The following is a 112981-nucleotide window of genomic DNA, read 5'->3' as shown; positions in this document are numbered from 1 at the left end:
TCACCGGCAGCGGCCAGCAGGTGGTGGAACGGGTGAGCCATTACATCGCCGGGCTCTCCGGGGGCGTGCAGCAAACCGCCGAGATGATTCAGCGCCTGGCGCAAGACAGCGAAAAAATCACCGGTGTGGTCAAGGTGATTCACAGCATCGCCGAACAGACCAACCTGCTGGCCCTCAATGCGGCCATTGAAGCGGCCCGCGCCGGCGACATGGGCCGTGGTTTCGCGGTGGTCGCCGACGAGGTACGTAACCTGGCCAAGCGTGTACAAGCCTCGACCGATGAAATCACCACGATGGTCCATGCGCTGCAGGCCGGCACCCGGGACGCGGTGGACTTTATGCGTGACAGTTCGTTCAAGGCCGACGCCTGCGTGGAACAGGCCAGCGCAGCGGGCAGTGCGCTGGCGCAGATCGCCGGTGCGGTGCGGCAAATGCGCGAGAGCAACACGCAAATTGCCGTTGCGGCCGAGCAGCAAACACAGGTGGCCGAAGACATGAGCCGGTCGGTGCAGAGCATTCGCCAAGTCACCGAACGTACCGTGCACCAAACCCAGGGCTCGGCAGCCACCAGCGATGAACTGGCCGTGCTCGCCGCCGGCCTGAGCAAAGCCATCGGCCAATTGCGACTATAAGGCCCATAGGCAGGTTCGATTCGTCTGCAACCGGGGCGGCGGTTAGGATGAGAATCAGAACCGTTTACCAGGAGCCGCCGCCATGATCCGCCGCCTTGCCGCCCTCACCCACGTAAACCCTGCCCGGGAGCAGGGCGCCACCTCGCCACTGATGATTCCGATGCTCGCGGTAGGGCTGGTACTGATTGCCGGCGGGGTGGCTTGCGCGAGCCCGGTGCAGATGCTGATCGGGGCGTTTTGCAGCGCGGCCGGCCTGCTATGCCAGCGCAAAGCGCCTTGGCAGTGACCGGCGGCGCCGGGCATGCCACTGCCGCGCAGTGTACTAGGCAACCGTTAGCCGAATACCGTAACGGTTTGCCGGCTGATCGCCACCAACTCACCTGCCTCGCTCCAGATCGCCGCCGCGGTATGGCCGTAGCCATCGCGTGCGTGCTCGATTTGCGCCCGATAGCGTAGCCACTGGGCTGTGGTCAAGGCGGGCATCGGTTGTACCAACTCGATGGTCCAACTGAGGGTGCTACCGGCCGCCGGTGCCGCCAGGTGCGGCAACACCGCGGGCGGCCAAACGTCAGCTAACAGCAGCAGATACGCTTCGTCCAATGGCTGTGCCGGTTGCGGTTCGCGAACCCGCATCCAGCCGCCGATCGCCAGCGAAGGCGTGGCGCTGAACGGCAGCGCACCGATGCCCCAGCGCATGGCCAGTTGGCGAATGTATGCAGGGGTTACGCCTTCGATGTAGTCGATCGGTATGCATTCAGCCAGGGGTTTCATCGCCGCCACGGGCATGGCGGTAACTGCGACCATCGACTGGCGCGGCGCGCCGAAGCTTGCCTGGGCCACGGTCAGTGTGGCCCCGCCCTGGCGAGCCCGGGCCAGCAGGCTAGTGACCGATTTACCTTGGCGCAGCACTTCGACCTCTATGCTCACTGGCACTTCAGGTGCCACCGGGCCCACGAAGGTGAGCGCCAGCGTGCGCAACGGCACCTGGACATGGCTGGCCATGGCTTGGTACAGCAGCGCCGCCATCAACCCGCCATACACTGCCCGGCCTTGGCCCCAATGGGCTGGAATGGTCACCGCCTGCGGGTGAGTACGTACCGCGTCCAGCAATTGAGCAAAATCCATGGTCGGCGTGCCTTGTGAAGTGAGTGGCGGTCAGTGTTCCATGGCATACGCCAGTTTTGCCAGCGCCTTGTCCGATTCGCCGCAGGCTTCGGCCAGAGCCGCGTGCCACCCTGTGACCATCGGGGCCAAGTCTTTGGCGCGCTCGGCCAGGGCCAACCATTGCAAGCGGTCATGCCAATCGCCCAGGGAACGTTGAGCGCGCTTGAGTGCTTTGGCCAAGGCCGCCGGCAAATGCTGCCGCCGCGGGTAGGCCTCGGCCGCGTAGCGCGCGCGTTTGATCAGCAAGCGTAAGCGGTGGCGGTCATGGGCGGGGTCGGCCAGGGCCCGGGCAAGCCTGCGCCGCTGCTTGGCCAGGTGCTTGTCGATACGCAGGCCTAGGCCGGTGATCGCGCCGTTGCTTTCGGCCGTGCGCAGCAACGGCGCGGTAGCCTCGAGCAGGCGCATCAGGGCCGCCAGTTCAGTGCTCGCCGCCACCGTTGAAAATGCCCTGTTGGCTCGGCGCAAGCGCTGCTTGGCCAAGCGGGCTTGCCCGTGTGCGGCCAGGTGGGCCGCCAGCACTTCCTGGTCCCGTAATGGGGTGGTCAGCTCGCCTACGGCCTTGGCCGCCTGCTCCAGGCGGTCGAGGCCGGGCACTTCGCGCAGCGGCCGCAGCAGGCTGCGCAGGCGCCTCACGCTGGTGCGCAGGTCGTGCAGGGCTTCGCTGTCGGTCTGTGCCCGCAGGCGCTCGCGGCAGGCCATCAGGTGGGTTTCCAGGGTGAACAGGCGGGCAATCACGCGGTCGAGTGTGGCGCTCATGGCAGCGGTTTCCTCTGCGGGCCGGTGCGGCCTGCCAGGCTGCGCCGCACGTCGTTTAACTGTACGGCCAGGGTGGCCGGGGCGGCGGCCTCACCTGCGTAGCGCTGGCGGGTATAGGCCTGGGCGAAGGTGTGGATGGCCTGGGCGCTGCCCGGCAACTGCTGCGCCGCGCGCTCGGCGAAGGCGTGTGGGCCCTCCCCCGGGGCCCGGGTAAGGCCATGCCAGCCCAGCAACCGCTCAAAGCGCAGGAACTGGCGCAGCACCCGATCAACTTGGCGGCGCCAGGGGCGCAGCACTGCAAGGCCCAGCAACAACACGGTCAACGTGCCGGCCGTTGGCAGCACCCAAATGGCCCAGCCCTTGAACCAGCGCAGCAACAGCTCGCTCTGTTGCGCTTGCTGGTAACCCAGCACCCACCGTTCCCAACCGTAATTAAGGTTTTCCCAGCCCAGGCGCAGGGTGTTCAGCCAGGCCAGGTCGCGGTAACGCAGCATCGAAAACGGCGAACCTTGCAAAAACGGCTCATCGGCGCCCAGCGCCTCGGCCAAGCCCTGGTCGATACGCTGCGGGGCCACTGCGAAGGTAGGGTCGACACTGCGCCAGCCCTGCCCTTGGCGCCAGTATTCGACCCACGCGTGGGCGTCGTATTGGCGCACGGTGAAGTAGTTGCCGGCCGGGTTCAGCTCACCGCCTTGGTAGCCCACCACCATGCGTGCCGGGATACCGGCCGCGCGCAGGGCAAAGGTCATGGCACCGGCAAAGTGCGCACAAAAACCGCGGCGGGTGTCGAAAAAGAACCCGTCGATGCTGTCGCTTCCGAGGGTGGCTGGGCGCAGGCTGTAGTGGTAGTCCTGCTCGTGATAGCGCTGCAGCATGGCGGCCACCAGCGCCTCGGATTCGGGGTAACGGCGGGCCATGTCGCTGGCCCAGGCGCGCATGCGCGGGTCACCCGTGGCCGGCAATTGCAAGTTCTGCTGGCGCAGCGCCGGTGCCAGTTGTGGGTCACGCACCACCTGCGGCCAGGATTCAACGCTGTAGTACAGCGGCTGGTCCACCGGGCGGCGGCGCTGCAGGCGGTAATCCTGGGTCTGTTGCACGTCCGGGGCGGTGCTACGTGCTACGTCCAAAGCGAACAGCCAGGGCTTGTCGGTGGGCTCCTGGATCACCCGGTAACGCCAGGGCTCGCCCACCGGCTGCCAAGGTTGCACGGCCTGGAAACGCGATAAGCCGCCCTGTTGCCAGCGGCGGCCGTCGAAACGCTCCAGGGTGAAGGCCCGCCAATACAATTGGCGCCGGGCAGGCGGTGGGCCGTCGAAGCTGACCCGAAATGCAAGCTCTGGCGATTGCGCCAGGGTCGCAATGTCACCAGGGGCCACCACGTCGGCCAACCCTGTGCGCGCCTGCCCGCTGTTTAGCGGCAACGACCACAACGGCGCAATGCGCGGGAAGCACACGAACAACAACAACGCCAACGGAACCGCCTGCAGCAGCAAACCGGCGGCACGCCGCAACGGCGGCCCCAGCCGCTCGCCTTGGCCGCCCTGCAAGCCGACCATGGCCGCCAGCAACGCCGCCAACGGCAACACGCTGTAGAGCGCCCAGGGCAGGCTGGCATCGAACAGGTAGGCGACCACTTGGCAGAACAGCCCAAGCAGCAACAACACCCAGGCGTCGCGCCGGGTGTTCAGCTCAAGCAGCTTAAGCAAAAAGGCCGCCACCACCAAGGCCGCGGCGGTTTCCAGGCCAAAGCTGCGCCCGCTGCTGAAAAACACTGCCACCGCGGCCAGTACAACCATGGCCGTGCGCAACCCACGCCCCGGCACACGGGCGCGCATGCGATACACCTGAATGCGCCAAGCGCTGCACACCAGCCAAAAAAGCAGCAGCCACGGCGGCAATTGCCACCACAAGGGCACCAACAGCAGAGCCTGGCCAATCAGCAGCCAGGTCAGGCCCGCGCGCGGTACATTCACCGGTGCCCCTCGAACAACGCCAGCGCGCGCAGGCATGCCTCGCGATGGGCAACACCGCAATCGGCCGGCAGGTGCAGCCCTGGCAAGCTAAACGCAAAGGGGCGTTGTTGCTCGGCCAGGCGCAACACCCAATGGCACAGCAGCGACAGGCGTTGTTCGCGCCCGCCCTCCAAGGCCAAGTAATCGAGGGCTAGATCCTGGCCCCGCGCTTCGCCGAACTGTTTGACCAGCAACGGCCCGCCACGGGACCACGCCTTCCAGTTCAGGCGGTGCCAGGCGTCGCCCGGTTGGTAGGGTTTAAGCCCGAGAAAGTCCTCGGTGCCCTGCCCCAACGCCTGCAAGCCGGCCAGTTCGGCAGTGCTGGCGCTGGCATGCTGGGTCGGTAGCTCACCGGCTAGCGGGCATGGATACACCAGCACCCGTTGGCCGCTGCGCAGCCAACTCCAGGCACGTAGCAGCCCCAGTGGGAACCCCGTACTCAGCCGTAGCCGGGGCGCGGCCAACCAGCCGCGGGCAGAGGTGGGCAAGGCCAGTTCCAGCCTTTGCGCCTGCGCCGGCAGCACGTCGGTGGTGTGTGCGGTGTGTACGCCCCAGCCCACCGCAATGGCGTAGTGGGCTTTGCCCTGGCTTTGCAAGTGCACGATGAAACGCGCCTGCTCACCGGCGAATACCGCCTGCGGCGCGTCGCTGCCCACCCGCAGGCCACTGAGGTTACGATAGGTGTGCAATATCGCGACGATGAACAGCGAGCCAAGGGTGAACACCAAGCCATAGGCCATGCTGTTCTGGTAATTGATCGCGGCCAGCAGAATAAGCAGCAATGTCGCCGCGTAAGCGATACCCGCGCGGCTGGGTACAATGTAAACACGCGAGTGGTCGAGCTGTACCTCGGCGGCGGCTGGCGCGCGGCGGTCTTGCCAGCGCTGCAGGCGTGCCACCAGCGCCGCCCTCACAGCACCGGCACCTCGTGCAACAGCCACTGCACCAGGGCGGCCCCGCCCTGCCCGGCCGTGTCGGCACGCTCACGCAGGCGATGGCTGGCCACCGCCGGCAGCACCGCCTGCACGTCTTCGGGAATCACATACGTGCGCCCGGCCAGCAACGCCCAGGCGCGAGCCGCGGCCACCAGGGCCAGGCTGCCGCGCGGCGACAAGCCCCAAGCGAACTGGGGCTGGTTGCGAGTCGCCTCCACCAGGCGCAACACGTAATCGACCAGGGCGTCAGTCACCCGCACGGCGCGGACCTCGGCCTGCACCGCCTGCAACTGGGCGTGGTCGAATACCGCTGGCAGGCGCGGTAGCAGCTCGCGGCGTGCCTCGCCCATCAGCAGTGCTTTTTCCGCGGCATGGGCCGGGTAACCCAGCGATAGCCGCATCAAGAAGCGGTCCAACTGGGATTCAGGCAGGGCAAAGGTGCCACTGTGATGGCTGGGGTTCTGCGTGGCGATCACGAAAAACGGCGACGGCAATGGCCGGGTCGCGCCCTCGATGGTCACTTGCCCCTCTTCCATGGCTTCGAGCAACGCGCTCTGGCTTTTCGGGGTGGCGCGGTTGATTTCGTCGGCCAGGACCAATTCGGCGAAGATCGGCCCCTGGTGAAACTCAAAGTGGCCGCTGTCTTTGTCGAACACCGAGGTGCCGAGGATATCGCTGGGCAGCAGGTCGGAGGTGAACTGAATCCGTTGAAAGCTCAAGCCCAACACCCTGGCGAGGGTTTGGCTGAGCGTCGTCTTGCCCATGCCGGGCAGGTCTTCGATAAGCAGGTGCCCGCCGGCGATGAGGCAGGCCAGGGCTAAGCGAACCTGGTACTTCTTGCCGAGCAACACTTCGTTGATCGACTCAAGGCTTGCGTCGAGCAGCGCACGCATGCTGTGGCCTCCACGGTGGGCAGCGCACCCGCGTTGCGCAGGGCCGGCGATACATCAACGGCCGGCGCGGGATTCGCGAATATAGAAGCGCGCTTTTTCAGCTTTTTCCGAACAGCCTTCGTATTTTTCAAACTGTTGCTGGGTTTTCGCGGCGGTCAATAGCGAGAGCGCCTTGGAATAGCTGATGGTACCCGCGAAACCTTCGGCCTTGGCCAGGTCCAGTTCACTCCAGGCCCCATCCAATTGCGTCGCGCAACTGTCTCGGTAGGCGGTGCGGGCGGAACAACCTGTCAGTACTGCGATAATCAACGGCAGGCAGATCCAGGGTTTCATGTGGGGGTGACCTCGAACAGTGGAACGGCGATTGTGCACCTAAGACGGCGGCACTGGCAAAAAGTGCCGGCGCACAGGTACTGGCGATTGCAGGCTGGGCAGGGCTGGGGCATGGTAGGCAACCCACCTGCAAAAGGACCTTCCGATGAGCAAACGTGTCGCCCTCGTCCTCGGTTCCGGTGGTGCACGTGGCTATGCCCACATCGGGGTGATCGAAGAGATTGAACGCCGCGGCTACCAGATCGCCTGTATCGCCGGTTGCTCAATGGGCGCAATAGTCGGTGGGGTGTATGCCGCCGGCAAACTCGAGCACTACCGCCACTGGATAGAACGGCTGGACTACCTGGACGTGCTGCGTTTGCTGGACGTGAGTTTTCGCCTGGGGGCAATCCGCGGCGAGAAAGTGTTCGGGCAGCTTCGCCGAATCATTGGCGAGGTGAACATCCAAGACCTGCCCATTCCCTATACGGCGGTGGCCACAGACCTGACCAACCAACAGGAAATCTGGTTCCAGGAGGGCTGCCTGCACCAGGCAATGCGCGCGTCGGCGGCAATACCGAGCCTGTTCACCCCCGTGCAACAGGGCCATCGCGTGCTGGTTGACGGCGGCCTGCTCAACCCGCTGCCGATCGTGCCGGTGGTATCGAGCCATTGTGACCTGATCGTGGCGGTGAACCTCAACGCCACCAACCACAAGCAATACGCCCTGCCGGTGGTGGAACGGCCGCCGGCGTTCAAAGGCAGGTTCGATAAATTGGTCGGCTCGCTCGGTTCACATCTACCCCTGCGCCGCCGCCCCGCCGAGGCCGTGCTGGCGATGGAACAGGGCGCCAGCACCTTGCCCGCCGGCTGGAACGGTGAAGCGCCGGCCCTCACCTTGGCCCCGCCGCCGGACACCCAAGACGAGGGCGCCCCGGCCTCGGCCAGCGATTCGGTGATCATCGAGAATGTGGGGCCCGCCTCGCTGCTGGACCTGATCAACCAGAGCTTCGAGGTGATGCAAACCTCCTTGGCCCAATACAAGATTGCCGGTTACCCACCCGACGTGCTGATCAACGTGCCCAAGAAAGCCTGCAGGTTCTTCGAGTTCTACCGCGCCCCGGAACTGATCGCCCTAGGTAGGCAGATTGCGCGGGATACATTCGACGCGTATGAGAAAGGCGGCAACGGGCGTTAACCGGTGCGGCAACCCCAAGCAGCGTGGCCCGGTGTGCCGCCTGCGATGAGAGCAGCGCGCCTTTGCGGTACCTGTGCTGCCGGGCCGCGTTGCCGCGCCTTGGCCAACAGTAAAATCACGCTTCACGCCTTATGTTATGCGGACGTCTGAAACACCACAGCTAGCGGCTGGCAGCTTTTAATTGCCGAACTTCATCTACCCCCCGGTTGGCCAGGGCATCAGCACGCTCATTACCGTGGTGGCCGTTATGCCCACGCACCCATTGCCAAGCCACCTCATGGCGGTTGACCTGTTCATCGAGTTGTTTCCACAGGTCAGCGTTCTTCACCGGTTGCTTCGCGGCGGTTTGCCAATTGCGTTTCTTCCAGTTGGGTAGCCATTCACGGATGCCCTTCATTACGTATTCGGAGTCCGTTACCAGGGTGACTTCACAGGGGCGCTTGAGCGCTTCCAGCGCGCGGATGGCGGCGGTGAGCTCCATGCGGTTGTTGGTGGTGGCGGTTTCACCTCCCCAGAGTTCTTTCTCCACACCCTTGTACACCAGCAAGGCGCCCCAGCCGCCGGGGCCGGGGTTACCCTTGCAGGCGCCGTCGGTGTATATCTCGATCGAGTCGCTCATCGCTGTGGGTTCCATCAAGGGGCGGTTCAATGCTCGCCGCTACGCCGGTTGACCTTGGCCAGGGGCAGCGGCAGCAGTTTACCCATTGGCTCTCGCCGGGGCGGGCGCAACGGCCGCAGGCCCACCACCAGTTTTCGTGCTACCAGAATATAAAAGCCGCCGCCAGCGCCCTGCCAGCGCCCGGCGGTGCGTTCCCAGCCGGCCATGCGCGCCTGCCAGGCCGGCGAGGCAAGCGGCGGACAATAGCAGCCGAAGCGTTTTTTCTCCAGCGCGAACCCCAGCAGGTTGAGCCAATCGGTGACCCGAGAGGCCGGGAAACAGCGGGCCTTGCGCAAGGCATCGGCGGCGAACACCCGGCGTACCCCCCACGGGCTCCAGGGGTTGATGCCCACTACCACCAGGTGGCCGCCGGGGCGTACCGCCCGTGCCGCCTCGCGAAGCAAACCGTGCGGCGAAAGGCTGAAATCCAGCCCATGCTGCAACACCACCAGGTCTGCGGCATGCTCGCCCAGCGGCCAGGCCTGCTCTTCGCAAACGATCTGCACCCCCGGTAGCGGTGCGCCCAGCCGCACGTGGTGCTGCACCTGTTCGGCCACCGCCGGCGCGTCGGCCTGTGGGCCGTAGTGCACCAGGTAACCGCCGAAGAACTTGCGCAGTTCTTCGCCCAGGGCTTGGTGTTCTTCGCGCAACAACAACTGCCCCAGCGGGCCGGCGAACCATTCCCGGGCCAAGCCGATCAGCTCGAGCCACTGCGCATCGGCCTGTGCGAAAGCGTGTTCGGTCATTTGCGTTCTCCCGGATGCCGCCGCTGGGCATAATATGAGCGCCACACTCATGTTCGATGGATACCGCCATGATACAGGTACAAGCGCTACGGGCGTTCAACGATAACTACATCTGGCTGTTACTGGATACCGCGCAGCGCCAATGTGCCGTGGTAGACCCCGGCGATGCCACCCCGGTGCTGGCCTGGCTGCAGGCCAAGCCCGGCTGGGCGCTGACCGATATCCTCATTACCCACCATCACCAGGACCATGTGGGTGGCGTGTTGGCCATCAAGGCGCATACCGGTGCGCGTGTGCACGGCCCGGCCACCGAAGCGATTCCCGGCCGTGACCAGGCCTTGGGCGCAGGTGATCGGCTCAGCGTCCTGGGGCTGGCGTTCGAGGTATTCGACGTGCCCGGCCACACCCGTGGCCACATTGCCTTTTACCACGGTGCCGCCAACGAGCCCTGGCTGTTCAGCGGCGACACGCTGTTCGCCGCCGGTTGTGGGCGGCTGTTCGAAGGCACGCCGGCGCAGATGCATGCATCGCTGTCGCGCCTGGCGGCGTTGCCCTCGGCCACCTTGGTGTATTGCGCCCACGAATACACCCTGAGCAACCTGCGCTTTGCTACCGCGGTAGAGCCGGGCAACGCAGCCATTGCCGAACGCTTGGAACAGGTACGGCAGTTGCGCGAACAAGACGGCTGCAGCCTGCCTTCGAACCTGGCACTGGAGCTTGAAACCAACCCGTTTTTGCGTACCGCCGAAACATCCGTTAAACAAAAGGCCGACGAGTGGCGCGGCGAAGCCTGCACCAACACCACCGAGGTGTTCGCGGCCTTACGGGCTTGGAAGGATAAGTTCTAAACAACATTTGTTTGCGCCCAGCGGTTCTCAGAGGTTGACCCAAAAAGAGGCACTTCCTAGAATCGCTCGACCTTTCAGCTTGGAACTTGCACCCCGCCAATGTCGTCAACCACTAGACCACCTCTGCTTTCGAATGCGTTGACACGGCTTGCACAGGCGGTCGGGGTCGCCTGTTCGGTCGCCCTGGTAGGCTGCCAAAGCACCGCCCTAGTGCCCGAAGAGGCGCCCACCCCGGTGCCGAAACTGGCCAAGCGCAGCAAGCCCAAGCCGGTGTTCCTCGATGCCCAGGCGCAGCAGCCGGCCCGTGATATCTGGGAGCGCCTGCGCCAGGGCTTCCAGTTGCAAGATGACCTGGACGTCAACCCGCGGGTCGAGCAGCAGCGCCTGTGGTTCGTGGGCAACCCGGCGTTCCTGACCTCGGCCGCCGACCGCGGCAGCCTTTACATGCACTACATCGTCGAGCGCCTTGAAGAACGCAACATGCCGCTGGAACTCGCCCTGTTGCCGGCGATTGAGAGCGCCTATAACCCGATGGCGTTATCCCGCGCCCAGGCGGTGGGGTTGTGGCAGTTCATCCCCTCCACCGGGCGCTATTTCAACCTGCGCCAAACCAACCTCTATGATGGCCGGCGCGACGTCACCGCCTCGACCACCGCGGCACTCGACTACCTGAGCAAGCTGCACGACATGTTCGGTGGCGATTGGCTGTTGGCCCTGGCCGCTTACAATGCCGGCGAGGGCACGGTAAGCCGGGCCATTGAACGCAACGAGCGGCTGGGCTTGCCCATCGACTACTGGAACCTGTCGCTGCCGCAGGAAACCATGGATTATGTGCCCAAGCTGCTGGCGCTCTCGGAAGTGGTGTCGTCGCCGAGGGCCTATGGCATCGACCTGGAGCCCATCGCCAACCAGCCTTATTTCAAGGTGGTCGAGGTCGACCAGCGGCTCGACCTTTCCCGCTTGGCGGCCATGGCCAACATCGACGAAGACGAGCTGTACCAGCTCAACCCCGCGTTCAAGCAGCGCGAAACCCTCGACCGCCCGCAACACCTATTGGTGCCCACCGCCAAGGCTCAACTCGTCACGGCCGGGCTGTCCGACCCGCAGCAGTTGATTGCCTTGCGCCCTTCGCGCCCGGCGGTCGAGCGCGTGGCCACTGTTACACCGGCCAGCCCCAGCACTTACAAGGTGCGCCGTGGCGACAACCTGGCGTCTATCGCCAAGGCCAACAAGGTCAGCGTGCGCGACCTGCAACGCTGGAACAAGCTCACGGGCAAGCACCTGCAGGTTGGCCAAGCGCTGGTGATGAACGATACCAGCCCGAGCAGCCGCAAGGTCGCGGCGAACAAGCAACGCGCCACGCAATACCGTGTGCGCGAGGGTGACTCGCTGTACCAGGTGGCCAAGCGCTTCAACGTCCAGGCGCAGCACCTCAAGCGCTGGAACCCCCAGGTGGCCAAGGCGCTCAAGCCCGGGCAGATGCTCACGGTGTACCTCGACCGTTGAGCCCAGGCTCTTCGAACAATCTGAAACCCATGGCGTAAATCGCGACGCGTGAGCGACTCTGTTACTGTACCGGCCTAGACCCGAACCTTACCGGACCGAAGCCGAACCTCATGCGTTTGCTCACTTTCATGGCCTTTGGCCTGGCCCGCTGCGGCGTAGCCCCCGCCGAGTCGATCGAAAGCCACGGCTACACCCAGCTAGGCAGCCTCCAGTACCCCCAAAGCCTCACCCTTTTCGCCGACACCTCAAAGGCCATAGCGCGGTGTGCAATGCTGTTGAGCACCTTCAAGGGGTACGTCGATGGTTATCGCTTGGCCTACCGTGATCGCTTTGCGTTCGCCACCTACCCGCCCTACATGCAGGCGTTGAACAGCTGGGGGCAAAAAACCTCGGGGCACAACCGATGAATGTTGCCCATACCCTGCTGCGGCACGCCTTCACGCTCGGGTTGGCACTGTCGGCGAACCTGGCCCTCGCGACAGGCCAGTACGCTTTGACGCTCTACGACGAGCCACCGAAGTACCCGGCCGACTTTACCCATTTCGACTACGTAAACCCCGATGCCCCCAAGGGCGGCACCTTGCGCATCGCCGACATCGGCGGGTTCGACAGCCTTAACCCGTGGGTCGACAAGGGCGTGCCGGCGGCGCAAGTGCAGTACATCTACGACACCCTGATGGTGCAGAGCCTCGACGAGCCGATGACCGAATACGGGCTGGTGGCCGAACGCGCGGAAAAGGCCCCAGACAACACCTGGGTACGCTTTTACCTGCGCCCACAGGCCCGCTTCCAAGATGGCCACCCGTTGCGCGCCGAAGATGTGACCTTTACCTTCGACACCTTGATCAAATACGGCGCGCCGTTCTGGCGCAGCTATTGGGCCGATGTGCAGCGCGTGGAAGTCGAAAACCCATTGCAGGTGGTGTTTTATTTCAAGAATGGAAACAACCGTGAGCTACCGATGATCATCGGCCAATTACCGGTGCTGCCCAAGCATTTCTGGCAAGGCAAGGATTTCGCCCGTGCCAGCCTCGACGTGCCCCTGGGCAGCGGGCCCTATCGGGTCGCCTCGGTGCAGGCCGGGCGCTCGCTGCGCCTTGAGCGCGACGCCAACTACTGGGCCAAGGACCTGCCGGTCAACCGTGGCCAGTACAATTTTGATGCGATCGTCGCTGACGTATACCGCGACGCCGGCGTAGCCATTGAAGCGCTGAAGGCCGGCGCCATCGATTGGCGCCAGGAAATGGTGGCCAAAAACTGGGCCAGTGCCTACGACACCCCTGCCTTGCGCGAGGGCAAGCTGATCAAGGAAGAGATCCCCAACGGCTCCCCCAACGGCATGCAGGGCTTCGCCTTCAACCAGCGCCGGTCACTGTTCCAAGACGTGCGCGTGCGTGAAGCGCTGAGCCTGATGCTCGACTTCGAATGGACCAACCGCCAGCTGTTCAACAATGCCTACGTGCGCGCCTCAAGCTACTTCAGCAACTCGGAATTGGCCGCCACCGGCCTGCCCGACGCCGATGAGCTGAAACTGCTGGAACCCTTGCGCGGTAAAATCCCCGACCGGGTGTTCAGCGAGCCTTATCGCAACCCGGTCAGCGATGGCAGCGGGGTGATCCGCGACCAACAGCGCCGCGCTTACCAATTGCTGCAGGAAGCCGGCTGGAAGGTGGCGGACGATCGCATGACCGATGCCAACGGCAAGCCGGTGAGCATCGAGTTCCTGGTGGCGTTCCCCGAGTACGAGCGCATCTTGTTGCCCTACAAACGCAACCTCAAGGACCTCGGTATCGACCTGGTACTGCGCCGAGTAGACGCCTCGCAATACGTGAACCGCATGCGCGCACGGGATTTCGACATGGCGATTACCTCACTGCCGCAGTCGCCGTCGCCGGGCAACGAGCAACGCAACTACTTCACCAGCGATGCCGCCGACCGCCCCGGCACCCAGAACGTGATGGGCCTGAAAGACCCGGCCGTGGACCAACTGGTCGACGGGCTGATCAATGCCGGCTCGCGCAAGAGCCTGATCACCCATGCCCGCGCGCTGGACCGCGTGTTGCTGTGGAATTTCGTGCTAATCCCCAACTGGACCTCGGCCACTTGGCGGGTGGCCTATTGGAACAGGCTGCAGCACCCCGGCAGGCCGCCCAAATACGACATCGGCCTGATGACTTGGTGGGCGCGCCCCGGCGCTACCGAGCTGCCTCACCCGGCCGCCGATGCCGCCGCCGAAGGAGCCCGCTAGATGCTCGCCTACACACTGCGGCGCTTGCTGCTGATCATTCCCACGCTGTTCGGCATCCTGATCATCAACTTTTTGATTATCCAGGCCGCGCCTGGCGGCCCGGTGGAGCAAGCGATCGCCAAGCTCGAAGGCTTCGACGGCGCCACCCGCCGCATCGGTGGCGGCGAGGGTGCCGAGCTGTCGGTGGGCGGCTCCCATTACCGCGGCGCCCAGGGCCTGGACCCGGCGCTGATCGCTGAAATAGAACGTCAGTATGGTTTCGACAAGCCGGCACCGGAGCGCTTGTGGATCATGCTCAAGCACTACGCGCGCTTCGACTTCGGCGAAAGCTTCTTTCGCAACGCCAGCGTCACGCAGTTGATCCTGGAAAAAATGCCGGTATCGATCACCCTGGGGCTGTGGAGCACGCTGATCATGTACCTGGTGTCGATCCCGCTAGGCATCGCCAAGGCCACCCGCCACGGCAGCCACTTCGACGTGTGGACCAGCTCGGCGATCATCGTCGGCTATGCGGTGCCAGCCTTTTTGTTCGCCATCCTGCTGATCGTACTGTTCGCCGGGGGCAGCTACTTCGACTGGTTCCCGCTGCGCGGGTTGACCTCGAACAACTTCAGCGAACTGAGCCTGCCCGGCAAGGTGCTCGATTACTTCTGGCACCTGGCATTGCCGGTCACGGCACTGGTGATCGGCAACTTCGCCACCATGACCCTACTCACCAAGAACAGCTTTCTCGACGAAATCGGCAAGCAGTATGTGATCACCGCCAAAGCCAAGGGCCTGAGCCCGCGGCGGGTGCTGTACGGGCATGTATTTCGCAACGCCATGCTGCTGGTGGTCGCGGGTTTCCCCTCGGCGTTCATCGGCATTTTCTTTACCGGTTCGCTGTTGGTCGAGGTGATTTTCTCGCTCGACGGCTTAGGCCTGATGAGCTTTGAAGCCGCGATCAACCGTGACTACCCAGTGGTGTTTGGCACGTTGTTCATCTTCACCCTGCTGGGGCTGTTGGTGAAACTGATCGGCGACCTCACGTACACGCTGGTAGACCCACGTATCGATTTCGACAGCAGGCAACATTGATGGCCCTCTCCCCCCTGAACCGTCGCCGTTACCAACGTTTCAAGGCAAACAAACGCGGCTGGTGGTCGCTGTGGCTGTTCAGCGTGCTGTTCGTGCTGAGCCTGGGTGCCGAACTGCTCGCCAACGATAAACCCTTGCTGGTGCACTATCAGGGCCAGTGGTTTTTCCCGGCGTTCGAGCGCTACCCGGAAACCGCCTTCGGCGGTGAGTTCCCCCTCGAACCCAATTACAAAACCCCCTACATGCGCAACCTGCTCGCCGAGCATGGCGCCACGGTGCTCTGGGCACCGATCCCGTTCAGCTACCAAAGCATCAACTACGACCTGCGCGTGCCGACCCCGGCACCGCCGTCGGCGCAGAACTGGCTGGGCACCGACGACCAAGGCCGCGACGTACTCGCACGGGTGATCTACGGTTTCCGCATTTCAGTAGTGTTCGCCCTGGTACTGACCGTTTTAAGCTCCATCATTGGCGTGGTCGCCGGCGCCTTGCAGGGGTTCTACGGCGGCTGGGTAGACCTGGCCGGCCAGCGTTTTTTGGAGATCTGGTCAGGGCTGCCGGTGCTGTATTTGCTGATCATCCTGGCCAGCTTCGTACAGCCTAATTTCTGGTGGTTGCTGGGCATCATGCTGTTGTTTTCCTGGATGAGCCTGGTCGACGTGGTACGCGCCGAGTTCCTGCGCGGGCGCAACCTGGAATACGTGCGCGCCGCCCGCGCCCTGGGCATGCGCGATGGGCCGATCATGTTCCATCACATTCTGCCCAATGCCATGGTCTCCACCATGACCTTCATGCCGTTCATCCTCACGGGCGCTATCGGCACCCTGACCGCCTTGGATTTCCTCGGCTTCGGCCTGCCCGCCGGGGCGCCGTCGCTGGGTGAGTTGGTCGGCCAGGCCAAGTCGAACCTGCAGGCGCCCTGGCTAGGCATCACCGCCTTCACCGTGCTGGCGCTGATGCTCAGCCTGCTGGTGTTCATCGGCGAGGCGGCGCGTGATGCCTTTGACCCAAGGAAGTGACATGAACGACACCCTCATCGAAATCCGCGACCTGGCGGTGGAGTTCGTCAATGGCCAGGAACGCCACCGCGCCGTGGACGGCGTGAGCTTCGACATCCGCCGCGGTGAAACCCTGGCGCTGGTGGGCGAAAGCGGCTCAGGCAAGTCGGTGACGGCCCATTCGATCCTGCGGTTGTTGCCCTACCCCCAGGCGCAGCACCCCAGCGGAAGCATCCGCTACGGCCAGCACGACCTGCTCAGCCTCGGCGAAAAACCCATGCGGCGATTGCGCGGCAACCGTATCGCGATGATTTTCCAAGAGCCGATGACCTCACTCAACCCACTGCATGCTATCGAGAAGCAAATCGGTGAAGTACTGGCGCTGCACAAGGGCCTGACCGGCACGGCCGCCCGCGCGCGCACCCTGGAGTTGCTGGAGTTGGTGGGCATCCCAGACCCCGCCACGCGCATGCGCGCCCTGCCCCATGAGCTGTCGGGCGGCCAGCGCCAGCGGGTGATGATCGCCATGGCCTTGGCCAACGAGCCCGAACTGCTGATTGCCGACGAGCCCACCACGGCGCTGGATGTCACCGTACAGCTGAAAATCCTCGAACTGCTCAAGTCGCTGCAGGCGCGCCTGGGCATGGCGTTGTTGCTGATCAGCCACGACCTTAACCTGGTGCGGCGTATCGCCCACCGGGTGTGCGTGATGCAATCCGGCCGGATCGTCGAGCAAGCCGAGTGCGAGCAATTGTTCACCGCCCCACAGCACCCCTACACCTGCCAATTGCTCGGCGCCGAACCCAGTGGTGCGCCAGTGGCGGCGCCCGCCGGCGGCGAAACGATGCTGCAGGTGCGCGACCTCAAAGTGTGGTTTGCCACCCGCAAGGGCTTGCTGCGGCGTAGCACGGCGCCTATCAAGGCCGTGGACGGGGTGAGTTTCAGCCTGCCCAAAGGGCAAACCCTGGGCATCGTCGGCGAAAGCGGCTCGGGCAAGTCTACCCTGGGGTTGGCGATCCTACGGTTGCTCCACAGCGAGGGCGAGGTCGACTTCAATGGCCGCGCCCTGCATGGGCTGTCGCGCCAGGCGGTGCGGCCCCTGCGCCGAGAAATGCAGGTGGTGTTCCAAGACCCGTACGGCAGCCTGAGCCCACGCATGAGCATCGACCAGATCGTCGGCGAGGGCCTGCGTATCCACGGCATCGGTACGCCGCAGGCGCGTGAGCAGACGATCATCCAAGTGCTCGAAGAAGTGGGCCTGGACCCGGCCACCCGCCATCGCTACCCCCATGAGTTCTCCGGCGGTCAGCGCCAACGTATTGCCATTGCCCGCGCCCTGGTGCTGCGGCCAGCGTTGATCCTGCTCGACGAACCCACCTCGGCGCTGGACCGCACCGTGCAGCGGCAGGTGGTCGAATTGCTGCGCACCCTGCAGGCTCGGCATAACCTCACCTATTTGTTCATCAGCCACGACTTGGCGGTGGTCAAAGCGCTGAGCCACCAATTGATGGTGATCAAACACGGCAAGGTGGTGGAACAGGGCCCTGCGGCACAGGTGTTCGCCGCACCGCAGCATACATATACGCGCCAGTTGCTGGAGGCCGCGTTCGTGGGGGGGTATTCCGGCCCATCGGGCTAAGTGGGCCGGCCTGTGCCGCCGGATTCTGGAACATGCCAGTCGCGGGGTGGCACAGCAAACGCCCTGCTGGAGATAGAAATAGAGTTACCGTCAGGGTCTTTGGCATTTGCAAAACGGTAGCCGTTCGCCTGGTGGGTGGCGCCGAACGTCAGCCCTTGCGCCCGGCACTCATCTTTGAAGCCGTCGACATCCTCGATATCAAAAACCAATTTCACGGTCACCTGCCCTGTTTTCACGCTTTTCGCAGCGGGGTGAACCATGAGCATGGCCCCACCCTGTGGGGACTTTAATTCGACGACCCGGTCGCTGGCATCGAGCGTGCTGATAAAGCCGAAATAGCGTTCATAAAATTCGCAGGTCGTTTGGACGTTTCGCACATACAGCATTATCCGATTAAGTGATGGCCCCACAGCATCGCCCTCAGTATCTTTTCACGCGTCACTGGCCGGAAGCCGCGTGGCGTATCGATTGGCAAGTTTTAAATAGTGTTCAGGATGGCCTGTACCTCAACCACTCGGGCATAGTCCATCGCCAGATTGCTGAGCGACAGTGCATGCACGTCTTCGGCGGGCCAGAGGCGGCCGGTTAAATCCACTTGGTCGAAGGTATAGGTGGCATCCGCGGCCACGGTCACATCAAAGCCCAAGCTGCCGCCTGAGCGCGCGGTGGCTTCGACCGAATTGTTGGTAATGACACCCACGATCACCAGTTGCCGAATAGTGCGGGCATGCAGCCACCGCTCCAAGCCAGTCGCTGCGAATGCATCCGGAACGTTTTTTTCCAACACATGCTCATGGGCCAGCGGGCTAAGCGCTGGCTGAAACTCACAGCCTGGTTGGCCCGGCCAAAACACCGACGCCGGTGACCGAGACAGATGCCTGACATGCACAACCGGCCGCTGCGACCGCCTCCAGGCGCTCAACAGCTGCTGTATATGCGCCTCTGCGTCTGGATTGTTGCGGCGCCCCAGCTTTGGGTGATTGATGCCCAGTTGCATGTCGATGATCACCAATGCGGCGTTGGCGTCCAAAGTGGCCATGGCACGTTCCTTTGCTAAACAAACCTGCATGCTAATCTGCCGGCACCGGCGACGCATGGGTATCTGCGCCTGAAGCTCGCGCACACGCCAACAGGCGGTCTATCACCGCCGACTGCTGCGCAGCGCGGGTAACCAGCCCGAGTATCGCCTTGGGCCACGCCAACTCCAGCGGGCGGAAGTGCAAGCCAGGCCGTTGCATGCGTTGCATCGACGCTGGGACGATCGCGATCCCCATCCCCGCTGATACCAGGTTGACCGCAGAGGACAGCTGCGGCGCCTGTTGATGGATATTGATGTTGAAACCCCGGCTTCGGCAAGCAGCCACGATGTCTGCGCTCAAGCCATAGCCCGACTTTCTCGAATAAAGCACAAAGCGTTCATGGCGCAGGTCTTCCAGTTGCAAGCGCGCTCGCTGCACTAACGGGTGACCTTCGGGCAGCACCACCACCAACGGCTCCTCGCTCAAGGGCTGAAAAGCCACATCTTCCGTGACCGCGAAGGGCGGCCTGACAATGGCGGCATCGATTTCCCTGCGGCTTACGCGGCTGGCCAGCGATTCGCTGTCGCCCTCAACCAAATTGACCTGCACGTATGGGTATAGCTGCTGATAACGGCTGATCAACGCCGTCACCCCTTCGCTGAACGAGGCCGACTCGGTAAACCCGAGCGTCAGCAGGCCGATTTCCCCGCGGGCCGCCCGCAATGCGCTTTTCTTCGCCTGCTCTACCCGGGCAAGGATTTCCTGCGCACAATCGAGAAAAACCTTGCCGGCATCACTCAACACAACGCCGCGCCCTTGCCGGTGGAACAGCGGCGTACCGACTTCCTCTTCCAGTGCACGTATCTGCTGGCCCAGTGGCGGCTGGGCAATGTGCAGGCGTTGCGCCGCCTTGGTGAAGTTTTCTGCCTGCGCCGTGGCGACAAAGTAGCGCAAATGCCGAAGTTCCATCTGAACGCTGAACATCCTAATTAAGTATTAATAGAATATTAGACACGAATGTGGGCGCGCGCCATGCTGTGCAACACCTGGCCAGGTACGAACATTCACGGTCTGGAGAGCCTATGAACAGTACACAACGGTTACGCCATTTACTTAAAAGCGCTAACAGCCTTATCGCACCCGGGGCCTATGACGGGCTCAGCGCTCGCTTGGTCGAATTGGCCGGGTTCGAGGCCGTGTACGCCAGCGGCGGTGCTATCGCACGCGCCGCCGCACTGCCAGACATCGGCCTGTTAAGTTTCAGCGAAGTGCTAGCCCGGATCGAGAACATCGTCGAGGCCAGCGCGCTGCCCGTTATCGCCGACGCCGACACCGGGTTCGGTGGGGCCGCCAATGTGGAGCGAACTGTCAGGGCCTTCGAACGGGCTGGCGTAGCCGCGCTGCACCTGGAAGACCAAGCGTTTCCCAAACGTTGCGGGCACCTGGACGACAAATCGCTGATCGATACCACAGAAATGTGCGCGAAAATCCGCATTGCGCGGCGAACGCTACGCGACCCCGACCTTGTCTTGATCGCACGTACCGATGCCATCGCCGTCGAAGGTTTCGAAGCTGCCCTGGCGCGGGCGCAACGCTATGTGCAAGCAGGCGCGGATATGATTTTTGTCGAAGCACCAGAAACGGTTGAGCAAATACAAGAAATTGCCCGCCGGATACCGGGCCCCAAGTTGATGAACATGTTCTATGGGGGCAAGACGCCGCTGATGCCAGCGGAGGAATTGGCCTCGCTGGGCTATCAACTGATCATTATCCCTTCTGACTTACAACGCGCGGCCATTCATGCCATGCAAAACACGTTGGCGCAGATCAAGCGTACCGGCGACAGCAGCGCCTTGGCCGGCCAACTCACCAGCTTCCAAGAGCGGGAACAGATTGTGCGGACCAGCCGCTTTCTCGCTTTAGACAAAGCCTGAGCATACCGATAGACCATGAGGCGACCCGGGCCTGGCTGAACCTTATGCCGTTGGCGGTCTAATGTGGCGTCTCTGACGTCTGCACAGCACTGCCGAAAGGGTGCGGGCAACGCTGAGACACCACACGCGGGCATGTATAAATTGCGCTACCCTCAGGGGCATTGTGGAGGGACACTGGCGCGAGGCGCCGAGGTCCGAAGCGGCCGGTTTTTCGCGCACTTCATTGGCGTCACCATCACCGTATTCAGCATTTTGCGAGCAAGCACATGATCGATGGCTCTGCCGTTCTGGCGGTCTTTTTGGTTTACCTGGCCGGTGTCGTTATCCCGGGCCCGAATTTCGTCGCCGTTGTGCATAAAGCGGTGGCGGCTACCCGTTCAGAGGCACTCGCCTTGGTAGCCGGTATCGTCATGGTCAACCTGTTCTGGGCTACCTGCGCAATCAGCGGCCTGGGTGTTGTATTTGCAGCGCTGCCTTGGGCTGCCCTGGCCGTGAAAACGCTGGGGGCGGCGTACTTGATGTGGTTTGGGTTGCAATTGCTGATCACGGCGGGCAAACCTGTGCTTGGCCCGCCGGCGGGTAGCGGCGCACGAAATTGCCGGCAAGCCCTTATACAGGGAGTGGTGACCAACCTGGGCAACCCCAAATCCATAGCCTTCTATGCCGCTGTTTTTTCCGCAGCCGCGCCCACTCACGTTTCACTCGGCACGTTTTTGTCTATGGTGGCAGTGGTCGTGGCGGTTTCGATGGCCTGGTATGCCACGGTTGCACTGGCGCTTTCCCAACCTCGCATGGCCCGCCTGTATCAGGGTAGGAAAAAAACACTCGACCGGTTGTGCGGTGGCTTGATTGTGGCGTTGGGGATCCGCCAACTGGTTTAGCCAGTGCGCGGTTTGCGGACTTAATCTAACGTGGCGTTTCAGAAGTTGGCTGCACACTGTTGGCGGTGCCTTTTACCGCCGGCGTCAATGCTTGTGCGAAGTTCTGAAACACCACGCTCGGCTCAAACGCGCAGTTCGGGCTGTTGCCGAACGCAACCAAGCAAAAAATCCATCACGGCCTTGACCGCGGGTGAGCGGCGTAGGTCCGGGTACACTGCCAACCAGAGATCTCGGATCGGCCCCTCGGTGTCCACCGGCAGGCGCTGTAGGGTTGTGTCGTGGTCACCGATGATCGTGGGCAACACCACCGCGCCTACGCTACACCGTGCAGCCATGTGCTGAGAGGCAAGATCACCTGCGCGAAACACCACGGGCCGCTGCCGGCGAACCTGGTGCAGCCAGGCTTGTTGAGGCAGGTGATCGCAGCTTTCATCGTAGGCGACGAAGCCCTGCTGCTCGGCTGGGGTGGCGCGCCACTGGGCGGTGGCGTAAAGCGCAAAACGCACCGCGCCGACCTTTCGAAGTACCAGGGCGCCTTCTTCGGGGCGCACGGTGCGCAGGGCAATGTCGGCTTCGCCTTTATCCAATGCCGCCAAAGACAACGCGGGCAATAGCACCACGTTGAGTTTCGGGTATTGCTCACGCAATACGCCAATGTTGGGCGCGATGCACTGCAGGGCCAGCGAAGGGGGCGCGCTGACCCGAACCGTGCCGGCGACCCCCAGCGCAGCGACACGAGACAATTGCTGCACCTGGGTGGCAATACCGGCCATCGAGCCTGTGAGGCTGGCCAGCGCGCGGCCCTCGGCGGTCAAGGGCCGACTTCGCGGCAGGCGGTCGACCAGGCGAAGCCCAAGCGATGCTTCAAGGGCATCCAGCCTACGGCCCACGGTGGCGTGCTCGACCTGCAATTCGCGGGCGGCGGCCGACAACGAGCCGGTGCGGGCCAATACCGTGAAAAAATATAAATCCTGCCAGTCAAACATCGGGTTATTTCCGCACGGAGGCCAGGAATATTTTGGGAATTATCGAACCGTATGCGGTGTTTTACCATAGCTTAAGCGGCTAAACGCAACCCTGCCTGGAGGCACCCTCATGAAAGCAATCACCGTTGAAACCTATGGCGGGCCGGAAGTGCTGCAGCTGCGGGCAGACGTGCCAATCCCGACGGTTAACCCAGGGCATGTGCTGGTCAAGGTCGCCTACGCGGGCATCAACTTCATGGATATTCATACCCGCCAGGGAAAATATGCAGCTTCCGTGACTTACCCGGTGCGGTTGCCTTGCACCTTGGGCATGGAAGGGGCGGGAGAGGTGGTTGCAGTGGGCGCTGCGGTGGCCGGCCTTGCCCCCGGCGATCGGGTGGCCTGGTGCATTGCTTGGGGCAGCTACGCCGAGTATGCAAGCGTACCGGCGGCAAGGGTTGCGAAAATCCCGGATGCAATACCTTTCGACTTGGCCGCCGCTTCTATCTTCCAGGGCTCCACCGCCCATTACTTGGTCGAAGATGTTGCCCAACTGCGCCCGGGTAACTGTTGCCTGGTCCATGCGGCCTCCGGCAGCATCGGCCAATTGCTGGTGCAGATGGCCAACAGCCGAGGGGCCAAGGTATTTGCCACGGGCAGCAGCGCAGCCAAGTGCGCCGTGGCTGTGCAAAGGGGGGCGGCTTTTGCCATACCTTACGACAACGGCCGCTTCGCTGATCGGATTCTTGAAGCGACACACGGCGACGGCGTGGATGTGGTGTTCGACTCGCTCGGTAAAGCGACGTTGCGCGACAGCTTCAGGGCCTGCCGTACCCGGGGCTTGGTGGTCAACTATGGCAACGTTTCCGGTTCGCTGGCCGACCTGGACCCCATCGAATTGGGCGAAGGCGGGTCATTGTTCCTGACCCGCCCACGGCTGGCTGACTACATGGCCGATGGCCCGACCGTACAGCGGCGCGCCGATGCGGTGTTCTCGGCACTGCTTGATGGCGCATTGAACATCGACATTGAAGGGCGTTACAGCTTGGAAGATGTACAAACGGTGCATGCCCGTATCGAAGCGCGGGAGCAAATCGGTAAGGCGGTGGTGTGCATCGGCGGCGCTCGCTGAACACGCAGCGCGATGGCTAGCGGCTCGGCGGCGCCGTGTCTATCGCCGCATCCACCACCGACCGCGGCAAGCTGGGCGATAGCGCGCGCAGAAAATCGTAGATGCGCGGGTGGTTGATTTTCTGCCGCTTGAGCACCGCGTAAAGAGGCGGGCTGGGAAATAAATGGGCGGCATTGATCGCAATCAGCCCTTGGTCTTCGACCGGGCTATAAACGAAGTCTGGCACTACAGAGATACCGATACCGCGTTTCACATAGGATTTGACCACGTCGGTGTTCGTGCAGTGAATCACCCGCGGCGAGTCCTTGGAAATTTTCTCCAGAATGCTCACCACCTGGGAATTCGATGTTGCGGGTTCGTAGATCACCATGGGGTAAAGCGTCAAGTCTTGCAACGAGGGCGATTCGAAGGTACCGATTTCATGGCCGGCGGGGGCAATGATCAAGCGGTCGCACGTCCCATAAGGAATCACTACCAGTTCCGCATGGTCATGGACCGAAGAATTAAAAAGGCCAATGTCGGCCTGGCCGGATTTCAGGCTGTCTACGATTTCGTCATTTTTGCCCTGCAAGATAGTGATACGCACACTGGGGAATTCCTTGACGAACCGTTCGATCACATCGGGCAGTAGATAACGCGCCTGGCTATGGGTAGTGATGATTCGCAACGCTTCGACGGCCGACTGGCTTTTTTCCGAAATGCACAGAATTCGCTCGTACTCGGCCACGATCGTGCGGGCGCTGGCTAAAATATCCTGGCCATGCTCGGTAAAACCCGTGATCCGGTGGTTCTGCCGTTTGAGCAAGGGCAGCCCCAAGGCCTGCTCAAGCGCCGCAAGGCTCATGCTGACGTTAGGTTGCGAAGTCGCCAGCGCCTTGGCCGCCTTCGAGACGTTGAAATCGTTTCGCGCAAGTTCCACCAGGCACTTCAACTGCTGGATATTCACAAGCTACCTCTGGCGCTGCCACAGCGTTTATATCGAATAAACAGACTTATAACACCGAGCAAGGCCAGATGATCACTCCGCCGCCGTACTGGGATGTTACCCGAACATGGCGCAAACCTTGCGGGGTGCCGGTGATCGTGCCCTGTACCGAAGGCGCCGGCTTCAAGATCACCGGGGTGGCCAATGTGCTGACCGGCGCGGCGGCTATGGCCGCAGCGCCGGCCGCGGTTAAGCGCAACCTTTGAACCCCAAACGAAAAAAAGGGTGGCCTAAGCCACCCTTTTTTCAAACAGAAACCCAAGAACTCAGTTCTGGTTTTCCATTTGCGCGCGAATCAGGTCACCGATGGTCGTCGGGCCAGCGCTTTCGCCGTCGGCCTTGTTACGCAGGGTCTGAATCGCTTCTTTTTCGTCCTCTACGTCTTTCGACTTGATGGACAAGCTGATCACGCGGGACTTACGGTCGACGCTGATGATCTTGGCTTCGATGGCGTCGCCTTCCTTCAGCACGTTGCGCGCATCTTCAACGCGGTCACGGCTGATTTCGGACGCTTTCAGTGTCGCCTCGATATCGTCGGCCAGTGTCACGATAGCGCCCTTGGCGTCCACTTCCTTCACGGTGCCATGGACGATGGCGCCCTTGTCGTTCAGCGCGACGAAGTTGGAGAACGGGTCGTCTTCTAGTTGCTTGATACCCAGCGAGATGCGCTCACGCTCAGGGTCAACGGAGAGGATGACGGTTTCCAGCTCATCGCCCTTCTTGAAGCGACGCACGGCTTCTTCGCCGGTTTCGTTCCAGGAGATGTCGGACAGGTGAACCAGGCCATCGATGCCGCCGTCCAGGCCGATGAAGATACCGAAGTCGGTGATCGACTTGATGGTGCCGGAGATCTTGTCGCCCTTGTTGAACTGGCCAGAGAAGTCTTCCCATGGGTTGGACTTGCACTGCTTGATGCCCAGGGAGATACGACGGCGTTCTTCGTCGATGTCCAGAACCATGACTTCCACTTCGTCGCCAACCTGAACGACTTTCGACGGGTGGATGTTCTTGTTGGTCCAGTCCATTTCGGACACGTGTACCAGGCCTTCGACACCCTCTTCCAGCTCGGCGAAGCAGCCGTAGTCGGTGAGGTTGGTGACGCGTGCCTGTACGCGGGTACCCTCTGGGTAACGTGCCTTGATGGCCACCCATGGGTCTTCGCCCAGTTGCTTCAGGCCCAGGGATACGCGATTGCGCTCGCGATCGTACTTCAGGACCTTGACGTCGATCTCGTCGCCCACGTTGACGATTTCCGACGGATGCTTGATGCGCTTCCACGCCATGTCGGTGATGTGCAGCAGGCCATCCACGCCGCCCAGGTCGACGAACGCACCGTAGTCGGTGAGGTTCTTGACGATACCTTTGACTTGCTGGCCTTCCTGCAGCGACTCGAGCAGGGCTTCACGCTCTGCGCTGTTCTCGGCTTCGAGCACGGAACGGCGGGAAACGACAACGTTGTTGCGCTTCTGGTCGAGCTTGATGACCTTGAACTCGAGTTCTTTGCCTTCGAGGTGGGTGGTGTCGCGCACAGGGCGAACGTCGACCAGCGAGCCCGGCAGGAATGCACGGATGCCGTTGACGTCGACGGTGAAACCGCCTTTGACCTTGCCGTTGATAACACCCTTGACCACTTCTTCAGCGGCGAAGGCAGCTTCCAGAACGATCCAGCACTCGGCGCGCTTGGCTTTTTCACGGGACAGCTTGGTTTCGCCAAAGCCGTCTTCGACAGCGTCCAGCGCGACGTGAACTTCGTCACCGACCTTGATGGTCAGCTCGCCCGCTTCGTTGAAAAATTGCTCGAGCGGGATGACGCCCTCGGACTTCAGGCCGGCGTGAACGGTAACCCAGTCGCCGTCGATGTCGACAACGGTACCGGTGATGATAGCGCCCGGCTGAAGATTGAGGGTCTTCAGGCTTTCTTCAAACAGTTCTGCAAAGCTTTCGCTCATTTTGATTCCTGTAGTTGGGTTTTAAGTCGCAACCCATTCGCCACGTTCCAGCTCACGTGGGTTTCGTTCAAGTAAAAGAAAGCCTGCGGGGGCAGTAGCCTTAGCTACTTGGGCTGGTCCCCCGCGGGCTTTCTTGCTTCAAGCCAGGCCGCGCAATTCGGCCTCGCTCAGGATTCGGTCAAGCACCTGCTCGATGGAAAGCTCAGTGGAGTCGAGCGGGATCGCATCGGGGGCCGGCTTGAGCGGCGCCACCGCGCGTTGCATGTCGCGTTCGTCACGCGCACGTATCTCATCGAGTAGACTCGCGAGATTAACATCATCGCCCTTTGCCTTCAACTGCAGGTATCGGCGGCGGGCACGTTCCTCGGCGCTGGCGGTGAGGTAGAACTTCAGCGGCGCGTCGGGGAATACCACCGTACCCATGTCGCGGCCGTCTGCCACCAGCCCTGGCGCTTCACGGAAGGCCCGCTGGCGCTTGAGCAGCGCCTCGCGCACGGCGGGCAATGCAGCGACCTGTGAAGCGCCGGCGCCCACCCGCTCGTTACGGATGAGCTGGGTTACATCTTCCCCTTCGAGAACGATGCGGTCCAGTTGTAGGCCGCCCCCGGCGATGAACTGCACATCGAGGTGCTCGGCCAGCAACACCAGCGAGGCCTCGTTGGTGAGGTCTACGCCATGGTTGCCGGCGTTGAAGGCCAGCAGGCGGTACAAGGCGCCCGAGTCGAGCAGGTTCCAGTGCAGTGCCTCGGCAAGCTTGCCGGCGACGGTGCCCTTGCCCGAGCCGCTGGGCCCGTCGATGGTGATGACCGGTGCATGAAAATTCACATCTGTCCCTCTTCTACCACGTGCAACCCGGCCTGTGCGCACAGGCCGATGAAATTAGGAAATGCGCTGGCCACGCTGGCGCAGCCGCGCACCCGTACCGCGCCCTGGGCACACAAGGCCGCCACGCAAAAGGCCATGGCCACCCGGTGGTCGCCCTGGGTGTTCACTTCACCCCCTTGCAGTTGGCCACCTTCGATGATGATGCCACCCGGTTGTGTCTGGCAGGTGATGCCCAATGCTTGCAAACCTTCGGCCATCGCTTGCAGGCGGTCGGTTTGCTTTACCTGCATCGCGTGGGCGCCGCGCAGCACGGTACGCCCCTGGGCGCAGGCGGCGGCTACGAACAACGCGGGGAACTCGTCGGTCGCCAGCGGCACCAGGGCATCCGGGATGTCGATGCCCTTGAGCAGTGCACTGCGCACGCGGATGTCGGCGGCCGGTTCGTTGCCGAGCAGGCGAGGTTGTTCAAAGGTGATGTCCGCGCCCATCAGGCGCAAGATGTCGATCACCCCGGTGCGGGTCGGGTTCACCCCGACATTGTGCAGTAGCAGGTCGGAGCCTGGGGCGATACTCGCCGCCACCAGCAAAAAGGCCGCGCTGGAGAGGTCGCCCGGCACCTCGACCTGCGCCCCTTGCAGCGCCCGCCCCGGTTCTAGCTGCAGGGCGCCAGCCTCTGTGTGCACGGGGTAGCCGAAGGTGCGCAACATGCGTTCGGTGTGGTCACGCGTGGGCGCGGTTTCGCGCACGGTGGTGCTGCCCTGGGCGTAGAGCCCGGCCAACAACACGGCGGACTTTACCTGGGTACTGGCCACCGGCGGGTTGTAGTCGATGCCACGCAACGCCTGGCCACCCTGAATGCGCAGCGGTGGGCGGCCATCTTCGGCGGTGGCGACCTTCGCTCCCATCTGCCCGAGCGCGGTGGCCACACGGGCCATCGCCCGGCGTGACAACGATGCGTTTCCAGCCAATTCACTGCTGAAGCGTTGCCCGGCCAATAACCCGGCGAGCAGGCGCATGGACATACCGGAGCCACCCAGGTACAGCGCCCCAGGCGGTGCCTGCAGGCCATGCAAGCCCACGCCGTGGAGCGTCAACCGGCCTTGTTGCGGACCTTCGATGACCACGCCCATGTCACGCAAGGCTTGCAGCGTGGCGAGCGAGTCCTCGCCTTCAACAACGCCTTCAATCTGTGTAACACCTTCGGCGATCGAGCCCAGCAAGATCGCCCGGTGCGAGATGGCCTTGTCTCCCGGCATCCGCAGGCTGCCACGGAGCATGCCGCCCGGTTGGCCTACGTAGGTCACCTCGCCCTTGCCGGGCGCTTCGACGTAGGCGCGCCGGGCGAGGATCTTGCCAAAGTGCTCACGGGCCGCGCGGGCACGGGTGAACACGCCCAGCAAGTGATGGCCATCGCCTTCGGCCACGGCCTCGCGCAGGGTGGCGAGGTCATCGCGGAACACGTCGAGTTGGCGCAATACCGCGTCGCGATTGGCCAGGAAGATGTCGTGCCACATCAGCGGGTCGCTGCCGGCGATACGGGTAAAATCGCGAAAGCCGCCGGCGGCATAACGGAAAATCTCAAGGTTTTCGTGGCGCCGGGCCAACGAGTCGACCAGGTTGAAGGCCAGCAGGTGCGGCAAGTGGCTGGTGGCGGCCAGCACTTCGTCGTGCCGCTCGATGGGCATGTGCTCAACGCTCGCGCCCAACGCCCGCCACAACCGGTCGACGGTCGCCAGCGCCTCGGGCTCGGTTTCATCGAGCGGGGTGAGGATCACCTTGTGGCGCTTGAACAGCCCGCCGTTGGCCGCCTCCACGCCGCTTTTCTCAGAACCGGCGATCGGGTGGCCGGGCACGAAGCGGGCCAGGCGCGGGGCGCTGAATACCGCCCGCGCAGCTCGCTCGATATTGCCCTTGGCACTGCCGACGTCGGTGATTATTGCATGGCCAAGCTCCAGGCCCGCCAGCCGCCCTAGCAGTGTTTCCATGGCCAGGATCGGCACCGCCAGTTGGATAACGTCGGCACCGACGCAGGCGGTGGCCAGGTCCGCCTCGCAGCGGTCGGTAATGCCAAGTTCCACCGCGCGCTGGCGCGACGGTGCATCGAGGTCTACACCCACCACTTCGCGGAACAGCCCGCTCTGGCGCATGCCCTTGGCGAATGAACCGCCGATCAAACCCAGGCCTACCACCACCAGGCGGCCGAGTGCCGGCATGGGGGCCGCGGGGGCGCTGGCGCCTTGCCGTTCACTCATGCGCAGGCCCGTTTCAGAGCACGGCTTTGGGGTAAGACCCCAAAACCTTGAGGGCCACCGCGTCCTGGCTGATGCGTTCGAGCACCGCCTTGCTCAGCGGGTCGCGCAGGTGGCCGACGAAGTCAATGAAGAATACATACGTCCACTTGCCGCTGCGCGAGGGGCGCGTTTCGATGCGGGTGAGGTCGATGTTGTTCTCGTGGAAGGGCATGAGCAGGTCGTGCAGCGCGCCGGGTTTATTGCGCATCGAAACGATGATCGAGGTCTTGTCGTCACCGGTGGGGGGCACTTCCTGGCTGCCAATGATCAAAAAACGCGTGGAGTTGTCGGGGCGGTCTTCGATTTTCTCGGCCAGGCGGTTCAAGCCGTAAAGGCCGGCAGCCATGTCGCCGGCGATGGCGGCGCTGTTCCACTCGCCCTTGACCCGCTTGGCGGCCTCCGCGTTGCTCGCCACCGCCACCCGCTCCACGTTGGGGTAATGGGCATCGAGCCATTTGCGGCATTGCGCCAGGCTCTGGGCGTGGGAGTAGATGCGGGTAATGGCATCGGTCTTGGTGTTCTCGCCAATCAGCAGGTGGTGGTGGATGCGCAGCTCCACCTCGCCACAAATCACAATGTCGTGCTCCAGGAAGCTGTCCAGGGTGTGGTTGACCGCACCTTCGGTGGAGTTCTCCACTGGCACTACACCGAAATTCACGGCACCGGCGACCACCTCGCGGAACACTTCGTCGATCGCCGCCATCGGCTGGCTGATCACCGCGTTGCCGAAGTGCTTGACGGCGGCGGCCTGGGTGAAAGTGCCCTCCGGCCCCAGGTAGGCAACCTTGAGCGGGTTTTCCAGGGCCAGGCACGACGACATGATTTCACGGAACAGCCGGGCCATTTCCTCATTGGACAGCGGGCCACGGTTGCGCTCCATCACCCGCTTGAGCACCTGGGCTTCGCGCTCGGGCCGGTAGAACACCGGCACTTCGCCTTCGGCCAGCGAGGCAGTTTTGACCCGTGCCACTTCTTCGGCACAGCGCGCCCGATCGCTGATCAGCTCGAGGATCTTTTCGTCGAGGCTGTCGATGCGCAGCCGCAGTGCCTTGAGTTCCTGTTCAGCCATCAACCGCGCTCCTTCTCGAATTCGGCCATGTAGGCGACCAGCGCTTCGATGGCATCCTGGCCCAGGGCATTGTAGATGGAAGCGCGCATGCCGCCGACGGTGCGGTGGCCTTTTAGGTTGAGCAGCCCGCGGGCGTCGGCGCCGGCCAGGAAGGCTTTGTTCAGGGCCTCGTCGGCCAGGCGGAACGGCACGTTCATCCACGAACGTGCCGCGGGGGCGATCGGGTTGCTGTAGAAATCGCTGTTATCGATGAAGGCGTAAAGGCGGTCTTTCTTGGCGCGGTTGCGCTGTTCCATGGCGCCGACGCCGCCCTGCTCCTTGAGCCACTCGAACACCAACCCGGCCAGGTACCAGGAATAGGTGGCAGGGGTGTTGTACATCGAGCCATGCTCGGCGGCTATGGTGTAGTTGAGCATGGTCGGGCACACCGCGCGGGCCTTGCCGAGCAGGTCTTCGCGAATGATCACCACCACTAGGCCGCTGGGGCCGATGTTCTTCTGCGCACCGGCGTAGATCATGCCGAACTGGGTCACGTCCAGTGGGCGCGAGAGGATGTCTGAAGACATGTCTACCACCAGCGGGGCATCGGCTTGCGGCACCCAACCGAACTGCAGGCCACCGATGGTTTCGTTACTGGCGTAGTGGATGTACGCAGCGCCGGGGGTGAGCTGCCACTGCGCTTGGGCAGGGAGGTCCATATAGTTGCTCGGCTTGGCGCTGGCGGCCACGTTTACGGGGCCGTAGCGGCGCGCTTCATCGATGGCTTTGCGTGACCAAATACCGGTGTCGATGTAGTCGGCGGTGGCGTTTTCAGGCAGCAGGTTCAGCGGAATCTCGGCGAACTGCTGGCTGGCGCCGCCCTGCAAGAACAACACTTTGTAGTGGGCCGGAATAGACAGCAGCTCGCGCAGGTTGCGCTCGGCCGCCTCGGCGATGCCCACGTAATCATCGCTGCGGTGGCTCATTTCCATGACCGACAGGCCTTTGCCATGCCAGTCGAGCATTTCGGCCTGGGCACGCTTGAGAACGGCTTCAGGAAGCGCGGCGGGGCCGGCGCAGAAATTAAAGGCTCGGTTGCTCACATCCACTCTCGCTCTTGAATACTCGACCCAGGGTCGGGGGGGTAATACCTGAGACCACGGCGCCCTGCCCTCGACGGTAGGGCGCCGATTTTTTTAGGCCGGGGTGTCGTCGGCGTCCGGCGCGCTGTCGTCATCGGCCTGCTGGTCGAGCACGTCGGCCTCGCTGATGAAACCCTCTTCGCCTTCCAGCGCCTGGCCTTCGACCTCCAGCAGTTCCTCTTCCGAAGGCTCTTGCACACGCTCCAGGCCCACCAGCTTCTCGTCGCTGGCCAGCTTGATCAGCGTCACCCCCTGGGTGTTGCGGCCCAGGCTCGACACCTCGCCCACGCGGGTACGCACCAGGGTGCCCTGGTCGGAAATCAACATGATCTCTTCGCCTTCGAGCACCTGCACGGCACCGACCAAACGGCCGTTGCGGTCGTTGCTGACCATGGCGATCACGCCCTGGCCGCCGCGGTTGTATTGCGGGAACTCGGCAATCGCGGTGCGCTTGCCATAGCCACGCTCGGAGGCGGTAAGGATCTGGCTGCCTTGCTCCGGAATGATCATCGAGATCAGCTTCTGCCCATCGGCCAGGCGCATGCCACGCACGCCACGGGCGGTGCGGCCCATCGGGCGCACGTCGGTTTCATTGAAGCGTGTCACCTTGCCGGCGTCGGAGAACAGCATCACCTCGCGTGAGCCGTCGGTGATGGCGGCGCTGATCAGCACGTCCCCCTCGTCCAGTTCCAAGGCGATCAGGCCCACGCTACGCTGGCGGCTGAACTGCTGCAGCGGCACCTTCTTCACGGTGCCACCGGCGGTGGCCATGAAGATGAAGTGCCCCTCGGTGTACTCCTCCACCGGCAGCATGGTGGTGATGTACTCGCCCTCGCCCAACGGCAGCAGGTTGACCAGCGGGCGGCCACGGGCGGCCCTGGACGCTTCGGGGATTTCGTAGGTCTTGAGCCAATACACCTTGCCCTTGCTGGAGAAAAGCAGCAGGGTGGTATGGCTGTTAGCCACCAATAAATGGGAGATGTAATCTTCGTCTTTCACGCCTGTGGCAGACTTGCCCCGGCCACCGCGGCGCTGGGCCTGGTAGGCGGCGAGCGGCTGGGTTTTGGCGTAGCCGCCGTGAGAAATGGTCACCACCCGATCTTCTTCGGGGATCATGTCACCGAGGGTGAGGTCCAGGCGCGCGTCGATGATTTCGGTGCGGCGCACATCGCCGAATTCGGCGCGAATGGCTTCGAGTTCTTCGCGAATCACTTCCATCAGCCGTTCGGCACTGCCGAGGATGCGGATCAGTTCGCCGATCTGGTTGAGGATCTCCTGATACTCAGCCAGCAGTTTTTCATGCTCCAGGCCGGTCAGGCGGTGCAGGCGCAGCTCGAGAATGGCTTGGGCCTGTTCGGGCGACAGGAAGTACTTGCCGTCGCGCATGCCGTACTGCGGGTCGAGGTTTTCCGGGCGGCAGGAATCGGCGCCAGCGCGCTCGACCATCACCTGCACGGCGCTCGACTCCCACGGCGTGGTGATCAGCGCTTCCTTGGCTTCCGATGGCGTGGGCGAGGCCTTGATCAGTGCGATCACCGGGTCGATGTTCGACAGGGCAACCGCCTGGCCTTCCAGGATATGGCCCCGCTCGCGGGCCTTGCGCAGTTCGAACACCGTGCGCCGGGTGACCACTTCGCGGCGGTGGCGCACGAAGGCTTCGAGCAGGTCCTTGAGGTTCAGCAGGCGTGGCCGGCCATCGATCAAGGCGACGATATTGATGCCGAACACGCTTTGCAGTTGGGTTTGCGCGTAGAGGTTATTGAGGATCACCTCCGGCACTTCGCCACGGCGCAGCTCGATAACGACCCGCATGCCGTCCTTGTCGGACTCATCACGCAGCTCGGTGATGCCTTCGAGTTTCTTTTCTTTTACCAGCTCGGCGATTTTCTCGATCAGCCGTGCCTTGTTGAGCTGATACGGAAGCTCGGTGATCACGATCTGCTCGCGGCCACCCTTGTCGATGTCTTCGACAGTGGAGCGGGCACGCATGTAGATGCGGCCACGGCCTGTGCGGTAGGCCTCGATGATGCCCTGGCGGCCGTTGATCAGGCCGGCGGTGGGAAAATCCGGGCCGGGGATGTATTGCATCAGTTCATCGATGCTGATCTCGGGGTTGTCGATCAGCGCCAGGCAGCCGTCGATCACCTCGCCGAGGTTGTGCGGCGGAATGTTGGTGGCCATGCCCACGGCGATACCGCTGGAACCGTTGACCAGCAAGTTCGGCACCTTGGTGGGCAGCACCGCCGGGATCTGCTCGGTGCCGTCGTAGTTGGGCACCCAGTCGACGGTTTCCTTATGAAGGTCGGCCAGCAGCTCGTGGGCCAGCTTGGTCATGCGCACTTCGGTGTAGCGCATGGCCGCGGCGTTGTCGCCGTCGACCGAGCCGAAGTTGCCCTGGCCATCGACCAGCAGGTAGCGCAGCGAGAAGGGCTGGGCCATACGCACGATGGTGTCGTACACGGCGGTGTCGCCGTGGGGGTGGTATTTACCGATCACGTCACCGACCACGCGGGCCGATTTCTTGTAGGCTTTGTTCCAATCGTTGCCCAGCTCGCTCATCGCGAAGAGCACCCGGCGGTGTACCGGCTTCAAGCCGTCGCGGGCATCGGGCAGGGCCCGCCCGACGATAACGCTCATCGCATAGTCAAGATAGGACTGCCGCAGCTCGTCTTCGATATTGACCGGCAGGATTTCTTTGGCCAGATCGCCCATGAGAAGCCTGATTCCTTTTTCTGGTGAAACCGCAAGGTTTCGTCTCGAATTGCGCGAGCGAGGCCCGTTGGCAATGGCCCCACTGTAAACCGCCGGATCTTACCACAGCGCCCGCCAAGGGCCTATCCCCAATCCCCCTTGGTTGCCTATTGACTTTAGCGTTAAAGGCGTTGTGCAGGGCCTGGCGGCCTCTGACGGCGAATACCCCCATTACGCGCGCCCGGCTTGGCCGCCCTGCACGCCGCCAGGGCACACCGCGCTACAGTTTCGCAAGCGCCGGCCGATAACGCGCAAAAGCCTCATAGAAGCGAAACCGCCATGCGCAACAACCAGCCCGTCACCGACCGCGAACGCACCTTCCCAGCCAGCCAGCGCTTGATTTCCACCACGGATGCCCGGGGGATCATCAGCTACTGCAATGAAGCTTTCATCTCGGTGAGCGGTTTCGCTCGCGAAGACTTGGTCGGTGCACCACACAATGCCGTGCGCCACCCCGACGTGCCAGCGGCGGTGTTCGCGCATATGTGGCAAACGCTCAAGGCCGGCGAACCCTGGATGGGCGTGGTGAAGAATCGCTGCAAGAACGGCGACCATTATTGGGTGAATGCCTATGTCACGCCGATTTTCGAAAACAACCAGGTGGTGGGGTTCGAGTCGGTGCGGGTCAAGCCCACGCCCGAGCAAATCGGCCGCGCCCAAGCCCTGTACGCCCGGCTCAACGCCGGCAAGGCCGCAGTGCCGGCACGGGACCGCTGGCTGCCGATGCTGCTCGATTGGTTGCCGTTCATTGTGGTCAGCCAATTGGCGTTCGTGATCGGCTTTTACCTGGGCAGTGGCTGGGGCTTTGCGCTGGCCGCCCTATGCTCGGTACCGCTGGGCCTGTTGGGGCTGCGTTGGCAGCAGCGCGGCCTCAAGCGCCTACTACGGTTGGCCGAGCAAAGCACCAGCGACCCGCTGATCGCCCGCATGTACACCGACAGCCGCGGCGCCCAGGGCCGCCTGGAACTGGCCATGCTCAGCCAACAGGCGCGCCTGCACACCTGCCTCACCCGCTTGCAAGACAGCGCCGAGCACCTTACCGACCAAGCCCGGCAGAGCGACCAGTTGGCCCACGCCAGTGCCGGTGGCCTCGACCGGCAAAAGGCCGAGACCGACCAGGTGGCTACCGCGATCAACCAGATGGCCGCCACCACCCAGGAAGTGGCCAGCCATGTGCAACGCGCCGCCGATGCCACCCAACAAGCCAACCGCCTGACCCGTGAGGGCCGCGGCATCGCCGGGGAAACCCGCGAGGCGATCCAGCGATTATCGGTGGCGGTGGGTGAAACCGGGCTGACCGTGACCCAACTGGCCCGGGACAGCGATGAAATCGGCGGTGTCGTGGATGTGATCAAAGGCATCGCCGACCAGACTAACCTGCTGGCGCTCAATGCGGCCATCGAAGCGGCCCGGGCCGGGGAAATGGGCCGGGGCTTTGCCGTGGTCGCCGATGAAGTGCGCCAGTTGGCGCAACGCACCGCTGAATCCACCGGGCAGATCCACGGGCTGATCGCCAAGCTGCAGCAAACCGCCGGCGAAGCGGTGCAAACCATGGAGAACGGTCGGCGCCAGGCCGAAGAAGGTGTAGCCCGCGTGCAACAGGCCGATGAAGCCTTGGTGGGTATCAGCGAAGCGGTGGCCAATATCGCCGACATGACCACCCAGATCGCCACCGCCACCGAAGAACAAAGTGCGGTGGCCGAAGAAGTGAGCCGCAACGTGGCCACCATCGCCACCCTGGCCCTCGAGACCACCGGCCAAGCCCAACGCTCGGCGCGGCTCAGCGAAGAACTGGCTGGCACCGCCAGTGGCCAGTACTCGCTTGTAGAGCGCTTCAATAGGTAACCCGCGGCGGGCTGAACGCGGCATTGAGCGATGGGGGTGAGCGTGCCGCCGCTGTTCTATAAAAACGCTGCTATTCGGTCCGCCGCTGTGAGCAGGTGGTCCTCATGGCTGTAGCCCGAGCTTTTCAGCGGTTTGAGGTCATGGTCGGCGGCCGCTAGCCAATACAGCTCGACCTGGCTCGATAAGGTGTAACCTTCGACCGTGGCGCGGTTGCCCAGCGCGTCGCGCTCGCCTTGGATGATCAAGCTGCGCGTGGCCAGTGTACGCAGGTGCTCCACCCGTGGTTTTTCCGGTTTGCCAGCGGCATAGAACGGGTAACCCAAGCACACCAAGGCATCGGCGCCCAGTTCGTCTGCCAGCAAGCTGGCCATGCGCCCGCCCATGGATTTACCGCCGATGGCCAGCGTGCCGCTGACCTGCGTGCGCGCCAAGGCATAAACCTCCCGCCACTTTTCGAGCAATCGCGCTTGTGGGTTGGGCGGGCGCTTGCCGCCCCCGGCCCGGCGCTGGGCCATGTAGTCGAATTCAAAACGCAATACGTCCATGCCCAACTGCGAAAGGTTGCGCGCCATGGCGTTCATGAACGGGCTGTCCATCGGTGCCCCGGCGCCATGGGCCAGGATCAAACAACTGCGGGCCTCGCCGGCCGGCTGCCCTGGGGGACTGTCCCACAGCCAGCCGTTGTCGTGCACACGTTCGAGCCACTGGTCAGGCATTTCGTACGTCTCCCTTAAAGCCCGCACTGTGCACCTTTCGACGGTTTTCCTCCAGTTTCGACATCGCCAATTCTTGACCAGTTGGACAACAAAAATATACAGTCCGCTCACCGCCCGGTGCCGGCGGCCTATAACCACACGCGCCACCTCGCCCACCTGCCCAGCGGCCGCGCGCCGCGTTGCGCCCGCGTAGGGCTTTACCCATACTGCTGCCCGTTTCCAGATCTCACTCCCAGCTGTGGAACCCATGCCATGACTTCACCCGCCGGCCCGATGGCCTACAACTACACCGTAGTGCGCCAATTCGCCGTGATGACCGTTGCCTGGGGCATCGCGGGCATGGCGGTGGGCGTGTTCATCGCCGCCCAATTGGTGTGGCCGCAGCTTAACTTCGACCTTGGCTGGACAAGCTTCGGGCGCCTGCGCCCGCTGCACACCAACCTTGTCATCTTCGCCTTTGGCGGTTGCGCCTTGTTCGGCACATCGTTGTACGTGGTGCAGCGCACCTGCCAGGTGCGGCTGATCTCGGACCGGTTGGCGGCCTTCGTATTCTGGGGCTGGCAAGCGGTACTGGTGGCGGCGGTGATCACCCTGCCGATGGGCTACACCACCTCCAAGGAATATGCCGAGTTGGAGTGGCCGGTGGCGATTTTGCTAGCGGTGGTGTGGGTGGCCTATGCATGGCTGTTCTTTGGCACCATTGCCCGGCGCAAAACCCGGCATATCTACGTGGGCAACTGGTTCTACGGGGCATTCATCATCGTCACGCTGCTGTTGCACGTGGTGAACCACATCTCGTTGCCCGCCGGCCTGTTCAAGTCGTATTCGGCCTATGCCGGTGCCACCGACGCGATGATCGAATGGTGGTATGGCCATAACGCGGTAGGTTTTTTCCTAACCACCGGCTTTTTGGGGATGATGTATTACTTCGTGCCCAAGCAGGCCGAGCGGCCGATCTATTCCTACCGCTTGTCGATCGTGCACTTCTGGGCGCTGATCACCATTTATATCTGGGCCGGCCCCCACCACCTGCACTACACCGCCCTGCCCGACTGGGCGCAAAGCCTGGGCATGGTCATGTCGATCATCCTGCTGGTGCCCAGTTGGGGCGGCATGATCAACGGCATGATGACCCTCTCCGGCGCCTGGCATAAATTGCGCACCGACCCGATCCTGCGCTTTCTGGTGGTGGCGCTGGCCTTTTATGGCATGAGTACCTTCGAAGGGCCAATGATGGCGATCAAAACCGTCAACGCGCTCTCCCATTACACCGACTGGACCATTGGCCACGTGCATTCCGGCGCCCTGGGCTGGGTGGCGATGATCACCATCGGCTCCACCTACCACATGCTACCGCGGGTATTCGGCCGGCCGCAGATGCACAGCGTAGGCGCGATCAACCTGCACTTCTGGCTGGCCACCGTGGGTACGGTGCTGTACATCACCGCCATGTGGGTCAATGGCATCATCCAGGGCCTGATGTGGCGCGCGGTGAACGACGACGGCACCTTGATGTACTCGTTCGTCGAGGCCGTGCAGGCCAGCCACGCCGGCTATGCAGTGCGCCTGCTCGGCGGCGGCTGCTTCGCCAGCGGCATGCTGGTGATGGCCTGGAACACTTGGCGCACCGTGCGTGCCAGCGAGCCGGCCGCGGCCGCGCAGGCCGCGTACATTGGGCAAGGGGTAAAGGGATGATCAAGCATGAAACCCTGGAAAAACACATGGGCCTGCTGGCACTGGTGATGGTGCTGGCCGTGAGTGTTGGCGGGCTGACGCAGATCGTGCCGTTGTTCTTCCAGGACGTGACCACCCGCCCGATCATCGGCATGAAACCGCGCACCGCGCTGGAAGTGGAAGGCCGCGATGTCTACATCGCCAACGGTTGCGTGGGCTGCCACTCACAGATGATCCGCCCGCTGCGCGCCGAAACCGAACGCTATGGGCATTATTCAGTGGCCGGCGAAAGCGCCTGGGACCACCCGTTTTTGTGGGGTTCCAAACGCACCGGCCCGGACCTTGCCCGGGTGGGTGGGCGCTATTCCGACGACTGGCACCGGGTGCACCTGCGCGACCCACGCGCGGTGGTGCCCGAATCGGTGATGCCGGCTTATGGCTTTTTGGAGCGCAACCTGCTCGACAGCAGCCAAACTGCCACCAAGCTGCAGGTACAGCGCGAACTGGGCGTGCCCTACAGCGACGCGGACATCGCCGGCGCGGCCGCCGCGGTCGAGGGCAAGACTGAAATGGACGCACTGATCGCCTACCTGCAAAGCCTCGGCACCCTGATCAAGAGTAAACGGTGAACCCATGGACATCGGAACCCTGCGTGGTATTGGCACCCTGATCGTTTTGTTGGCGTTCATCGGCCTGTTCGCCTGGGCCTTCAGCGGCAAGCGCAAGGCCGGTTTCGACGAAGCCGCGCGCCTGCCGTTTGCCGACGAAGAGCAGGAGCGCGACCTGTGAGCACCTTCTGGAGCGTGTACATCAGCGTACTCACCCTGGCCACGCTACTGGCCATGGTCTGGCTATTGTGGTCTACCCGCCGCGGCCAGCCCAACGACAAACCCGATCAACCACTAGGCCACAGCTGGGATGGCATCGAGGAATACGATGCGCCGCTGCCGCGCTGGTGGCTGTGGCTGTTCGTTGCCACCCTGGTATTCGCCCTGGGCTACCTGGCCCTCTACCCGGGCCTGGGCAATTGGGTGGGGTTGTTGCCGGGGTACGATTACCTGGATGAAAGCAAAAAGCTCGAATTCGCCAACGGCCGCCAGGGCTGGAGCTCGGTGCACCAGTGGGAGCGTGAGCAAGCCCAAGCGCAGGCCCAGTATGGGCCGCTGCTGGCGCGTTTTGCCGCCACCTCGATCGAACAGTTGGCCAAAGACCCACGGGCCATGAGCATGGGCGAGCGCCTGTTCGCCTCGAACTGCGCCCTGTGCCACGGCCTGGATGCACGCGGGGCGTTCGGTTTCCCCAACCTTACCGATCCAGACTGGCGCTGGGGCGGTACCCCCGAGGCGATCAAAACCAGTATCCTCAAGGGCCGCCAGGGTATCATGCCGCCGTGGGGCCCGGTGCTCGGTGCGCAGGGGGTCGCCGATGTGGCCGCCTATGTGCTACAGCTTAACCGGCGCCCACTGCCTGAAGGGGTGAAGGCAGACGCCAGCAACGGCCAGAAACTGTTCGCCGGCACCTGCGCCCTCTGCCATGGGCAAGACGCACAGGGCAACCCCGCCATGGGCGCCCCGAACCTCATCCATGCTGATGCGTTCATCTACGGTTCGAGCTTCCAGCAGGTGAGCGAGTCCATCGCCAACGGCCGCCAGGGGCAGATGCCGGCGCAACAACTGCTGCAGGGCGATGACCGCGTGCACGTGCTGGCGGCCTACGTGTGGAGCCTCGCCCATGGCGACGCCGAGCGATAAGCGCATTGCCGTGCAGGCGCTGGACGCCGAACCGGCGCCGCTGTACGCCGCCCGCCGTAAGGTCCAACCGCGCACCGCGGCGGGGCGTTTTCGCCGTGTGCGCCAGTGCGTCGGGGCCGTGCTGCTGGCGCTGTTCTTCGGCTTGCCTTGGTTGCAGGTCGAAGGGCGCCAGGCGGTGTGGTGGGACCTGCCACAGCGCCAGTTCCATATCTTCAGCACCACGTTCTGGCCACAAGACTTCATTTTGCTGGCCGGCCTGTTGATTATCGCCGCCTTCGGGCTGTTCTTCGCTACCGTGTATGCCGGCCGCCTATGGTGCGGTTACGCCTGCCCGCAAAGTGTGTGGACGTGGTTGTTCCTGTGGTGCGAAAAAATCACCGAAGGCGAGCGCCGCCAACGCCTGCGCCTGGACGCCGCGCGGTGGTCGGCCGGCAAGGCCCTGCGCCGCGCTGCCAAGCACGGGTTATGGCTGGCCCTGGCGCTGGCGACCGGGCTTGCCTTCGTCGCCTATTTCAGCCCGGCAAGGGCCCTGTTGTCGGGCTTTTTCACCGGCCAAGCGGCGGGCTGGGCCTATTTTTGGGTGGCACTCATCACCGCCGGCACCTACCTGAACGCCGGTTGGCTGCGCGAACAAGTGTGCGTGCACATGTGCCCCTATGCGCGCTTCCAAAGTGTGATGCTCGACCGCGACAGCCTGATCGTGGCCTACGATGCCGGCCGCGGTGAGGCGCGCGGCCCGCGCCGGCCTGGCAGCGACGCGCAGGCGCAAGGGCTGGGCGACTGCATCGACTGCACCCTGTGTGTGCAGGTATGCCCCACGGGCATCGACATCCGCGACGGCCTGCAGGTGGCCTGTATCGGCTGTGCCGCCTGCGTCGACGCCTGCGACGAGGTGATGGGCAAGATGAATTATCCGAAAGGCCTGGTCAGTTACACCAGCGAGCGCGCCCTGGCCGGCGAAAGACGCTCTACACTGCGCCCACGCCTGCTCGGCTATGGCGCCGTATTGGCGCTGATGCTACTGGCGCTCGGCACGGCCCTGGCCTACCGCGCCCCGGTGGCACTGGACGTCGCCAAAGACCGCCTGCTCTACCGCGAAAACGCCGAAGGCCGCCTGGAAAACGTCTACCGCCTAACCGTGATGAACAAAACCGCCAGCGCCCACACCTACCAGCTCAACGCCAGCGGCTTGCCTGGCTTGCAGTTACACGGTAATACACAGTTGAACGTGCCGGCGCGCAGCCAGCTCAACGTGGTGGTGGCCTTGTCGGTGGCCCCCAAGCAATGGCCAGGCAGCGCCGCCACCGTCACCTTTCACCTGCTCGATGGCAACACCCAGGTGGCCGCCGACAGCCGTTTCACCGGCCCCACACCGTGAACGAGGCCGCCATGAACCCCCACGCTTGGTACCGCCACCGCTGGCCATGGCTGATTTTTGGCCTGATGGCGGCCTCGATCGGCGCCACGCTGTTGATGGTGTTCATTTCCCTGCGCCAAGCCGACGGCCTGGTCAACGACCACTATTACGCCGCCGGCCTTGGCATCGACCGCAGCCTGGAGCGCGAGCAGCGCGCCCGGCAACTGGGCCAACAAGCGCTACTGCGCATCGACAGCCTGACCGGCCAGGTAGACCTGCAACTGGGTGGCAATAGCCAGCCGCAAACGCTAACCCTCAACCTGCTCTCACCCACCCAACCTGACCGAGACAGCCAAGTGGTGCTGAACTTCAGCGGGCAACCCGGCCATTATCTGGGCCACCTGCAAGCGCCGGTAAGCGGGCGGCGCTTCGTTGAACTGCTGGGCGAGCAGAACGGCCAACCGTGGCGTTTGTTCGAAGAACAGTGGCTGCGGCCGGGCACCGCCACGCGGTTGGGCGACGAACCGCTGCGCGGCGAGTTGGGGCAACCCGCGCCATGATCAATTGCTACCATTGCCAACTACCGGTGGCCTACCCGGGGCGCTACCGCGCCAGCGTGGCGGGCCAGGTGTGCGAGTTCTGCTGCCCCGGTTGCCAAGCGGTGGCCGAAACCATCGCCGCCGCGGGCCTGGAGCAGTTCTACCACTATCGCGATGGCCCTTCGCTGAACCCCCGCGAACTCGCCCGCCCAGCACTGGCGGAATTGGCGGTGTACGACCGCCCAGACCTCACCGCGCAGTTCACCCACAGCGCCGGGCAAGGCCGCGAAGCCACCTTGCGGGTGCAGGGCATCACCTGCGCCGCCTGTGCTTGGCTGATCGAACGCAAGCTGGGCCAACTGCCCGGTGTGCAGCAGGTGCAGTTGAACCTGGCGAACCACCGCCTGCACCTTCGCTGGCAAGCGCCAGCCCTTGGCTTGGGCGAACTGATCGGCCAGTTGCAGGCCCTGGGCTACGGGGCCGAACCCTGGCAGCCAGACACCGCCAGCGATGCGTTAGCCGCCGAAAACCGCAGCGCCTTGCGCCGCCTTGGGGTGGCCGGCCTGTTATGGTTCCAGGCCATGATGGCGACCATGGCGACCTGGCCGGAATTCAACCTCGACCTCTCCCCCGCGCTGCACCAGATCCTGCGCTGGGCGGCCTTTATGCTCACCACCCCCATTGTGTTCTACAGCTGTGGCCCGCTGTTTCGTGGCGCCTGGCGGGCATTGCGGGCACGCCATTTGAGCATGGACCTGTCGGCGGCGCTGGCCATCGGCTTGGCTTACGGGGCCGGCATCTATACGGCGATCAGCGGCCAAGGCGAGCTGTATTTCGATACCGTGGGCATGTTCGCGTTGTTTCTGCTCGGCAGCCGCTACCTTGAGCGGCGGGCCCGTGAACGCACGTTGGTCGGCAGCCAAGGGTTGGCGCGGCTGCTGCCGGCTACCTGCCTGCGTTGCGTGCCCGGGGCCGAAGCCGAACGGGTGCTGCTGGCCGAACTACGCCCTGGCGACCGCGTACAGGTGCCAGGCGGCGGCCAAGTGCCGGCCGACGGGGTGATCCTGGCCGGCCAGGCGCAGCTCGATGAAGCCCTGCTTACCGGGGAATCGCAAGCCCAGGCGCGCGGCCCGGGCGAGGCGGTGAACGCCGGCACGCTCAACCTGGGCAGCGCGCTGTTGATCGAGGTCACCGCTACCGGCAGCGGCACGCGGATGTCGGCCATCATGCGGCTGCTGGAACAGGCCCAGGCGCAAAAGCCAGCGCTGGCGCAATGGGCAGATCGCGCAGCCCAGGTGTTCCTCGGCAGCAGCCTGTTACTGGCAGCGCTGTTCGGCGCGGTATGGAGCTGGCTAGATGCGAGCCAAGCCTTTTGGGTGGTGCTGGCGCTGCTGGTTGCCACCTGCCCCTGCGCCTTATCCTTGGCGATCCCTACCGCCCTCACCGCCGCCACAGCCAGCCTGCAACGCATGGGCCTGCTGGTGCTGCGCGGCGATGTGCTGGAAAACCTGAACCGTATCGACACCTTGGTGCTGGACAAAACCGGCACCTTGAGCGAAGGCCAGCCTACCTTGCAACAGGTGCTGGAACTGGGCGCCGTACCGGCAGCCAAGGCCTTGGACTGGGCGGCGGCCCTTCAGGCGCCAGTAGATCACCCGTTGGCACGAGCATTCGGGCCCTCGCCGGTGGTCGCCGAAGCGGTACACAGCGAACCGGGCCGCGGCCTGGAAGGCGTGGTGGCCGGGCAGCGCTTGCGCCTGGGCGACCCGGCCTTCGTCAGCCAATTGGCCGGCACCGCCGCGCCCAAGCTACCTACGAACCACGGCCAATGGCTGCTGTTGGGCAACGGCCAGGGCCCACTGGCCTGGTTCGCCGTGCACGACCGCTTGCGGCCCCAGGCACCGGCGCTGGTCGACTATGCCCGGGCCCGCGGCTGGCGGGTGCTGATCCTCTCCGGCGACCGCTCCCCGGCGCTGGCCGAGGTGGCGGCGCAACTAGACGTGCAAGCCGAAGGCGGGCTCACCCCCGAACAAAAACTCAGCGCCCTGCAGCGCCTGCGGGCAGAGGGCCGGCGGGTCCTGGTGGTCGGTGACGGGGCCAACGATGCGCCGTTGCTGGCGGCCGCCGATGTGGGCATCGCCATGGGTGCAGGCACGGACCTTTCCAAGGCCCGCGCCGATGCGGTACTGCTCAGCAACGACCTGGCCAGCCTGCCGCGCGCTTTCGCCCTGGCCGCCCGGGGCCGGCGTATCGTGCTGCAAAACCTGGCCTGGGCGGCGCTGTACAATACGTTGGTGCTGCCGTTCGCCGCGTTCGACCTGATCACGCCGGCCTGGGCGGCCCTGGGCATGTCGGTGAGTTCCCTGGCGGTGGTGCTCAATGCCCTGCGCCTGGGCCGCACCCCGCCTGCCACTGCACAGGAGGTGCCGACATGGCCGCGCTCTACCTGTTGATCCCCGCCGCGTTCCTGATCGTGGGGGTGGCGCTTTATCTGTTCTTCTGGGCGGTGGACAGCGGCCAGTACGACGACCTCGACAGCCCGGCGCAGCGCATTTTGTTCGATGACGATGACCCGGCGCACCACGCCGGTGTCGAGCAAGCCGAGCGCCGCCGCGATGAGCGTTGACTGGCTGCCGGCGCTGGCCAGCGCCTGGCTGCTGGGCTTGCTCGGCGGCGGCCACTGCCTGGGCATGTGCGGCGGCCTGATGGGCGCCCTGAGCTTGGCCGCCGCACCCGGGCAGGGCCGGCACTGGCCGCTGCTGGTGGGCTATAACCTGGGCCGGGTGCTCAGCTACGCCCTGGCCGGGCTGCTGTTCGGCGGCCTGGGCCTGGCGGTGGCGCACACCCCGGCGCTGGCCGTGCTGCGCACCCTCGCCGCGTTGCTGTTGGTCGCCATGGGCCTGTACCTGGCTGGCTGGTGGCACGGCCTCACACGCATCGAGGCCCTCGGCCGTGGCCTATGGCGGCACCTGCAGCCGCTCAGCCGGCGCCTGTTGCCGGCACGCACCCTGTCCCAGGCCCTGGCCTTGGGCGGCCTATGGGGCTGGTTGCCGTGCGGGCTGGTGTACAGCGTGCTGCTGTGGAGCGCCGCCCAGGGCGATGCCGTGAAAAGTGCGGCGCTGATGCTGGCGTTTGGGTTGGGCACCTGGCCGGTGATGCTCGCCACCGGGCTCGCCGGCCAGGGGATGTTAGCGGTGCTGCGGCGGCGCGGCGTGCGCATGGCGGCGGGCCTGCTGGTGTTGGGGTTTGGCTTGTGGAGCCTACCGGGGCCCCATCAGCACTGGCTGATGGGGTGGGGCCATGGGCATTGATCCGGCCTGGAACTCCGCTCTGGCCTTCCGCGCACCCTCTCTGATGGATAAGTACAACACGTAGTTAATCAGGTACTGTAATGCCACCGTTCCGAGCTCCACCGGGGGCCTGTATGGGTGCCGCTACGGCATCTCGCAGCCGCGCAAAGCCCCTCCTACACTGGCCTACTCCGCCACTCGTTCCAGGTGCAGCCATGCCCTACTATGCCGGCCTTCGTAACATTTCCGACCTTGAAGTGCGCAAACGCATCATCGATGGACTTAAGCGCTTAAGGGCCCAACTCGGCGGTGCCCAGGGGGTACCTGAGCGATCGGCAACCGGAACGCTGTTGCTGGCAACGTGGAATATCCGGGAGTTCGATTCCGGGAAATACGGTTACCGTGATGAAGAGGCCTATTTCTACATCGTCGAGATCATAAGTCGCTTCGATCTCATTGCGATTCAAGAAGTCCGAGGAGGCCTGTATCCGCTTCAGCACGTGAAACAGCTGCTGGGCGATGATTGGGATTTTCTGGTTACAGACGTCACCTTGGGCGATGCCGGCAACGGCGAGCGAATGGCGTACCTCTACGACAAACGAAAGGTCAACTTCAACGGGCTGGCAGCTGAGCTGGTTCTGCCTCGGGGAAGAACCGAACCTGCAGAGCCCGTGCAATTAGCTCGTTCACCCTACATCGCGAGCTTTCGCTCTGGATGGGCTTACCTCACCTTGGCGACGGTGCATATCTACTACGGAACCGCCCGAAAGGTCGATCCACGTCGCCTGGCCGAGATAACGGAATTAGGGAAAACGATCGCTGCCAACGCTGCTCAGTTCAGCGCCGCCCCGCAACGCACCCCTGGGCAACCTCCAGAACCGGATAATCTGATTTTGCTGGGCGACTTCAATATTTTCGCCCTGGGTGACGCAACGCTTGAGGCAATCAAGCAGGCCGGCTTCGAAATTCCCCAGGCCCTTCAGAACATACCGGGCTCGAACGTCGCGAAGAACAAGCACTACGATCAAATTGCGTACTACCGGAAACTCTCGCGCTTAAAGCCCACTGGCCGAGCCGGTGTTTTCGATTTCTTTGAAAGCGTCTATCGCAAGGCCGATGAAGCAGCCTATGCCACCACGAGAGCCGAGAAACCTGGGCGCAGCTTTACGGATTGGCGTACCTACCGAATCAGCGACCACCTACCGATGTGGATCGAGCTGGGCACTGATGATACGGATGCGTATCTGGATACCCTGCTCTAGCCCGCCCCCTGAGGCCAATCCTGGCCATAAGCGAGCCGCCAGTGACGTGGCCTGCTTCGGTGACAGAACCTTGTACCGGCTCAAGGCGCTTGCGCCGAGCCACTGAAAGGCAAGTGAGTTCTATCTGGCTGGCAGCTGGCCCAATGGGCACGGCGGTGTGTTAGCCGTGGCATTTAGACGGATACCATGTGCCCTGGTGAAACACCATCTGCCAACGCCGCTCGTAGGTTTTTTTCAAATCGAACTGTGTCGAGATGACAACTCAGTGCTATCAATTTACTGGTGGTTGAATACGTACGTTGCTAGCGCGGTCATGCCGGCCATTCCAAATGAGCGAAATCCTTGCTCTTGGGCGTGGCCTTGATGCCCTTGGCTTCCTGGCTTCTGTAGTAAGCGGCAATGCTCAAGTTGGGGTCGATCCTTGCCTGAAGGATGCAAGGCTGTTGCTGCCACGGATAATTCGCCACCTGCTCGCGGAGCCTACGCCCCTCGGTACGCTTCCAGGCGGCAACGTCCAGGTCGCGCCAATAGCGTTCCGGGCGGCCGGTGGCCTTGTCGTGCGCAGCAGTGACAGGGTCCAGGTGGCGGCTTTGTTCGAGAATGGGCAGGTCTGGCAGGGGCTGCTCCACATCCATGTAACGCTGGAGGGTGTCCCAGAAGGCCATGAGGTTGGCTTTGTCCAGGCCCAGGCTGTGCATTTTCATGCCCAAACACACTTTTGTGTTGGTATAGCGGTGGTGCAGCCACAACACATAATCACGCCCGCCATAGGGCAGGATTTGGAGTTGCATGACTGGGTCAAACTCATAGAAGGGGGCGACAAAGGGCGAGCGAAAGCGCCTGCCGATGCGCACCATGCCATCGCGGCGGTTGAAGCCGCTGCCGTCGTGGCGATACACATGAGAATAGAGCCAAAGCAAGACGTCGGCCCCCAATAATGCAAAAGCGGCAAGTCCTGTACCCCACCAAAAAGCTGTTTGATCCGACCAATATCCCCATAGCGCCTGCTTTGACCACGCTATAGATACACTCGTCAGTACAGCACCGGACGCCAAAGCAATCAGAGAATAAGTTCTTTCCCAGTTCAACAATATCATTGATGCAACGCACATTCCTACGCCGACCGTAACGATCGGATATGTAAATGTTACGCTTAGGCTGTGATCAAGAATTATCAGCGACAGCTTTACCGACCAAAATAACCAGGGAAATACAAAGCTTAATAACTGTGCAGTTAAAATAATATTCGCCAACTGGCTTGTGTTTTCGAATTTCCATAGTTTTTCGGTTAATACCAAAAGCTCTCGATTGTATGGTGCGGCCTTATTTTTTGGATTACAAGGTACCTCGACGGGAAGTTGTTCATATATTTCATTTATCGAGTCGAGTTTACCATACTTTCCCCATTTGAGTTTTGTGTCAAGAAGTCCTGGTTTTTTTGCGCGCGAAGGGGGCAGGTTAGGCATCAGGCTGGAGCGATAAGCTCCGGGATAAATAGATTTTTGATTCATACTTTAAAATCCAACGTCTCTATGTGCCAGTAAGGTGCTTCGCCATGACGTGTATGAAACGCTGGACGCGTAAGATAGGCTCGCTGGAACGGCTGCCAGGCCTTCGGGCTGGGCTGTGGAAGCATTAACGCGTACTTGTTTAGGGCATCCATAATCAGCCAGAACTGGCCAACTACCTTGAGGCGATGGGTTATGATCTTATTGAAGCGATCTCGGGATGTTTGTGAGTACATAGGGAATTGATTGGGCAGTATATATATGAACGTCGTGCTATCCAGCGGGTATGCGATCAGTTTGGCCTCATCAATTTCACGGCGCTCGATGTGCTCGGTGTTAAACGCGCCATGGAGCGGCAGCACGGCGAGATCTTCCCGAGCATATAGTTGAAAACCCTTTGCATCAAACATTGAGAATAAGGGCGAATGTACACTGACTACCCAATCATCCGGCGCAAAACGTCGGGCAGAGGAACGTAAGCATTGTTCCCTATGGCTTTCGCGTTGCTGATCTATGACGTCAAGTCTTTTGCGCACATGATTAGGTGCATGCCTCCACCAGTCTACAAAGCGTTCAGCACTGATCGCGGGCTTACCTAAAACGCCCAATAATTGTTGATAAGCTACCTTGGGGTTATGCAAATGAGCGAAGCGGGCATCTCCACCAGATAGAGCATCGAGCACCCCAACCTCACCGTGATGGCTACCAAAAGGACCATTCTTTAGCAATGCTTCGATATCGCTATCCACCAACCAGCCTGCCAGGATGCTGGCCCCGATGAAGAGCAATGCGCCGGCTACCAGCACAATGGGGTTGATACTCATACCAAGTAAGTAGGCAGTCCAAGCCCCACCCCCTGCGGCGGCGGCTCCGTAGGCTAAAGCTGCATCCTGATCTCCCTGATGCCAAGCGCGCTTGGCGTCCCATAGGCAAATAGCAGACGAAATGGCCATGGCAATACCAGATCCTAGCCTTAACAAAGGTAATTTGGAACTTCCGGTTTGCCTTATTAAGTTATCTCGCCACTTGGGAAATATCTTCGGCACCCGCATACTAGGACTGGCTAATATTCCAACTAACCTTTTGCTCGGATCTAGTATTGATTTGGTGAGGTTGCCTATTCCCGCCGACAGGTCTGCAACTGCGGATATCAGGCCAACAATAAAGCGTGCGGAGCCGTCGCCTTTTTCTGAAAGCAAGTCCTTCATCCCAACAATCTGCGCCTCCAAGTTATAAACCGCACACGCCACCGCAATCAGCGGTATCGTCGGCCCTTGCGAGGCCTTGTCCAGCTTGTTCGCCAACGCATGCTTCCAGGCGCTGTACTTGAGCACTTCCGGGTGGTCGGCCGGTGCGGCGATCAGGGTGACGCGCCCGTGGTTGGGTAGGTCGTAGCCGGCCACGCGTGGGCTGGTGGAGCCGATCCGGCGGCCTTGTTCGTCCAGCAGGTTGGCGTATTGGTAGTTCTGCCGGGTGACGGTGGCGCGCTCTTCGGCCGTTAGGCCATTGCGCAGGTTGCCGCTGTTCACGGCGAGGATTTTCAGGTTCTGCGCCTCGGCTTGGGAGGCGGTGACCAATTGGATGCCATGCCAACTGGGCGACAGGCGTTTGAGCACGCCCAGCGACGGGGCGAACAGTCGTTGCAGTTCGATGGCCACGGTGGCGTTGCTGGCCATGAGCCGATGGACCTGGGTGAGCACGGCGACGGAGAAGTGCTCCATGAAGTCGCCGATCAAGGCATGCAGGTTTTTGTACACCAGGGCTTTGTCGGTGGCTTGTGGGTCGAGGTTGGCGACGTGCAGCAGGCTGCTCAGGCCGAGGTGGGCCGGGTTGGGCTCGCGGGTTTCGCTGGCGAGCGCGACCAGCCGTTGCACGGCTTGCGGCAGGCTGCCATCGGGGCTGGCCAACCAGGGTTCGGTGAGGGGGTGTTCGCCGGCCAACAGGCGTTCGCTGAGCGTGGCAATCTTTTCTTGCAGTGGGTTTTTTTCATGGCCTTGGGCCAGGGCATCGACCTGTTCGGGCTGTTTGCCCAGGGTGTCGAACACCTCCCGCAGCAATTGATAAGGTTCCAATAGGCGTTCGTCGCGGGTGTGTTGCCAATCCCCAAGGGCGGCGATAAGCCGCGCATCCGAGAGCAGTTCGGCCAGGCGTTGTAATTGCTGGTGGAGCATCCCCCGTGCCTGGCGCCGCTCGCCGTCGAACACGGCGTCGTCGAGCTTGGGCAGATCGAGGTGTTTCTTGAATTTGCCCAGCGGGCTGTTGGGGTTTTGCACGGTGGCGCTGTAGAGCGCGTGCGCATACTCGCCATGGGGGCGGTGGGGGATCAGTGCATTGAGGGTAAGCAGGTACGCCTCTGCCAGGCGCGCCTGGGCGGCGGCGTGGCGCAGGGCGAACAGCGGGTCGTCCAGCAGCAGGCCGACCCGCATGGGGTTGTCGCGCAGGTTGTGTTCGGCCAGCACATCGGTGCCGGCTTCGACCGTGAGCAAGGGGGGCGGTGCCGGGGTTTCGGTGCTGGCGGCCAGTTCTTCCAGGTGTTTGTGCAGGCGCTGGGTGATTTCCTCGGCGGGCACCGCCGTTAGGCCAGGGGTGAACAGCGCCGGCTCGGCGAGCAGGCTTTCGGTGCTGAAGTCGCGGCTGCGATAGCCGTGTTCGAGCTCGCAGAGTTTGACCACCGGTGAGGTGTCGCTAGGGCGGCATTGCTGCCCGATGTCGACCAGCGACGCCCACCAACTGGGGGCCATGGACTGCGCACGGGCCTTGACGCGGTGCGCATCGGCTTCCAGCCATTGGATGTATTCCCAGGTCCAGGGCTGTTCGCTGTAGGCCAGGCGGTATTGCTCGGCCACGTGTTGGGCCTGGATCAGCACCGGCAGCAGCAGCATATGCTGCACAGTACCGACGCTGGGCCGCTCATCGGCATTGGCGCCCGCTTCGGCTTGCTGGCGCCAGTGGGCGACGTCCACGTCACGCAAGTTGCCGTGGCCATCGCACAGCAGTTCGCGCCACAGCCTGCCGCGCTGGAACAGGTAAAGCCGGCCCGGGCGTGGAAGCGCACCCCGGGGTGTTTCACCGGCCGGCCCGGGTAACCGGGCCAAGGGCACCACCGCCAGCAGCGTATTGGGCTGGAAGCGTGGTTGTTGTGTGTGGCTACGCATGTGCTCGGCGAGCAGCAGCGACAGTTTGCCACCGTCTTCGCGGAGGATGTCCAACATCAGGCTTTTGCCTTCGGCGCTGTCGTACCGCGCGCGTTTGCGCACGCCATGTTCGATCGGCTCTTCGGTAAACTCGCTCATGCTTGGCCCTCCGGGTGTGCAGGGTGAAGTCCTATAGCCAGGGAATGGGATCCATGAAGGGCGATGACTTTAACCAATGCGCAAGTAACGAGTGACTAAATAACTATTACTTAAGTTTTCGACTTACGGATAGAACGCTCTCTGCCGACTGTGCAAAAAGTTGCGCAATGGCCGTTTAATAGCAACCTATGCTGCCAACGGGATACTCCCTAGGCATTCGGCGAAAACATTCATCAATTCCACAAGAGGTTTAAAACCCAAACGTTCGACAGTGCCATTTCTCGCCACTATTTGGCCTACTTCAAAGCGCGCAGCAACGCGCCGCCCTGAAGTGGAAACGTACTACAGAGTCAAACTTTCGGTCCCCGGATTAGAACCCTTACTATAATTCTTGTAACCTTTTCCCCTGTAGGAAAATTCCCAATCATCGCGTTGACCCAGATCAACACCCATCGCCCGGCGCTCCGTACACTCCACTACGAGCCATGCCCCCTTCCTCCCCGGGTAACCTCCATGTTCGATACCCTCCGCTGGGCCCCCGACTTGATCCGCCGTTACGATCAGGCCGGGCCGCGCTATACGTCCTACCCCACCGCCGTGCAGTTCGAGCCGGGCGTGGGTGCCTTCGACCTGCTGCACGCATTGCGTGACAGCCGCCGGGCGCTCAAGCCGTTGTCGGTGTACGTGCACCTGCCGTTCTGCGCGCACATTTGCTACTACTGCGCGTGCAACAAGGTGATCACCAAAGATCGCGGCCGCGCCGCGCCCTACCTGCAGCATTTGGCCCAGGAAATCCAACTGCTGGCCTGCCACCTGGACCGCCGGCAAGCCGTGGAGCAGTTGCACCTGGGTGGCGGCACGCCGACTTTTCTCAACCACAGCGAGCTGCGCCAGTTGATGGCCACGCTGCGAAAGCATTTCAGCCTGCTGGATGACGACAGCGGCGACTACAGCATCGAGATCGACCCGCGCGAGGCCGATTGGCCCACCGTGGGCCTGCTGCGCGAGTTGGGCTTCAACCGCATCAGCCTGGGCGTACAAGATCTCGACCCGCAGGTGCAGCGGGCGGTGAACCGCTTGCAAACCCTGGATGAAACCCTCGCCATCATCGAGGCCGCGCGTACGCTGCAGTACCGCTCGATCAACATCGACCTGATCTACGGCTTGCCGCGGCAAAGTGCCGAAAGCTTTGCGCGCACGCTCGAAGAAGTGATCGCCCTGCAGCCCGACCGCCTTTCGGTGTTCAACTATGCCCACCTGCCCGACCGTTTCGCCCCGCAGCGGCGTATCGCCGCGGCCGAGCTGCCCAGCCCGGCGCAGAAGCTCGACATCCTGCAAAACACCGTGGAGCAGCTGACCCGCGCCGGCTACCATTATATCGGCATGGACCACTTCGCCTTGCCCCACGATGAATTGGCCATCGCCCAGGAAGACCACAGCCTGCAGCGTAACTTCCAGGGCTACACCACCCACGGCCATTGCGACCTGATCGGGCTCGGGGTGTCGGCGATCAGCCAGGTGGGGGATTTGCTATGCCAGAACGACAGCGACCTGGCCGGCTACCAAGCCAGCCTGGCCAACCAGCAATTGGCCACCCGCCGCGGGTATGTGTGTAACCACGACGACCGCTTGCGCCGCGCGGTGATCCAGCAATTGATCTGCCATTTCGAATTGGCTTTCGCCCCCATTGAGCAGGCCTTCGCGGTGAACCTGCGCAGTTATTTCGCCGATATCTGGCCGAACCTTGAGCGTATGGCGGCCGACGGGCTACTCATGCTCGATGCCCAGGGCCTGCGCGTTTTACCGGCCGGACGGCTGCTGGTACGCGCCGTGTGCATGCAATTTGATGCCTACCTGAGCGCGCCGTCTGTACAACCGCGTTATTCAAAGGTGATCTGAAAAGTTAAAACGGCTGTTCGCGGGTTCGTTCATCCGTTAACCTTTGGAACATTGTGTGAATGCCCACAAGGAATCGAAAAAATGTCCGAGCCCCTTAAGCGCAGCCAGCACCAAGCGCACTGCAAGGATTGCAGCCTGGCCCCCCTGTGCCTGCCGCTGTCGCTTAACCTGGAAGATATGGACGCCCTTGACGACATCGTCAAGCGCGGCCGCCCCCTGAAGAAGGGCGACTTCCTGTTCCGCCAGGGCGACCGCTTCGGCTCGGTGTACGCAGTGCGTTCCGGCGCGTTGAAAACCTTCAGCCTCAGCGATGGCGGCCAGGAACAGATCACTGGCTTTCACTTGCCCAGCGAGTTGGTCGGGCTCTCGGGTATGGACACCGAAAGCTACCCGGTATCGGCCCAAGCACAAGAAACCACTTCGGTGTGCGAAATCCCTTTCGAGCGCCTTGATGATCTGGCCGTACAATTGCCCCAATTGCGCCGCCAGTTGATGCGGGTGATGAGCCGGGAAATCCGTGATGACCAGCAAATGATGCTGTTGCTGTCGAAGAAAACCGCCGATGAGCGCATCGCCACCTTTTTGGTCAACCTTTCGGCGCGTTTTCGCGCCCGCGGGTTTTCCGCCAACCAGTTCCGCCTGAGCATGTCGCGCAACGAGATCGGTAATTACCTTGGCCTGGCAGTGGAAACCGTGTCACGGGTATTCACCCGCTTCCAGCAAAGCGGGCTGATCGAAGCCGACGGCAAGGAAGTGCACATCCTTGACCCAATCGAACTGTGCGCACTCGCCGGCGGCGCCTTGCAGGGCTGATTTAACGGTTATAATCCCGAGCCCCAACCAAGTCCGAGATGTACCGATGTCTTTCGATGAAGCCGCCTGCAAAGCCCTGATCCGCCCGGTAGTGGGCTTTCCGAAGCCAGGTGTGGTGTTTCGCGACATCACCCCATTATTCCAGTCGCCCCGGGCGATGCGCATGGTGGTCGACGCCTTTGTCGAACGTTACGTCGAAAGCCCGGTGACGCATATCGGTGCCATGGACGCCCGGGGTTTCTTGATCGGCGCGGTGGTGGCCCATGAGCTGAACAAACCGCTGATTCTGTTTCGGAAAAAAGGCAAGTTGCCGGCGGACGTGCTCAGCGAGGGGTACCAAACCGAGTACGGCGAGGCGTTCCTTGAGGTACACGCCGACAGCCTGTGCGAAGGCGACTCACTGGTATTGTTCGATGACCTGATCGCGACCGGCGGCACCTTGATCGCCGCCACTCACCTGGCCCGGCGCATGGGCGCCCATGTGCAGGAAGCCGCCGCGATCATCGACCTGCCGGAACTGGGGGGCGCCGCCCGGCTGCGCCAGGCCGGGGTGCCGGTGCACTGCCTCACGGCGTTTACGCTGGATGAGCAGTAAAACGGCGTGCGCGCTGGCAGCGAGCATACGGCAACATTTAGGCGCTTACTGCATAACGTTGCGCTTAAAAAGCGCCTGATGTTCCCGGCATTGCCGCGCCGACAGCATGAATACACCGTGCCCGCCGTTCTGGAATTCGAGCCAGAAAAACTCCACCTCAGGGTACAGCGCCTCGACGTGAACCTGGCTGTTGCCCACCTCCACGATCAGCAAGCCGGTTTCCGTCAGGTGGTCGGCCGCCTCGGCGAGCATGCGCCGCACCAAGTCTAAGCCGTCATCACCGCAGGCAAGGCCCAGTGCCGGTTCGTGGTGGTATTCGGCGGGCATGCTGGCAAAGTCGTCGGCGTCCACATACGGCGGGTTCGACACGATCAGGTCGAAGCGCTGGCCGGGCAAGCCTTCGAAACCGTCGCCCTGCACCGTGTATACCCGCGCGTCGAGTTCGAAGCGCTCGATGTTGCGGTTGGCCACCTCCAACGCATCGAAGGACAGGTCCGCCAACACGACTTCTGCCTCACTGAAGGTGGTGGCACAGGCAATGCCGATGCAGCCCGAACCGGTGCACAGGTCGAGGATGCGCGCCGGCTCTGCTGCCAGCCACGGCGCGAAACGCCTCTGGATGAGCTCGGCGATGGGCGAGCGAGGCACCAGCACGCGCGCATCGACAATGAACGGCAACCCACAGAACCAGGCTTCGCCCAGCAGGTACGCCGCCGGGATGCGTTCCTCGATGCGCCGGCGCAGCAGGTGCTGCAGGTGGCTGAGTTCGTCGTCTTCCAAGGCGCAATCGAGGTAGCTGTCGGCGATCTCCCATGGTAGGTGCAGCGCCCCCAGCACTAATTGGCGCGCTTCGTCCCAGGCGTTGTCGGTGCCATGGCCGAAAAACAGCCCCTCGGCCTGGAAGCGGCTCACAGCCCAGCGGATATGGTCGCGCAGGGTGCGCAGGCGGGAATGGATCACGGGGCTACTCCAGAATATTCAGCGGCCGATTCTACCTTTTCATCAAGGAGATTCACAGAAAGCCCCCGGCAGTGGGACAATAGGGCAAATGCCCCCTGCCAAGGAGCCCTCGATGCCCGATGTAAAGACAATGTTCCAACTCAGCGGGCGCGGTTACCCGCCCTTTACACTGAGCAATGCCACCCTGCTCATCATCGACGCGCAGAAGGAATACCTTAATGGCCCTCTGCAATTGTCGGGCATCGAAGAAGCCGTCGATAATATCGCGCTGCTCTTGGAGGCCGCGCGCCGGGCCAACCGCCCGGTGGTTCATGTGAAGCACCTGGGTACCGTGGGCGGGCTGTTCGACCCCCAGGGTGAGCGCGGCGAGTTCATCGACAAAGCTGCGCCGCGCGAAGGCGAGCCCATCATTGAAAAACGCATGCCCAACGCCTTCAACAACACCGGGTTGCATGAGGCGCTACAAAACCTGGGGGGGGTAGATCTGATCGTGTGCGGGTTCATGACCCATTCGAGCATCAGTACCACCGTGCGCGCCTCTAAAGATTACGGCTACCGCTGCACCCTGGTGGAAGACGCCTGCGCCACCCGCGACCTGCCGTACAAGGGCGGCGTGCTCAGCGCCGAACAGGTCAAACAGGTGGGCATGGCCACCATGGCCGACAACTTCGCAGCCGTTGCGCAAACCACCGACGTTATCTGACCGCCCCATCCGTCACCGGCCATGGTTTTTTGCCCAAGAGGCATGCGTGGCTGGAACCCTACCTGGCTAAGCGGGTCGAACGCCCGATACGCTCCCAGGAATCCGGAATACAGAATGAAGCTATCCGACGACGGTTTTGACGCTCGCCGTCTTCGCCCCAAGGGTCCCAAACAGTGGCGAATGCGATTGGGTGCAGCCTTCGCGGCATTGCTGGTCACGCTCGGCGTGTTGCTCGGCCTGGCGGGTGCGGCCAATTTGTTGGGGCGCCCTCCAGCCCTCGAAGGGCTCGACACCTCCACCACCGGCGGCGCCATCCTTCTGGCTATTGGCTTGGTGCTGTTGTACCTGGGTATCGCCTTATGGCGCCGCTGCCGGCGGCGCATGCGCCGCGGCCCGGACCTCGCCATGGCGCCGGGCCTGATGAAAAAACACGACTGACTGGCGTAGACTTCACCTCCCCTGGGTGGAGGCCCACAATGCAAGACGATGATTTTTCGCTGTTCAAAAGCCAGATGCAGGGTGTGAAGCCTATCCAGCACGACCGCGCCGAGGTGGGTAAGCCCAAGGCTGACCGCCAACGCTTGGAGGCGCTGCGCCAGGCTGCCACCGTTCGCCAAGGTACCACCACGGTGGATGGTTTATCGGACCAATTCGTGATCGACGTGGGTGCCGAAGATGAACTGTATTGGGCACGCGACGGCGTTCAAGAGGGCCAGATGCGCAAGCTCAAGCTTGGCCAGGTCAGCTTCGAAGGCAGCCTCGACCTGCACGGCATGAGCGTAGAAAAAGCCCGTGACACCCTGTGGGCATTCATCGCCGAAGCCACCCGCTACGAGGTACGCTGCGTGCGCGTAACCCATGGCAAGGCGGCGCGCCTCGACGGCAAGCGGCCAATGATCAAAAGCCACGTAAACACCTGGCTGCGCCAACACCCCCAGGTGCTGGGGTTCACCTCGTGCCTGCCCAAGCATGGCGGCACCGGGGCCTTGTATGTGCTGCTCAAGCGCACCATGCTGGAGGGGCGCGATGAATAGGTGCTTGCCCGGCCACGGGCGTGGCCTTAACCTACGCGCCTGCGACCCTTCCTACAGGTAGATCCATGTCCCTGGAACAACATTACACCGCGATTCTCAGCCAGCTCGGCGAGGACGTGGCCCGCGAGGGCCTGCTCGACACCCCCAAGCGCGCCGCCAAGGCCATGGAGTACCTCTGCCGTGGCTACCAGCAAACCCTCGACGAAGTGACCAACGGCGCCCTGTTCAGCTCCGATAACAGCGAAATGGTGTTGGTCAAGAACATCGAGCTTTATTCGATGTGCGAACACCACATGCTGCCCTTCATTGGCAAGGCCCACGTAGCGTACTTACCCGCCGGCAAGGTGCTGGGCCTGTCGAAGGTTGCGCGTATCGTAGACATGTATGCCCGCCGCCTGCAGATCCAGGAAAACCTCAGCCGCCAAATTGCCGAAGCGATCCGCACCGTCACCGGTGCGATGGGCGTGGCGGTGGTAATCGAGGCGCAGCACATGTGCATGATGATGCGCGGCGTCGAGAAACAAAACAGCTCGATGATCACCTCGGTGATGCTGGGCGAGTTCAGGGCCAATGCCGCCACCCGCAGCGAGTTCTTGAGCCTGATAAAACAATAGGCCCCCCGCGCTGCAACGGGGCGCCAAGTGCAGGGCAGGCAGCCTAGCCTGCCATTAACCGCCCATGGTGGTATACCCCGGCTGTTGCGCCACCCGCGCCAGCCAAGCGCGCACCGCCGGGAACGGTTCGAGGTCGAAGCCACCCTCGTGCGCTACGTGGGTATAGGCATACAGTGCAATGTCAGCGATGGAAAACTCCTCGCCCACTAAAAACGGTGTGAGTTGCAACTGCCGCTCCATCACCCTGAGGGCCTTGTAACCACCTTTATGGCAGCGCTGGTATTCCTCCAGGCGTTCGGCCGGCATCCCTTGATAGAACTGGATAAAACGCGCCACCGCCACGTAGGGCTCATGGCTGTACTGTTCGAAGAACTGCCATTGCAGTACTTGGGTACGCAAGCGTGGCTCGGTCGGCAGCAGCGGGCTACCCTCGGCCAGGAAATTCAAAATGGCGTTGGACTCCCACAGGCAGCTACCGTCTTCGAGCTCCAGCACGGGGATCTTGCCGTTGGGGTTCTTGGCCAGAAAGGTTTCGGTCTGGGTTTCGCCGGCAAGGATATCCACAGGCACCCAGCGGTAGGGCTGGCCACGCAGATGCAGCATCAGTTTTATCTTGTAGCAATTGCCCGAACGAAAATCCCCATAGACCGTGTACATCGATTAACCCTCGCTGTTCAGGGCCGCCAATCCCAGCGACCGCCACGCATAGTGCCAAATGTTTGGGGATCAGTGATAGCGCCGTGGGCTCACCCGGTTTACCCTTTCGCCTCCCACAGGCCAAGGACTGCACCATGGACACCGCCCCCGCCCCCCAGGCAAGCAGTCGCTTGCTGGCCGACCTCACGCCGAGCACTGCCGTGGCTGGCGCCGTCGCCATGCTCACCGGTTATACCAGCTCGTTGATCCTGATATTTCAGGCCGGCAAGGCTGCCGGGCTCAGCGACGGGCAGATCAGTTCGTGGATCTGGGCCCTGTCGATCGGTATGGCGGTGTGCAGCATCGGCCTGTCGCTGCGTTACCGCACGCCAGTAACCGTGGCCTGGTCAACGCCCGGCGCGGCGCTGCTGATAACCAGCCTTGGCCAGGTGCCCTACCCCGAAGCCATTGGCGCGTTCATCACCTGCGCGGCGCTGATCACCCTGTGCGGGCTCACGGGCACCTTCGAAAAACTGGTCAAGCGCATTCCCGTTTCGCTCGCCTGCGCCCTGCTGGCGGGTATCCTGTTCCGCATCGGCAGCGAGATGTTCATTGCCGCCCAGCAGCGCCTGGGGTTGGTGTTGGGCATGTTCTTAACCTACCTGCTGGTCAAGCGCGCCACGCCGCGCTATGCGGTGCTGGCCGCGCTGCTGGTGGGCAGCGGCCTGGCCGGTGCCACGGGGCTGTTGAACTTTACCGGCTTTGCGCTGGCAGTGGCCTGGCCGCAGTGGACCACTCCGGCATTTTCCCTGAGCGCGACCATCAGCATCGGCATTCCGCTGTTCGTAGTGGCGATGGCCTCGCAAAACATGCCGGGAATGGCCGTGCTGCGTGCTGACGGCTACACCGTGCCGGCCAGCCCATTGGTGACCGTGACGGGCATCGCCTCGCTGCTATTGGCCCCCTTCGGTGCCCACGGCGTTAACTTGGCGGCCATCAGCGCGGCGATCTGCACCGGCCCCCACGCCCATGAGCAACCCGCCAAACGTTACACCGCCGCGCTGGTATATGGCGGCCTGTGTGCATTGGCTGGGATTTTCGGCGCGACCCTGGCCGGCTTGTTTGCCGCGCTACCGCAGGCGTTGGTGCTGTCGATTGCGGCGCTGGCGCTGTTCGGCTCGATCAGCAATGGCCTCACCCAAGCCATGGCCCAGCCCGATGAGCGCGAAGCAGCGCTGGTCACCTTCATGGTCACCGCCTCGGGCATGACGCTGTTCACGGTCGGCTCGGCATTTTGGGGGATCATTGCCGGCCTGGTGGCGCTGGCGATCGCAAAAAAAGGCTAAAAAGGCAATGGCGAAATCGCCCTGCAAAAGCGCGCGTACAACGGCCTCAAACCCTGAACCGCCCGACCACGCCTTTTAGATCCGTGCCTAGCTGCGCCAATTGCACGCTGGCCGCCAGGTTGCCGTCCATGGCCTGTGCCGATTGGCCGGCACTGGCACGGATGCTGGTCACGCTGCGGTTGATCTCTTCGGCAACCGAGCTTTGCTCTTGCGCTGCTGCCGCGATTTGCTGGTTCATCTGTTGGATCGTAGATACCGCCTCAGCGATGCTGCCCAGGGCATTCTCGGTTTGCTTGGCGTCCTCCACGGCTTGGCGAACCAGCTCGCCGCTGCCTTCGATTTGCTGCACCGAAGCGGTGGCTGCCTGGCGCAATGTAGCCACTAGGCGCTCGATTTCCTCGGTCGATTGCTGGGTGCGCCGGGCCAAGGCGCGCACTTCGTCGGCCACCACCGCAAAGCCGCGGCCCTGCTCGCCCGCGCGCGCCGCTTCGATGGCCGCGTTGAGCGCCAGCAAGTTGGTTTGGTCGGCCACGCTCTTGATCACCCCGAGCACCTGGCCGATATTTTGGATTTCCGCGCTGAGGCTCTGGATACCCAGGCTGGCCGAGTCTGCCGAGCGGGCGAGCTTGTCGATACGCAGCAGGCTTTGCCGCAGCACCTGCTGGCCGCTGGCTACACGGCCGTCGGCGCCCTCGGCGGCTTGCGCGGCTTGCTCGGCGCTGCGCGCCACATCCTGCACGGTGGCCGCCATTTGGTGCATCGCCGTGGCCACTTGTTCGGTTTCGGCCTGCGCGACGTTCACCTCCCGGTGCGTCTGCTCGGCCACCGTCGACAGCGACTCGGCATTGCCTGCCAACTGCACGATACCGGCCTGCAGGCCACTGACGATCTGCCCGAGCGCGGTGCTCATCTCTTGCATGGCGCCCATCAACTGGCCAATCTCATCGCGACGGGTCACCGCTCCCGCGCTGGTCAAATCACCCTGGGCAATGGCGCGGGCACGGTCAATCACCTGGCGCAGCGGCCTTACCACCCCGCGGGTGATCAGCCAGGCGGCGATCATCCCCACCACCAGTGCCAAGGCCGACGAGGCGATGATCAACACGATGTTCTTCTTAAGCTCGGCCTGCATTTGGCGGTATTGCTCGACATAAGCCTGGTCGACCCGGGTGGTCACCTGGCCGGCGCGTTCATTGAGTTGCTGGTAAACCGCCTTCTCCTTGGCCAACAGGTCGGTGTAATCGCCCAGCTTCTCACTGAACGAACTAATGTTGTTGGTCACCTCGTCGAGCACGGACTGGTACCCGGCATCTTGCACGTGATCCTTAAGCGCCTGCGCCAGTTGCAAGGCTTGAGCGGCCTGCTCGATACGCCCACCGGCCGCCTCGGCAGCGCCTTTGCGGGCCTGCTCCAGGCGCACCCGTGCCTCTTCCATGGCCTGCAGCATCAAGCGCGACACCTGCGCCACTTGCCCGGCTTGCTCGATGAATTCGGCGCCGTTCTCGCCCTTGGACTCCTTCAGCGTGTAAGTGCCATCATCGGTCAACCCCGACTGCAGCACATCGAGGTTATTGGCCACGCTGTCCACGGACCAACTGGCCATTTCCAGCGCCAAGTCCTTGGACTGGTTGATGTCAACGAACTCATCGAATGCCTGGCGGTAAGCTTTGAGCGATTGCTCTACCGTTTGCAAGGTCGCCGCCACCTCAGGCTGTTGTGTGCGCAGTTGTACGGCGCTCGCCAGCAGGGCATCGAGCCCCTTGCGCAAAGCATCGGCCTGGTCATTGCTGCCATGCAGGGCGTAGTCTTTTTCGACCTGGCGTAACGCCAGCACTTGGGTGTTGAGGGTGCTCATGCGCTGCAGGCCCTCAAAGCGCTTTTGTACCGTACCCAGCGACCATACGCCGATGGCGGCCACCAGTACCGTTAGCAGCAACACCAAGGTAAAGCCGAGACCCAGCTTTTTCGCCATACTCCAGTTGGCCAACCAACCGCCACGGGTCGTGCCCATCGCCCACCTCCGCAAACTCGTATACCTGCATATCGAGAGGTTGCGGCGGGACTTTAGCCCCGGCAAGCGGTAAGCGTCGTGATAATGGCAAAAAGCTAGATTTCGGTCGCGAACAGACACGTCAGGGCCGCTTCAAATGCGCTTTTCTGAACCCCGGGGCCACCGCGAACTTCCAACGAACGATCCCCTACCGTATTCGTCAGGAGGCCTATGATGAATCGTTTCAACGGCAAAACAGTGATCGTCACCGGCGCAGGCTCTGGCATGGGTGCCGCCACCGCCCTGCGCTTCGCCCATGAGGGCGCCAATGTGGTGCTGGCCGGGCGCCGCCCACACAAGCTCGCGGAGGTGGCGGCGCGCTGCGACGGCGGCCAAACCCTAGAGGTGCCTACCGACGTGTCAGACTGGGACGCCGTGCGCGCCCTGGTCGACAAAAGTGTCGACCGCTTCGGTGGCATCGACGTATTGGTCAACAACGCCGGCGTGGCGGTGATGGGCAGCCTGACCGGCACATCGTTGGAAGAATGGCATAAAGTCATGGCCACCGATGTGAACGGTGTGGTCTATGGCTGCCGCGCCGCCATGCCCCATTTACTGGCCCGTGGTGGCTGCATCGTCAATGTGTCGTCTGTGTCAGGCCTGGGTGGCGACTGGGGCATGAGTTTCTACAACGCCGCCAAGGGCGCAGTGAGCAACTTCACCCGCGCGCTGGCACTGGAGTTTGGCGGCCAAGGCGTGCGGGTGAATGCAGTGTGCCCGGCCTTGACCATGAGCGAGATGACCGCCGACATGGCTGCCGACAAGGCATTGATGGACAAGTTTGCCGATCGAATCCCAATGGGCCGCGGCGCCGAACCCGAGGAAGTGGCCGACGTGATTGCGTTTCTGGCAAGCCAGGATGCGCGCTTCGTTAACGGTGTAAACCTACCGGTCGATGGCGGGCTTCACGCATCGAACGGCCAGCCCAAGCAAGCCTAACCGGCGCCATGGGGGCTTGGTCAGGGGTTATTGGCCAAGCTCTGCGGCTCGATCACCCGCTTGGCATCCAAGTAGGCTTTTTGCCAATACGGCTTGGTCAGGTACTCCAAGCGCACCGTGCCGCCGGTGCGTGGCGCATGCACAAAGCGGCCCTCGCCCACGTAGATGCCCGCATGGCTCACCTGCCGCCCGCCCTGGGTGGAAAAAAACACCAAATCCCCAGAACGTAAATTAGAGCGGTCAACGCTCTGCGCACGCATGCCGAGCATCTCCCCGGTGGTGCGCGGCAAGGCAATGCCGGCGGCGTCCCGGTAAACGAAATCGATCAGGCCGCTGCAGTCAAAACCGGACGTAGGCGTGTTGCCACCCCAGCGGTAAGGCGTTCCCACCAGGCCGATGGCGCGAAACAGCACATCGTCGGCCTTGCCAGACGGATAATCAGCGGCCGCGTTCAACAGGCGCGGTGCTGGCGCTTGCACGGCCACCGGCGGCGGCGGGCTGGCGCAAGCGGCCAATAAGGCCGCCGCAGCGGCGAGCAGCGCAACACGAGCTTGAAATAATGCCATGACAGAATCATCCACTTTAGACTGCCGATGAAGACTAGCTCTTAACACACTGTTTTGCATGAAAAACCCCCGTCGAAAAACTGCCGTTCGTCGCGAGGGCTTTTTAGGTACCGCGTATTATCTGTTTGAAAGCGTGGCGGCCGGGGCCATGGCCAGCAGGCGCTTGGCCTCGATATAGGTTTTTTTCCAGTAGTTGTCATCGAGGTTGTCGATGCGTACACCGCCGCTGCGGCTGCTGCTGGAATGGATAAACTGGTCATCCCCGAGGTAGATCCCGGTATGGCTTACCCGCCCGCGCCCATGGGTGCCGAAGAACAACACGTCACCTGGCTTGAGGTTATTGCGGGCCACCACGGGGGCATCCAGGTTGACCAGTTCGCGGCTAGAGCGCGGCAGGGTCATACCCGCCTGCTCGCGAAACAAGAAATTAACGAAGCCACTGCAGTCAAACCCTGCCTCCGTGGTGCCGCCGAAACGATAGCGCGTACCGATCAGCGATTTGCCGCGCTCCAAGATGCTGTCGGCCAGCATCGGCAACTGGTAAGCCTTGGTGCCGCTAAACGCCGCCATCGCGTCATCATCGCTGCTGTCGCTTTCAAGGTTGTCGAAAGGCGACGGGCTGGCATGCGGGCGTAAGGTCAGGGGCGCCGGCTGCCGGGCGGCGGGAGTGAACGCCTGCTGTTGCGAAACCGGTGATTGGGCCGCACAGCCGATCAGCAGGGTAACGAGTGCAAGGGGCACGAGGGGTGCAAAACGCATAAGCATGGGGCACGACCGTGTCATTTAGAAATAATGAAGCGGCGACTATGCCTTCTATCGTGGCCATTTGCAAATTTAATCAAACAAAATGTGACTCACGAGATCAGGCACCGCTTCTAACGTGCTCGCCGCCAACCAAATATCCACGCCCACCTCGAGTAACGCGGGCATGGGATTGATATCCAAGGTAAAACCGCCGCGCGCCCGGGCTTGCCGCACAGGCTCGGCGATGTACGCAAAACTGGCAGTCGTCCCTAAGGTCACCACCGCGTCGTAACCGATGGCCAGCTCACCATAGAGCGACTGTATTGCACCTTCGGGCAGCCGCTCCTCAAAGAGCACCACCGGCGGCCGTAAGATGCCATTACAGCGGCTGCACAGTGGCGGCAATGGCTTATGCAAATGCTCTGCCAATTCCGACGTTTCGGCGCCGCAGCTTTGGCAAAACAGGGGCGATAGCTGCCCATGTATCTCGATCAAGCGCTCTGGCGGGCTGCCGGCAAGAGGGTGGTAACCGTCGATGTTTTGTGTGAGCACCCATACCCCTTCCCGCGCCTGCTGCCAGCGCGCGATGGCGTAATGCGCTGCATTGGGGTGCGCCGCCATGCAGGCACGCCCCAATTCAGCGAGGTATTTCCAGCACAGGGCAGGGTTCTGCCGCAGCATCGGGCGTGAAAGCGCTTGCTCGATCGGCAGCCCCTCAGGCGTAAGGCCATTGTACAAGCCGCCTAAACCGCGGTAGGTGGGCAACCCTGAGTCGGCCGATAGGCCTGCGCCGGTAATCACCAACACCCGTTGCGCCTGGCGCAGCGCTTCGGCTGCACGCCGCACCTGGGCGGGGTTCACCACCCTAGGGTTTCCTTAAGAAAAGGAATGGTCAATTTGCGCTGGGCTTGCAGCGAGGCTTGGTCGAGCCGTTCAAGGGTGTCGAACAGCGAACTCATACTGCGGCTGCCACGGGTAAGAATGAAATGCCCTACTTCGTCATTGAGCTGCAGGCCCCGGCGGGAGGCCCGCAGTTGCAGCGCCCGCAGCTTGTCTTCATCCGATAATGGGCGCATCTGGAAAATCAGCGCCAAGGTCAGGCGCGATTTGAGGTCGGCCAGTTTGACCGGCAGTTCACGCGGCGATGCCGAGGCAGCGATCAACAACCGCCGGCCGCTGTCACGCAAGCGGTTGAACAAATGAAACATCGCTTCTTCCCATTCGGGCTTGCCGGCGATCACGTCAAGGTCGTCCAAACACACGAGCTCGTACTGGGCCAGGTAATCGAGCAAGCCCACCCCGCGGTCGAGCAGTTGTGCCAACGGCAAGTACACCGCCAACTGGCCCATCTGCTCGAAACGCAGGCAGGCCGCCTGCAACAGGTGGGTGCGGCCAACGCCTTGTTTGCCCCATAAGTAGATGAGGCTTTCGGTCCAGCCGGCCTCTGCCTCGCATAACCGTTCGACATAGCCGAGCGCCGCGGCATTGGCGCCGGGGTAATAGTTCACGAAGGTGGCGTCGTCTCGTAAACGCACACCCAAGGGCAACTGGACAGGTTGTTTCATGCGGCCGGGCCGGCGGAACCGAAGGTAACCAAAGCCGCGATTCTATACCTGCCCGCAGGCAGGCACAACGCGGGCCGAGGCCCCATGAATCAATAACTTAGGCGCGCTGTTCATAATTCCGGGTCTTCGTGGCCGGCATACAGGTCCGACTGTTTATAAAGGTCGTGCACGTGGCGCACCAGCACCATGATCACGGCAGCCACCGGCAACGCCAACAGCACCCCGGTAAAGCCAAACAATTCGCCACCGGCGAGCACCGCGAAAATCACCGCCACCGGATGTAGGCCGATACGGTCGCCCACCAGCATCGGCGTAAGCACCATGCCTTCAAGGGCCTGGCCGACGATGAATACCCCGGCGATCAACGCCAGGTGCAGCGGGTCGAGGCCGTACTGGAACAAGCCGGCAACCATCGCGATACCAATACCCGTGATAAAGCCCATATAAGGGACGATCGACGCCAGGCCCGCGATAACGCCTATCAGCAGGCCCAATTCGAGCCCGGTCAGCATCAAACCGCAGGCGTAGATGGCGCCTAGTGCCAGCATCACCATCAGTTGCCCACGCACGAATGAACCCAGCACCTCATGGCATTCCGCCGCCAGGCCCACGATCTGCTTCTCGCGCTGGCGGGGCAACAAGCCGCGGATCTTGCCCATCATCACGTCCCAGTCACGCAGCAGGTAGAACCCCACCACCGGCACCAACACCAGGTTGGCGAGCCAGCCGACCAGTGCCAGGCCCGAAGCTGTGGCGCGCTGCAGTACCAGCCCGACGATGTCGGAGGTCTGGCCCATGTGCGCCGAAATCGCTGCCTTGATCCGGTCGAACTTCCAGAAGCCTTCGGCCAATCCCAGCTTGGTTTGCAACCAGGGCAACGCGCCCTGCTGCAACCAGTCGAGCATCTGCGGGGCCAATTCGTACAGCCGTACCAATTGCTTGGCCAGCATCGGGATCAGCACCACCAGCCCCAACACCAACAGCAAGGTGAAGAACAGGAACACCACCACGACCCCCAGGGTACGTGACAGCCCCCAGGCTTCCAGGCGATCAACCAGCGGGTCGGCCATGTAGGCCAGTAGGATGCCCACCAGAAACGGCGTGAGGATCGGGTGCAATAAATACACGAACGCGCAGCACAGCAGCACCACGCCTAGCCAGAACCAATGACGGTAATCACTCATATGCGCAGCCCTTACCAATGAAAACGCAGTGGCGCAGGGCCCGCCGGTTGCTCGGCAGTGGCCGGGCCGGGTACAGCCTCGGGCGCCTCCGGGGCCGGGCTTTCCTGCAATTTGGCCAAGCCCAATTGGGCCCGCAACTGCTCAGGGCTGCCGCTAACCTGATAGGTCGCTGTATCGCCCTCCATGGCTATGAGGCGGCCGCCGAAGCTGTCGAGCAGGCGGCTCAATTGGCCATAGCGCTCCAGGTTCATGCCTTGCACTTGCAGGGCCATGTCGGTGCTGGCACCGGGTTTGGTGATAAAGCGCGGGGCCAACCGCTCGCTCACGGCCAACATCACCGCATCGGCCAAGCCCGCCGCATCGCTACCCTGGGCGGTGCCCTGCTCATGCTGGCTGCCCAGCCACAACTGCCACTTGGCTTGCAATTGCCCGGCGCTGCCGGTGGCATGTACCGCCAGCAGGGCATCGGCGCCGTACCGTTCAGAGGCACTGCGCAGGCCGGTTGGGTCGCTACCCTCCAACGCCTGGGCACTGGCCAGTGGCTGCTCGGAGAGGTCGGCCAACGGCAGGCGCAGCGGCAACCCACGGTGCAGGGCGGCACGGCGCAATGGCTCGGCGCTGGGCTGGGCATCGCCGGTCAAGTTGCTACCGTTGTCGCTGTCGGTTAACCACCACGCCAAGATCGACGGGCGGTTTGTGCCCCAGGTGGCAAGCCCTGCCTGGCGCAAGGCATTGTCGGTTGCCGCGGGGTCGAAATCGACCTGCAGCGACGGCGGCTGGCCGGCTTCATAACCGAACTGGCTGATGACCTGTTTAGGGTCACCACGCAGCCCCGCCAGCGCCGAACTGGAAAACGCCTTCGGGTCGCCGGTCAGGCGCAGCACCAGGGTTTCCAGCGCGCGTTGCGTCGCCTGGTCACGTTCGGCCGGGTCTTGACTGGCAAGCGGCTCTCGCACTTGGTAGAGGTTGTTGACTGTCTCGGCCTGGGCACTGAAGCTGGCCAAGGTGACGCAGGACGCTAGCAAAAGGGTGTGCAGACGCATGAAGGATTTCCAAAGGGCAAAGGCGATGCGTTTCGTGCCGTGTGACCACACTTTCCCGTAAAACACTCAACGTGCCAATAAAAGAATTGCCTCAACAGCGGCGCGCGCGCCGTCTTGCGAGGATGGCCGCTGCCGGCCAAGCCTGTTAAAATCGCGCGCCTTCGCAGACCGCGCGTTGCCGGCTGCCTGGCGCCGCTTGCCAGGGGCCATGGGCGGCAAGGTCCTTTTTTGAAACGCCCCCTTTCTATAGGCCTGGATCATGAGCAAGCAACCCTCCCTGAGCTACAAAGACGCCGGTGTAGACATCAACGCCGGCGAAGCACTGGTCGAACGCATCAAGGGCGTGGCCAAACGCACCGCACGCCCTGAAGTCATGGGTGGCCTAGGGGGGTTCGGCGCCCTATGCGAGATTCCGGCCGGCTACAAGCAGCCGGTGCTGGTATCGGGTACCGATGGGGTGGGCACCAAACTGCGCTTGGCATTGAACCTGAACAAGCACGACAGCATCGGCCAGGACCTGGTCGCCATGTGCGTGAACGACCTGGTGGTGTGCGGTGCCGAGCCGCTGTTCTTCCTCGACTACTACGCCACCGGCAAACTCAATGTGGAAACCGCCGCCACCGTGGTCACGGGCATCGGTGCAGGCTGCGAATTGGCCGGTTGCTCGCTGGTAGGTGGCGAAACCGCTGAAATGCCCGGTATGTACGAAGGTGAAGACTACGACCTGGCCGGTTTTTGCGTGGGCGTGGTCGAGAAGGCCGAGATCATCGACGGGTCCAAGGTAGTCGCCGGCGACGCCCTGCTCGCCCTGCCCTCTTCCGGCCCGCATTCCAACGGCTACTCGCTGATCCGCAAAATTATCGAAGTGTCCGGCGCGACCGTCGAGAACACCCAACTGGGCGGCACACCGCTGGCCGACCTGCTGATGGCCCCGACGCGCATCTACGTTAAACCGCTGTTGCAGTTGATCAAGCAAACCGGCGCGGTGAAGGCCATGGCCCACATCACCGGGGGCGGCCTGCTCGACAACATCCCACGGGTACTGCCGCAAGGCGCCCAAGCCGTTATCGATGTAGCCAGTTGGCAACGGCCGGCGGTGTTCGACTGGCTGCAGCAACAGGGCAACGTCGATGAGCACGAAATGCACCGTGTGCTCAACTGCGGCGTGGGGATGGTCATTTGCGTGGCCCAGGGCGACGTGGAGCGCGCGCTCGACGTGCTACGCCAAGCCGGCGAGCAGCCCTGGGTCATCGGCCAGGTCGCCACTGCCGCCGAAGGCGCGCCCCAGGTAGAGCTGAACAACCTCAAGGTAAGCTGATGCCCGGGCCGTGTAATGTCGTGGTGTTACTGTCTGGTCACGGCAGCAACTTGCAAGCCCTGCTCGACAGCACCATGGCGCCGGGCAGCCCAGCCAGGGTCTGCGCGGTGGTGTCCAACCGCGCAGACGCCCATGGCCTGGTGCGTGCCCACGCCCACGGCTTGCCCACCTGCGTGCTGGACCACGCCCACTACGCCGGCCGCGACGCTTTCGATGCCGCCTTGATGGACAGCATCGACCGCTTCACACCCGACTTGGTTGTGCTGGCTGGTTTCATGCGCATCCTGACCCCTGCGTTCGTGCGCCATTACCAGGGCCGCCTGCTGAACATCCACCCTTCCCTGCTGCCACGGCACAAAGGCCTGCACACCCACCAACGTGCGCTTCAGGCCGGTGATACCGAGCACGGCTGCACCGTACACTTCGTGACCGAGGAACTCGATGGAGGGCCGCTGGTCGTACAGGCGGTCGTAACGGTAGAATCAGGGGACACGCCACACACCCTGGCGCAACGTGTTCACGCCCAGGAACATCGGGTTTATCCGCTGGCGGTGCGGTGGTTCGCTGAAGGCCGTTTAATGCTGGCCGCCAGCGGCCGCGTGTACCTTGACGGCCAGCCTATGGCCGCCAGCGGCCATGTCATTCGCCAATAGGAGACCCTATGCGTCGCGCTCTGCTTCTAGCGTTCGCCCTGCTTACCCCACTGGCCCAGGCGGCCGACCTCAAGCCGTTCACGGCCAGCTACACCGCTGACTGGAAACAACTGCCCATGAGCGGCACGGCCGAGCGTGACCTCATCGCCAACGCCAATGGCCAATGGTCCTTGAGCTTCAAGGCGTCCATGATGATCGCCAGCCTCACTGAAAGCAGTGAATTCAAATACGACAACGGTGCCTTCCTGCCGCAAAGCTATCGCTATGAGCGCGGGGGCTTGGGCAAGAGCAAAAGCGTTAACCTCGACTTCGATTGGTCTGCCAAGAAAATCACCGGCAGCGACCGCGGCAGTGCGGTAAACCTGCCGCTGAACAACGGCGTACTGGACAAATCCACTTACCAACTGGCCTTGCAGCATGATGTTGCCGCAGGCAAGAAGAGCATGAGCTACCCAGTGGTCGACGGCGACGACCTCGACACTTACGACTTCCGCGTATTGGGCGAAGAGAAAGTGTCCACCAAGGCCGGCACGGTCGATGCCATCAAAGTCGAACGCGTGCGCGACCCCACCCAGACCAAACGCACCACGCTGCTATGGTTTGCCAAGAGCTGGGACTACCTGCTTGTGCGCTTGGACCAAACTGAAACCGATGGCAAGGAATACTCCATAGTGCTGCAAGAAGGTACCGTGGACGGTAAGCCGGTGAAAGGCGACTGAGACCGCTCAACAACGCCACAAGCCGGGCCCTGTGCCCGGCTTTTTCGTTTTCGAACACAGATGAACTATTTTTCACATAACCGCCGGTGGTGCGGCAATAAGCCGCAGGCGGCGCGCCGTCTGGCTCTCAGCATTATTGCGAAAACGGAAATACACTGTTCCAACGCCAAGTAGTTTACTTAGCTTGCTAACTAACTCTATAACGAAGGCCTGCACCACGTTTTGATGCAGGCCCGTTATCGGAGGAATTGCAGAATGACCGTACGAGTAACCGAACGCGACGATTCCCATAAATCCCATGAATCGGTAGCTACTGGCACGCGCATCTGGGATGTATACCAACAGGATTTGTTGGTGGGTATGTTCCACGACGAAACCGCTGCGCACAGCTACAAGCAAGAGCTCGAAATGCTAGAGCAGCAGCGCCAACAAGCCTGACGCGCGCCGGCCCGGGACCTTGTGGGAGGGTGGCGACGCCACCCGATGCGCTGTGCAACGCTAAGTAACAAGCCGTTGCATAACCCATCTCGCGGCGCCGCCGCGATTCCCACAACGGCCGGAACTTACCGGCTGTTTATGTCACCACATCAGGTCATCGGGAATCTTGTAGGCGGCGTAGGGATCATCCGCTTCGTTTTCCTCGACCCGTTCGTTCAGTAGCACAATACGGCGTGGATCGCGCTGCTGGATTTTCAACGCCGCCTCACGCGGTACCACTTCATAGCCACCGCCGTGGTGCACGATGGCCAGCGCGCCGTTGCTGAGCTTGCTGCGCATCAGGTTGTTGACCGACAGCCTTTTGACCTTCTTGGCATCGACGAAGTTGTAGTAGTCGTCGGTGGTCAACTTCGGCAAGCGGGTGGCCTCGATCAATTGCTTGACCTGGGCAGTACGGGCCTTGGCCTCGGCTTTTTCCTGTTGCTGGCGGTTGAGCTCCAGGTCACGCTTGGCTTTTTCAGCCATCGCTTCTTGGGCCAATCGTTGCTGGGTGTCGTCTTTATCGACCTGGCCTTTATGCTCCAGGCGCTTTTGCTTCTTCTGGTCCTTGTTGACCTGCTTGACCTGTTTCTGGTTGACCAAGCCGGCTTTCAACAATTGGTCGCGGAGGGAGAGGCTCATCGTAATGTTCTCTAGTCAATCGCGCAGCGAAGCTGCGCTCCCATTAGGGCTTGGTTTTTCTTGTCGCTTGGCTTCGTCCCATAACGCATCGAGCGCTTCGAGGCTGCACCCTTCAATGGCCCTGCGCTGTTCGCGCAATGCCTGTTCGATAAAATGAAAACGCCGCTCGAACTTGCCGTTAGCGCCACGCAGGGCGTTTTCCGCGTCCACGCCCAGGTGTCGGGCGAGGTTGACCACACTGAACAGCAGGTCGCCGACTTCTTCGGCTTGGGCCTGGGCGCGCGAGCTGCCAGTTGGCTCGGCCATGGCTGCCGTGACCTCGTCGAGCTCTTCGCGGACCTTGCCGAGTACCTGCTCAGCGTTCGGCCAATCGAACCCCACCCTGGCCACCCGCTTTTGCAATTTGGCCGCGCGCACCAACGCCGGCAGGGCCGCCGGCACGTCGTCGAGCAACGACAATTGTTCCGGTGCCTGTGCCTTTTCGGCGCGTTCCTGCGCCTTGATTTGTTCCCAGCGTTGTTTGACTTCCGTGTCGTTCAACCGTGGCGTGTCGAGTGGCGCATACAGCTCGCCCGTAGGAAACACATGAGGGTGGCGGCGTATCAGCTTAGCGGTAATGCCATGCACCACCGAGGCGAAGTCGAACCGGCCTTCTTCCTGGGCAAGCTGCGCGTAATACACCACCTGAAACAACAGGTCACCCAGCTCACCCGGCAGGTGCTCGAAATCGCCCTGCTCGATGGCGTCCGCCACTTCGTAGGCTTCTTCCAAGGTAAACGGCACCAGGGTCGCGTAGGTTTGCTGCACATCCCACGGGCAACCGTATTGCGGGTCGCGCAGGCGCGCCATCAAGCGCAGCAGGTCGTCTAGGCTGTACACAAGGGGCTCCTGGCTCAGGACGCACGCTGGCGCCGCGCCTCGATGATATTCGGCAACTGCGACACCCTGCCCAGCAGCCGGCCCAGGGCATCGAGCCCGGGGATCTCGATGGTCAGCGACATGGTGGCGGTATTGTCTTCCTTGTTCGAGCGGGTGTTGACCGCCAGCACGTTGATCTTCTCGTTAAGCAGTACTTGCGACACGTCACGCAGCAAACCGGAGCGGTCGTAAGCGCGGATAAGGATATCCACCGGGTAGGTGAGCACCGGTATCGGGCCCCAGCTCACCTGAATGATGCGCTCTGGCTCACGCCCGGACAATTGCAGCACCGAGGCGCAATCCTGACGGTGGATGCTCACGCCACGGCCCTGGGTGATGTAGCCCACGATGGGGTCACCCGGCAACGGTTGGCAGCACCCGGCGATCTGCGTCATCAGGTTACCCACACCCTGAATCTGGATGTCGCCGCGTTTGCCGTGGCGCAGGCCACTGGTCGATTTACGCGGCACCAGCCCCAATTGTTCGTCGCTTCGATCCGGCTCGGCCAACTGCTGGGCTGCACCGAGCACGTGGGCCTGGCGCAGGTCGCCTGCGCCGAGCGCGGCGAACATGTCCTCGGCGGTGCGCATGTTGACCTTTTCGGCCAGGCGCTCGTAGTCGACTTGAGGAAGGTCTAGCCGGCCCAACTCGCGCTCGAGCAATGAACGCCCGGCGGCGACGTTCTGGTCGCGCGCCTGCAGTTTGAACCAATGCACGATCTTGGCCCGCGCGCGCGAGGTGCTGACGTAGCCCAGGTTGGGGTTGAGCCAGTCGCGGCTAGGGTTCCCGTGCTTGCTGGTGATGATCTCGACCTGCTCGCCGGTTTGCAGGCTGTAGTTCAGCGGTACGATGCGCCCGTTGACCTTGGCACCGCGGCAATTGTGGCCGATCTCGGTGTGCACCCGATAGGCGAAGTCCAGCGGGGTGGCGCCCTTGGGCAGGTCGATGGCGTGGCCGTCGGGGGTGAACACGTAAACGCGGTCTGGCTCGATGTCTACCCGCAACTGATCGGCTAGCCCACCGATGTCGCCCAATTCCTCGTGCCACTCCAGTACCTGGCGCAGCCAGGATATTTTCTCTTCGTAATGGCTGGAACCGGCCTTTACGTCCGTGCCCTTGTAGCGCCAATGCGCGCATACGCCGAGCTCGGCCTCCTCGTGCATGGCATGGGTGCGGATCTGCACTTCCAGTACCTTGCCTTCAGGGCCGATCACCGCCGTGTGCAACGAGCGATAGCCGTTTTCCTTGGGGTTGGCGATATAGTCGTCGAACTCCTTCGGAATATGGCGCCACAACGTGTGCACAATACCCAGGGCGGTGTAGCAGTCGCGCACCTCGGGCACCAGCACGCGCACGGCGCGTACATCGTAGATCTGGCTGAATTCGAGGCCTTTTCGGCGCATTTTGCGCCAAATGGAATAGATATGCTTGGCCCGGCCGCTGATGTCCGCCTGCACGCCCGTGGCTTGCAGTTCTTCACGCAACTGGCTCATCACCTCGGTAATGAAGCGCTCGCGGTCCAGCCGGCGCTCATGCAGCAGCTTGGCGATTTGCTTGTACTGGTCCGGCTCCAGGTAACGGAACGAAAGGTCTTCGAGCTCCCATTTGATATGGCCGATACCCAAGCGATGGGCCAGTGGCGCGTAAATGTCGAATACTTCGCGGGCCACGCGCTGGCGCTTTTCTTCAGAGGCGCTCTTCACCGCACGGATCGCGCAGGTGCGCTCCGCAAGCTTGATCAGCGCCACCCGCACATCGTCGACCATGGCCACCAGCATTTTGCGCAGGTTTTCGACCTGCACCTGGGTGCCCAGCACCGCCGAAACGCCGGGGGTGAGGCTGGCGCTGATGGCCGCCATGCGTAACACGCCGTCGACCAGCTTGGCCACGACCGGGCCGAAGCGCTCGCCCACCTCGGTGAGGGTGGTTTTGTCTTCGCGTACAGCCCGATACAGCAGGGCGGCAACCAGCGAGTCCTGGTCGAGCTTAAGGCCCGCGAGAATTTCGGCCATTTCCAGGCCCGCCTGGAAACTGGAGGTGCCATCGGCCCACGACTGCTTGGCATTGGGGTCTTCACGGTCAAGCGCGCGGCTGAATTCGCACGCCACCTTCAGCGCCCCACGATCCAACGCCGCGTCGACCCTGAGGATATGATCGAGCCATGCATCGAGGTTGACGCTGCCGTCGGTATTGATCGGCTGCTGTGCTCTCACCTGTACCATGTTGCTTTACCTTCCCTATGACCCGGCACCGCAGGGTCAGTCACGCTGGCTTGGACCGCTACCGCCCGGCAAAGGTCGCCAGTCACATCGCACGGGTACCCGTGCTCTTTTCAAATAACGCCATGGCCTCGACATGCGATGTTTGCGGAAACATATCGAGCACCCCGGCACATGTTAAACGATAACCTTGTTCCAGCAGCTGCACCGTGTCGCGCGCCAGCGTGGCAGGGTTGCATGACACATACACTACTCGCGCAGCACCGGTGGAGGATAGGCCCTGAACTGTTTCAAAAGCGCCCTCCCGCGGCGGGTCGAGCAATACCGCATCGAACCCTCCCTGGGCCCAAGCCTCGCCGTGCAGCGGTTCGGCGAGGTCTGCGCGGTATACGCGGACATTGCCCAGGCCGTTGGCCACGGCATTTTGCCCAGCGCGCGCGACCATTGCCTCGACGCCTTCCACCGCCACCACCTCCCCCGCTTGCCTGGCCAGAGGCAGGGCGAAGTTGCCCAGGCCACAGAACAAGTCCAACACCCGTTCGCCGGGCTGCACGTTCAGCCAGCTCAGCGCCTGCGCCACCATCGCCGCGTTCACCTGTTCATTGACCTGAACGAAATCGCCCGGGCGGTAATTAAGGGTCAGCCCCCACGGTTGCAGCGTAAACCCCAGGCTTGCGCCCGGCTCGTATGGCTGCGGCGCGCCCTCACCTTGCAGCCACAGTTGCGCGGGCAGCCCTTGGCACCACCGCGCCAGGCAAGCGAGGTCGCTGGCCGGCAGCGGTGCCGTATGCCGCACCAGCACCGCGGTGGCGGTGCCGTGGAACAACTCGACATGGCCGATGGCCTTGGGTTTGGCCAATTGCGCCAGCACACCCGGTAGCTGAAGCAACACCGGCTGCAAGGGCTGTACCAGCACCGGGCATTGGCTAACGGCGACAATGGCCTGGCTGCTGGCGGCGCGAAAGCCCACCTCCAGCCGTTGCTGTTTGGGGTCCCAACGCACGGCCACCCGCGCGCGGCGGCGGTAGCCGAATTCCGGGCTGGCCAACGGCGCAGCCCAGTGCTGCGGCGTTACACCGGCCACACGGCGCAACTGATCGGCCAATTGGCGCTGCTTGAAGGCGAGTTGTTCGGCATGGGGCAGGTGCTGCACGCTGCAACCGCCGCAGGTGCCGGCATGCGCGCACGGTGCCGGCCGGCGCAATGGGCTGGGTTGCAATACCCGCTCGGCACGGGCCTCGACCACCTTGCCGTGGCTACCCAGCACCCGGGCTTCGACGTGCTCACCGGCCAGGGCACCGTGCACGAACCAGGTACGCCCCTCATGAAACGCGATGCCGCGGCCATCACCGGCCAGCCGTTCGATAGCCAGCAGTTGTTTCTTGCCGGCCGGCAAGGCCTGCGCCCGGCTCCCGCCGCTGGGTTGCAGGCGAAGCCCAGTGCTACGCTTGGCCATCAGGGCGCGGCATCGAACAGGCCGCTAGACAAGTAACGGTCACCACGGTCGCAAACGATCGCCACCATCACCGCGTTTTCCAGCGCCTGGTTCAGCCGCAACATGGCCGCCACTGCCCCGCCGGAAGACACACCGCAAAAAATCCCCTCTTCGCGGGCCAGGCGGCGGGTAACGTCTTCCGCTTCGGCCTGGGCCATGTCGACGATACGGTCGACGCGCTCGGCGTGGTAAATCTTCGGCAGGTATTCCACCGGCCAGCGGCGGATGCCGGGGATGGCCGAACCTTCCATCGGCTGCAGGCCGATAATCTGGATGCCCGGGTTTTGCTCCTTGAGGTAACGCGAGGTGCCCATGATGGTGCCGGTAGTGCCCATGGAGCTGATGAAGTGAGTAATCGCCCCTCCGGTTTGCCGCCAGATTTCCGGGCCGGTACCGCGGTAATGCGCCTCTGGGTTGTCGCCATTGGCAAACTGGTCGAGAACCTTGCCGCGCCCTTCGGCCTGCATGCGCTGGGCCAGGTCGCGGGCGCCTTCCATGCCCTCCTCCTTGCTGACCAGGATCAGTTCGGCACCGTAGGCGGTCATCGCCGCCTTGCGCTCGGCGGTAGAGTTGTCAGGCATGATCAGGATCATGCGGTAACCCTTGATCGCCGCCGCCATGGCCAGGGCGATACCGGTGTTGCCGGAGGTCGCTTCGACCAGCGTGTCGCCAGGGCTGATCTGCCCGCGCGCCTCGGCCCGGTTGATCATCGACAAGGCAGGGCGGTCTTTGACCGAGCCTGCCGGGTTGTTGCCCTCAAGCTTGAGCAGCAAGGTGTTGCTGGTTTGCCCGCCCAGGCGCTGCAGGCGCACCAGCGGAGTGTTGCCGATGCAATCGGCAATGGTCGGGTAGTGCAAGGTCATGGCGATATCGCAATTCGGACAGCGGAAGGCACCTATCATACCGGCAAACAGCGCCCGGCCATATCGCGCAATGAACGGCCGATATTCCCGCCGGAAATAACCCGGCTCAGGCCCACTGCCGCAGTACCCGAAGGTGGCTGGCCCGTGCCTGCTCGGCCACCACCGGCTGCAAGCGCAGCATGTCGCCCGGTAAGGCCTGCGCCAACCGGGCCAGCGAGGCGGGCGCCAGCGCGCCCAGCCGCGGGTAGCCGCCGATCGTCTGGCGATCATTGCCCAGCACGATTGGCTGGCCGTCCGGCGGCACCTGGATGCCACCCAAGGGAATACCCTCGGAAATCATCGGTGGGCCTTGGTAGTGCAGCCGCGGCCCGCACAGGCGCACGCCCATGCGATCAGCGCGGGGGTCCACCACCCAGGTTTGGTCGAACGCGTCGAACAGGCTTTGCCCGGAAAAGTACGCCATCTGCGCGCCCAATACCACCTGAAGCGGTTCGGCCAGGCTGATGTTGGGTGGCTGCGCCACGGCTACTTGTCGCGGTTCCCGCGCCGGGCCTCGATACACCAGGCGGTCGCCAGCCGCCAGGGCAGCGCCCCGGCCACCTAGGCCTCCGAGGCGGTCGCGCGCCACGGTGGCGCAACTGCCCAGCACCCGTGGTGCCAACCAACCGCCAGGCGCGGCGAGGTAGGCCCTGGCGCCGGCCCGGGGCCCTTTGAACTGGAGGGTTTGGCCCGCCCGCAGGTGCACGCTGCGCCAAGGCAGCAGGTGCTGGCCGTCAACGGTCGCCTCAAGGTCCGCCCCGGCCAACGCCAAATGGCAATCACGTTCAGCCCGCAGGCTGAACTGGCCCAGGGTCACTTCCACCACCGCCGCCGCCAAGGGGTTACCGAGCAGCCAGTTGGCCCACCCCATCGACACCCAGTCGGCCGCGCCGCCCTGGGTAATGCCCAAGTGGCGTACACCGAAACGCCCGCCATCCTGCAAGCTGCACAGCGGTGTGCTGTGCTCGACGATCAGCGCCGTCATTCGCGCACCTCCAACGGGCTGCAATCGCCGCCCAACTCAACGAAACGGTCGCGCCCCACCGCCTCGAAGCGCACCCGGTCACCGGGGCTGAAACGGCAGGTGCCCTGAGCGTCGACCAGCGACCAAGGCGTGCGCCCCAGCAAGTTCCAGCCGCCCGGCGACACCGAGGGGTAAATGGCGGTTTGCCGTTCGCCGATGCCCACGCTGCCGGCCGGTACCCGCTGGCGCGGTGTAGCCAAGCGCGGCGCCGCCAATACCGGTTCGACCAGCCCCATGAAGGCGAAGCCCGGGGTGAAGCCCAAGGCGAATACCGTGTAGGCACGCCCGCAGTGGCGGGCGATCAGCCCTGGCACACCCAGGCCGCTGCGGGCGGCCAGCACCGGCAGCTCCGGGCCTACGCTAGGGTCGTACCATACCGGCACCACATGCTCCTGCCCGGCGGCGACCGGTTCCGGCGCAAGGCCCGCCAAGGCACGCGCCAGGCATGCATGGGCTTGGGCGGCGTCCAGCCGCGCCAGGTCGTATTGCACATACAGCGTGGTATAAGCCGGTACTAGGTCTACCAGCGCCTCGCCCAGTGCGCCGCGTACCCGCGCGGCGGCGGCCAGCAGCCAAGGTACGTTGGCTTCGTCGATGGCCTCGAACAGCCGCAACATGAGGCCATCGATCGCCACGACCTCGACCTGCGCCTGGCGGCCGGGGGCATAGTTGATCGGCTTCATTGTGCAGCCTGCCGCAGCGCATCGCGAATCCGCCGTACCGCCGCCACCGACGCTGCGTTATCACCGTGCACGCACAGGGTGTCGGCGCGCAGTCGCAATTCGCTGCCGTCCCGCGCACGCAGGTTGCCGCCGTTGGCCAGGGTCAGCGCCTGGGCCACCACCGCCTCGGTATCGTGATGCACCGCGCCGGGCAGGCGCCGTGATACCAACGCGCCATCTGCTTCATAGCCGCGGTCGGCAAAGGCCTCGAACCACAGTGGCACGCCATACTCGGCCGCCAGCCCCAGCGCCGGCTGGTTGTCGCGCATGGCCAGCACCATCAATGGCAGGCCCGCCTGGTAACGGGCCATGGCACTGAGCACAGCACGCAGCACTTCGGGTTTGGCCATCATGTCGTTGTACAGCGCGCCATGGGGCTTGACGTACTCGACCCGGGCGCCCTGGGCGGTACAAATGCCCTGCAGCGCACCGATTTGGTAATGCAGCAGGTCTTCGACCTCCTGCGCCGAACACGCCATGGAACGCCTGCCAAAGCCCACCAGGTCTGGGTAAGCCGGGTGCGCCCCGATGCGCACGCCGTGGCTGGCCGCCAGGGCGACGGTTTGGCGCAGGGTGCTGGGGTCGCCCGCGTGGAAACCACAGGCAATGTTGGCGCAGTCGATCAGCGGCATCACCGCCTCGTCCAGGCCCATCGTCCAAGCGCCGAAGCTTTCGCCGATATCGCAGTTGAGCAGGATCATGGTGCGTGCCCGTGTGTGTCAGCAAGGTATAGGCTTCACGTTAGGGGCCTACGGCTAGGGGGTCAATGAAGAAAAACCCGCGGGGCCCTGACTTTTATGCGGGTAAGTGCTTTCAGTTACGCTACACCCCTTGTAGGCCGCGCCCGCCGTTGCTTGCCCACCGGCGCCAGGCCCATTTACCGTGGGGTAAAGCAAGCGGTGCCGCAGTGCTCGGCCCCAGCGGCGGCTAACCTCTATTGCGGTGAGGCGTATCGCGTTACTCCCACCATTTGCCTGTCGCCTGCGGCGCGGCGATATTTACCTGCTCGCCCATCTGCGGGGTGGTCAGCGCCACCCCTGCGGCCTGGGCCAGGGCGCTGATGCGGTCGAACGGTTCATGCCAGGGGTGGGTAGACAAATCAAAGGTGCCGTTGTGTATCGGCAGTAGCCAGCGCCCGTTCAGGTCCAAGTGCGCCTGCAGGCTTTGTTCGGGCTGCATGTGCACCGCCGGCCAGGCTACGTTGTAGGCGCCGGTTTCCATCAAGGTGAGGTCGAACGGGCCATAGCGCTCGCCGATCAGCTTGAAGCCGTTGAAGTAGCCAGAGTCGCCACTGAAGAACAGCCGCCAGGCAGGCGTAATCATCACCCACGAGGCCCACAGCGTCGCATTGCTGTCGAACAGCCCGCGCCCGGAGAAGTGCTGGGTGGGCGTGGCGGCGAAGCGCACCCCGTCGATGTCGGTCTCTTGCCACCAGTCCAACTGGCGCACCTTGTGCGCTGCAATACCCCATTTCACCAGGGTGTCGCCCACCCCCAACGGCGCCAAGAACCATTCGGCGTGCTCGGCCAAGCGTTTGACGGCGGCCTCATCGAGGTGGTCATAGTGGTTGTGCGAAAGAATTACGGCCTTGATCGGTGGCAAAGCTTCCAGGGTGATCGGTGGCTGATGAAACCGCAACGGCCCTGCCCACTGCACGGGTGAGGCGCGCTCGCTGAACACGGGGTCGGTGATGAAGAACAGCCCTTGTGCCTTGATCAGTACGGTCGAATGGCCCAGCCGCCACAGGCTGCCATCGGGCGATGCCAACAGCGCCTCGCGGTCCAGCGGCCGCACCGGGATCGGCCTCTGGGGCCGGGTATAAGGCGGTTTGCGCCGCAGCAGGAACTTGAAGCCGATCTTGAGTTTTTTCAGCACGCCGTCTTTCGGCTGCACGGCGAGGTTGCGGTAACGGCCCTGTTCGAAGGGCGCGGGGTTTAAGGCGTCGGCCAGTTTTTCAGCGGCATCGGCGGGGGTTGGCAACATAAGAAGGGGCCACTCCGAGGGTTCAGAAAGGTTCATTGCCCGCGACGCCTTCGCGCCACCCGCACAAACATGGGTGCCCGTGCGGCGCATTTCAAGCCCCGCCGCGGCCGCCGCCGCTCTGTAATGGCCCACACAGCGCAACGGCGGGCGGCCAGCGGCGCATTCGCCGGGCCCCAGTGGGGCCGGCCCTGGCGGATGAACGGTGTTGCTGGCGCGCGGCAACGCGACCCTGCGGCAAAAGGCACCGTTAAAAAGCGTGCAGCCAACCTCTGAGATACCACATTGGCGGGGAACCTACCTAGGTTTTACCCGTTCAAGATGCTTAGTGTGGCGTTTTAGAAGTTCGCACGAGAATTGACGCGAGCATGTTGTTGCCGGGCAAGGCGCCGTGACGAGCCATAGCAGGGCTATGGCGAGGCGCGGCAACGCAGCCCGGCGAAAAAGGCACCGTCAAAATCGTGCAGCCAACTTCTGAAACACCCCACTAGCGGCACTTGTTCGCGCCGCGGCAATTTTAGCGCTGAAGGATGACAATCCGGGCCGGCTGTTCTATTCCCAATCATAAGACAGCGGTGCAACCACAAGGACAGACGGGGACGCACGCCTATGCCCACCCTTGCTTGGCAGTCGGCGCCGCACTGGCGCCGCACGCGGCGTTTTCTCGTGCTGATCGGAGCGCTATTCGCCACAGCATTCCTGATCGCCGGCGCCGCTGTGATTGGCATTGCCCAGGGCCTTGACCATGACGAAATTCGCCAAGGCCGCTTCTATGCGCAAAAGGCGCTGGATATCCGCGCCGCCAACAACCGCACCACGGCGTTGAGCTATGCAGTGCGCGATGGGGCCTTCCAGCACCTGGTAGGCCACATAGACCGCGCCTGGGCGTATGAGCAGAACAACCTGGGCACCGGCGTGTTCACCCAGGCCGGGTTCGACGCAGTGTTCGTGATCGACGACCAAGGCACCCAATATGCGCTTTACCGGGGCCAGCCCAGCGCCCGCGAACTGCCGGCAATGCCCGATTTACTCAGCGAGGCCCGTGCTGCCGCGCCGCGCAAGCAAGCCGCCACGCGGCTGGGCCTGGTGTATGGCTGGCCCGCACTGATCACCGGCGCGGTGATCCAGCCTGCTGGCAGCAGCGCCGTGCCCACGGGCGAAGGCAGTACGGTGCTGGTGCTGGCCGACCAGTTGACCCCGGCCAAACTGCTGGAAATCGGCAACGGCTACGGCCTGGCCGAACTGCGCCTGGAGCCGGGAAGCGATAGCGGTAAAGGCGCGCAACTGCCATTACCTGGCACTGGCTATCACCTGGCCTGGACGCCCGTTGCCCCAGGCGCGCAGTTGCTCTGGACAGTGCTGCCGAGCCTGTTGGCCGTGGCGGCGGTGCTGGCCCTGCTGCTCGGTTACTGCTTTCGCTTCGTGTTGCGCGCCTCTAAACAGATCGACGCCAGCTTCACCTCGCTGCGCCAGAGTACCGATGCCCTTGAAGCCAGCGAAGAGCGCTTTCGCGCGGTGGCTGAGGCCGCGTCGGACTGGATCTGGGAAACCGACGCGCGCGGCCGCCTGGCCTACTTGTCCAACCGCTTCGCCGCGGTCACTGGTTTTGCCGCCGATGCTTGGCTGGGCCGGCCGATCGAGCAACTACTCAGTTGCGACACCACCCCCATCGGCCCCTGGTTAGCCACCCTTCCCGATGCCCCGGCAACCGTTTCGAACCTGCGTTGTGCCTACCGTGACCACAGCGGCGCGTTACGCTACTGCCGGGTTTCGGCGCGACCTATCGTGGCCCGCGGTAACATCAGTGGGTTTCGCGGCACCGCCAGCGACATCACTGACGAGGTAGCTGCCCACGCGCGCATTCAGCATCTGTCATTGCACGATGCGCTGACCGGGCTACCTAACCGCAACCTGCTGCTGCGCTACCTCGAAGACGCGTTGACCGCAGGCCAACATGGGCCGGCATTGACGCTGTTGCTGGTAGACCTGGACCATTTCAAGCCTATCAATGACAGCCTCGGCCATGCTGCCGGCGATGCGGTGCTGATGGAAGCCGGCCAACGGCTCAAAGCGTGCAGCCGTGACCTGGACCTTGTCGCCAGGCTCGGTGGCGACGAATTTGTGTTGGTGCTCTGCGGCCTGGAGCAACGCTTCGAGGTCGACCGCTTCTGCCAGCGGCTGATCGACAGCGTGCAGCAACCAATCGAACATGAAGGCCACGTGTTACAAGTCGGCGCTAGCATCGGCATCGCCCAAAGCCGCCTGCAGGGCTACGATGGCCATGAACTGATCCGCTGCGCCGACATCGCGCTGTACCAGGCCAAGGCCAGTGGCAAAGGCGGCTGGCGTTACTTCGCCGAGCAAATGAGCGCGCAAATCCAACACCGCCGGCAGTTGGAAAGCGAATTGCGCCTGGCAGTGAAAAACAACGAATTCGTGTTGCACTACCAGCCCCGCTATCAGGTCGACCGCCTGCGCATTGTCGCGGTGGAAGCGCTGGTACGCTGGAATCACCCAGTCGATGGCCTGCTGGGGCCAGATGTATTCATCCCGTTGGCCGAGCAAACCGACTTGATTGTGCCGCTTGGCCGCTGGGTGCTGCGCGAAGCCTGCGAAACCGCCCTGCAATGGCCCGACGCGCTGCTGGTGTCGGTGAACTTATCCCCGGCGCAGTTCTTGCGCAGTGATGTGGTCGCCGATATCCGCGACACCTTGGTGCAAACCGGTTTTCCGGCACGCCGGCTGGAGCTGGAAATTACCGAAAACATGATGCTTGGCGACATTGACAATGCCTTGGGAACCTTACAAGCGCTCAAGGAGTTGGGCGTGCGCTTGAACATGGATGATTTTGGCACCGGTTATTCGTCGCTGGGCTACCTGCGTACCTACCCCTTCGACAGCATCAAGATCGACAAGCGCTTCATCTGTGCCATGGACGGTACCAGTGGCGGCGGGGACCGCGCCGTGGTCCAAGCGATCATCAACCTGGCCCGGGCCATGGGCCTCAAGGTGACCGCCGAGGGCGTGGAAACCGAGCAACAACTGGCGGCCCTGATCAAGGACCGGTGCCACGAAGTGCAAGGTTTCTACCTTAGCCGGCCGGTAGACAAGGCCGCGTTGTCGATCCTCCTGGCGCAGCATGAGGTGGCGGCGGCCAACGAAAATCTTCGCATTGGCCGTAAACGCCGGCCACATTGACCAACCGGTCAGCAAGGCGCGCTTTTACAGCCGCGCCAGGGGCCGCTAGACTCAAGGCTATCAGTTCAATGTGTTCAAGGAAGTGCTGGCCTAATGGTTCATACGTTGAACAGCGCGGCAGCCGACATCGCCATGATCGGCAGGATTCACGCAGTGCCCTCGATTCTGCAGGTAGTTGCAGAAAGCAGTGGCCTGCGCTTCGTGACCATTGCCCGCGTCACAGACCAGCACTGGGCGGCCTGCGCCGTACTTGACCGCCTTGGCTTCGGCCTGCAGGTAGGTGGTGAGCTGCCGCTGCCAAGCACCCTGTGCCAGGAGGTGCTCGCCAGCCTGGGCACGGTGGTGATCGACAAAGCCAGCACCGACCCGGTTTATCGCGACCATGACGCGCCACGCCAGTACCGCTTCGAAAGCTACATTTCGGTGCCCATCGTACTCGGCGAGGGCAGCTTTTTCGGCACGCTGTGCGCCTTCGACCCGTTGCCGGCCCGGCTTAAGGGCAGCAGCGTGCAGGCGATGATGGAAGGCTTTGCCCGGTTGATTGCCGTGCAAATCGACAGTGAAGCGCAGATGCTGCGCACCGAGGCAGCGCTGCGCCACGAGCGCGAATTGGCCGAACTGCGCGAGCAATTCATCGCCGTGCTCGGCCACGACCTGCGCAACCCCCTGTTCGCCATCGAAGCCGGGGCGCAACTGCTGCTACGGCGGCGCCACGATGAACGCAACCGCGCCGTGCTCGATCACATCGTAAGCTGTAGCCGCCGCGCATCACGCCTGGTCGAAGACGTCTTGGATTTTGCCCGGGGCAAGCTTGGCTCGGGGCTTTCGGTGCACATGCAAGAATGCCCGGAATTGGCGGTCACCCTGCGCCATGTGGTCGACGAACTGCAACACATCCACCCCCACCGTAGCTTGCTACTGCAATTGGGCGAGTTGGCGGGCGTGCACTGCGACGGCGAGCGCGTGGGGCAATTGCTGTCCAACCTGCTGAGCAACGCCATCGTTCATGGCGCCGCGGATACCCCGGTGACCGTGCGGGCGGGCTGCGAGGGCGGGTATTTCGTGCTCAGCGTGCACAACCACGGTGAACCGATCGAAACGGCCTTGCTCGGCAAGCTGTTCCAGCCTTTCTCACGCCTGGCCACAGAGCCTACCCGCAGCGGCCTGGGCCTGGGCCTTTACATTGCCCAGCAAATCGCCCAGGCACACGGTGCCACCCTCGACGTGTCTTCTTCAAAGGCCTTGGGTACGCTGTTCACGTTCCGCTTGCCGCTGCCAAGCAGCGACACCTCGCTGGCGCTGCCGGCGCCGAAGTAAACGAATACCCGGCGCCCCCTCGGAAAATAATCCCCCAACGGTACTCAAGACTCACCTGGGCGAGTCGATGAAGTGGCTAACCCCCCAAGGCTGTGCCCAGGTGCCCTAATGTTCTTCAACCAGCGCTACAAAAAAGAACTGGCTACGCTGCGCGGTGAACTCGCCAGCGTTCAACAGATCCGCGACGGCCTGGACCAGGAGATGATCTACATCTGCCTAGACGTTCAAGGTCGGTTTATCAACGTCAACGGCAATTTCGAAAAAGAGATGGGTTACCGTTCCGATGAGCTAAGCGGGCGGCCGCTGGAAGATATCGTGCCAGGCCACGTTAAGCACAGTGACTTCCACCGGCGTATTCGCGACACCATCAACCGTGGTGATCACTTTGCCGGCGCGCTGCGCCTGCTGCGCAAAAACGGCGAAGAGGCCTGGCTGCGGGTGATCCTGCACCCCGTACGCAACGCTACCGGGACATTACTGAGTTTCGCCGGTTATGCCACGGACTTAACCCGCACCATCGAAACTTCCCGCGAACACGAAAGTTTCATCAAGGCGCTGTTGCGTTCCACCGCCGTGATCGAGTTCGACCTCAACGGTAACGTGCTCACGGCCAATGATCGCTTCCTCGTAGCCATGGGGTATCGGCTGGAACAGATCAAGGGCAAGCACCACAGCCTGTTTTGCCCCACGCAAGACGTGAAGACCGCGCAATACCAAGCGTTCTGGGAAAAGCTGCGCCGGGGTGAATTCGTTGCCGGCCGCTTTGAGCGGGTGGATCACCTGGGCCGCGTGGTATGGTTGGAGGCATCCTATAACCCGGTATTCGATGCCAACGACCGTTTACACAAAGTCGTGAAATTCGCAACGGTCGTCACTGACCAGGTAGAACGGGAGCGAGCGGTAGCCGAAGCAGCGACCATCGCCTACAACACTTCGGTGCACACCGACACCAGCGCCCAACGCGGCGCAGATGTGGTGCAGCAAACGGTGTCGGTGATGGGTAAGCTGGCCGGGCATATGCAGGATGCAGCCGAAGGTATCGAGGCACTCGACCAGCAAAGCCAGGTGATCAGCACCATTATCAAAACGATCAGCGGCATCGCCGAACAGACCAACCTGCTGGCCCTCAACGCCGCTATCGAGGCAGCACGGGCCGGGGAACAAGGCCGAGGTTTTGCCGTAGTCGCCGACGAAGTACGCCAGTTGGCCTCGCGCACCACCCAGGCCACTGCCGAAATCGCAGGTGTGGTACAGCAGAACCAAAAGCTGGCCTCCGACGCCGTAGCGGTGATCGGCACGGGCAAGCAACAGGCCGAGGCAGGCCTGGGCCTGGCCAGCCAGGCTGGCGCAGTGATCGTCGAGATCCAGGATGGCGCGCAGAAGGTGGTCAGTGCGGTGGAAAAATTCGCCACCCAGCTCAGCACTTAGTACGGTGTTTCAGAAGTTGGCTATACCCTTTTGACGGTGCCTTTTCGCCCGTCAATGCTCGTGCGAAAGGCTGAGACACCCCAGTAGCGCCTAGGGCGCGAAGGTCAACATGCAGGCTAAGCGGCGATACCACCTGCCCCGCCGATATCATGCACCCGCTTGCCTATACGGCAGTGCGTCACGGGCTTGTTCGGCATAGGCTTGCACGCCGGCCCGCTCTTGTTCGAGAAATTCGGCCACCGCGTTGCGCAAGCCCGGGTGCAACAGGTAATGCCAGGAGCGCGTGAGGGTCGGCTCGAAGCCACGGATCAGCTTGTGCTCGCCCTGTGCGCCGGCATCGAAGTGCGCCAGCCCATGGCCGATGGCGTAGTCCATCCCTTGGTAGAAACAGGTTTCGAAGTGCAGGCGGTCGAAGTCTGCCAAGCTCCCCCAATAGCGGCCGTACAAACAGCCGTCACCAACCAAGCTGAAGGCCATGGCCACCGGCCGGCCATGCTGCACCGCGAACACTACGCGAATGGCCTCGGGCATACGCTCGGCGAGCAGGCTGAAAAACGCACGGGTCAGGTAGGGGGCCTGGCCGCGGATTTCATAGGTATTGGCATAGCAGGCGTAGACGAAATCCCACTGTGCCTCGGCAAGCTCGCCGCCTTGGTGCCAGGTGAAGTCGATGCCCTGCCCGGCCACCTGCTCGCGTTCTTTACGCATTTGTTTGCGCTTACGCGAACTCAAGGCATCGAGAAAGTCCTGGAAGTCGCGGTAGCCCCGGTTGTGCCAGTGGTACTGGCAACCCAAGCGCTCCAGCCAGCCGGGCAGGCTGGCCATGTGCGCATCCAGCGCCGGCTCGCTGAAGTTCAGGTGGGCGCCAGACAGCTCCTCGGCCTGAAGGTGCGCCGGGAGTGCCTTGAGCAAGGCCAGGCCGGCGTCGAGCCGGGGTGCCAACAGGCGCGGCCCGGTCACCGGGCTGAACGGCACCGCACACAGTAACTTGGGATAATAGCGCACGCCCGCACGCCGGCAGGCATCGGCCCAGCCGTGGTCGAACACATACTCACCATAGCTGTGCCATTTGCGGTAAGCCGGCAGCGCCGCCTGCAACTGGCCGCCCTCCTCCAGCACGAAATGCTCAGCCTGCCAGCCGCTGCCTGGGGCCAGGCTACCACTGGCTTCCAGGGCGCTGAGAAAACCATGGCGCAAGAACGGCTGGGCATGGGGCAACAATGCATCCCACTCGGCCGGGGCAAGGCTGTCGAGGCGGGTAAGGGTCTTGATCGGCATCGGGCCTCCACGCAACGCGGCTGTTCACGCCAATATCCCAGAAAAACCCCGTGTCGTCGCCTTTCAGGTTCAAACAGGCCGCGTACCTGAACACGTTACCCAGCCCCTGCTCGTTACCGCCGGCCTACGATATGCCGTGGGCTATAGCATTGGCTTACGCCCGGCGAAGGAATGCGCCAAGGTGCCGCCATCGACCAATTCCAGCTCGCCACCCAGCGGTACGCCATGGGCGATACGCGACACCAACAGGCCTTTTTCCAGCAGCAATTGGGCGATGTAATGCGCGGTGGCCTCGCCCTCGACCGTGGGGTTGGTGGCCAGGATCACTTCCTGGAAGGTGCTTTGTGCCTCGATGCGCGCCATCAATTGCGGTACACCGATCGCATCCGGGCCCAGCCCATCCAAGGGCGACAGGTGGCCCTTGAGCACGAAGTAGCGGCCTCGGTAGCCGGTCTGTTCCACCGCATACACATCCATTGGGCCCTGCACTACGCACAATACGGTGTCGTCGCGGCGCGGGTCTGCGCATTGTGGGCACAGGGTTTGCTCGGTCAGCGTGCGGCACTGCTGGCAATGCCCCACGCCCTCCATGGCCTGGGCCAATGCCTGGGCCAGGCGGGTGCCCCCGCTGCGATCGCGCTCGAGCAATTGCAACGCCATGCGCTGGGCAGACTTCTGGCCCACCCCGGGCAGCGTGCGCAGGGCGTCGATCAATTGGCGGATCAGCGGGCTGAAGCTCATCGCGAAATACCTGGCAAACAAACGGCGAAGCGCCGGTTTATACCACTTTCACCAGTAATTTTCCGAAGTTCTTCCCCTCCAACAGGCCGATAAAAGCCTGCGGCGCTTGCTCGAAGCCCTGCACCACATCCTCGCGAAACTTCACCTTACCTTCGCGTACCAGGGGTGCCATGGCCGCCACGAATTCGCCCTGGCGGTCGCCGAAGTCGTCGGACACGATAAAACCTTGCATCTTCGCGCGCTTGGTCAATAGTGCGCGGGGCAGTAGCCCACTGCGGTCAGGGCCTGGTGGCAGTTCGCCTTGGTTGTAACCGGCCACCAGGCCGCACAACGGGATGCGCGCCTGAGGGTTGAGCAGCCCCAGCACCGCATCGAATACCTTGCCGCCAACATTCTCGAAATACACATCGATACCCTTGTCGCACGCCTGGGCCAACTCCTCGGCAAAATGCGGGCTTTTGTGGTCTACACAGGCGTCGAAGCCCAGTTCTTGCACCACGTAGCGGCATTTATCGGGCCCGCCGGCCACGCCAACCGCCTTGAGGCCGTTAAGCTTGGCCAACTGCCCGACCACCGAGCCCACCGGCCCGGAAGCGGCCGCGACCACCAGGGTTTCCCCAGCCTTGGGCTGGCCAATATGGGTCAGGCCCATATAGGCGGTCATCCCCGGCATACCGAGCACCCCAAGGGCCATCGACGGGCTGGGCAGGTCCGGCGGCAGGGGCGCAAGGCCGCTGCCGTCGCTGAGCGAGTGGGTTTGCCAGCCACCCATGCTCACCACCAGGTCGCCTTCGTGGAACCTGGGGTGCTGGCTTTGCAACACGCGGCTGACCGTGCCGCCGACCATCACCTCGCCGACTTGCACCGGCGGCGCGTACGACGGCGCATCGCTCATCCGCCCGCGCATGTAAGGGTCCAGGGACAGGTAAAGGGTTTCCAGCAATACCTGGCCCGCCTGCGGCAGCGGCGGGGTGAAGCGCTCCAGGCGAAAATGTTCGGGCGCGGGCGCGCCGCTGGGGCGCGAGGCCAGGACAAAACGTTGGGCCAGTGGCAGTTCGGTCGACATGAGCAGGCTCCTGCTAAGGGACGATGAATCAAAGGACCGGCCCCCGCGCTACGCGTTCAGTCTGGGTGAAGCACTGGCCGGCCCGGTTCTCACCCCAGCGGCGGCAACCCAAGGTGCTCACGCAGCGTGCTGCCCTCGTAGCCACGGCGGTACAGGCCACGGCGCTGCAGGTGCGGGACCACCGCTTCAACGAACTCACTGAACGAGCCAGGCAGGTAGCCGGGGGAAATCACGTAACCGTCGCAACCGCCCTGCTCGAACCACCCCGCCAACTGCTCGGCGACCTGTGCGCCGGTACCTACCCATTGTGGCACCCTCACGCTGGCCGCGTAGCTGCGCCCCAATGTTTCCAGGGTGGTATCAGCCCCTTGGCCGAGGAGTTTTTCCGCCACCGCCGGGGGCGTATCTGGCAGCGCCGCCAGCGCTCCCACCGTCGTGTCGAGGCTGAACGCGGAAAAATCGAAGTTCAGTTGCGAGGATAACGTCACCAAGCCAAGCTCCGGTCGCGCTAGGGCATTGTGCTGGTCGCGCTTGGCGCGGGCTTCGGCCTCGCTCGCGCCAATGAACGGCATCACCGCCGTGAGCACCTTGCAATGGTCTGCGTTGCGCCCGGCGGCCTGCGCTTGGCTGCGCACGTCGTCACGAAATGCACGGGCCGCCGCCAGGTTCGGCTGGATGGTGAAGATCGCCTCGGCCCAGCGTGCACCGAACCGCCGGCCACGGCCGGAAGAACCGGCCTGGATCAACACCGGGCGCCCCTGGGGGCTGCGCGGGATGTTCAATGGCCCCTCTACTTGGAACCAGGTACCGTTGTGATTGACCGACGTGACCCCAGCCGGGTCGGCCAACTCGCCGCTGGCGCGGTCCAGCTTCAGGGCGCCGGGCGCCCAACTGTTCCACAGCTTGCAGGCGACCTCGACGAACTCATCGGCACGGTCGTAGCGCAGGTCGTGCTCAAGGTGCTTGGCCTTGCCGAACAAGCGGCCTTCGCTGTCGTTCATCGAGGTGACGATGTTCCAGGCCGCACGCCCCTTGGAAAGATGGTCGAGGGTGGCGAACGCCCGCGCCACATGGGCCGGCTCGTAGTAGGTGGTGGAGCGGGTGCAGCCCAGGCCCAGGCGGCGGGTTTGCCCCACCAGGTAGGCCAGCAGGGGCAGTGGGTCTAGCCGGGCAGCGTCCTGGGCGCCATAGCGCAGCGCGAATTCCCTCGAGCCGCCCATTTGGTCGCCAACCGCCAGGCGGTCGGCGAAGAATAAAAAGTCGAACAAGCCCTCTTCTACCACCCGCGCGGTACGCGCGTAGTATTCCGGTTCAAGGAAGTGGCCGAGGGTATTCGGGTGGCGCCAGGCGGCGTGGCTGTGAATCACCGGGCCGCTAAGCAGGAAGGCGGCCAGGTGCAACTGCCGGGGAGCGTGGGTCATGGAACCTCCTCAAGGTGCCGTGGCAACGTCGGGCGCCAACGCGGCGCCGAACGATGGGTCGAAGATGCGCGCCGCGGGGTAGCTGTGGATTTGCCCAAGCCCTGCGAAAAAGTCGATGGTTTGCTGGGCATCGCTGATCGCACGTGCGTCTACCGGCACCAGGTCGGTACGGGCGTGGGCAAACCAAACGCGGGCGATGTCGGCATCGGCCCGGGTGCGCTCGGCCCAGGCGTTGGCGTATTGCTCGGTGTGGGCTGGGCTTTGCAGTGACCATTGCCGTGCCGTGCGCAAGCGGGCCAGAAAATCGGCGATGGCGGCGCGCTTGCCAGCGATGGCGCTGTCGCTGGCCACGACGAAGCTTTGCGCCGGGATCAGCCCCTCGGCGGTGCACAGCACCCGCGCGCCATGGCGCACGGCCTGGGTCACATAAGGCTCCCAGGTGGCGATGGCATCCACCGAGCCGCCGTCCAGCGCATGGGCGGCGTCCAGTGCATTGAGGTAACGCAGGTCAACCGCGTCACGCGGGACCTTGGCCCGGTCCAGGGCGCTGAACAACAGTTGCTGGCTCCAGGAGCCTTTCCAAACGGCGGCGCGCTTGCCGCGAAGGTCTTCCACGCGCTGGATGCCTGAGTCGCCGCGCACCACGATAGCGACACCGTCCAACTGCTGGCGCGACACCGCGACAACCTTCAGCGGCGCGCCCAAGGCGCCGAGAAACAGCGGCGGCGCATCGCCCAACAACCCCAGGTCGAGGCTGCCGGCGTTGAGCGCCTCGGCCACCGGGGAGCCGGCGCTGAACTGCTTCCATTCAAGGGTATAGGGCAGGTCTTCAAGCACCCCGGCCGCCTCCATCACGGTGCGGGCGTTGTAGCTTTGGTCGCCCACCACCAGGGTTTGGGCGTAAGAAGCCAAGGACAATACAGTTGCCAGGCAGGTGCTGGCCAAAACGATCAAGGGTTTCACGGACGGCTCCGAAGGCCTGGCGGCCATGGGCGTGGCCGAGCCGCCAGGGCGGTCTGTTGGCATTGTTCGTGTGGTGCTTTAGACGTTGGCCGGGCGACCTTGACGGCACCTTTTGCTGCCAGGCCGCTTTGGCCGGCGAACCTCACCTATAGGGTCGATGCTTGTGCGAACGTCTGAAACACTTCACGAGAGGCATGGCCAACCTATAAGCCGGTTGGCATGCGTGGCAAATGCCATCGGGGAATAACCTTATGGCCGCGAACGCGGGCTTATATATATTCAAAAACGCTATTTTCTAATTTTCTTATACCGCCCTACTCTCGCTGCACCGGGCCAATGGACTTGGCTTTTTTTTATAACCCTAGCGAAGCCGAGGCATTACCGGCCTTCGCCCCAGCGAGGACTGTGCGTGACTGCCGCGGCCCCCTATTACCCCCTGCCTACCCCCACCGAGCAGGTCAATACCCTGCGCGAACAGGCAGCCCTCGACCCTGCCATTGCCCTGGCCCACCTGCGCCAGTATCTGCCACAGGGCCAAGATCCTCACGCATTGCCCGAACCCTTGCTGCATGCGGCCATCGATGTGGGCCTGGGCGAAAGCGCCTACGCCGATACCCTGGCATTCATCCGCGAACGTGCCAGGCCTTGGGCGGACGCCGAGGTGGAGGCGGCACGCCTGGAGCCATTCATCATCGCCGAGGTGGGCCGCCTGCAGGTTCAACTGCGCGCCGCCCAGGTGTTGCTGGCGCAAGCGGCCAGCGCCCCTGCCGAACAGCGGCCGGTGGCGGCGCTACAGGCCCAGGTGCAGGCCCAGCGCACCGCCGTGTTGCTGAGCGAAAAACTCTTCGAGCTCAGTGGCAGCCGCGCCACCCTGGCCGAGTTTGGCCTTGCCCGGCACTGGCAACAGGCACAGCGGCCGCGGCCACTGCCGGCGTTGCGGCAAAATGTGCTGGCGCTGGGCCAATACGCATTGAGCGTACGCCCCGGTGTGCCGCTGCCGCCAGCGGGCGAACGCGCCGCCGATGCGGCCAGTGCGCTACAACTGGCCCGCTACCTGGCCACGGAGTTTGCCTCTGGCGCCGCCGAACGAGACCGTGAACGCCGCCTGCCACACGCAGAACTCGACCGCCTCAGCGCCAGCGGCCTGTTAGCTTTGACCGTACCTAAAGCCTTCGGTGGGCTGGATGCCAGCGTTGCCACCGTGGCCGAGGTAATCGCCTTGCTCTCGGCGGCCGACGGCTCGATTGGGCAAATCCCGCAGAATCATTTCTATGCGTTGGAGGTGTTGCGGGTGAACGGCACCGCCGCGCAACAACGGCGGCTGTTCGCCGAGGCGCAGGCCGGAGTGCGTTTTGGCAACGCCCTGGCCGAGATCGGCACCAAGACCTCCCAGCACCGCACCACCTCGCTGACACCGGACGGCACCGGCAACCGCATCAACGGGCGCAAGTTCTACGCCACCGGTGCGTTGTTCGCCCAGCGCGTGCCTACCTCGGTGATCGACCCGGAGGGCCGCCAGCAGATGGCCTTCGTGCACCGGGAAGCCAGCGGCCTGCGCATCATCGACGACTGGTCCGGCATGGGCCAGCGCACTACCGGAAGCGGCTCGGTGGTGTTCGAGCAGGTGTACGTCGACGCCGACGATGTAGTGCCGTTCCAAGCCTCGTTCGAACGCCCTACCGCGGTAGGGCCCGTCGCCCAACTGCTGCATGCGGCCATCGATACCGGGCTGGCGCGGGGCGCGTTCGATCGTGCCCGGCAGTTGGCTGAGCCGCACGACGACCTGGTGGCCTACAGCCTGGGCGAACTGGCGGTACACGTGGCAGCCACCGAGGCCTTGCTCAGGGTAGCCGGCGAGCACGTGCAAGCCGCCCGGGAGGCGCCCGACAGTGCTCGGGTGGCGGCGGCCTCGCTGGCCGTGGCCGAAGTACGGGCACTGAGCACCGACACCTCGCTGGCCGCTGGCAACCTACTGGTGGAGCTGGCCGGCAGCGGCGCCGGGCTAGACCGTTACTGGCGCAACGCCCGCACCCACACCCTGCACGACCCGGTGCGCTGGAAGTACCACGCCATTGGCAACTACCACCTCAACGGCGAACTGCCGCCGCGCAAGGGTTACCTCTGAGAGCTCGCCATGCCATCGAATAAACACATCTTGCTGAACGCCTTCAACATGAACTGCGTGGGGCACATCAACCATGGTTTGTGGACGCACCCTCGCGACCGCTCGGCCAACTACCACCGCCTCGACTACTGGACCGACCTTGCCCGTTTGCTCGAAAAGGGCCTGTTCGACGGCTTGTTCCTGGCCGACATCGTGGGGGTGTACGACGTATACCGCGCGAATGTGGACCTCACCTTGCAAGAGAGCATCCAGTTACCGGTCAACGACCCCTTGTTGCTGGTGTCGGCCATGGCTGCGGTTACCCAAAACCTGGGGTTCGGCCTCACGGCCAACCTCAGCTACGACCTGCCTTACCTGTTCGCCCGGCGCATGTCTACGCTCGATCACCTCAGCAACGGGCGGGTCGGCTGGAATATCGTCACCGGTTACTTAGAAAGCGCAGCCCGCGCCATGGGGCGCCCGGCACAGGTGGAGCATGATCGCCGTTACGACCAGGCCGATGAATACCTCGAAGTGCTCTACAAACTGTGGGAAGGCAGTTGGGAAGATGGCGCGGTACTGGCCGATCGCGAACGGCGCATCTATGCCCAGCCCAGCAAAGTGCACCCGGTGCAGCACCACGGCGAGTTCTACCAGGTAGAGGGCTACCACCTGTGCGAGCCATCGCCACAGCGCACCCCGGTCTTGTTCCAAGCCGGTTCGTCGGCCCGTGGCCTGCGCTTTGCCGGGCGGCACGCCGAATGCGTGTTCATCTCCGGGCAAAGCCGCGAGGCCGCCGCCCGCCAGGTGGCGGCCATTCGAGAGGCCGCGCGCCAGGCCGGGCGACCGCCGCAAGCGATCAAAGTATTCATGGGCATCAGCGTAGTCACCGCCGCCAGCGAAGCCGAAGCGCGCGACAAGCACGGCGAATACTTGCGCTACGCCAACCCCGAAGCGGGCCTGGCGCATTACGCTGCCTCCACCGGTATCGACTTGGGCCGCTATGGCCTGGATGAGCCAATCCGCTTCGAGAAGAACAACGCCATCGAATCGGCCGTGAAAACCTTGACCGCCAATCAGGATTGGACCGTGCGCCGCATCCTCGACGAAAACGCCCTCGGCGGCCGCTACCCGGCATTGGTCGGTTCCGGCGTGCAAGTGGCTGACCAATTGCACGGCTGGGTGCAAGACACCGGCCTAGATGGCTTCAACCTCACCCGCACTGTGACACCCGAAAGCTACGCCGACTTCATCGAGCATGTGATACCCGAATTGCAAAGCCGCGGCCTTTATAAAACCGCCTATGCCGAAGGCAGCTTGCGCCACAAGCTGTTCGGTGCCGGCGACCGCTTGCCCGGCCAGCACCCCGGCGCGGGTTACCGCGACTTGGCCGCCCTGGCGCAACGCTGATGGGCACGGGCGCTGGCACACCGCACTAGCCACCTTCGCCCCAGGGCAGTTGCCAACTGTGCGCAGGCAGCGCCCGTGGCGGGTTGAGGCCAGCAAGATGGCCCGCTATACGCTTTGCCAGCCACTCGCCGTACAAGTACTCCCGTAACAACGGGTACAACGCCATCGGGTACAACCGGGCCTGGAACGCAGGCCCGGCCAGCGGATGATGCCGGTACACCGAGAACGCGCGTACAGCCACCCCGCGCCCACCTAGCCAGGTGTCGAAGGCCACGCCGTCAGCCGCCGCCGGCCAGCGCCGGCATGGCCACTCGAAGCCGTCGCGGGCAAGCGGCCCCAGCAGGTGCAGCACCAACTCGTTATGAAACGAAAAATACCCATAGGCCAACCTGTAGGGGGCTACCACGTACCGCGGCAGCGCTTCGGGCGGCACCATGGGGCCCGCTTCGGCGGCCCATGCAGCCAGCCACTGCTCGACCGCCACGGCCCAATGTGGCGATAACCATGCGGCCAAGCGGCGCGCGAGGGCCGGGTGAAGCCAACAGCGCACCCGGCCTTGTTCTACGCTACGCTGCACCAGTTGGTCGCCAGCCACCCCCCAGCGTTGCGCCATGGCCTGCACCCGCAAGCGTGTGCTGCGGGCCGCCAGCCACGGCTCCAGCTTTTGCCCAGCGGCCTGGCACATCGCGCTGGCGTCTAGGTAGCCGCTTGCCAGGCGCTGGCTAATCCTGGCGCCGCCGTAGCGGTGTTCGGTCACGTCACATGCTGCCATGGCAACCTCCCTGCCACTGTGGAAGCGCTTGCAGGTTGAACCGTTTGGAACACTTTCGATGCGAGACTTTTCGTAATGTAGCGGCAGAAAGATCTATTTTTGCGCAGGAAAAGTCTTAACGAGGTGCATGAGCGCGGAACCCATGCCCATGGTGATAATCTTTTGTAAGCCTGTAGTTCAAACTGGAGCCACTCATGCCCTCTCGCTTTTCCCGAACTCGCCCCTTGGCCTTATGTGCTTTGCTGCTGATGCCCCTGGCCGGTGCCGCGCTGGCCGCGCAGCCGGCCCAGCCGCCGGCCGCCAGTACCAAGGCGCAAACGGTCAGTACGCTGGGCGGCAAGTTCAGCTTCACCTTACCGGCCGGCTACGCGCAAACCGCATTGCCGCCGGGCGAGGCGAGCAGCGGGACCGCCGGCGCCAAGGGCATCCTGTACATGAACCCAGCGCAGCGCCGGGTGGTGATGGTGACCGAAGTGCCCATCCCCAATGGTGTCACAACCGATGACAACGACGATGAGTTTTTGTCCGGTGCCAGCGAGGGCTTCATCAAACAACAGACCCAGGCGCTGCCTGATTTCAAAAAAACCGGCGAAAAACGCTTTACGTTGGGCAAACTCGGGGTCGAGCAAGTCGACAGTACCGCCAGCATGGGCGGTGGCCCGACCTTGTCATCGACCTTCCTGGCCGGTTCCGGCCCGACCATGTCGCTGGTGCAGGTGATTTCCCGCGCCAACGACAAGGCCGGGCACGATGCGCTGATCAAGGGCATCAACAAAGGCCAATGAAGCCCGCAGGGTATTTTCACGCCGGGTTCACGGCGTTTTCACAGCCTGGGGCTTAACGTATCTCCCAGCTCCTCATGAAACTCTTTGGCCCGCCCCCGCGCGGGCTTTTCTTTGGGCGGCGTTGGCAAGCAGCACCGCGAAGGGGATTTTCACGGTCGGTTCACGGGGTTTTCACAGCCCCCCGCGTAGAGTCACAACAGCTCCTCATCATTGTTGTTGCTTCTAGCCCGCGTTCCCCAGGCGGGCTTTTTTCTGCCCGATGTTTAGCCGCCCGCTCCGGCCTCCAATGAGGCGCCGCAAAAAAGAACGTAAAAAAAATCGTAAAAAAAAGGGAACACCTCGCGGTATCCCCTTCAAAAAAATTTGGTAGGCACAATTGGACTCGAACCAACGACCCCCACCATGTCAAGGTGGGAAGCAGATTAGACCTAAATTATTGATTTATATATAGAATTATATATATTCACCCCCCCCAAAATTGCGCCTTTCAGTCCATGACAATCAATAACTTACGAGGGGGTTTTGCAAATCTGTTTGGCGGCGCAATATAGACATTCGCCACCACACCAGCAGGGACCGCCAGCCATGTCCAAGCCTCTTGAGTACCATTTCGAGCTTTACGAAAACTCTTTCACCAATGACCCCATATGGAGCGTGAAGTCCTCCTCCCCCTTCCCGGCTGCTTTCATTGGGGATCGGTTCGAGCACAGGACTTTGGCCGATCTTTCATGGAATAAACTGCCCACTGCTGATCAAGAGTTCAGAGTGAAGGATATCGAGCACCTGTACTGGGAGTTAAACGAAAATATTGGCCACAAGCTGATGGTGAAACTTGAAATCGTAGAGCAGACCCAAGATTTCTGAGATTCAAGCAGTAGTTGACTGCACAACTGAGCCAGTCCAGATAGGTAGCACATCGATCACATGCTGATTAGCTGGTTATTTGAAATGTGGGTTGCAGGGGCTTTTCGGGGCTATAAAGCCCCCTAACATTCGCTCATTTGGTACAAAAAGTGAAACGCCCCCGATTATTAGCGGCCTTGGGCCGCTGTGTCGGTCTTTCCCGCAGCTTCCGAACCCACGAAAGATATGCCATTTCTGGCTTAGCTAGGCGTCTGCTTGGTGATACAGCTCCGTCCTCGGCCTTCCTGTTTGGCAGCGTACAATGCTCTATCAGCCTGCTTCAGCATCTGATCAACGGTCTCATTGATTTTGAAGTTCGTAATTCCAGCAGAAAAGTTGTAACTGACCTCGCCCCCTTCTAAACTAATTGGCGCAATAGTCTGCCTGATAGTTTCAAGAATGGTTACAGCATCGAGATTAGAGCAACCCGGGAATATAACCAAGAACTCCTCACCCCCATAACGCCCTAATAGATCCTTGCTTCGAATGCGAGAATGCAAGTGCTCCACGAAATGACATAGCACGGCATCCCCCGCAGGGTGGCCATAGGTGTCATTGACTTGCTTGAAATAGTCAATATCCAGCAATGCAAGAGCAAACCCTGCCTCAGCTTGCGAAGACGCCACTAACTTTCCCAATTCCACTAAAATGCCTCGGCGATTCATGCAGCCAGTTAGCTCATCCGTCGTCGACGTTCGAATGGCAATATCCCGATCAAGGCGCATAAGACGATGATCATTAGCCTGTAGGCGAGAAATGTCCGGGGCCATGCTAATGCTCCAACCCTCGGCGTCGAATGTCTCCGTCATCCATAACCAGCGACCATCATTGAGGTTTGTTTCAAACGCACGGAATGGCTGTTTTCCTCGTCGACTTTTAGTGGACATCAACCATTGCTCGAAATTTTCAGTTTGAACATGGGTGCCTGCACCTTTAGATCGGGCTATGCGCACTAGCTCCGTCCAGCTAACAAGCTCGTCACCTGTCAAGCCGAAGACCTGTCGAAACGCCAAGTTAGCGAAACACAACACATCATCCTGATCATACACAGCAACAGGGACAGGGCTTATTTCAAAGAAGTGTTATGAGGTGACCGGCCCACTTTGGCAAAGCACTGGTACCCATATCCGGGCGTCCCCTGAATCAGTCAATAAGCTGGATGTGTTGATTTTTACGAAGTCAGATAAGCCGCACTTTGATACCATCGGCACGTCAGCGCAAAAATTTAACCGGTAAGCGATCAGTGGTAGCTCAGTCCGTCCGGAGGCCAGCACTTGAGGCGGATGTCTGTAACGGGAGCGCCCTCTGCACACCCGTGGCAATCTCTTCCTGCTCACCGATGCGCCCCATCGACTCTTGGCTGGCATGTCAGCAGCCACCGTGCGCAGCAGCAAGTCCGGCGCCCCGTATCTTGCGGTGAGTCTGACGCACAACCCAGGACTCCTTGCGGGTTTGGCGTCGGATCTGCCCGATGCGGCCAAGGAAAGCCGCCGAGACACGGGGCTCTCGAGCGACGCCGTTAACGCAGAGCTTCTGGATGCCTGGGTCCGCATGCTGCGCCTGATGCGGCCCCATCTGATATTCCTGCACTAGCCCCCGTCTATTGAACGCAAGATCCGCTACCGAGTGCTGCAGGGACCCATGGGCTGGATGGACCCCGACACCACCAGCGAGCGGGCCGAGGTGATCGCCCGCGACCTGGGCACGCCCACCGAGGCCTTCGACTGGTATTCGGTGCGAAAGGCAATGGGGAATATGCGGAATCAGGGGCCGCAGTTAATTCTCCCGGTGGTTGAGTGACGCGTGGCTCTGTCTGGTTCTAGCCTTCCAGCCCGACTGACCAAGGGGAGCACATGATCGGAAAGCAGTGGCTGGCTAAGTGGGACTTGGGAGAAAAAGGGGTGACGTGTCGACACTGCGGCGCGATCCAGCTTTTGACGGATGCGCGGCGCCCGTTTGAGCACCGGGAGGGATGTGAGCAAGTCAAGCCCGTTGCGGAATTTCCGTGGCGTGATCTGACGGCGTTATTGCGGGGAATACAGCGGGATAATGCCACGTGTCGCCCTCGAACCCATTAAAGGGGCAAATCCAAGCTCAGACTGGCCGTACCTACCCAATGGGCAGGTAGCCAGTCGGTGGAAGGTATAATTTTGAAAAGTGGAACGTTGCCTCGTGCAACCAAAGCAGAGGGTCGGCGCTTGCTAAGGCTACTAAACGAGGCCGCTGACTACGTTTCGCTGCGTGCGTCGGGATAACTCGCCGAAGGAGTATAAAGGGGGTTGAAGCGCAAGGGGCACTGGGTGCAGCTATTGAAGCGCCTAGCCCGCCTGTTGGCGTGCTGTTTCAGATGGTTCAGGGCGGCCAGTATGGTGACCGCAGCTTTCCTCATTGGTGATGGCGCTACCGCGTGACGCAAAGCATGAGTCGACGCGGAAACTGCCATGACGACTCGCCTATGGGGCGGCTGTTTCGCAGCCTGAAAACCCAGGGGGTGGCCACCGTAGGTTAGATGAGCGCCCGCCACGCCGAGCAATATATTGGTCGATGTTTGATGCAGCGGTACAACTGGGTCAGGCCGCATCAGTATAACGGTTTCGTACCGTCGGCTGTTTCGGAAGAAAAACTCAATTCGGTGTTGAAAAACGGTTGACCCCTACAACTCGATCTCTGCGCGCAAGGACACCTCGGGCTTGATCTCACCGCTGGGCGGCAGCCCATTTTGGTGTGTGACCTCAGCGAGGTCGCTCGGTAATACGACGCTTGGTCAGTTCAATGTCTCATTGGCCGCCGAAAAAACGAGACCGTGCCCGTGGCGCTCGCTTAACTCCCATTGGCCGTTGATCAACACCGGTAAGTGCTCGAACAGCCCCCAAGTCCACTCTTTGTGCTCGCACATCAACCCGTTAGGCGCTGCAGCGACCAGATGAGCCTGGAATTCCGGCATGATGTGGCTGACCACCGGCACGTGATGGGCGGCAGCCATCGTGGCAACCTTCATCCAACCGGTCACGCCACCGACGTGCTGCAGGTCGATCATGGCGATGTCCATGGATCGCTCAGCCAGCGCATGCTGGAACGACCACGGCCCCCACCAATTCTCGCCGGCCATTATCCGTGTCGGCACGGCCTGAGTAATTGCCGCCAGGCCCCGGTAATCGTGGTGGTGAATGGGGTCTTCGATACAGTACAGCCCTAGTGCAGCCAAATGTGCGCCGACTGCGGTGGCATCGCCAACAGCCCAGCGTTCGTTGATGTCGCACATCAGCTGTGTAGTCGGCGACAGTGCGTCTTTCACTGCCCGCGCGCGCTGCAACTCACGGATGAGGTTGAACGGGCCATCCAATCCCAGGTGCAGTTTGATGTAACCAAAGCCCCGGCGCTCTAGCTCAAGCGCCTGTTCCACCACTTGCTCATCGCTCAAGCCGCGATGCAGCGGCCCGCTCGCGTAGGTAGTGATGCGTTGCCGGGTGCCCCCGAGCAAACGCCACCAAGGGAGTTCGGCATACTTGCCCTTCAAGTCCCATAGCGCGACATCAATGGCCGAAAGCGCCGTGAGAAACAGCCCGCAATCGGCAAAGGTCGCCGCATGCTGGCTTAAACGCTTGTGGATGTGTTCATAGGCGTGCAGCGACTCGCCGACCACGCAGTCAGCGAGCTCCCGGGTGATTGCCAAAAGGCCTTTGGCCAGGCCTCGGTAGCCATAGCACACACCAATGCCGTTGATACCGCCTTCAGCACGCAAGCTCACTGTGATCACCTGCCGCGCTTGAGGCTGGCGAGCGAACGGCAAGTAACAGGCATCGTCGTCGTTCACGGTGATCAGGTTGATGTTGGCATGGGTAATCTTCATGGGGTACTCCGTGGATTAAGTTCGATACGCTTGATCGGGCCTACCACGCACAGGTAGAGCAGCGCTGCTACCAAGCCGTGCAGCGCGACAAATAGGAACGCCCACTGGAAATTGCCGGTAGCTTGGATCAAATAACCGATGACGATCGGAGAGATGATGCTGGCAATGCTACCGAAGCCATTGAGCAAGCTGGCGGCCATGCCCACCGAGCGATAGGGGGCCACCTCGCCCAGCACACTCCAGCCTTGCGTGCCGAGTGCTTTGCCAAAAAACGCCACGGCCATGGCCGTGATGATCCAGAGTTCATTGTCCAGGTAGTTGCACAACAGGATGCAAACGCTGATCAACATCCCCAACACGATGGGGAACTTGCGTGCGAAAGTTATCGAGCCTCCGCTGGCAAGTAGTCGGTCGGACAGCACCCCACCCAGCACCCCGCCGAAGAAGCCAGTCAGTGCCGGTATCGCAGCTACCACCCCGGCCTTGGCGATGGACATGTGACGGTCTTCGATGAGGTAGAGGGGCAGCCATGTGAGAAAAAAAGCGGTGAGCGTGGCCAGGCAGTATTGAGCTAGCATGATGCCGATCATCATGCGGTTCCGGGCAAGCACCTTAAGTTCGCACCAGGCTTGCGGCCAGTCCATGCCGGGCCCCGTACCCGCGGTACTATCCAGACCCACCTGACCTCCGCCGGCTTCTATATAGTCACGTTCGGCCTGGTTGCAGCCACGGTTTTCTCCGGGCGCGGCCATGCTTTTCAGCGCTAGTACGGCAGTCATTACGCCGAGCACACCCATCAGCCAGTACACGTAAGGCCAACCGGCGTACTGGGTGATGAAACCCATCAGCGGAGCGAAGCAGACCTTGGCGAAATATTGCGAGGCGGTGAATACCGCTGCGGTGGTTCCGCGTTCACTGCGCGGGAACCAGATCAGGTTCGCACGGTTATTAGCAGGGAAAATCGGTGCTTCGGCGGCACCAATTACCACCCGTAACACAAATAGCCCAGCGATGGCCCAGGTGATCGGCAACGAGGCGCAGAAGCCCATGGTGAAGGTAAACATTGCCCAGAACAGCAAGCTAAAAAAGTACGCCTTGCGGTAGCCGATCTTGTCGAGCAACCAGCCACCGGGAAGCTGTGCCAGCGTATAGCTCCAGGCAAAGGCGGAGAACAAGTAGCCCAGGGTCACGTTGTCCAGGCGCAGATCGTTTTTGATCGCCGCGCCGGTGATGCTCAGAGTCGAGCGGTCAGCGTAGTTAATGGTGGTGATGAAGAACAGCATGAACATGATGTAAAAGCGGTAGCCGGTTTTGCGCGCGACCGAGCCCGCCACGGCCGCAGCTGCGGCCTTGGAGATGAGCGCCATAGGAAACCTTTGTCATTGTTGTGGTTCTGGATGGGCCGCAGCCATGCCCCTTGGCGAACATCCTAGTAAGCTACTGCCGACTAGGTCCAATCCAAAAAATGACCCTGCCCATACCGGTCTTGAATGGTCACCTTAGCCATTCTCGATGGGCAACCCTTCAATACCGACGACCTGCCGCAGCAGCGCAGGGACGGCGGGGTTTTCGTCATTACCACGCCAGACAATGTACATCGCAGTGGTGACTGGGGTGGCTTCCAGGTCAACGAAAATGATGCCTGGTGGGCGCAGGCGCGTGAGCGAGGAGGGTACGATACCGGCACCCAGCCCGGCACGTATCAATCCGAGCAGGGCATCGCTTTGCCCCACGCGTTGCACGTAGCGCGGGTGAATGCCATGTCGCTCGAACAATTCGGCGATCAGGCTCTGGAAATGCGCGCCTTCCGGCTCGGAATAACCAATGAACGGCTGCCCGTCAAACTGTGCGAGCGGCATCTGCCTTGCACTGGCCAGGGCATGCTCCCAAGGCAACGCGGCAACCAGAGTTTCGCGTAACAGTACCCGATGCTCGAACGCCTGGTCGGCAGGCACCCGACGTAGCAGGGCTATGTCGATCTCATTCTTACGCAGCCGCTCGACCAGGGCGATGGAAGGCTGTTCATGCAGCTCTATGGTCAGCTCCGGCAACTCCCGGGCTGCTTTGGCCAGCATTTCGGGCATGAGGTGGTTGGCCCCCCCGGCAGTGAAGCCCAACCTCACCTGCCCCACCTGTCCCTGGCTCACCCGCAGTATACGTTGCCGGGTGCGCTGGACGCGTTCCAGCATGTCGCGGGCATCCGCGAGCAGGGCAGTGCCTGCGGCGGTCAACTGGACGCGGTTGTTGGCTCGAATGAACAACTCCACCCGCAGTTGTTGTTCGAGTAGGCGAATTTGCCGACTCAGCGGCGGCTGGGTCATGTGCAGCCGCTCGGCGGCACGGCCGAAATGCAGCTCTTCGGCTACAAGCACGAAACATTCCAGTTGCCTCAGTTCCATGCATTCACACCTTGAATGGGCCTATCCACAGAATGGTTTGGTTGGCGGCGTACTTGCCGCCTACGATCGAATCTACCGCGCCCAGATCGTGCGCCGTGCATAACAATAACAAGGAGACGTCAACTATGTTGGCATTGCTGGGTATCGCCACTATCCTCAGCCTAACGGTACTGCTGCTGTTCGATCGGCTGTCGGTGGTGGTAGGGCTGATTCTCATACCCACGATGTTTGCCTTGCTGGGGGGATTTGGCGCGCAGCTCGGTGGCTTTTACGAGCAAGGCATCAAAGCCGTCGCACCCACGGCCGCCACGTTCATGTTCGCCATCCTTTACTTTGGCGTGGTAACTGATGCCGGACTGCTCAAACCCATCATCGATAAGGTGGTCCGCCACGTTGGCCATTGCCCAGTGCGTGTGTGCCTTGGAACCGCCATCCTCTGCGTACTGGTTCACCTTGATGGCGCGGCAGCGGTGTGTTTTCTACTGACCGTTAAGACCATGCTGCCGATTTATGAGCGACTGGGGTTAGATCGACGCATCCTTGCCGGTATCTGTGGGCTGGCGGCGGGTATCAACATCCTGCCATGGGTGGCACCAGTGCTGCGCTCTTCAGCGGTGATGCACGTCAGCCCCGGGATGATTTTCCAGCCACTGTGGGTGCCGGCGATGGTCGGGCTGGCCTACCTCCTACTAATGGCGGGCTGGCTGGGCCGGCGTGAGCGTCGCCGCCTTGGTCAATTGGCGGTGCAGCCACAGGTGCTGCTGGAGGAGCCCGAACAGAACAGCGAGACTATCTCGCGGCCGCAGCTATTCAAGGTCAACGCGTTACTGACGCTGGTTATCCTGGTGATCATCGTGCTGGCGGTGTACCCGCCGATAGTGGTGTTCATGATCGGCTTGGCGCTGGCGCTATTAATCAATTACCCGGCCCCCACGGCACAGATGGAGCGGCTGATCGCCCACGCCCGGCCAGCCTTGATTATGGCTTCGATCCTGCTGGCTTCGGGTGTGTTCACCGGCGTGCTGCATGGCGCCGGCATGCTCGACGCCATCGCCTATACCGCCGCGGACGGTGTTCCCAATGAGTTCGGGCGCTTCCTGCCGCTGCTGGTGGCGGTTATTTCGGCGCCGTTGTCGCTGTTGTTCGACCCGGACTCCTACTACTTCGGTGTACTGCCGGTGTTGGCGCAGGTGCACCAGCAACTGGGTGGTGATCCACTGGATATGGCCCGCGCCTCGCTGATGGGGCTGCATACCGTGGGCGCCACGCTCAGCCCGAATACGCCCGTGACCTTCCTACTCACTAGCCTGTGCGGCATATCGATCGGCCAGCACCAGCGCTTCCTTTGGGCATGGGCCTTGGGAGGCAGTTGGGTCATGACTGCCGCTGCGCTGCTGGTGGGCGCCTTTTCTGTGTAAAGACCGCTGGAGCAATGTGATGAAAATCGAACGTATCACCCCCTACCTGTTCAACCCGCGCAGCGGCAAAAACCTGCTGCTGGTGCGAGTCGACACCGACACCGGCCTGTATGGCTGGGGTGAGTGCTATACCACGTTGCACAAGGAGCGCGTCGTCGAAACCTTCGTGCACTGTATTGCACCATACCTGCTCGGGCGGCAGGTACATGATATCCGCCATCACTGGCGTATCCTTTTTGATGACCTGGTGATCAAACGTGGCTCGGTAGATTTATCCTGTGCCTGGAGCGGTATAGAAATAGCGTTGTGGGACATCATCGGCAAGCAAGCTGGGCTGCCGGTATACAAGCTGATCGGTGGCCGCCAGCGTGAGCGGATCCGCCTCTACGCAAACGGCTGGACCAATGGTTGTAAAACCGTGGACGACATCTGCGCTGCAGCGGTACGAACGGTGGCCGCCGGCTTCAGCGCATTGAAGTGGGATCCCTACAGCGGCCCCTGGCGGACTATCCTGCCACGTGGCGCCATGGACGCCGCAGTGGCGAACGTACGTGCAGTGCGTGATGCCGTGGGAGAGGGCGTTGACCTGTTGATTGACGCGCACCGGCGCGTGGGGCCGCAGCAGTCGATCGAGTTTGCCCGGCGCATCGAGCCGTTCAATATCCTGCAGTACGAAGACCCGAACCTAGCCGACAACATCGACTTGGTCGCGCAAACCCGTGCCCATACACGCCTGCCGATCGTGTGCGGGGAGACCTTCTACAGCAAGGAACAATTCCAGGGACTACTGCAGGCTAGCGCGGCGGATGTGATTAACCCTGATGTGTGTGGTTGTGGCGGTATCCTGGCCTCGATGGAGCTGGCGGCAATGGCCGAGCCTTACGCAGTAGGCTTCAGCCCTCACAACCATAACAGCACGGTGGTTGGCATGGCGGCGACTGCTCACGTGTCGATGGCGGTATCGAACTTTCTGATCGCGGAGTATTTCGTCAACTTCAAGGATGAGTGCAATGCGCTGGCGCGCCAGCCGCTTGAGGTCGAGGACGGCTGGTTGACACTGCCAGATGCCCCAGGGTTGGGTGTGGACATCGATACTGAGGAACTGCTGAGATGGCCGTACGAGGCCTTTCCATTAGCAGCGCTTCGCCATCCTGCAGAAGAGTGAAGCGCGGCCGCCGAGCTGACCTGTTCGACGCTCACACCTGCCAGGACGCACGGCAGTACAGTCGTGCCGAGTGCATCGAAACCGACGCCGTCGATCCCCCAGTTTGCACGGGGGCGGTGCCGTCGGCTTATGTCCACTCGACCGGGTCGGCGGCGGCTGTATGAACCTTGCCCCTGGATTGGCCGGGGTTGGGGAATGGTAGGTGCCGACTTTCGAGGTAGACGCTGTACCCGTCAACAAAGACCCTGTAATCCCCCCTGGAATCAGGGCTCGTCAGAAGTGAAATTTTCTCCTAATCGGATCAAGTAAATTTTGCATGAAGACATCACCTTTCTCATCCAACCAAATCATCACTATCCCCAAGGAAGCCGAAGCCGGTAGCCCTGCCCTCGAGCTATTTCGCGAGCGGGAAACGCCCCGGCCTTCAGGGAGGCCGTTTCGCTTAAGTCAGGCTGCTATGAGGTGCGGGGGTGGCCTTTACGCAGGCGGTGCAGTGAATGGAGTCGTGTTCATCGGCGCGGCACCCACAGATCCCGCTCTTGGCCGGGTAGGTATAACGCGTTGATCATCGCTTAGCAGTACGCCAGTGGCGGATACAGGCCTTGTGGCGGCGACGATGGGATTAGACTCGTGCGGGGCGTTTTGTGCAGTGTTTCGCCCGGTAACAGGCGTTGTCGGGCTTTGCTGCAATGGTGCTTGGCTTGAGTCATGCTGCTGCGTGCCGGGAGGCGCTACTTCCTCGCCTTGGGTGATCGCCGGTTGCGCCTTCGCCTGGCTTTCCTGCGGTGTAGGAGGTAACGTGTTTTCCGCTGGAGGTGTAGCGGCCAACGGGGGGGTGGCGCCTTCGGCAGACGCTCTTGGCGGCAACGGCGCGATTCTCGGAGATGGCTCTGGTACCGAAACGGCTTGCGGTGTATCTGGCGTTGCAGGCGTTTGTCTAATGCTTTGTTTCCCGAGGCGCGCTTCCAGAAGCTGTGCTGCATGGCTCTGCGATGTGTTCACCGACGAGTTGGAAGACGGTCGAGAAGGCGTCGGGCTTGTCTGACTCGTAGGGGGGGATGGCCTGGGGGGCATTGGTGGGGCTGCTTGACCTCTGCGTTGCCGGTTCGCCAAGGTGCTTGGCCCGGGCCCTGCTGCGTCCGTCGAAGACGCGGCCTCGTTTGTGGCATCACTTGCCAAAATCCTCATACCCGATGGACTGGCAATAACACCGCTCCCCGCCTGCGCCCCGACTGACTGGGATGTGCCCGCCTCCAGTGTGGCGCGCGCCGCGCGCATCTTCGCGTGCGCCTGATAGGACTGGTTGACCATTCTGTAGGTCATGCCAAACATAGCTGCCGAGCCGGCATTGTTGATGAATTGAGAAACCGCTGGCGGGACTTTGCCTTTGGTGATGGAATCCAGCGCCAGGGGCATGGCCCCGGAAATATTGTTCCAACTTAGGCGGGCGAAGGAATGATCCAGCAGCCGCCCATAGTCCTTAAACGGGAATAGTTTCGTAAGGTCGGTCTGGATCTTTTGCGTATCACCGACCTGCTCGAGGTCGTAATGTTTGCCGCGAAAGGCGTCCATGAACTCAATGGCGGTGTTAGCCATGCTGCGCACACCGGCAACCAGATTGACGGCGTTGTTCAGCGCTGCACCCGAGAGGGGCTTACCTGACGCGTCACTCAGGGCCGGACCCGCCACCGACTGTCCAGCAGGTAGGGTATGGCCGATCACGGCATCTTGTAGGTAACTCATTGCTAAGGTCATGGCGGTGTAGGTCCAACCGTTGGCGGCCATGTGTTCGGCATTGACGCCATGAGCGGCGATACCGTGGGTGCTGGCGGTGAATGCCGTGCTCGCTTGTAACGTTTCACGGCTGGCGGCATAGGTGAGATTACGCAACTGTGTCGACAATACTCGCACGGCCAGAGCACCATCGCCCTGAGTATGACTCATCAACGACATCACGAAAAATGCCGTCTCGGCGAGCAACTGGTTACGCGTGATATTGCGTGAATCGGTTTCATGCTGAGCCGTCAGTTGTGCTTTCTGAATCGCAGACTTGCTTTGCCATTCCGTATTGCTAAGCCCGAAATGGCCGCGCACGGCCACCTCCTTGTCTGGATGCTCCAAGCGCGTTTGACGATAAATGTTTGCACCAACCTTTGCAGCCGAAATTGCCAATTGAGCAACTAGCAAGGCTGGAGCGCCCTTCTTTTCGAGTATTGGGAGCATGGCGTGGTAAGCATGCATGAACACTTCTTCGCGGGCGAAGGTGGTCGCGCCGCAGGTTACCAATTGCTGCAAGCCATGACCTACCATCGCGCCCAAAGTCTGAACCGAAGGTAGATTGCTTCGAGTGTCGGCGAGCAGTAGGCCCCCCGTCGCCCTTGCACTGTTAGCCGCCCCAATTAATCGGTCCCTTAACGTGGGCGCCTGGCGCGGGTTTTGATTACCTGTGATCCCGACATGGCCGGAGGGTGGCTGTGAAATCGGTAGAAGGGGTATGCTGTTGTTAAGATTCATAATTCCGCCGGTCATCAGTTGTGCCCTCCGGCTGAACGGTAGTGAGTCGCGGCCGCAGGCGGGTCACCGGCATCCAACGCGCAAGCCAGCGTCATGAAGTCGGCCAGCCATGCCGCAAGGTCATTTCCGTCCAGACCTGTACAGTCCCACCGTGATTGCAGAGTGGCCCCGCCAGGTGCCAAGGCCAATCCGCAATGGGCTCCGGTCATCAGATACAGATTGGTCTGCAATGCGGCGCTACGCTGTGCCGCGGTGCTTATGGAAACGCCAACAGAGGTGCTGAGCAACAGATGACGTTCGTCGGGGTCGGCAATGACCTCAATAAAGCGTTTGTCGACCTTGAGCGCGCCGACACTACCGAACGCTTGGCCTGGCAGTGCCACCTTCAGCGCAGTCAATGCCTGCTCAATTAAAGGCTTATGCCACTGAGCGTCGATCGCACGTTCCGCCATACTGTCCAGCCGTTGACCGAGCAAGTCCAGTTGAGGACTGACAGGAGTCATGTCCGACGACGGTTGCTCGGGCGCGTCGGTACTTGCCTGAGCTGCCGCTACCACAGTCACTAACAGGCTACTGCTGAGTGCTTCCATCTGTTCGATAGCTTCGACCACAGCCTGGCAGTCGTTGTACTGATAAAACGGCAGTTGCTTGGCCAGGACGGTTGCCCCCTTTTCATCCTGGCCCCACACGCAAGTGTCCAGGGCCATGGCGACGCAATTGGCGCGTAGCAACGCTTCACTCCAGAGCAACGTGCTGATCCCCGCCGGAGGTTGGACAAAGCCTAGTAACGACCACCTTGCGGGCTCAGCCTGTTGGCAGAGCATCAAGATATTCAGCGACGGAACCGTTAATAGCCCGTAGCGGGTAAAGGTTTCGGCGGTTCTACCCGTCAGTCCCAGGGTTTGTGCAACGGCTGTCAGCCAAGGGTGAGCCTCGGTCGGTAGTGGCGGCAAGCCGCTGGCCATATCAGCGGTCGGGTGATTTCTGGTGATGGGCGCGGGGGCCGGACGGCCCGAAAGGTATTGGCTGGAATCTCTAAGCATGGAGTCACCCATTGGACGGAGCCTAGGCCTTGAGTGGCGCGGCAGTCATCAGCACCCAATTGGATGCCCGTTCATATTGGGCAGAATGAATAAGAAGGTTAGCGCGCCAGTTGGACCGTGCGCTGGCTGGGGGGATAAGCATTTATGTTGTACGGGGCCTTCGCCTATACTTTTTTCCGCCAGGTATATTTATGTGGTGCCCGCGCAGATTAGGTTCCATGGGCTGGATGTACCCCGACACCACCAGCAAGCGGGCCGAGGTGATCGCTCGCGACCTGGGCACGCCCACCGACGCCTTCGACTGGTATTCGGTGGGAAAGGCAATGGGGAATGTGCGGAATCAGGGGTCGCAGTTAATTCTCCCGGTGGTTGAGTGAGCGAGAACGGCACCCTTTCGGGCATTGGGACGGATATGGGCGGGACTGCGCGGTTGGTCATTGGCATGCGCTGGCAGCGGCCTGCAATTCGCTTTCAAGCCCGATGCGCTTCCGGCGCTGGGCCAAGCGCCAGCACCTTCACGTCCAGGCTGTGACTCTTCTTCAAGCCGGCCGCTGCCCAGGGCGGAGGCCACCGCCTGGGTGCGCGCTGGAACGTCCACACGCACGGTGCGGGGCTGAGGCTGGATAACTGGCTCGGCAGCGCATCCCGCAGTCAAGAAGTCTGCGGCGACCATTATACCAGGTATAAAGCCGTATATCGGCAGCAAATACACAACTTGTGATTTTTGACAGGCCAGAGACTGTATGTGAATTAACTGATACTTAACTTATTTTTTGCATAAGACATCGCACACAGTTTCGACCGGCCCTTTTTGCTTCGTACAACGATGCGTCTGCTTCAGCGAACAATTCTGTCCAACCTCCATTTTCCCGCGGCCCAAAAGCGATACCGAAGCTAGCTGTGACGTTGAGAAATATCGACGGACTGACCTCGATGGTCATTTTAGAAATAGCTACTCTTAATTTTTCGGCCATGGAATACAATTGACTAAACTCAACGCCAGACAACACTACAGAAAACTCTTCTCCACCGTGCCGAGCTACCAAGTCTCCACGCCGCACGTGGGTTGTCAAAGCCTTAGCTACCGCCCTCAAAACAGTATCTCCCGCAGCATGGCCGTAATTGTCGTTCACAGATTTGAAATGGTCAATATCGAGTAGAATAAGACCAATGACATCTGGCAGATCGGTAAAATAGATTTTACCATCCCCAATTTGATCAAATGCGCGCCGATTCAAAAGCCCTGTCAGCCCATCCGTCAACGCATGCGTCCGTAAACTCGCAGTTATCTCCCTACGCTCCGCAAGCCGAGTTTTCAGCACACCCAAGGCTTTAAATACTTCATCGAGTTCAGTTCCAGAGTTTCTAAAAGCCTGTGGGAGCTCGATGGTCCGATCATCGGCAAGGGCCACGATATTGTATCGCGCTTGCAGGAGCGGCTTGAAGATGACCCGGTGCGCCCATAGTAACAATACAACGTAGATCAGCATTCCAGATGCCACTATCAGGGTTATGAAAGTAAGCCATCTAGACGCATCAGCGAGCCTCTCATTGGATTTTTCGGTCATTATTTTCAGATAAGAGGTACGAATTTCTTCAAGCGGCGCAAATGTAGGCACAATGGCATCAGTCATACTACGTGTTGTATAAGTAAACCCCCCCACCTC

The 112981-nt window shown here is 62.3% G+C and carries 101 protein-coding genes and 4 pseudogenes (1 of these 105 cut by a window edge); 51 read left to right on the top strand and 54 right to left on the bottom strand.

Annotated features, from left to right (window positions below):
- Together HAQ05_RS10065 and HAQ05_RS10060 are read left to right on the top strand one after the other, a co-directional pair.
- On the top strand, window positions 1-632 hold the 3' portion of the coding sequence (locus HAQ05_RS10065) for a methyl-accepting chemotaxis protein (protein WP_190419997.1). Its footprint begins 601 nt before the window's first position; the window shows 632 of its 1233 coding nt (coding positions 602-1233); its start codon lies beyond the left edge, outside the window; the stop codon is at window positions 630-632.
- Between the two features lie 82 nt (window positions 633-714).
- Window positions 715-918, top strand: coding sequence for a hypothetical protein (locus HAQ05_RS10060; protein ID WP_190419995.1), 204 nt, complete (start codon window positions 715-717; stop codon window positions 916-918).
- A 47-nt stretch (window positions 919-965) separates the two neighbouring features.
- Here the strand turns inward: HAQ05_RS10060 and HAQ05_RS10055 are convergent, their stop codons facing one another.
- Genes HAQ05_RS10055 through HAQ05_RS10030 form a run of 6 tightly spaced genes read right to left on the bottom strand, consistent with a single transcriptional unit; the run spans window position 966 to window position 6725 of the window.
- Window positions 966-1757, bottom strand: coding sequence for an acyl-CoA thioesterase (locus tag HAQ05_RS10055; protein ID WP_190419994.1), 792 nt, complete (start codon window positions 1755-1757; stop codon window positions 966-968).
- Window positions 1758-1787: 30 nt separating this feature from the next.
- On the bottom strand, window positions 1788-2552 hold the full coding sequence (locus HAQ05_RS10050) for a CHAD domain-containing protein (RefSeq protein ID WP_190419992.1): 765 nt from the start codon (window positions 2550-2552) through the stop codon (window positions 1788-1790).
- The gene (locus HAQ05_RS10045) at window positions 2549-4561 is read right to left on the bottom strand and encodes a transglutaminase TgpA family protein (RefSeq protein WP_190419990.1); all 2013 of its coding nucleotides are present in this window, start codon (window positions 4559-4561) and stop codon (window positions 2549-2551) included. Before HAQ05_RS10045 ends, HAQ05_RS10050 begins: the two co-directional genes overlap by 4 nt.
- Complete coding sequence (locus HAQ05_RS10040; protein ID WP_190419988.1) at window positions 4522-5505, bottom strand: DUF58 domain-containing protein; 984 nt, start codon at window positions 5503-5505, stop codon at window positions 4522-4524. Before HAQ05_RS10040 ends, HAQ05_RS10045 begins: the two co-directional genes overlap by 40 nt.
- Window positions 5475-6392, bottom strand: coding sequence for an AAA family ATPase (locus HAQ05_RS10035; protein ID WP_190419986.1), 918 nt, complete (start codon window positions 6390-6392; stop codon window positions 5475-5477). The genes HAQ05_RS10040 and HAQ05_RS10035 overlap by 31 nt, the downstream gene beginning before the upstream one ends.
- Before the next feature lie 54 nt (window positions 6393-6446).
- Entirely contained in the window at window positions 6447-6725 is a 279-nt protein-coding gene (locus HAQ05_RS10030; RefSeq protein ID WP_190419984.1) for a hypothetical protein, read from the bottom strand.
- A 145-nt stretch (window positions 6726-6870) separates the two neighbouring features.
- Here HAQ05_RS10030 and HAQ05_RS10025 point away from each other — a divergent pair, with 145 nt between their 5' ends.
- The gene (locus tag HAQ05_RS10025) at window positions 6871-7902 is read left to right on the top strand and encodes a patatin-like phospholipase family protein (protein WP_190419982.1); all 1032 of its coding nucleotides are present in this window, start codon (window positions 6871-6873) and stop codon (window positions 7900-7902) included.
- A gap of 160 nt (window positions 7903-8062) precedes the next feature.
- Here the strand turns inward: HAQ05_RS10025 and rnhA are convergent, their stop codons facing one another.
- Together rnhA and HAQ05_RS10015 are read right to left on the bottom strand one after the other, a co-directional pair.
- Entirely contained in the window at window positions 8063-8521 is a 459-nt protein-coding gene (rnhA, locus tag HAQ05_RS10020; protein ID WP_190419980.1) for a ribonuclease HI, read from the bottom strand.
- A gap of 26 nt (window positions 8522-8547) precedes the next feature.
- Entirely contained in the window at window positions 8548-9306 is a 759-nt protein-coding gene (locus HAQ05_RS10015; protein ID WP_190419978.1) for a class I SAM-dependent methyltransferase, read from the bottom strand.
- A 68-nt stretch (window positions 9307-9374) separates the two neighbouring features.
- Between HAQ05_RS10015 and gloB the strand changes: the two genes are divergently transcribed.
- From gloB to HAQ05_RS09980, 7 genes are all read left to right on the top strand, one after another.
- On the top strand, window positions 9375-10154 hold the full coding sequence (gene gloB, locus HAQ05_RS10010; protein WP_190419976.1) for a hydroxyacylglutathione hydrolase: 780 nt from the start codon (window positions 9375-9377) through the stop codon (window positions 10152-10154).
- A 99-nt stretch (window positions 10155-10253) separates the two neighbouring features.
- Window positions 10254-11660: a lytic transglycosylase domain-containing protein gene (locus tag HAQ05_RS10005; protein WP_190419974.1), complete on the top strand. Its 1407-nt coding sequence runs from the start codon at window positions 10254-10256 to the stop codon at window positions 11658-11660.
- Window positions 11661-11770: 110 nt separating this feature from the next.
- Entirely contained in the window at window positions 11771-12067 is a 297-nt protein-coding gene (locus tag HAQ05_RS10000) for a hypothetical protein (RefSeq protein WP_190419972.1), read from the top strand.
- Window positions 12064-13908, top strand: coding sequence for an extracellular solute-binding protein (locus HAQ05_RS09995; protein ID WP_190419970.1), 1845 nt, complete (start codon window positions 12064-12066; stop codon window positions 13906-13908). Before HAQ05_RS10000 ends, HAQ05_RS09995 begins: the two co-directional genes overlap by 4 nt.
- Window positions 13909-14985, top strand: a complete 1077-nt coding sequence (locus HAQ05_RS09990; protein WP_190419968.1) for a microcin C ABC transporter permease YejB — start codon at window positions 13909-13911, stop codon at window positions 14983-14985.
- Window positions 14985-16004 carry an ABC transporter permease gene (locus tag HAQ05_RS09985; RefSeq protein ID WP_190419966.1) on the top strand — a complete coding sequence of 340 codons (1020 nt, stop codon included), beginning with the start codon at window positions 14985-14987 and terminating at the stop codon, window positions 16002-16004. Before HAQ05_RS09990 ends, HAQ05_RS09985 begins: the two co-directional genes overlap by 1 nt.
- Window position 16005: 1 nt before the next feature.
- Window positions 16006-17622, top strand: coding sequence for an ABC transporter ATP-binding protein (locus HAQ05_RS09980; protein WP_190419964.1), 1617 nt, complete (start codon window positions 16006-16008; stop codon window positions 17620-17622).
- Here HAQ05_RS09980 and HAQ05_RS09975 read toward each other — a convergent pair.
- The 3 genes from HAQ05_RS09975 to HAQ05_RS09965 form a co-directional block, all read right to left on the bottom strand.
- A complete protein-coding gene (locus HAQ05_RS09975; protein ID WP_194719584.1) occupies window positions 17619-18008 on the bottom strand; it encodes a VOC family protein in 390 nt (129 codons plus the stop codon). The genes HAQ05_RS09980 and HAQ05_RS09975 overlap by 4 nt on opposite strands.
- Before the next feature lie 92 nt (window positions 18009-18100).
- Window positions 18101-18661, bottom strand: a complete 561-nt coding sequence (locus HAQ05_RS09970; protein ID WP_190419960.1) for a cysteine hydrolase family protein — start codon at window positions 18659-18661, stop codon at window positions 18101-18103.
- Window positions 18662-18692: 31 nt separating this feature from the next.
- Complete coding sequence (locus tag HAQ05_RS09965) at window positions 18693-19610, bottom strand: LysR family transcriptional regulator (protein ID WP_190419958.1); 918 nt, start codon at window positions 19608-19610, stop codon at window positions 18693-18695.
- Between the two features lie 113 nt (window positions 19611-19723).
- On the opposite strand from HAQ05_RS09965, the gene HAQ05_RS09960 reads away from it, so the two are divergent.
- Window positions 19724-20575: an isocitrate lyase/PEP mutase family protein gene (locus HAQ05_RS09960; RefSeq protein WP_190419956.1), complete on the top strand. Its 852-nt coding sequence runs from the start codon at window positions 19724-19726 to the stop codon at window positions 20573-20575.
- 266 nt (window positions 20576-20841) lie between these two features.
- The gene (locus HAQ05_RS09955) at window positions 20842-21456 is read left to right on the top strand and encodes a LysE family translocator (protein ID WP_190419954.1); all 615 of its coding nucleotides are present in this window, start codon (window positions 20842-20844) and stop codon (window positions 21454-21456) included.
- Between the two features lie 122 nt (window positions 21457-21578).
- Here the strand turns inward: HAQ05_RS09955 and HAQ05_RS09950 are convergent, their stop codons facing one another.
- On the bottom strand, window positions 21579-22442 hold the full coding sequence (locus HAQ05_RS09950; protein ID WP_190419952.1) for a LysR family transcriptional regulator: 864 nt from the start codon (window positions 22440-22442) through the stop codon (window positions 21579-21581).
- Between the two features lie 109 nt (window positions 22443-22551).
- On the opposite strand from HAQ05_RS09950, the gene HAQ05_RS09945 reads away from it, so the two are divergent.
- Window positions 22552-23553, top strand: coding sequence for a quinone oxidoreductase family protein (locus HAQ05_RS09945; RefSeq protein WP_190419950.1), 1002 nt, complete (start codon window positions 22552-22554; stop codon window positions 23551-23553).
- Window positions 23554-23569: 16 nt separating this feature from the next.
- Here HAQ05_RS09945 and HAQ05_RS09940 read toward each other — a convergent pair whose 3' ends face one another.
- Window positions 23570-24499: a LysR substrate-binding domain-containing protein gene (locus HAQ05_RS09940; protein WP_190419948.1), complete on the bottom strand. Its 930-nt coding sequence runs from the start codon at window positions 24497-24499 to the stop codon at window positions 23570-23572.
- Between the two features lie 68 nt (window positions 24500-24567).
- On the opposite strand from HAQ05_RS09940, the gene HAQ05_RS09935 reads away from it, so the two are divergent.
- Window positions 24568-24744 (top strand): hypothetical protein, encoded by a 177-nt coding sequence (locus HAQ05_RS09935; protein WP_190419946.1) that lies wholly within the window; start codon window positions 24568-24570, stop codon window positions 24742-24744.
- 60 nt (window positions 24745-24804) lie between these two features.
- Here HAQ05_RS09935 and rpsA read toward each other — a convergent pair whose 3' ends face one another.
- The 6 genes from rpsA to gyrA form a co-directional block, all read right to left on the bottom strand.
- A complete protein-coding gene (rpsA, locus tag HAQ05_RS09930) occupies window positions 24805-26487 on the bottom strand; it encodes a 30S ribosomal protein S1 (protein WP_190419944.1) in 1683 nt (560 codons plus the stop codon).
- Window positions 26488-26625: 138 nt separating this feature from the next.
- Complete coding sequence (gene cmk / locus HAQ05_RS09925) at window positions 26626-27312, bottom strand: (d)CMP kinase (RefSeq protein WP_190419942.1); 687 nt, start codon at window positions 27310-27312, stop codon at window positions 26626-26628.
- Window positions 27309-29564, bottom strand: coding sequence for a bifunctional prephenate dehydrogenase/3-phosphoshikimate 1-carboxyvinyltransferase (locus tag HAQ05_RS09920; protein ID WP_420825763.1), 2256 nt, complete (start codon window positions 29562-29564; stop codon window positions 27309-27311). Before HAQ05_RS09920 ends, cmk begins: the two co-directional genes overlap by 4 nt.
- Before the next feature lie 13 nt (window positions 29565-29577).
- A complete protein-coding gene (pheA, locus tag HAQ05_RS09915; RefSeq protein WP_190419940.1) occupies window positions 29578-30672 on the bottom strand; it encodes a prephenate dehydratase in 1095 nt (364 codons plus the stop codon).
- On the bottom strand, window positions 30672-31754 hold the full coding sequence (gene serC / locus HAQ05_RS09910; protein WP_190419938.1) for a 3-phosphoserine/phosphohydroxythreonine transaminase: 1083 nt from the start codon (window positions 31752-31754) through the stop codon (window positions 30672-30674). Before serC ends, pheA begins: the two co-directional genes overlap by 1 nt.
- Before the next feature lie 93 nt (window positions 31755-31847).
- The gene (gene gyrA, locus HAQ05_RS09905) at window positions 31848-34505 is read right to left on the bottom strand and encodes a DNA gyrase subunit A (RefSeq protein WP_190419936.1); all 2658 of its coding nucleotides are present in this window, start codon (window positions 34503-34505) and stop codon (window positions 31848-31850) included.
- A 318-nt stretch (window positions 34506-34823) separates the two neighbouring features.
- On the opposite strand from gyrA, the gene HAQ05_RS09900 reads away from it, so the two are divergent.
- Window positions 34824-36389: a methyl-accepting chemotaxis protein gene (locus tag HAQ05_RS09900; RefSeq protein WP_190419934.1), complete on the top strand. Its 1566-nt coding sequence runs from the start codon at window positions 34824-34826 to the stop codon at window positions 36387-36389.
- 56 nt (window positions 36390-36445) lie between these two features.
- Here the strand turns inward: HAQ05_RS09900 and HAQ05_RS09895 are convergent, their stop codons facing one another.
- Entirely contained in the window at window positions 36446-37105 is a 660-nt protein-coding gene (locus HAQ05_RS09895; protein ID WP_190419932.1) for an alpha/beta family hydrolase, read from the bottom strand.
- Window positions 37106-37357: 252 nt separating this feature from the next.
- On the opposite strand from HAQ05_RS09895, the gene ccoN reads away from it, so the two are divergent.
- The 10 genes from ccoN to HAQ05_RS09845 all read left to right on the top strand — a co-directional run bounded on the left by ccoN (window position 37358) and on the right by HAQ05_RS09845 (window position 46978).
- Window positions 37358-38800: a cytochrome-c oxidase, cbb3-type subunit I gene (gene ccoN / locus HAQ05_RS09890; RefSeq protein ID WP_190419930.1), complete on the top strand. Its 1443-nt coding sequence runs from the start codon at window positions 37358-37360 to the stop codon at window positions 38798-38800.
- The gene (ccoO, locus tag HAQ05_RS09885; RefSeq protein WP_190419928.1) at window positions 38797-39408 is read left to right on the top strand and encodes a cytochrome-c oxidase, cbb3-type subunit II; all 612 of its coding nucleotides are present in this window, start codon (window positions 38797-38799) and stop codon (window positions 39406-39408) included. Before ccoN ends, ccoO begins: the two co-directional genes overlap by 4 nt.
- 4 nt (window positions 39409-39412) lie before the next feature.
- Window positions 39413-39568: a cbb3-type cytochrome oxidase subunit 3 gene (locus HAQ05_RS09880; RefSeq protein WP_190419926.1), complete on the top strand. Its 156-nt coding sequence runs from the start codon at window positions 39413-39415 to the stop codon at window positions 39566-39568.
- Entirely contained in the window at window positions 39565-40530 is a 966-nt protein-coding gene (ccoP, locus tag HAQ05_RS09875) for a cytochrome-c oxidase, cbb3-type subunit III (protein WP_190419924.1), read from the top strand. The genes HAQ05_RS09880 and ccoP overlap by 4 nt, the downstream gene beginning before the upstream one ends.
- A complete protein-coding gene (ccoG, locus tag HAQ05_RS09870; protein ID WP_190419922.1) occupies window positions 40511-41908 on the top strand; it encodes a cytochrome c oxidase accessory protein CcoG in 1398 nt (465 codons plus the stop codon). The genes ccoP and ccoG overlap by 20 nt, the downstream gene beginning before the upstream one ends.
- Before the next feature lie 11 nt (window positions 41909-41919).
- A complete protein-coding gene (locus HAQ05_RS09865; protein WP_190419920.1) occupies window positions 41920-42447 on the top strand; it encodes a FixH family protein in 528 nt (175 codons plus the stop codon).
- Entirely contained in the window at window positions 42444-44879 is a 2436-nt protein-coding gene (locus HAQ05_RS09860; RefSeq protein ID WP_190419918.1) for a heavy metal translocating P-type ATPase, read from the top strand. The genes HAQ05_RS09865 and HAQ05_RS09860 overlap by 4 nt, the downstream gene beginning before the upstream one ends.
- Window positions 44858-45052 (top strand): cbb3-type cytochrome oxidase assembly protein CcoS, encoded by a 195-nt coding sequence (gene ccoS / locus HAQ05_RS09855; protein ID WP_190419916.1) that lies wholly within the window; start codon window positions 44858-44860, stop codon window positions 45050-45052. Before HAQ05_RS09860 ends, ccoS begins: the two co-directional genes overlap by 22 nt.
- On the top strand, window positions 45042-45737 hold the full coding sequence (locus HAQ05_RS09850; protein WP_190419914.1) for a sulfite exporter TauE/SafE family protein: 696 nt from the start codon (window positions 45042-45044) through the stop codon (window positions 45735-45737). Before ccoS ends, HAQ05_RS09850 begins: the two co-directional genes overlap by 11 nt.
- 194 nt (window positions 45738-45931) lie before the next feature.
- On the top strand, window positions 45932-46978 hold the full coding sequence (locus HAQ05_RS09845) for an endonuclease/exonuclease/phosphatase family protein (protein ID WP_190419912.1): 1047 nt from the start codon (window positions 45932-45934) through the stop codon (window positions 46976-46978).
- Between the two features lie 311 nt (window positions 46979-47289).
- On the opposite strand, the gene HAQ05_RS28625 is transcribed toward HAQ05_RS09845, so the two are convergent.
- Window positions 47290-48075: a hypothetical protein gene (locus tag HAQ05_RS28625; protein ID WP_338050185.1), complete on the bottom strand. Its 786-nt coding sequence runs from the start codon at window positions 48073-48075 to the stop codon at window positions 47290-47292.
- A gap of 410 nt (window positions 48076-48485) precedes the next feature.
- Window positions 48486-51779: a hypothetical protein gene (locus tag HAQ05_RS09835; protein ID WP_190419910.1), complete on the bottom strand. Its 3294-nt coding sequence runs from the start codon at window positions 51777-51779 to the stop codon at window positions 48486-48488.
- Window positions 51780-52292: 513 nt separating this feature from the next.
- On the opposite strand from HAQ05_RS09835, the gene hemN reads away from it, so the two are divergent.
- The 3 genes from hemN (at window position 52293) to HAQ05_RS09820 (ending at window position 55086) form a co-directional block, all read left to right on the top strand.
- Entirely contained in the window at window positions 52293-53678 is a 1386-nt protein-coding gene (gene hemN / locus HAQ05_RS09830) for an oxygen-independent coproporphyrinogen III oxidase (protein ID WP_190419908.1), read from the top strand.
- Window positions 53679-53759: 81 nt separating this feature from the next.
- Window positions 53760-54491 carry a fumarate/nitrate reduction transcriptional regulator Fnr gene (fnr, locus tag HAQ05_RS09825; protein ID WP_190419906.1) on the top strand — a complete coding sequence of 244 codons (732 nt, stop codon included), beginning with the start codon at window positions 53760-53762 and terminating at the stop codon, window positions 54489-54491.
- A 46-nt stretch (window positions 54492-54537) separates the two neighbouring features.
- Window positions 54538-55086, top strand: coding sequence for an adenine phosphoribosyltransferase (locus tag HAQ05_RS09820; protein ID WP_190419904.1), 549 nt, complete (start codon window positions 54538-54540; stop codon window positions 55084-55086).
- A gap of 45 nt (window positions 55087-55131) precedes the next feature.
- Here the strand turns inward: HAQ05_RS09820 and prmB are convergent, their stop codons facing one another.
- Window positions 55132-56046, bottom strand: coding sequence for a 50S ribosomal protein L3 N(5)-glutamine methyltransferase (gene prmB, locus HAQ05_RS09815; protein ID WP_190419903.1), 915 nt, complete (start codon window positions 56044-56046; stop codon window positions 55132-55134).
- Between the two features lie 112 nt (window positions 56047-56158).
- On the opposite strand from prmB, the gene HAQ05_RS09810 reads away from it, so the two are divergent.
- The 4 genes from HAQ05_RS09810 (at window position 56159) to folE (ending at window position 58397) form a co-directional block, all read left to right on the top strand.
- Window positions 56159-56749, top strand: coding sequence for a cysteine hydrolase family protein (locus HAQ05_RS09810; RefSeq protein ID WP_190419901.1), 591 nt, complete (start codon window positions 56159-56161; stop codon window positions 56747-56749).
- 114 nt (window positions 56750-56863) lie between these two features.
- Window positions 56864-57187, top strand: a complete 324-nt coding sequence (locus HAQ05_RS09805; RefSeq protein ID WP_190419900.1) for a hypothetical protein — start codon at window positions 56864-56866, stop codon at window positions 57185-57187.
- A 38-nt stretch (window positions 57188-57225) separates the two neighbouring features.
- Complete coding sequence (locus HAQ05_RS09800) at window positions 57226-57783, top strand: Smr/MutS family protein (protein WP_190419899.1); 558 nt, start codon at window positions 57226-57228, stop codon at window positions 57781-57783.
- A 65-nt stretch (window positions 57784-57848) separates the two neighbouring features.
- The gene (folE, locus tag HAQ05_RS09795) at window positions 57849-58397 is read left to right on the top strand and encodes a GTP cyclohydrolase I FolE (protein ID WP_190419898.1); all 549 of its coding nucleotides are present in this window, start codon (window positions 57849-57851) and stop codon (window positions 58395-58397) included.
- Window positions 58398-58451: 54 nt separating this feature from the next.
- Here folE and HAQ05_RS09790 read toward each other — a convergent pair whose 3' ends face one another.
- Window positions 58452-59054, bottom strand: coding sequence for a glutathione S-transferase family protein (locus HAQ05_RS09790; protein ID WP_190419897.1), 603 nt, complete (start codon window positions 59052-59054; stop codon window positions 58452-58454).
- Window positions 59055-59188: 134 nt separating this feature from the next.
- Here HAQ05_RS09790 and HAQ05_RS09785 point away from each other — a divergent pair, with 134 nt between their 5' ends.
- Window positions 59189-60379: a benzoate/H(+) symporter BenE family transporter gene (locus HAQ05_RS09785; RefSeq protein ID WP_190419896.1), complete on the top strand. Its 1191-nt coding sequence runs from the start codon at window positions 59189-59191 to the stop codon at window positions 60377-60379.
- A gap of 46 nt (window positions 60380-60425) precedes the next feature.
- Here the strand turns inward: HAQ05_RS09785 and HAQ05_RS29450 are convergent.
- Together HAQ05_RS29450 and HAQ05_RS29445 are read right to left on the bottom strand one after the other, a co-directional pair.
- Window positions 60426-61022: pseudogene (locus tag HAQ05_RS29450) on the bottom strand (methyl-accepting chemotaxis protein); the annotation flags it as partial.
- A 312-nt stretch (window positions 61023-61334) separates the two neighbouring features.
- Window positions 61335-62234 (bottom strand): annotated as a pseudogene (locus HAQ05_RS29445) (methyl-accepting chemotaxis protein); the annotation flags it as partial.
- Between the two features lie 369 nt (window positions 62235-62603).
- On the opposite strand from HAQ05_RS29445, the gene budC reads away from it, so the two are divergent.
- The gene (gene budC / locus HAQ05_RS09775; RefSeq protein WP_190419894.1) at window positions 62604-63368 is read left to right on the top strand and encodes a meso-2,3-butanediol dehydrogenase; all 765 of its coding nucleotides are present in this window, start codon (window positions 62604-62606) and stop codon (window positions 63366-63368) included.
- A 20-nt stretch (window positions 63369-63388) separates the two neighbouring features.
- On the opposite strand, the gene HAQ05_RS09770 is transcribed toward budC, so the two are convergent.
- The 6 genes from HAQ05_RS09770 to HAQ05_RS09745 form a co-directional block, all read right to left on the bottom strand.
- Entirely contained in the window at window positions 63389-63934 is a 546-nt protein-coding gene (locus tag HAQ05_RS09770) for a C40 family peptidase (protein WP_190419892.1), read from the bottom strand.
- 117 nt (window positions 63935-64051) lie between these two features.
- Complete coding sequence (locus tag HAQ05_RS09765) at window positions 64052-64699, bottom strand: C40 family peptidase (protein ID WP_190419890.1); 648 nt, start codon at window positions 64697-64699, stop codon at window positions 64052-64054.
- Between the two features lie 69 nt (window positions 64700-64768).
- Window positions 64769-65542: an NAD-dependent protein deacylase gene (locus HAQ05_RS09760; RefSeq protein WP_190419888.1), complete on the bottom strand. Its 774-nt coding sequence runs from the start codon at window positions 65540-65542 to the stop codon at window positions 64769-64771.
- A complete protein-coding gene (gene hda, locus HAQ05_RS09755; RefSeq protein ID WP_190419886.1) occupies window positions 65536-66243 on the bottom strand; it encodes a DnaA regulatory inactivator Hda in 708 nt (235 codons plus the stop codon). The genes HAQ05_RS09760 and hda overlap by 7 nt, the downstream gene beginning before the upstream one ends.
- A 110-nt stretch (window positions 66244-66353) precedes the next feature.
- Window positions 66354-67427 carry an AI-2E family transporter gene (locus HAQ05_RS09750; protein WP_190419884.1) on the bottom strand — a complete coding sequence of 358 codons (1074 nt, stop codon included), beginning with the start codon at window positions 67425-67427 and terminating at the stop codon, window positions 66354-66356.
- An 11-nt stretch (window positions 67428-67438) separates the two neighbouring features.
- The gene (locus HAQ05_RS09745) at window positions 67439-68470 is read right to left on the bottom strand and encodes a DUF2066 domain-containing protein (RefSeq protein ID WP_190419882.1); all 1032 of its coding nucleotides are present in this window, start codon (window positions 68468-68470) and stop codon (window positions 67439-67441) included.
- Between the two features lie 259 nt (window positions 68471-68729).
- Between HAQ05_RS09745 and purM the strand changes: the two genes are divergently transcribed.
- The 4 genes from purM to HAQ05_RS09725 all read left to right on the top strand — a co-directional run bounded on the left by purM (window position 68730) and on the right by HAQ05_RS09725 (window position 71598).
- Window positions 68730-69788: a phosphoribosylformylglycinamidine cyclo-ligase gene (purM, locus tag HAQ05_RS09740; protein WP_190419880.1), complete on the top strand. Its 1059-nt coding sequence runs from the start codon at window positions 68730-68732 to the stop codon at window positions 69786-69788.
- Complete coding sequence (gene purN, locus HAQ05_RS09735; protein ID WP_190419878.1) at window positions 69788-70441, top strand: phosphoribosylglycinamide formyltransferase; 654 nt, start codon at window positions 69788-69790, stop codon at window positions 70439-70441. The genes purM and purN overlap by 1 nt, the downstream gene beginning before the upstream one ends.
- Window positions 70442-70449: 8 nt before the next feature.
- Window positions 70450-71160 (top strand): DUF3108 domain-containing protein, encoded by a 711-nt coding sequence (locus tag HAQ05_RS09730; RefSeq protein ID WP_190419868.1) that lies wholly within the window; start codon window positions 70450-70452, stop codon window positions 71158-71160.
- A gap of 255 nt (window positions 71161-71415) precedes the next feature.
- Window positions 71416-71598 (top strand): hypothetical protein, encoded by a 183-nt coding sequence (locus HAQ05_RS09725; RefSeq protein WP_190419866.1) that lies wholly within the window; start codon window positions 71416-71418, stop codon window positions 71596-71598.
- A 141-nt stretch (window positions 71599-71739) separates the two neighbouring features.
- Here HAQ05_RS09725 and HAQ05_RS09720 read toward each other — a convergent pair whose 3' ends face one another.
- The 9 genes from HAQ05_RS09720 to HAQ05_RS09680 form a co-directional block, all read right to left on the bottom strand.
- On the bottom strand, window positions 71740-72279 hold the full coding sequence (locus HAQ05_RS09720; protein ID WP_190419864.1) for a DUF2058 domain-containing protein: 540 nt from the start codon (window positions 72277-72279) through the stop codon (window positions 71740-71742).
- A 15-nt stretch (window positions 72280-72294) separates the two neighbouring features.
- Window positions 72295-73158, bottom strand: a complete 864-nt coding sequence (gene mazG / locus HAQ05_RS09715; protein WP_190419862.1) for a nucleoside triphosphate pyrophosphohydrolase — start codon at window positions 73156-73158, stop codon at window positions 72295-72297.
- A gap of 14 nt (window positions 73159-73172) precedes the next feature.
- Window positions 73173-75419: a GTP diphosphokinase gene (gene relA / locus HAQ05_RS09710; RefSeq protein ID WP_190419860.1), complete on the bottom strand. Its 2247-nt coding sequence runs from the start codon at window positions 75417-75419 to the stop codon at window positions 73173-73175.
- Window positions 75420-75501: 82 nt separating this feature from the next.
- Complete coding sequence (gene rlmD / locus HAQ05_RS09705) at window positions 75502-76872, bottom strand: 23S rRNA (uracil(1939)-C(5))-methyltransferase RlmD (protein ID WP_190419858.1); 1371 nt, start codon at window positions 76870-76872, stop codon at window positions 75502-75504.
- Window positions 76872-77774, bottom strand: coding sequence for a cysteine synthase CysM (gene cysM, locus HAQ05_RS09700; RefSeq protein ID WP_190419856.1), 903 nt, complete (start codon window positions 77772-77774; stop codon window positions 76872-76874). Before cysM ends, rlmD begins: the two co-directional genes overlap by 1 nt.
- A gap of 106 nt (window positions 77775-77880) precedes the next feature.
- On the bottom strand, window positions 77881-78798 hold the full coding sequence (locus HAQ05_RS09695) for a 5-oxoprolinase subunit C family protein (RefSeq protein ID WP_190419854.1): 918 nt from the start codon (window positions 78796-78798) through the stop codon (window positions 77881-77883).
- Complete coding sequence (locus HAQ05_RS09690) at window positions 78795-79520, bottom strand: 5-oxoprolinase subunit B family protein (RefSeq protein WP_190419853.1); 726 nt, start codon at window positions 79518-79520, stop codon at window positions 78795-78797. Before HAQ05_RS09690 ends, HAQ05_RS09695 begins: the two co-directional genes overlap by 4 nt.
- On the bottom strand, window positions 79517-80260 hold the full coding sequence (locus HAQ05_RS09685; protein WP_190419851.1) for a 5-oxoprolinase subunit PxpA: 744 nt from the start codon (window positions 80258-80260) through the stop codon (window positions 79517-79519). The genes HAQ05_RS09690 and HAQ05_RS09685 overlap by 4 nt, the downstream gene beginning before the upstream one ends.
- Before the next feature lie 256 nt (window positions 80261-80516).
- The gene (locus tag HAQ05_RS09680; protein WP_190419849.1) at window positions 80517-81542 is read right to left on the bottom strand and encodes an MBL fold metallo-hydrolase; all 1026 of its coding nucleotides are present in this window, start codon (window positions 81540-81542) and stop codon (window positions 80517-80519) included.
- 606 nt (window positions 81543-82148) lie between these two features.
- Here HAQ05_RS09680 and HAQ05_RS09675 point away from each other — a divergent pair.
- From HAQ05_RS09675 to HAQ05_RS29435, 4 genes and pseudogenes are all read left to right on the top strand, one after another.
- On the top strand, window positions 82149-84737 hold the full coding sequence (locus tag HAQ05_RS09675; RefSeq protein ID WP_190419847.1) for a bifunctional diguanylate cyclase/phosphodiesterase: 2589 nt from the start codon (window positions 82149-82151) through the stop codon (window positions 84735-84737).
- A gap of 93 nt (window positions 84738-84830) precedes the next feature.
- Entirely contained in the window at window positions 84831-86054 is a 1224-nt protein-coding gene (locus tag HAQ05_RS09670) for a GAF domain-containing sensor histidine kinase (RefSeq protein WP_190419845.1), read from the top strand.
- 108 nt (window positions 86055-86162) lie between these two features.
- Window positions 86163-86942, top strand: a pseudogene (locus HAQ05_RS29440) (PAS domain-containing protein); the annotation flags it as partial.
- 108 nt (window positions 86943-87050) lie between these two features.
- Window positions 87051-87482, top strand: a complete 432-nt coding sequence (locus HAQ05_RS29435) for a methyl-accepting chemotaxis protein (protein ID WP_420825765.1) — start codon at window positions 87051-87053, stop codon at window positions 87480-87482.
- Between the two features lie 147 nt (window positions 87483-87629).
- On the opposite strand, the gene HAQ05_RS09660 is transcribed toward HAQ05_RS29435, so the two are convergent.
- The 5 genes from HAQ05_RS09660 to HAQ05_RS09640 all read right to left on the bottom strand — a co-directional run bounded on the left by HAQ05_RS09660 (window position 87630) and on the right by HAQ05_RS09640 (window position 92978).
- Window positions 87630-88760 (bottom strand): GNAT family N-acetyltransferase, encoded by a 1131-nt coding sequence (locus tag HAQ05_RS09660; RefSeq protein ID WP_190419841.1) that lies wholly within the window; start codon window positions 88758-88760, stop codon window positions 87630-87632.
- 141 nt (window positions 88761-88901) lie between these two features.
- Window positions 88902-89501 (bottom strand): recombination mediator RecR, encoded by a 600-nt coding sequence (gene recR, locus HAQ05_RS09655; protein ID WP_190419839.1) that lies wholly within the window; start codon window positions 89499-89501, stop codon window positions 88902-88904.
- A 37-nt stretch (window positions 89502-89538) separates the two neighbouring features.
- Window positions 89539-90567, bottom strand: coding sequence for an NADP-dependent oxidoreductase (locus HAQ05_RS09650; RefSeq protein ID WP_190419837.1), 1029 nt, complete (start codon window positions 90565-90567; stop codon window positions 89539-89541).
- Window positions 90568-90656: 89 nt separating this feature from the next.
- Window positions 90657-91988, bottom strand: a complete 1332-nt coding sequence (locus HAQ05_RS09645) for an LLM class flavin-dependent oxidoreductase (RefSeq protein WP_190419835.1) — start codon at window positions 91986-91988, stop codon at window positions 90657-90659.
- A 9-nt stretch (window positions 91989-91997) separates the two neighbouring features.
- Window positions 91998-92978: an ABC transporter substrate-binding protein gene (locus HAQ05_RS09640; RefSeq protein WP_190420073.1), complete on the bottom strand. Its 981-nt coding sequence runs from the start codon at window positions 92976-92978 to the stop codon at window positions 91998-92000.
- A 382-nt stretch (window positions 92979-93360) separates the two neighbouring features.
- Between HAQ05_RS09640 and HAQ05_RS28620 the strand changes: the two are divergent.
- The 3 genes and pseudogenes from HAQ05_RS28620 to HAQ05_RS09630 all read left to right on the top strand — a co-directional run.
- Window positions 93361-93846 (top strand): annotated as a pseudogene (locus HAQ05_RS28620) (SfnB family sulfur acquisition oxidoreductase); the annotation flags it as partial.
- Between the two features lie 93 nt (window positions 93847-93939).
- On the top strand, window positions 93940-95076 hold the full coding sequence (locus tag HAQ05_RS09635; RefSeq protein WP_338050184.1) for an SfnB family sulfur acquisition oxidoreductase: 1137 nt from the start codon (window positions 93940-93942) through the stop codon (window positions 95074-95076).
- A 9-nt stretch (window positions 95077-95085) separates the two neighbouring features.
- Entirely contained in the window at window positions 95086-96465 is a 1380-nt protein-coding gene (locus HAQ05_RS09630) for an LLM class flavin-dependent oxidoreductase (protein ID WP_190419831.1), read from the top strand.
- Window positions 96466-96490: 25 nt separating this feature from the next.
- Here the strand turns inward: HAQ05_RS09630 and HAQ05_RS09625 are convergent, their stop codons facing one another.
- Window positions 96491-97237, bottom strand: a complete 747-nt coding sequence (locus tag HAQ05_RS09625; protein WP_190419829.1) for a KilA-N domain-containing protein — start codon at window positions 97235-97237, stop codon at window positions 96491-96493.
- A 194-nt stretch (window positions 97238-97431) separates the two neighbouring features.
- Between HAQ05_RS09625 and HAQ05_RS09620 the strand changes: the two genes are divergently transcribed.
- Entirely contained in the window at window positions 97432-98022 is a 591-nt protein-coding gene (locus HAQ05_RS09620; protein WP_238935269.1) for a DcrB/PsbP domain-containing protein, read from the top strand.
- 585 nt (window positions 98023-98607) lie between these two features.
- The gene (locus HAQ05_RS09615) at window positions 98608-98886 is read left to right on the top strand and encodes a hypothetical protein (protein WP_190419827.1); all 279 of its coding nucleotides are present in this window, start codon (window positions 98608-98610) and stop codon (window positions 98884-98886) included.
- 239 nt (window positions 98887-99125) lie between these two features.
- Here the strand turns inward: HAQ05_RS09615 and HAQ05_RS29145 are convergent, their stop codons facing one another.
- The gene (locus HAQ05_RS29145; RefSeq protein WP_338050183.1) at window positions 99126-99995 is read right to left on the bottom strand and encodes a sensor domain-containing diguanylate cyclase; all 870 of its coding nucleotides are present in this window, start codon (window positions 99993-99995) and stop codon (window positions 99126-99128) included.
- A gap of 295 nt (window positions 99996-100290) precedes the next feature.
- Between HAQ05_RS29145 and HAQ05_RS28615 the strand changes: the two genes are divergently transcribed.
- Together HAQ05_RS28615 and HAQ05_RS28610 are read left to right on the top strand one after the other, a co-directional pair.
- Window positions 100291-100518, top strand: a complete 228-nt coding sequence (locus HAQ05_RS28615) for an AraC family transcriptional regulator N-terminal domain-containing protein (protein WP_238935268.1) — start codon at window positions 100291-100293, stop codon at window positions 100516-100518.
- A gap of 57 nt (window positions 100519-100575) precedes the next feature.
- Entirely contained in the window at window positions 100576-100725 is a 150-nt protein-coding gene (locus HAQ05_RS28610; protein WP_238935267.1) for an SOS response-associated peptidase family protein, read from the top strand.
- Window positions 100726-101689: 964 nt separating this feature from the next.
- Here the strand turns inward: HAQ05_RS28610 and HAQ05_RS09600 are convergent.
- The 3 genes from HAQ05_RS09600 to HAQ05_RS09590 form a co-directional block, all read right to left on the bottom strand.
- A complete protein-coding gene (locus HAQ05_RS09600) occupies window positions 101690-102775 on the bottom strand; it encodes a mandelate racemase/muconate lactonizing enzyme family protein (RefSeq protein WP_190419823.1) in 1086 nt (361 codons plus the stop codon).
- Complete coding sequence (locus HAQ05_RS09595; RefSeq protein ID WP_190419821.1) at window positions 102772-104142, bottom strand: MFS transporter; 1371 nt, start codon at window positions 104140-104142, stop codon at window positions 102772-102774. The genes HAQ05_RS09600 and HAQ05_RS09595 overlap by 4 nt, the downstream gene beginning before the upstream one ends.
- Before the next feature lie 132 nt (window positions 104143-104274).
- Window positions 104275-105174: a LysR family transcriptional regulator gene (locus HAQ05_RS09590; RefSeq protein ID WP_190419819.1), complete on the bottom strand. Its 900-nt coding sequence runs from the start codon at window positions 105172-105174 to the stop codon at window positions 104275-104277.
- Between the two features lie 125 nt (window positions 105175-105299).
- Between HAQ05_RS09590 and HAQ05_RS09585 the strand changes: the two genes are divergently transcribed.
- Together HAQ05_RS09585 and HAQ05_RS09580 are read left to right on the top strand one after the other, a co-directional pair.
- Entirely contained in the window at window positions 105300-106592 is a 1293-nt protein-coding gene (locus HAQ05_RS09585) for a CitMHS family transporter (protein WP_190419817.1), read from the top strand.
- 19 nt (window positions 106593-106611) lie between these two features.
- Complete coding sequence (locus tag HAQ05_RS09580) at window positions 106612-107757, top strand: mandelate racemase/muconate lactonizing enzyme family protein (protein ID WP_190419815.1); 1146 nt, start codon at window positions 106612-106614, stop codon at window positions 107755-107757.
- Between the two features lie 477 nt (window positions 107758-108234).
- On the opposite strand, the gene HAQ05_RS09575 is transcribed toward HAQ05_RS09580, so the two are convergent.
- The 3 genes from HAQ05_RS09575 to HAQ05_RS09565 all read right to left on the bottom strand — a co-directional run.
- A complete protein-coding gene (locus HAQ05_RS09575; RefSeq protein ID WP_190419813.1) occupies window positions 108235-110052 on the bottom strand; it encodes a hypothetical protein in 1818 nt (605 codons plus the stop codon).
- A 233-nt stretch (window positions 110053-110285) separates the two neighbouring features.
- Complete coding sequence (locus HAQ05_RS09570; protein ID WP_190419811.1) at window positions 110286-111314, bottom strand: type III secretion system chaperone; 1029 nt, start codon at window positions 111312-111314, stop codon at window positions 110286-110288.
- A gap of 761 nt (window positions 111315-112075) precedes the next feature.
- On the bottom strand, window positions 112076-112981 hold a 906-nt coding region (locus HAQ05_RS09565; protein WP_238936494.1), incomplete at its 5' end, for a GGDEF domain-containing protein.

This window comes from Pseudomonas typographi (assembly GCF_014694385.1).
GTDB classification, from domain to species: Bacteria; Pseudomonadota; Gammaproteobacteria; order Pseudomonadales; family Pseudomonadaceae; genus Aquipseudomonas; species Aquipseudomonas typographi.
This window is presented reverse-complemented; position numbering and strand designations above follow the sequence as displayed.

Excerpts from the sequence above, each read along its gene's own strand:
- HAQ05_RS10060 (WP_190419995.1), top strand. The coding sequence starts at position 715 with ATGATCCGCCGCCTTGCCGCCCTCACCCACGTAAACCCTGCCCGGGAG.
- HAQ05_RS10055 (WP_190419994.1), bottom strand. The coding sequence starts at position 1,757 with ATGGATTTTGCTCAATTGCTGGACGCGGTACGTACTCACCCGCAGGCG.
- HAQ05_RS10050 (WP_190419992.1), bottom strand. The coding sequence starts at position 2,552 with ATGAGCGCCACACTCGACCGCGTGATTGCCCGCCTGTTCACCCTGGAA.
- HAQ05_RS10045 (WP_190419990.1), bottom strand. The coding sequence starts at position 4,561 with ATGCCTGCGCGCGCTGGCGTTGTTCGAGGGGCACCGGTGAATGTACCG.
- HAQ05_RS10035 (WP_190419986.1), bottom strand. The coding sequence starts at position 6,392 with ATGCGTGCGCTGCTCGACGCAAGCCTTGAGTCGATCAACGAAGTGTTG.
- HAQ05_RS10030 (WP_190419984.1), bottom strand. The coding sequence starts at position 6,725 with ATGAAACCCTGGATCTGCCTGCCGTTGATTATCGCAGTACTGACAGGT.
- HAQ05_RS10025 (WP_190419982.1), top strand. The coding sequence starts at position 6,871 with ATGAGCAAACGTGTCGCCCTCGTCCTCGGTTCCGGTGGTGCACGTGGC.
- rnhA (WP_190419980.1), bottom strand. The coding sequence starts at position 8,521 with ATGAGCGACTCGATCGAGATATACACCGACGGCGCCTGCAAGGGTAAC.
- HAQ05_RS10015 (WP_190419978.1), bottom strand. The coding sequence starts at position 9,306 with ATGACCGAACACGCTTTCGCACAGGCCGATGCGCAGTGGCTCGAGCTG.
- gloB (WP_190419976.1), top strand. The coding sequence starts at position 9,375 with ATGATACAGGTACAAGCGCTACGGGCGTTCAACGATAACTACATCTGG.
- HAQ05_RS10005 (WP_190419974.1), top strand. The coding sequence starts at position 10,254 with ATGTCGTCAACCACTAGACCACCTCTGCTTTCGAATGCGTTGACACGG.
- HAQ05_RS10000 (WP_190419972.1), top strand. The coding sequence starts at position 11,771 with ATGCGTTTGCTCACTTTCATGGCCTTTGGCCTGGCCCGCTGCGGCGTA.
- HAQ05_RS09995 (WP_190419970.1), top strand. The coding sequence starts at position 12,064 with ATGAATGTTGCCCATACCCTGCTGCGGCACGCCTTCACGCTCGGGTTG.
- HAQ05_RS09990 (WP_190419968.1), top strand. The coding sequence starts at position 13,909 with ATGCTCGCCTACACACTGCGGCGCTTGCTGCTGATCATTCCCACGCTG.
- HAQ05_RS09985 (WP_190419966.1), top strand. The coding sequence starts at position 14,985 with ATGGCCCTCTCCCCCCTGAACCGTCGCCGTTACCAACGTTTCAAGGCA.
- HAQ05_RS09980 (WP_190419964.1), top strand. The coding sequence starts at position 16,006 with ATGAACGACACCCTCATCGAAATCCGCGACCTGGCGGTGGAGTTCGTC.
- HAQ05_RS09975 (WP_194719584.1), bottom strand. The coding sequence starts at position 18,008 with ATGCTGTATGTGCGAAACGTCCAAACGACCTGCGAATTTTATGAACGC.
- HAQ05_RS09970 (WP_190419960.1), bottom strand. The coding sequence starts at position 18,661 with ATGGCCACTTTGGACGCCAACGCCGCATTGGTGATCATCGACATGCAA.
- HAQ05_RS09965 (WP_190419958.1), bottom strand. The coding sequence starts at position 19,610 with ATGGAACTTCGGCATTTGCGCTACTTTGTCGCCACGGCGCAGGCAGAA.
- HAQ05_RS09960 (WP_190419956.1), top strand. The coding sequence starts at position 19,724 with ATGAACAGTACACAACGGTTACGCCATTTACTTAAAAGCGCTAACAGC.
- HAQ05_RS09955 (WP_190419954.1), top strand. The coding sequence starts at position 20,842 with ATGATCGATGGCTCTGCCGTTCTGGCGGTCTTTTTGGTTTACCTGGCC.
- HAQ05_RS09950 (WP_190419952.1), bottom strand. The coding sequence starts at position 22,442 with ATGTTTGACTGGCAGGATTTATATTTTTTCACGGTATTGGCCCGCACC.
- HAQ05_RS09945 (WP_190419950.1), top strand. The coding sequence starts at position 22,552 with ATGAAAGCAATCACCGTTGAAACCTATGGCGGGCCGGAAGTGCTGCAG.
- HAQ05_RS09935 (WP_190419946.1), top strand. The coding sequence starts at position 24,568 with ATGATCACTCCGCCGCCGTACTGGGATGTTACCCGAACATGGCGCAAA.
- rpsA (WP_190419944.1), bottom strand. The coding sequence starts at position 26,487 with ATGAGCGAAAGCTTTGCAGAACTGTTTGAAGAAAGCCTGAAGACCCTC.
- HAQ05_RS09920 (WP_420825763.1), bottom strand. The coding sequence starts at position 29,564 with ATGAGTGAACGGCAAGGCGCCAGCGCCCCCGCGGCCCCCATGCCGGCA.
- pheA (WP_190419940.1), bottom strand. The coding sequence starts at position 30,672 with ATGGCTGAACAGGAACTCAAGGCACTGCGGCTGCGCATCGACAGCCTC.
- gyrA (WP_190419936.1), bottom strand. The coding sequence starts at position 34,505 with ATGGGCGATCTGGCCAAAGAAATCCTGCCGGTCAATATCGAAGACGAG.
- HAQ05_RS09900 (WP_190419934.1), top strand. The coding sequence starts at position 34,824 with ATGCGCAACAACCAGCCCGTCACCGACCGCGAACGCACCTTCCCAGCC.
- HAQ05_RS09895 (WP_190419932.1), bottom strand. The coding sequence starts at position 37,105 with ATGCCTGACCAGTGGCTCGAACGTGTGCACGACAACGGCTGGCTGTGG.
- ccoN (WP_190419930.1), top strand. The coding sequence starts at position 37,358 with ATGACTTCACCCGCCGGCCCGATGGCCTACAACTACACCGTAGTGCGC.
- ccoO (WP_190419928.1), top strand. The coding sequence starts at position 38,797 with ATGATCAAGCATGAAACCCTGGAAAAACACATGGGCCTGCTGGCACTG.
- HAQ05_RS09880 (WP_190419926.1), top strand. The coding sequence starts at position 39,413 with ATGGACATCGGAACCCTGCGTGGTATTGGCACCCTGATCGTTTTGTTG.
- ccoG (WP_190419922.1), top strand. The coding sequence starts at position 40,511 with ATGGCGACGCCGAGCGATAAGCGCATTGCCGTGCAGGCGCTGGACGCC.
- HAQ05_RS09865 (WP_190419920.1), top strand. The coding sequence starts at position 41,920 with ATGAACCCCCACGCTTGGTACCGCCACCGCTGGCCATGGCTGATTTTT.
- HAQ05_RS09860 (WP_190419918.1), top strand. The coding sequence starts at position 42,444 with ATGATCAATTGCTACCATTGCCAACTACCGGTGGCCTACCCGGGGCGC.
- ccoS (WP_190419916.1), top strand. The coding sequence starts at position 44,858 with ATGGCCGCGCTCTACCTGTTGATCCCCGCCGCGTTCCTGATCGTGGGG.
- HAQ05_RS09850 (WP_190419914.1), top strand. The coding sequence starts at position 45,042 with ATGAGCGTTGACTGGCTGCCGGCGCTGGCCAGCGCCTGGCTGCTGGGC.
- HAQ05_RS09845 (WP_190419912.1), top strand. The coding sequence starts at position 45,932 with ATGCCCTACTATGCCGGCCTTCGTAACATTTCCGACCTTGAAGTGCGC.
- HAQ05_RS28625 (WP_338050185.1), bottom strand. The coding sequence starts at position 48,075 with ATGATATTGTTGAACTGGGAAAGAACTTATTCTCTGATTGCTTTGGCG.
- HAQ05_RS09835 (WP_190419910.1), bottom strand. The coding sequence starts at position 51,779 with ATGAGCGAGTTTACCGAAGAGCCGATCGAACATGGCGTGCGCAAACGC.
- hemN (WP_190419908.1), top strand. The coding sequence starts at position 52,293 with ATGTTCGATACCCTCCGCTGGGCCCCCGACTTGATCCGCCGTTACGAT.
- fnr (WP_190419906.1), top strand. The coding sequence starts at position 53,760 with ATGTCCGAGCCCCTTAAGCGCAGCCAGCACCAAGCGCACTGCAAGGAT.
- HAQ05_RS09820 (WP_190419904.1), top strand. The coding sequence starts at position 54,538 with ATGTCTTTCGATGAAGCCGCCTGCAAAGCCCTGATCCGCCCGGTAGTG.
- HAQ05_RS09810 (WP_190419901.1), top strand. The coding sequence starts at position 56,159 with ATGCCCGATGTAAAGACAATGTTCCAACTCAGCGGGCGCGGTTACCCG.
- HAQ05_RS09805 (WP_190419900.1), top strand. The coding sequence starts at position 56,864 with ATGAAGCTATCCGACGACGGTTTTGACGCTCGCCGTCTTCGCCCCAAG.
- HAQ05_RS09800 (WP_190419899.1), top strand. The coding sequence starts at position 57,226 with ATGCAAGACGATGATTTTTCGCTGTTCAAAAGCCAGATGCAGGGTGTG.
- folE (WP_190419898.1), top strand. The coding sequence starts at position 57,849 with ATGTCCCTGGAACAACATTACACCGCGATTCTCAGCCAGCTCGGCGAG.
- HAQ05_RS09790 (WP_190419897.1), bottom strand. The coding sequence starts at position 59,054 with ATGTACACGGTCTATGGGGATTTTCGTTCGGGCAATTGCTACAAGATA.
- HAQ05_RS09785 (WP_190419896.1), top strand. The coding sequence starts at position 59,189 with ATGGACACCGCCCCCGCCCCCCAGGCAAGCAGTCGCTTGCTGGCCGAC.
- budC (WP_190419894.1), top strand. The coding sequence starts at position 62,604 with ATGAATCGTTTCAACGGCAAAACAGTGATCGTCACCGGCGCAGGCTCT.
- HAQ05_RS09770 (WP_190419892.1), bottom strand. The coding sequence starts at position 63,934 with ATGGCATTATTTCAAGCTCGTGTTGCGCTGCTCGCCGCTGCGGCGGCC.
- HAQ05_RS09765 (WP_190419890.1), bottom strand. The coding sequence starts at position 64,699 with ATGCTTATGCGTTTTGCACCCCTCGTGCCCCTTGCACTCGTTACCCTG.
- hda (WP_190419886.1), bottom strand. The coding sequence starts at position 66,243 with ATGAAACAACCTGTCCAGTTGCCCTTGGGTGTGCGTTTACGAGACGAC.
- HAQ05_RS09750 (WP_190419884.1), bottom strand. The coding sequence starts at position 67,427 with ATGAGTGATTACCGTCATTGGTTCTGGCTAGGCGTGGTGCTGCTGTGC.
- HAQ05_RS09745 (WP_190419882.1), bottom strand. The coding sequence starts at position 68,470 with ATGCGTCTGCACACCCTTTTGCTAGCGTCCTGCGTCACCTTGGCCAGC.
- purM (WP_190419880.1), top strand. The coding sequence starts at position 68,730 with ATGAGCAAGCAACCCTCCCTGAGCTACAAAGACGCCGGTGTAGACATC.
- purN (WP_190419878.1), top strand. The coding sequence starts at position 69,788 with ATGCCCGGGCCGTGTAATGTCGTGGTGTTACTGTCTGGTCACGGCAGC.
- HAQ05_RS09730 (WP_190419868.1), top strand. The coding sequence starts at position 70,450 with ATGCGTCGCGCTCTGCTTCTAGCGTTCGCCCTGCTTACCCCACTGGCC.
- HAQ05_RS09725 (WP_190419866.1), top strand. The coding sequence starts at position 71,416 with ATGACCGTACGAGTAACCGAACGCGACGATTCCCATAAATCCCATGAA.
- HAQ05_RS09720 (WP_190419864.1), bottom strand. The coding sequence starts at position 72,279 with ATGAGCCTCTCCCTCCGCGACCAATTGTTGAAAGCCGGCTTGGTCAAC.
- relA (WP_190419860.1), bottom strand. The coding sequence starts at position 75,419 with ATGGTACAGGTGAGAGCACAGCAGCCGATCAATACCGACGGCAGCGTC.
- rlmD (WP_190419858.1), bottom strand. The coding sequence starts at position 76,872 with ATGGCCAAGCGTAGCACTGGGCTTCGCCTGCAACCCAGCGGCGGGAGC.
- cysM (WP_190419856.1), bottom strand. The coding sequence starts at position 77,774 with ATGACCTTGCACTACCCGACCATTGCCGATTGCATCGGCAACACTCCG.
- HAQ05_RS09695 (WP_190419854.1), bottom strand. The coding sequence starts at position 78,798 with ATGACGGCGCTGATCGTCGAGCACAGCACACCGCTGTGCAGCTTGCAG.
- HAQ05_RS09690 (WP_190419853.1), bottom strand. The coding sequence starts at position 79,520 with ATGAAGCCGATCAACTATGCCCCCGGCCGCCAGGCGCAGGTCGAGGTC.
- HAQ05_RS09685 (WP_190419851.1), bottom strand. The coding sequence starts at position 80,260 with ATGATCCTGCTCAACTGCGATATCGGCGAAAGCTTCGGCGCTTGGACG.
- HAQ05_RS09680 (WP_190419849.1), bottom strand. The coding sequence starts at position 81,542 with ATGTTGCCAACCCCCGCCGATGCCGCTGAAAAACTGGCCGACGCCTTA.
- HAQ05_RS09675 (WP_190419847.1), top strand. The coding sequence starts at position 82,149 with ATGCCCACCCTTGCTTGGCAGTCGGCGCCGCACTGGCGCCGCACGCGG.
- HAQ05_RS09670 (WP_190419845.1), top strand. The coding sequence starts at position 84,831 with ATGGTTCATACGTTGAACAGCGCGGCAGCCGACATCGCCATGATCGGC.
- HAQ05_RS29435 (WP_420825765.1), top strand. The coding sequence starts at position 87,051 with ATGGGTAAGCTGGCCGGGCATATGCAGGATGCAGCCGAAGGTATCGAG.
- HAQ05_RS09660 (WP_190419841.1), bottom strand. The coding sequence starts at position 88,760 with ATGCCGATCAAGACCCTTACCCGCCTCGACAGCCTTGCCCCGGCCGAG.
- recR (WP_190419839.1), bottom strand. The coding sequence starts at position 89,501 with ATGAGCTTCAGCCCGCTGATCCGCCAATTGATCGACGCCCTGCGCACG.
- HAQ05_RS09650 (WP_190419837.1), bottom strand. The coding sequence starts at position 90,567 with ATGTCGACCGAACTGCCACTGGCCCAACGTTTTGTCCTGGCCTCGCGC.
- HAQ05_RS09645 (WP_190419835.1), bottom strand. The coding sequence starts at position 91,988 with ATGACCCACGCTCCCCGGCAGTTGCACCTGGCCGCCTTCCTGCTTAGC.
- HAQ05_RS09640 (WP_190420073.1), bottom strand. The coding sequence starts at position 92,978 with ATGGCCGCCAGGCCTTCGGAGCCGTCCGTGAAACCCTTGATCGTTTTG.
- HAQ05_RS09630 (WP_190419831.1), top strand. The coding sequence starts at position 95,086 with ATGCCATCGAATAAACACATCTTGCTGAACGCCTTCAACATGAACTGC.
- HAQ05_RS09625 (WP_190419829.1), bottom strand. The coding sequence starts at position 97,237 with ATGGCAGCATGTGACGTGACCGAACACCGCTACGGCGGCGCCAGGATT.
- HAQ05_RS09620 (WP_238935269.1), top strand. The coding sequence starts at position 97,432 with ATGCCCTCTCGCTTTTCCCGAACTCGCCCCTTGGCCTTATGTGCTTTG.
- HAQ05_RS09615 (WP_190419827.1), top strand. The coding sequence starts at position 98,608 with ATGTCCAAGCCTCTTGAGTACCATTTCGAGCTTTACGAAAACTCTTTC.
- HAQ05_RS28615 (WP_238935268.1), top strand. The coding sequence starts at position 100,291 with ATGTCAGCAGCCACCGTGCGCAGCAGCAAGTCCGGCGCCCCGTATCTT.
- HAQ05_RS28610 (WP_238935267.1), top strand. The coding sequence starts at position 100,576 with ATGGACCCCGACACCACCAGCGAGCGGGCCGAGGTGATCGCCCGCGAC.
- HAQ05_RS09600 (WP_190419823.1), bottom strand. The coding sequence starts at position 102,775 with ATGAAGATTACCCATGCCAACATCAACCTGATCACCGTGAACGACGAC.
- HAQ05_RS09595 (WP_190419821.1), bottom strand. The coding sequence starts at position 104,142 with ATGGCGCTCATCTCCAAGGCCGCAGCTGCGGCCGTGGCGGGCTCGGTC.
- HAQ05_RS09590 (WP_190419819.1), bottom strand. The coding sequence starts at position 105,174 with ATGGAACTGAGGCAACTGGAATGTTTCGTGCTTGTAGCCGAAGAGCTG.
- HAQ05_RS09585 (WP_190419817.1), top strand. The coding sequence starts at position 105,300 with ATGTTGGCATTGCTGGGTATCGCCACTATCCTCAGCCTAACGGTACTG.
- HAQ05_RS09580 (WP_190419815.1), top strand. The coding sequence starts at position 106,612 with ATGAAAATCGAACGTATCACCCCCTACCTGTTCAACCCGCGCAGCGGC.
- HAQ05_RS09570 (WP_190419811.1), bottom strand. The coding sequence starts at position 111,314 with ATGCTTAGAGATTCCAGCCAATACCTTTCGGGCCGTCCGGCCCCCGCG.